108 protein-coding genes, 3 tRNA genes and 3 pseudogenes (2 of these 114 only partly in view) are annotated in these 114564 nt (G+C 70.8%); 64 read left to right on the top strand and 50 right to left on the bottom strand.

The features are described from left to right. From A6A25_RS35895 to A6A25_RS35885, 3 genes are all read left to right on the top strand, one after another. Positions 1 to 210 carry the final stretch of a TetR/AcrR family transcriptional regulator gene (locus tag A6A25_RS35895; protein ID WP_073897983.1) on the top strand. Its footprint begins 348 nt before the window's first position, so the window shows 210 of its 558 coding nt (coding positions 349-558); its start codon lies beyond the left edge, outside the window; the stop codon is at positions 208 to 210. A 25-nt stretch (positions 211 to 235) separates the two neighbouring features. Further along, positions 236 to 1120, top strand: coding sequence for an exonuclease domain-containing protein (locus A6A25_RS35890; protein WP_073897882.1), 885 nt, complete (start codon positions 236 to 238; stop codon positions 1118 to 1120). 66 nt (positions 1121 to 1186) lie between these two features. Then, positions 1187 to 1969: a sensor domain-containing diguanylate cyclase gene (locus tag A6A25_RS35885; RefSeq protein ID WP_073897879.1), complete on the top strand. Its 783-nt coding sequence runs from the start codon at positions 1187 to 1189 to the stop codon at positions 1967 to 1969. 75 nt (positions 1970 to 2044) lie between these two features. Here A6A25_RS35885 and A6A25_RS35880 read toward each other — a convergent pair whose 3' ends face one another. From A6A25_RS35880 to A6A25_RS35870, 3 genes are all read right to left on the bottom strand, one after another. Beyond that, positions 2045 to 5416, bottom strand: a complete 3372-nt coding sequence (locus A6A25_RS35880; RefSeq protein WP_073897876.1) for a chaplin family protein — start codon at positions 5414 to 5416, stop codon at positions 2045 to 2047. A 201-nt stretch (positions 5417 to 5617) separates the two neighbouring features. Further along, on the bottom strand, positions 5618 to 6430 hold the full coding sequence (locus A6A25_RS43580) for a hypothetical protein (protein WP_143193616.1): 813 nt from the start codon (positions 6428 to 6430) through the stop codon (positions 5618 to 5620). 168 nt (positions 6431 to 6598) lie between these two features. Beyond that, the gene (locus A6A25_RS35870; protein ID WP_073897872.1) at positions 6599 to 8791 is read right to left on the bottom strand and encodes a hypothetical protein; all 2193 of its coding nucleotides are present in this window, start codon (positions 8789 to 8791) and stop codon (positions 6599 to 6601) included. 131 nt (positions 8792 to 8922) lie between these two features. Between A6A25_RS35870 and A6A25_RS35865 the strand changes: the two genes are divergently transcribed. Continuing rightward, positions 8923 to 10116, top strand: coding sequence for an AI-2E family transporter (locus tag A6A25_RS35865; RefSeq protein ID WP_083668938.1), 1194 nt, complete (start codon positions 8923 to 8925; stop codon positions 10114 to 10116). A gap of 3 nt (positions 10117 to 10119) precedes the next feature. Here A6A25_RS35865 and A6A25_RS35860 read toward each other — a convergent pair whose 3' ends face one another. After that, complete coding sequence (locus A6A25_RS35860) at positions 10120 to 11034, bottom strand: GGDEF domain-containing protein (protein WP_241829087.1); 915 nt, start codon at positions 11032 to 11034, stop codon at positions 10120 to 10122. Between A6A25_RS35860 and tnpB the strand changes: the two genes are divergently transcribed. From tnpB to A6A25_RS35820, 7 genes and pseudogenes are all read left to right on the top strand, one after another. Continuing rightward, the gene (tnpB, locus tag A6A25_RS35855; protein WP_241829086.1) at positions 11005 to 12177 is read left to right on the top strand and encodes an IS607 family element RNA-guided endonuclease TnpB; all 1173 of its coding nucleotides are present in this window, start codon (positions 11005 to 11007) and stop codon (positions 12175 to 12177) included. The two genes, A6A25_RS35860 and tnpB, sit on opposite strands and share 30 nt — an antisense overlap. 127 nt (positions 12178 to 12304) lie before the next feature. Then, positions 12305 to 13411 (top strand): MacS family sensor histidine kinase, encoded by a 1107-nt coding sequence (macS, locus tag A6A25_RS35850; protein ID WP_073897866.1) that lies wholly within the window; start codon positions 12305 to 12307, stop codon positions 13409 to 13411. Continuing rightward, positions 13408 to 14058: a response regulator gene (locus A6A25_RS35845; protein ID WP_073897864.1), complete on the top strand. Its 651-nt coding sequence runs from the start codon at positions 13408 to 13410 to the stop codon at positions 14056 to 14058. The genes macS and A6A25_RS35845 overlap by 4 nt, the downstream gene beginning before the upstream one ends. A 3-nt stretch (positions 14059 to 14061) precedes the next feature. Then, entirely contained in the window at positions 14062 to 14637 is a 576-nt protein-coding gene (locus tag A6A25_RS35840) for a DUF1707 SHOCT-like domain-containing protein (protein ID WP_073897862.1), read from the top strand. Positions 14638 to 14702: 65 nt separating this feature from the next. Further along, positions 14703 to 14762: pseudogene (locus tag A6A25_RS47005) on the top strand (hypothetical protein); the annotation flags it as partial. Between the two features lie 268 nt (positions 14763 to 15030). Beyond that, entirely contained in the window at positions 15031 to 16065 is a 1035-nt protein-coding gene (gene tdh / locus A6A25_RS35825) for an L-threonine 3-dehydrogenase (RefSeq protein WP_073897860.1), read from the top strand. Then, entirely contained in the window at positions 16065 to 17243 is a 1179-nt protein-coding gene (locus tag A6A25_RS35820; RefSeq protein WP_073897858.1) for a glycine C-acetyltransferase, read from the top strand. The genes tdh and A6A25_RS35820 overlap by 1 nt, the downstream gene beginning before the upstream one ends. Positions 17244 to 17247: 4 nt before the next feature. On the opposite strand, the gene A6A25_RS35815 is transcribed toward A6A25_RS35820, so the two are convergent. Next, positions 17248 to 17442, bottom strand: coding sequence for a hypothetical protein (locus A6A25_RS35815; protein ID WP_073897856.1), 195 nt, complete (start codon positions 17440 to 17442; stop codon positions 17248 to 17250). Positions 17443 to 17493: 51 nt separating this feature from the next. On the opposite strand from A6A25_RS35815, the gene A6A25_RS35810 reads away from it, so the two are divergent. Next, positions 17494 to 18363: a LysR family transcriptional regulator gene (locus tag A6A25_RS35810; protein ID WP_073897981.1), complete on the top strand. Its 870-nt coding sequence runs from the start codon at positions 17494 to 17496 to the stop codon at positions 18361 to 18363. Between the two features lie 136 nt (positions 18364 to 18499). Here A6A25_RS35810 and A6A25_RS35805 read toward each other — a convergent pair whose 3' ends face one another. Next, complete coding sequence (locus A6A25_RS35805; protein WP_073897854.1) at positions 18500 to 20131, bottom strand: phosphoenolpyruvate--protein phosphotransferase; 1632 nt, start codon at positions 20129 to 20131, stop codon at positions 18500 to 18502. Positions 20132 to 20198: 67 nt separating this feature from the next. Then, positions 20199 to 21056 (bottom strand): ribokinase, encoded by an 858-nt coding sequence (locus A6A25_RS35800; protein WP_073897852.1) that lies wholly within the window; start codon positions 21054 to 21056, stop codon positions 20199 to 20201. 97 nt (positions 21057 to 21153) lie between these two features. Here A6A25_RS35800 and A6A25_RS35795 point away from each other — a divergent pair, with 97 nt between their 5' ends. Together A6A25_RS35795 and A6A25_RS35790 are read left to right on the top strand one after the other, a co-directional pair. Beyond that, the gene (locus tag A6A25_RS35795; RefSeq protein ID WP_073897850.1) at positions 21154 to 23193 is read left to right on the top strand and encodes a DUF2339 domain-containing protein; all 2040 of its coding nucleotides are present in this window, start codon (positions 21154 to 21156) and stop codon (positions 23191 to 23193) included. A gap of 288 nt (positions 23194 to 23481) precedes the next feature. Further along, positions 23482 to 24495 carry a YncE family protein gene (locus tag A6A25_RS35790; protein WP_073897848.1) on the top strand — a complete coding sequence of 338 codons (1014 nt, stop codon included), beginning with the start codon at positions 23482 to 23484 and terminating at the stop codon, positions 24493 to 24495. A gap of 9 nt (positions 24496 to 24504) precedes the next feature. Here A6A25_RS35790 and A6A25_RS35785 read toward each other — a convergent pair whose 3' ends face one another. Then, on the bottom strand, positions 24505 to 26631 hold the full coding sequence (locus A6A25_RS35785; RefSeq protein WP_073897846.1) for an MMPL family transporter: 2127 nt from the start codon (positions 26629 to 26631) through the stop codon (positions 24505 to 24507). Between the two features lie 121 nt (positions 26632 to 26752). Here A6A25_RS35785 and A6A25_RS35780 point away from each other — a divergent pair, with 121 nt between their 5' ends. Together A6A25_RS35780 and A6A25_RS35775 are read left to right on the top strand one after the other, a co-directional pair. Beyond that, entirely contained in the window at positions 26753 to 27508 is a 756-nt protein-coding gene (locus A6A25_RS35780; RefSeq protein ID WP_073897844.1) for a TetR/AcrR family transcriptional regulator, read from the top strand. A gap of 163 nt (positions 27509 to 27671) precedes the next feature. Beyond that, entirely contained in the window at positions 27672 to 28274 is a 603-nt protein-coding gene (locus A6A25_RS35775) for a hypothetical protein (RefSeq protein ID WP_143193613.1), read from the top strand. Between the two features lie 6 nt (positions 28275 to 28280). On the opposite strand, the gene leuS is transcribed toward A6A25_RS35775, so the two are convergent. From leuS to A6A25_RS35760, 3 genes and pseudogenes are all read right to left on the bottom strand, one after another. Next, the gene (gene leuS, locus A6A25_RS35770) at positions 28281 to 31082 is read right to left on the bottom strand and encodes a leucine--tRNA ligase (protein WP_073897979.1); all 2802 of its coding nucleotides are present in this window, start codon (positions 31080 to 31082) and stop codon (positions 28281 to 28283) included. A 149-nt stretch (positions 31083 to 31231) separates the two neighbouring features. Continuing rightward, a pseudogene (locus A6A25_RS43575) lies at positions 31232 to 31360 on the bottom strand (esterase-like activity of phytase family protein); the annotation flags it as partial. After that, positions 31360 to 31557, bottom strand: a complete 198-nt coding sequence (locus tag A6A25_RS35760) for a hypothetical protein (protein ID WP_073897840.1) — start codon at positions 31555 to 31557, stop codon at positions 31360 to 31362. The gene A6A25_RS35760 and the pseudogene A6A25_RS43575, both read right to left, overlap by 1 nt. A 121-nt stretch (positions 31558 to 31678) precedes the next feature. On the opposite strand from A6A25_RS35760, the gene A6A25_RS35755 reads away from it, so the two are divergent. Beyond that, entirely contained in the window at positions 31679 to 32086 is a 408-nt protein-coding gene (locus tag A6A25_RS35755; protein ID WP_083668926.1) for an SdpI family protein, read from the top strand. On the opposite strand, the gene A6A25_RS35750 is transcribed toward A6A25_RS35755, so the two are convergent. Continuing rightward, positions 32083 to 32664, bottom strand: coding sequence for a YqgE/AlgH family protein (locus A6A25_RS35750; protein ID WP_073897838.1), 582 nt, complete (start codon positions 32662 to 32664; stop codon positions 32083 to 32085). The genes A6A25_RS35755 and A6A25_RS35750 overlap by 4 nt on opposite strands. A 284-nt stretch (positions 32665 to 32948) precedes the next feature. On the opposite strand from A6A25_RS35750, the gene A6A25_RS35745 reads away from it, so the two are divergent. After that, positions 32949 to 34250, top strand: coding sequence for an MFS transporter (locus A6A25_RS35745; protein ID WP_073897836.1), 1302 nt, complete (start codon positions 32949 to 32951; stop codon positions 34248 to 34250). 135 nt (positions 34251 to 34385) lie between these two features. Here the strand turns inward: A6A25_RS35745 and A6A25_RS35740 are convergent, their stop codons facing one another. Then, positions 34386 to 34628: a response regulator transcription factor gene (locus A6A25_RS35740; RefSeq protein ID WP_158073877.1), complete on the bottom strand. Its 243-nt coding sequence runs from the start codon at positions 34626 to 34628 to the stop codon at positions 34386 to 34388. A 112-nt stretch (positions 34629 to 34740) separates the two neighbouring features. Then, positions 34741 to 36198, bottom strand: coding sequence for a CCA tRNA nucleotidyltransferase (locus tag A6A25_RS35735; protein WP_241829085.1), 1458 nt, complete (start codon positions 36196 to 36198; stop codon positions 34741 to 34743). Positions 36199 to 36316: 118 nt separating this feature from the next. Here A6A25_RS35735 and A6A25_RS35730 point away from each other — a divergent pair, with 118 nt between their 5' ends. Genes A6A25_RS35730 through A6A25_RS35715 form a run of 4 tightly spaced genes read left to right on the top strand, consistent with a single transcriptional unit; the run spans position 36317 to position 42294 of the window. Beyond that, on the top strand, positions 36317 to 36835 hold the full coding sequence (locus A6A25_RS35730; protein WP_053714528.1) for an NUDIX hydrolase: 519 nt from the start codon (positions 36317 to 36319) through the stop codon (positions 36833 to 36835). Continuing rightward, positions 36832 to 39096 carry a DUF6049 family protein gene (locus A6A25_RS35725; protein ID WP_073897830.1) on the top strand — a complete coding sequence of 755 codons (2265 nt, stop codon included), beginning with the start codon at positions 36832 to 36834 and terminating at the stop codon, positions 39094 to 39096. Before A6A25_RS35730 ends, A6A25_RS35725 begins: the two co-directional genes overlap by 4 nt. A gap of 14 nt (positions 39097 to 39110) precedes the next feature. Beyond that, positions 39111 to 40727: a murein biosynthesis integral membrane protein MurJ gene (murJ, locus tag A6A25_RS35720; RefSeq protein WP_241829084.1), complete on the top strand. Its 1617-nt coding sequence runs from the start codon at positions 39111 to 39113 to the stop codon at positions 40725 to 40727. Positions 40728 to 40764: 37 nt separating this feature from the next. Continuing rightward, positions 40765 to 42294 carry a protein kinase family protein gene (locus A6A25_RS35715; RefSeq protein ID WP_073897828.1) on the top strand — a complete coding sequence of 510 codons (1530 nt, stop codon included), beginning with the start codon at positions 40765 to 40767 and terminating at the stop codon, positions 42292 to 42294. Positions 42295 to 42297: 3 nt separating this feature from the next. Here the strand turns inward: A6A25_RS35715 and A6A25_RS35710 are convergent, their stop codons facing one another. Further along, positions 42298 to 42936 carry a TetR/AcrR family transcriptional regulator gene (locus A6A25_RS35710; RefSeq protein ID WP_073897826.1) on the bottom strand — a complete coding sequence of 213 codons (639 nt, stop codon included), beginning with the start codon at positions 42934 to 42936 and terminating at the stop codon, positions 42298 to 42300. A gap of 105 nt (positions 42937 to 43041) precedes the next feature. Between A6A25_RS35710 and A6A25_RS35705 the strand changes: the two genes are divergently transcribed. The 8 genes from A6A25_RS35705 (at position 43042) to A6A25_RS46040 (ending at position 48557) form a co-directional block, all read left to right on the top strand. After that, complete coding sequence (locus tag A6A25_RS35705) at positions 43042 to 43416, top strand: VOC family protein (protein ID WP_073897825.1); 375 nt, start codon at positions 43042 to 43044, stop codon at positions 43414 to 43416. 135 nt (positions 43417 to 43551) lie between these two features. Then, a complete protein-coding gene (gene sigM / locus A6A25_RS35700; protein ID WP_073897823.1) occupies positions 43552 to 44169 on the top strand; it encodes an RNA polymerase sigma factor SigM in 618 nt (205 codons plus the stop codon). After that, entirely contained in the window at positions 44166 to 44906 is a 741-nt protein-coding gene (locus tag A6A25_RS35695) for a hypothetical protein (RefSeq protein WP_073897821.1), read from the top strand. The genes sigM and A6A25_RS35695 overlap by 4 nt, the downstream gene beginning before the upstream one ends. Before the next feature lie 117 nt (positions 44907 to 45023). After that, positions 45024 to 46022, top strand: coding sequence for a thioredoxin-disulfide reductase (gene trxB, locus A6A25_RS35690; protein ID WP_073897819.1), 999 nt, complete (start codon positions 45024 to 45026; stop codon positions 46020 to 46022). A 30-nt stretch (positions 46023 to 46052) separates the two neighbouring features. Further along, a complete protein-coding gene (gene trxA / locus A6A25_RS35685; protein ID WP_073897817.1) occupies positions 46053 to 46379 on the top strand; it encodes a thioredoxin in 327 nt (108 codons plus the stop codon). Positions 46380 to 46549: 170 nt separating this feature from the next. Continuing rightward, the gene (locus A6A25_RS35680; RefSeq protein WP_073897815.1) at positions 46550 to 47692 is read left to right on the top strand and encodes an N-acetylmuramoyl-L-alanine amidase; all 1143 of its coding nucleotides are present in this window, start codon (positions 46550 to 46552) and stop codon (positions 47690 to 47692) included. A 50-nt stretch (positions 47693 to 47742) separates the two neighbouring features. After that, positions 47743 to 48201 (top strand): DUF6247 family protein, encoded by a 459-nt coding sequence (locus A6A25_RS35675; RefSeq protein WP_073897813.1) that lies wholly within the window; start codon positions 47743 to 47745, stop codon positions 48199 to 48201. A 2-nt stretch (positions 48202 to 48203) separates the two neighbouring features. After that, positions 48204 to 48557, top strand: coding sequence for a hypothetical protein (locus A6A25_RS46040; protein WP_073897811.1), 354 nt, complete (start codon positions 48204 to 48206; stop codon positions 48555 to 48557). 6 nt (positions 48558 to 48563) lie between these two features. Here the strand turns inward: A6A25_RS46040 and A6A25_RS35665 are convergent, their stop codons facing one another. Next, positions 48564 to 48788 (bottom strand): hypothetical protein, encoded by a 225-nt coding sequence (locus A6A25_RS35665; RefSeq protein ID WP_073897809.1) that lies wholly within the window; start codon positions 48786 to 48788, stop codon positions 48564 to 48566. Positions 48789 to 48829: 41 nt separating this feature from the next. Here A6A25_RS35665 and A6A25_RS35660 point away from each other — a divergent pair, with 41 nt between their 5' ends. Then, positions 48830 to 49249 (top strand): hypothetical protein, encoded by a 420-nt coding sequence (locus A6A25_RS35660; RefSeq protein WP_073897807.1) that lies wholly within the window; start codon positions 48830 to 48832, stop codon positions 49247 to 49249. Here the strand turns inward: A6A25_RS35660 and A6A25_RS35655 are convergent. Both A6A25_RS35655 and A6A25_RS35650 read right to left on the bottom strand, forming a co-directional pair. Beyond that, entirely contained in the window at positions 49246 to 49998 is a 753-nt protein-coding gene (locus tag A6A25_RS35655) for an ArsR/SmtB family transcription factor (RefSeq protein WP_143193612.1), read from the bottom strand. The genes A6A25_RS35660 and A6A25_RS35655 overlap by 4 nt on opposite strands. Before the next feature lie 68 nt (positions 49999 to 50066). Continuing rightward, complete coding sequence (locus tag A6A25_RS35650; RefSeq protein WP_143193611.1) at positions 50067 to 50705, bottom strand: GNAT family N-acetyltransferase; 639 nt, start codon at positions 50703 to 50705, stop codon at positions 50067 to 50069. A gap of 144 nt (positions 50706 to 50849) precedes the next feature. Here A6A25_RS35650 and A6A25_RS35645 point away from each other — a divergent pair, with 144 nt between their 5' ends. Together A6A25_RS35645 and A6A25_RS35640 are read left to right on the top strand one after the other, a co-directional pair. Continuing rightward, on the top strand, positions 50850 to 52166 hold the full coding sequence (locus tag A6A25_RS35645; RefSeq protein ID WP_073897803.1) for an aminotransferase-like domain-containing protein: 1317 nt from the start codon (positions 50850 to 50852) through the stop codon (positions 52164 to 52166). A 13-nt stretch (positions 52167 to 52179) separates the two neighbouring features. Further along, positions 52180 to 53124 carry a D-alanine--D-alanine ligase family protein gene (locus A6A25_RS35640; RefSeq protein ID WP_073897801.1) on the top strand — a complete coding sequence of 315 codons (945 nt, stop codon included), beginning with the start codon at positions 52180 to 52182 and terminating at the stop codon, positions 53122 to 53124. A 384-nt stretch (positions 53125 to 53508) separates the two neighbouring features. Here A6A25_RS35640 and A6A25_RS35635 read toward each other — a convergent pair whose 3' ends face one another. The 4 genes from A6A25_RS35635 to A6A25_RS35620 all read right to left on the bottom strand — a co-directional run bounded on the left by A6A25_RS35635 (position 53509) and on the right by A6A25_RS35620 (position 56823). Beyond that, on the bottom strand, positions 53509 to 54501 hold the full coding sequence (locus A6A25_RS35635) for a ParB/RepB/Spo0J family partition protein (protein ID WP_073897799.1): 993 nt from the start codon (positions 54499 to 54501) through the stop codon (positions 53509 to 53511). After that, positions 54498 to 55406 (bottom strand): ParA family protein, encoded by a 909-nt coding sequence (locus tag A6A25_RS35630; RefSeq protein WP_053714692.1) that lies wholly within the window; start codon positions 55404 to 55406, stop codon positions 54498 to 54500. Before A6A25_RS35630 ends, A6A25_RS35635 begins: the two co-directional genes overlap by 4 nt. Positions 55407 to 55522: 116 nt before the next feature. Further along, positions 55523 to 56200, bottom strand: coding sequence for a 16S rRNA (guanine(527)-N(7))-methyltransferase RsmG (gene rsmG / locus A6A25_RS35625; protein ID WP_073897797.1), 678 nt, complete (start codon positions 56198 to 56200; stop codon positions 55523 to 55525). Positions 56201 to 56364: 164 nt separating this feature from the next. Further along, positions 56365 to 56823, bottom strand: a complete 459-nt coding sequence (locus A6A25_RS35620) for an NUDIX hydrolase (protein WP_073897795.1) — start codon at positions 56821 to 56823, stop codon at positions 56365 to 56367. Between the two features lie 45 nt (positions 56824 to 56868). Between A6A25_RS35620 and A6A25_RS35615 the strand changes: the two genes are divergently transcribed. Continuing rightward, positions 56869 to 57333, top strand: a complete 465-nt coding sequence (locus A6A25_RS35615; RefSeq protein WP_073897793.1) for a protein-tyrosine phosphatase family protein — start codon at positions 56869 to 56871, stop codon at positions 57331 to 57333. 389 nt (positions 57334 to 57722) lie between these two features. Here the strand turns inward: A6A25_RS35615 and A6A25_RS35610 are convergent, their stop codons facing one another. The 5 genes from A6A25_RS35610 to rpmH are packed head-to-tail and all read right to left on the bottom strand — an operon-like array spanning position 57723 to position 60125. Then, the gene (locus A6A25_RS35610) at positions 57723 to 58265 is read right to left on the bottom strand and encodes a Jag family protein (protein ID WP_073897791.1); all 543 of its coding nucleotides are present in this window, start codon (positions 58263 to 58265) and stop codon (positions 57723 to 57725) included. An 18-nt stretch (positions 58266 to 58283) separates the two neighbouring features. Continuing rightward, a complete protein-coding gene (gene yidC / locus A6A25_RS35605; protein ID WP_073897789.1) occupies positions 58284 to 59315 on the bottom strand; it encodes a membrane protein insertase YidC in 1032 nt (343 codons plus the stop codon). 3 nt (positions 59316 to 59318) lie between these two features. Beyond that, on the bottom strand, positions 59319 to 59591 hold the full coding sequence (gene yidD / locus A6A25_RS35600) for a membrane protein insertion efficiency factor YidD (protein WP_073897786.1): 273 nt from the start codon (positions 59589 to 59591) through the stop codon (positions 59319 to 59321). Continuing rightward, positions 59588 to 59968 (bottom strand): ribonuclease P protein component, encoded by a 381-nt coding sequence (gene rnpA / locus A6A25_RS35595; protein WP_073897784.1) that lies wholly within the window; start codon positions 59966 to 59968, stop codon positions 59588 to 59590. The genes yidD and rnpA overlap by 4 nt, the downstream gene beginning before the upstream one ends. 13 nt (positions 59969 to 59981) lie before the next feature. Continuing rightward, a complete protein-coding gene (rpmH, locus tag A6A25_RS35590) occupies positions 59982 to 60125 on the bottom strand; it encodes a 50S ribosomal protein L34 (protein ID WP_073897783.1) in 144 nt (47 codons plus the stop codon). A 465-nt stretch (positions 60126 to 60590) separates the two neighbouring features. Here rpmH and dnaA point away from each other — a divergent pair, with 465 nt between their 5' ends. From dnaA to A6A25_RS35540, 11 genes and pseudogenes are all read left to right on the top strand, one after another. Beyond that, complete coding sequence (dnaA, locus tag A6A25_RS35585) at positions 60591 to 62153, top strand: chromosomal replication initiator protein DnaA (RefSeq protein WP_073897781.1); 1563 nt, start codon at positions 60591 to 60593, stop codon at positions 62151 to 62153. A gap of 1415 nt (positions 62154 to 63568) precedes the next feature. Then, on the top strand, positions 63569 to 64705 hold the full coding sequence (gene dnaN, locus A6A25_RS35580; protein ID WP_073897779.1) for a DNA polymerase III subunit beta: 1137 nt from the start codon (positions 63569 to 63571) through the stop codon (positions 64703 to 64705). Between the two features lie 42 nt (positions 64706 to 64747). Next, on the top strand, positions 64748 to 65662 hold the full coding sequence (gene gnd, locus A6A25_RS35575; protein WP_073897778.1) for a phosphogluconate dehydrogenase (NAD(+)-dependent, decarboxylating): 915 nt from the start codon (positions 64748 to 64750) through the stop codon (positions 65660 to 65662). 4 nt (positions 65663 to 65666) lie between these two features. Next, positions 65667 to 66809, top strand: coding sequence for a DNA replication/repair protein RecF (gene recF / locus A6A25_RS35570; protein ID WP_073897776.1), 1143 nt, complete (start codon positions 65667 to 65669; stop codon positions 66807 to 66809). Between the two features lie 118 nt (positions 66810 to 66927). Beyond that, positions 66928 to 67428, top strand: coding sequence for a DciA family protein (locus A6A25_RS35565; protein WP_073897774.1), 501 nt, complete (start codon positions 66928 to 66930; stop codon positions 67426 to 67428). Between the two features lie 236 nt (positions 67429 to 67664). After that, positions 67665 to 69635, top strand: a complete 1971-nt coding sequence (gene gyrB / locus A6A25_RS35560) for a DNA topoisomerase (ATP-hydrolyzing) subunit B (RefSeq protein WP_073897772.1) — start codon at positions 67665 to 67667, stop codon at positions 69633 to 69635. Positions 69636 to 69670: 35 nt separating this feature from the next. After that, on the top strand, positions 69671 to 73516 hold the full coding sequence (gyrA, locus tag A6A25_RS35555; RefSeq protein WP_083668925.1) for an intein-containing DNA gyrase subunit A: 3846 nt from the start codon (positions 69671 to 69673) through the stop codon (positions 73514 to 73516). A 27-nt stretch (positions 73517 to 73543) separates the two neighbouring features. Continuing rightward, the gene (locus tag A6A25_RS35550; protein WP_083668924.1) at positions 73544 to 74425 is read left to right on the top strand and encodes a DUF3566 domain-containing protein; all 882 of its coding nucleotides are present in this window, start codon (positions 73544 to 73546) and stop codon (positions 74423 to 74425) included. Positions 74426 to 74488: 63 nt separating this feature from the next. After that, a tRNA-Ile gene (locus A6A25_RS35545) sits at positions 74489 to 74562 on the top strand. A gap of 35 nt (positions 74563 to 74597) precedes the next feature. After that, a pseudogene (locus A6A25_RS46035) lies at positions 74598 to 74714 on the top strand (DLW-39 family protein); the annotation flags it as partial. Positions 74715 to 74749: 35 nt separating this feature from the next. Beyond that, a tRNA-Ala gene (locus A6A25_RS35540) sits at positions 74750 to 74822 on the top strand. Positions 74823 to 75219: 397 nt separating this feature from the next. Here the strand turns inward: A6A25_RS35540 and A6A25_RS35535 are convergent. After that, positions 75220 to 75636: a DoxX family protein gene (locus A6A25_RS35535; protein WP_073897770.1), complete on the bottom strand. Its 417-nt coding sequence runs from the start codon at positions 75634 to 75636 to the stop codon at positions 75220 to 75222. 126 nt (positions 75637 to 75762) lie between these two features. Here A6A25_RS35535 and A6A25_RS35530 point away from each other — a divergent pair, with 126 nt between their 5' ends. Next, positions 75763 to 76314 carry a DUF2020 domain-containing protein gene (locus A6A25_RS35530; protein WP_073897768.1) on the top strand — a complete coding sequence of 184 codons (552 nt, stop codon included), beginning with the start codon at positions 75763 to 75765 and terminating at the stop codon, positions 76312 to 76314. Positions 76315 to 76371: 57 nt separating this feature from the next. On the opposite strand, the gene A6A25_RS35525 is transcribed toward A6A25_RS35530, so the two are convergent. After that, positions 76372 to 76977 carry a hypothetical protein gene (locus tag A6A25_RS35525; RefSeq protein WP_143193610.1) on the bottom strand — a complete coding sequence of 202 codons (606 nt, stop codon included), beginning with the start codon at positions 76975 to 76977 and terminating at the stop codon, positions 76372 to 76374. Positions 76978 to 77072: 95 nt separating this feature from the next. Here A6A25_RS35525 and A6A25_RS35520 point away from each other — a divergent pair, with 95 nt between their 5' ends. Next, entirely contained in the window at positions 77073 to 77621 is a 549-nt protein-coding gene (locus tag A6A25_RS35520) for a peptidylprolyl isomerase (protein ID WP_073897764.1), read from the top strand. Beyond that, positions 77622 to 78506 (top strand): rhomboid family intramembrane serine protease, encoded by an 885-nt coding sequence (locus A6A25_RS35515; protein ID WP_073897762.1) that lies wholly within the window; start codon positions 77622 to 77624, stop codon positions 78504 to 78506. A gap of 56 nt (positions 78507 to 78562) precedes the next feature. On the opposite strand, the gene A6A25_RS35510 is transcribed toward A6A25_RS35515, so the two are convergent. Together A6A25_RS35510 and crgA are read right to left on the bottom strand one after the other, a co-directional pair. Next, positions 78563 to 78976 (bottom strand): PH domain-containing protein, encoded by a 414-nt coding sequence (locus A6A25_RS35510; RefSeq protein WP_073897760.1) that lies wholly within the window; start codon positions 78974 to 78976, stop codon positions 78563 to 78565. 216 nt (positions 78977 to 79192) lie between these two features. Further along, the gene (gene crgA, locus A6A25_RS35505; RefSeq protein WP_033436273.1) at positions 79193 to 79459 is read right to left on the bottom strand and encodes a cell division protein CrgA; all 267 of its coding nucleotides are present in this window, start codon (positions 79457 to 79459) and stop codon (positions 79193 to 79195) included. Between the two features lie 137 nt (positions 79460 to 79596). On the opposite strand from crgA, the gene A6A25_RS47000 reads away from it, so the two are divergent. Together A6A25_RS47000 and A6A25_RS45045 are read left to right on the top strand one after the other, a co-directional pair. Continuing rightward, the gene (locus tag A6A25_RS47000; RefSeq protein WP_380733260.1) at positions 79597 to 81525 is read left to right on the top strand and encodes a class E sortase; all 1929 of its coding nucleotides are present in this window, start codon (positions 79597 to 79599) and stop codon (positions 81523 to 81525) included. Beyond that, on the top strand, positions 81525 to 81683 hold the full coding sequence (locus tag A6A25_RS45045; RefSeq protein WP_015097467.1) for a hypothetical protein: 159 nt from the start codon (positions 81525 to 81527) through the stop codon (positions 81681 to 81683). Before A6A25_RS47000 ends, A6A25_RS45045 begins: the two co-directional genes overlap by 1 nt. Positions 81684 to 81686: 3 nt before the next feature. On the opposite strand, the gene A6A25_RS35490 is transcribed toward A6A25_RS45045, so the two are convergent. Next, positions 81687 to 83042, bottom strand: coding sequence for an FAD-dependent oxidoreductase (locus A6A25_RS35490; protein WP_073897756.1), 1356 nt, complete (start codon positions 83040 to 83042; stop codon positions 81687 to 81689). Between the two features lie 65 nt (positions 83043 to 83107). On the opposite strand from A6A25_RS35490, the gene A6A25_RS35485 reads away from it, so the two are divergent. Beyond that, positions 83108 to 83755 carry an aminodeoxychorismate/anthranilate synthase component II gene (locus A6A25_RS35485; protein ID WP_073897753.1) on the top strand — a complete coding sequence of 216 codons (648 nt, stop codon included), beginning with the start codon at positions 83108 to 83110 and terminating at the stop codon, positions 83753 to 83755. 442 nt (positions 83756 to 84197) lie between these two features. Here the strand turns inward: A6A25_RS35485 and pknB are convergent, their stop codons facing one another. From pknB to A6A25_RS35450, 7 genes are all read right to left on the bottom strand, one after another. Beyond that, a complete protein-coding gene (gene pknB, locus A6A25_RS35480) occupies positions 84198 to 86198 on the bottom strand; it encodes a Stk1 family PASTA domain-containing Ser/Thr kinase (protein WP_073897751.1) in 2001 nt (666 codons plus the stop codon). Positions 86199 to 86270: 72 nt separating this feature from the next. After that, a complete protein-coding gene (locus A6A25_RS35475; RefSeq protein ID WP_073897750.1) occupies positions 86271 to 87713 on the bottom strand; it encodes a serine/threonine-protein kinase in 1443 nt (480 codons plus the stop codon). Beyond that, the gene (locus A6A25_RS35470; protein ID WP_073897748.1) at positions 87713 to 89176 is read right to left on the bottom strand and encodes a peptidoglycan D,D-transpeptidase FtsI family protein; all 1464 of its coding nucleotides are present in this window, start codon (positions 89174 to 89176) and stop codon (positions 87713 to 87715) included. The genes A6A25_RS35475 and A6A25_RS35470 overlap by 1 nt, the downstream gene beginning before the upstream one ends. Next, entirely contained in the window at positions 89173 to 90636 is a 1464-nt protein-coding gene (locus A6A25_RS35465; RefSeq protein ID WP_073897746.1) for an FtsW/RodA/SpoVE family cell cycle protein, read from the bottom strand. The genes A6A25_RS35470 and A6A25_RS35465 overlap by 4 nt, the downstream gene beginning before the upstream one ends. 4 nt (positions 90637 to 90640) lie before the next feature. Further along, the gene (locus tag A6A25_RS35460) at positions 90641 to 92020 is read right to left on the bottom strand and encodes a PP2C family protein-serine/threonine phosphatase (RefSeq protein WP_073897744.1); all 1380 of its coding nucleotides are present in this window, start codon (positions 92018 to 92020) and stop codon (positions 90641 to 90643) included. Further along, positions 92017 to 92478, bottom strand: coding sequence for an FHA domain-containing protein FhaB/FipA (locus A6A25_RS35455; protein WP_073897742.1), 462 nt, complete (start codon positions 92476 to 92478; stop codon positions 92017 to 92019). The genes A6A25_RS35460 and A6A25_RS35455 overlap by 4 nt, the downstream gene beginning before the upstream one ends. 55 nt (positions 92479 to 92533) lie before the next feature. After that, entirely contained in the window at positions 92534 to 93715 is a 1182-nt protein-coding gene (locus A6A25_RS35450; protein ID WP_073897740.1) for a DUF3662 and FHA domain-containing protein, read from the bottom strand. Positions 93716 to 93830: 115 nt separating this feature from the next. On the opposite strand from A6A25_RS35450, the gene A6A25_RS35445 reads away from it, so the two are divergent. After that, positions 93831 to 93916: transfer RNA gene (locus A6A25_RS35445), tRNA-Leu, on the top strand. 160 nt (positions 93917 to 94076) lie between these two features. On the opposite strand, the gene A6A25_RS35440 is transcribed toward A6A25_RS35445, so the two are convergent. Together A6A25_RS35440 and A6A25_RS35435 are read right to left on the bottom strand one after the other, a co-directional pair. Then, positions 94077 to 95786: a hypothetical protein gene (locus A6A25_RS35440; protein ID WP_073897738.1), complete on the bottom strand. Its 1710-nt coding sequence runs from the start codon at positions 95784 to 95786 to the stop codon at positions 94077 to 94079. Further along, complete coding sequence (locus A6A25_RS35435; protein ID WP_073897736.1) at positions 95783 to 96676, bottom strand: hypothetical protein; 894 nt, start codon at positions 96674 to 96676, stop codon at positions 95783 to 95785. The genes A6A25_RS35440 and A6A25_RS35435 overlap by 4 nt, the downstream gene beginning before the upstream one ends. A 69-nt stretch (positions 96677 to 96745) precedes the next feature. Here A6A25_RS35435 and A6A25_RS35430 point away from each other — a divergent pair, with 69 nt between their 5' ends. Beyond that, positions 96746 to 97060: a helix-turn-helix domain-containing protein gene (locus A6A25_RS35430; RefSeq protein WP_083668923.1), complete on the top strand. Its 315-nt coding sequence runs from the start codon at positions 96746 to 96748 to the stop codon at positions 97058 to 97060. 221 nt (positions 97061 to 97281) lie between these two features. On the opposite strand, the gene A6A25_RS35425 is transcribed toward A6A25_RS35430, so the two are convergent. Next, positions 97282 to 97749, bottom strand: coding sequence for a hypothetical protein (locus A6A25_RS35425; protein WP_073897734.1), 468 nt, complete (start codon positions 97747 to 97749; stop codon positions 97282 to 97284). 479 nt (positions 97750 to 98228) lie between these two features. Between A6A25_RS35425 and A6A25_RS35415 the strand changes: the two genes are divergently transcribed. The 4 genes from A6A25_RS35415 (at position 98229) to A6A25_RS35405 (ending at position 101018) form a co-directional block, all read left to right on the top strand. After that, positions 98229 to 99077 carry a hypothetical protein gene (locus A6A25_RS35415; protein WP_143193609.1) on the top strand — a complete coding sequence of 283 codons (849 nt, stop codon included), beginning with the start codon at positions 98229 to 98231 and terminating at the stop codon, positions 99075 to 99077. A 150-nt stretch (positions 99078 to 99227) separates the two neighbouring features. Further along, entirely contained in the window at positions 99228 to 99383 is a 156-nt protein-coding gene (locus A6A25_RS44390) for a hypothetical protein (RefSeq protein WP_158073876.1), read from the top strand. Between the two features lie 370 nt (positions 99384 to 99753). Next, on the top strand, positions 99754 to 100371 hold the full coding sequence (locus A6A25_RS35410) for a hypothetical protein (protein WP_073897728.1): 618 nt from the start codon (positions 99754 to 99756) through the stop codon (positions 100369 to 100371). Positions 100372 to 100385: 14 nt separating this feature from the next. Beyond that, positions 100386 to 101018 (top strand): NAD(P)-binding oxidoreductase, encoded by a 633-nt coding sequence (locus A6A25_RS35405; protein ID WP_073897726.1) that lies wholly within the window; start codon positions 100386 to 100388, stop codon positions 101016 to 101018. Positions 101019 to 101197: 179 nt separating this feature from the next. Here A6A25_RS35405 and A6A25_RS35400 read toward each other — a convergent pair whose 3' ends face one another. After that, the gene (locus tag A6A25_RS35400; protein WP_073897724.1) at positions 101198 to 102475 is read right to left on the bottom strand and encodes a D-arabinono-1,4-lactone oxidase; all 1278 of its coding nucleotides are present in this window, start codon (positions 102473 to 102475) and stop codon (positions 101198 to 101200) included. A 73-nt stretch (positions 102476 to 102548) separates the two neighbouring features. Here A6A25_RS35400 and A6A25_RS35395 point away from each other — a divergent pair, with 73 nt between their 5' ends. Beyond that, positions 102549 to 103736 (top strand): amino acid deaminase/aldolase, encoded by a 1188-nt coding sequence (locus A6A25_RS35395; RefSeq protein WP_073897721.1) that lies wholly within the window; start codon positions 102549 to 102551, stop codon positions 103734 to 103736. 3 nt (positions 103737 to 103739) lie between these two features. Here A6A25_RS35395 and A6A25_RS35390 read toward each other — a convergent pair whose 3' ends face one another. Next, positions 103740 to 104354, bottom strand: coding sequence for a TetR family transcriptional regulator (locus A6A25_RS35390; RefSeq protein ID WP_073897719.1), 615 nt, complete (start codon positions 104352 to 104354; stop codon positions 103740 to 103742). A gap of 101 nt (positions 104355 to 104455) precedes the next feature. Here A6A25_RS35390 and A6A25_RS35385 point away from each other — a divergent pair, with 101 nt between their 5' ends. Genes A6A25_RS35385 through A6A25_RS35375 form a run of 3 tightly spaced genes read left to right on the top strand, consistent with a single transcriptional unit; the run spans position 104456 to position 107735 of the window. Next, positions 104456 to 105700 carry a glycoside hydrolase family 1 protein gene (locus tag A6A25_RS35385; protein WP_073897717.1) on the top strand — a complete coding sequence of 415 codons (1245 nt, stop codon included), beginning with the start codon at positions 104456 to 104458 and terminating at the stop codon, positions 105698 to 105700. Between the two features lie 47 nt (positions 105701 to 105747). Then, positions 105748 to 106920 (top strand): MFS transporter, encoded by a 1173-nt coding sequence (locus A6A25_RS35380; protein ID WP_083668935.1) that lies wholly within the window; start codon positions 105748 to 105750, stop codon positions 106918 to 106920. A 23-nt stretch (positions 106921 to 106943) separates the two neighbouring features. Then, a complete protein-coding gene (locus A6A25_RS35375) occupies positions 106944 to 107735 on the top strand; it encodes an SDR family NAD(P)-dependent oxidoreductase (RefSeq protein WP_073897712.1) in 792 nt (263 codons plus the stop codon). Between the two features lie 248 nt (positions 107736 to 107983). Here the strand turns inward: A6A25_RS35375 and A6A25_RS35370 are convergent, their stop codons facing one another. Further along, complete coding sequence (locus A6A25_RS35370) at positions 107984 to 108346, bottom strand: hypothetical protein (protein WP_073897710.1); 363 nt, start codon at positions 108344 to 108346, stop codon at positions 107984 to 107986. Between the two features lie 13 nt (positions 108347 to 108359). Then, positions 108360 to 108686, bottom strand: a complete 327-nt coding sequence (locus A6A25_RS35365) for a hypothetical protein (RefSeq protein WP_143193608.1) — start codon at positions 108684 to 108686, stop codon at positions 108360 to 108362. 270 nt (positions 108687 to 108956) lie between these two features. Between A6A25_RS35365 and A6A25_RS35360 the strand changes: the two genes are divergently transcribed. The 3 genes from A6A25_RS35360 (at position 108957) to A6A25_RS35350 (ending at position 111573) form a co-directional block, all read left to right on the top strand. Further along, on the top strand, positions 108957 to 110279 hold the full coding sequence (locus A6A25_RS35360) for a helix-turn-helix domain-containing protein (protein WP_241829082.1): 1323 nt from the start codon (positions 108957 to 108959) through the stop codon (positions 110277 to 110279). Positions 110280 to 110298: 19 nt separating this feature from the next. Continuing rightward, positions 110299 to 111189 (top strand): aminoglycoside phosphotransferase family protein, encoded by an 891-nt coding sequence (locus A6A25_RS35355; protein WP_083668934.1) that lies wholly within the window; start codon positions 110299 to 110301, stop codon positions 111187 to 111189. A gap of 96 nt (positions 111190 to 111285) precedes the next feature. Further along, a complete protein-coding gene (locus A6A25_RS35350; protein WP_241829081.1) occupies positions 111286 to 111573 on the top strand; it encodes a hypothetical protein in 288 nt (95 codons plus the stop codon). On the opposite strand, the gene A6A25_RS35345 is transcribed toward A6A25_RS35350, so the two are convergent. The 4 genes from A6A25_RS35345 to A6A25_RS35330 form a co-directional block, all read right to left on the bottom strand. Next, positions 111563 to 112414, bottom strand: coding sequence for an NAD(P)H-binding protein (locus A6A25_RS35345; protein ID WP_083668922.1), 852 nt, complete (start codon positions 112412 to 112414; stop codon positions 111563 to 111565). The two genes, A6A25_RS35350 and A6A25_RS35345, sit on opposite strands and share 11 nt — an antisense overlap. A gap of 89 nt (positions 112415 to 112503) precedes the next feature. Continuing rightward, positions 112504 to 113280 (bottom strand): hypothetical protein, encoded by a 777-nt coding sequence (locus A6A25_RS35340; protein WP_073897702.1) that lies wholly within the window; start codon positions 113278 to 113280, stop codon positions 112504 to 112506. 32 nt (positions 113281 to 113312) lie between these two features. Continuing rightward, positions 113313 to 114116, bottom strand: a complete 804-nt coding sequence (locus A6A25_RS35335) for a CHAP domain-containing protein (protein WP_073897700.1) — start codon at positions 114114 to 114116, stop codon at positions 113313 to 113315. Between the two features lie 28 nt (positions 114117 to 114144). Further along, positions 114145 to 114564, bottom strand: partial view of a hypothetical protein gene (locus tag A6A25_RS35330; RefSeq protein WP_073897698.1) — the 3' portion only. 339 nt of this gene lie beyond the right edge of the window; 420 of the gene's 759 nt are visible here — the last part of the coding sequence; its start codon lies off the right edge, out of view — the gene reads right to left on this strand; it ends in the stop codon at positions 114145 to 114147.

The raw sequence follows: 114564 nt of genomic DNA, 5'->3' as shown, positions 1-114564 counted from the left end.
TTGCTGCTGATGCCGCGCCGGATGGCGTTGGAGGAGCGATTACGGGCGGCGCAGCGGTTGGGCGAGGTGCGGGCCGACGTGGACGTGTCGGCGGCGGTGGAGCTGTTGCTGGGTCCCGTCCACCAGCGGTGGTTCCTGCGGACCGCGCCGTTGACCGGGGAGTTCGCCGACGCGGTGGTCGACCTCGTGCTCCGCGCACTGAGGACGTGACCATGATCGGTACTGTTCGTCGATCATGGGGTACGCCGTGGTCGACGTGGAGACGACCGGCTTCGCCGCGCGCGGTTCGGACCGGGTGGTCGAGGTGGCCGTCGTCGGGCTGGACGACGCGGGCCGGGTGACCGACGAGTGGTGCACCCTGCTCAACCCCGGGCGCGACCTCGGACCGCAGCACGTGCACCGGATCCGCGCCGCCGACGTGTGGCACGCGCCCACGTTCGCGCGGGCCGCGGGCGCGATCGCGGCACGGCTCGCCGAACGGGTGGTCGTCGCGCACAACCTGTCGTTCGACGCCCGGTTCCTGACCGCCGAGTTCGCCCGCGCCGGGGTGGACCTCCCGCTGACGGGCCTGTGCACGATGCGCCTGGCCGACCGGTACCTGCCGAACCTGGCCGGCCGGTCGCTGCGGGCGTGTTGCGAGGCGGCCGGGGTGGTGCTCGACTCGGCGCACTCCGCGTTGCACGACGCCCGCGCCACGGCCCGGCTGTTCGCCCACTACCTGCGTTCCGGCGTACCGGCGGCTGAGCCCGCGCCGCGGCTGCCGCTGCCCGACGACGTGGCCGAGGTGCGGCGCGGCGCGGCCACGCCGGTGCACCGACGGCCCGAACTGGTGACGCTGGTGCGCGGTGACCGGGTCGTGTTCACCGGGCGGACGCACGCGCCGCGCGAGGAGTGGGTGGACCGGGCCGCGTCGGCCGGGCTGGTCAGCCAGGGTTACGTGACCAGGTCCACCCGCGTGGTCGTGGCCGCCGACCCGTTCACGCTGTCGAGCAAGGCGCGGCGGGCGCGGGCGTACCGGGTGCCGATCGTGTCCGAGGAGGACTTCGCCGGGATGCTGGCCCGGCTGGGCGTTACACCGCCGGCCAAAGATCACCGGACCGGGTGGCGTCAGTCCTATTGAAAAGCCCGCCGGCCGCGGGGAGGCTCTTCACGGACAGGCCCTGCCTCAGCGGAAGGCACGAGTCCTATGAGTACCGTGCAGACAACGGCTTCCCGGGCGGTGTGGGACGAGTTCGTCTCGCAACTGCCGGTCGGGGTACTGCTCCAGGACGAGAACGGCGTGGTGCTCGCCGCGAACCCGATGGCCACGGCACTGCTCGGTGACGCCCACGCCCGCGACGACTCCGGGGCGCCGCTGCCCAGTTGCGCCGAGCTGGCGGCGCAGGTGCTGCGCACCGGCTCACCCCTGACGATCCCGATGGTGCTGCCGCACGCCCAGGTGTGGGCCGAGTACTACCCGATCGTGGTGCGCGGGCAAGTGCTGGTGCTGCTGCGACCGGTGCAGGCGGACGTTCCGCACAGCGCCGGGCTGCTCGACGCGCTGACCGGGCTGCCGGGTCGGGCGCTGCTGCTCGACCGGCTGGACCAGGCGTTGATCCGGGCACGCACCCAGGGCACGCTGGCGTCCCTGGTCCTGGCGGACGTGCACCGGATGGCGGCGGTGAACGCGGCGCACGGCTTCAAGCGCGGCGACGAGCTGCTGACCGTGCTGGCGAAGCGGCTGCGGCAGGGTTTACGGGCCGACTACACGGTGGCGCGGTACGGCGGCGACTCGTTCGCCGTGGTCGCGGAGCACCCGAACGGCAGTGGCGAGCCGATCGCGGCCCGGGTGCGCGAGCTGGCCGGGCGGGCGGTGCGGCTCGGTGGTGAACGCGTGCGCACCGGAGTCCGCGTGTGCTGGGTGACCAGCGACGGTGAGGCACCGGTGCACTCGGTGATCGCGCACGTCGAAGAACGCCTGCGCCACTGAAGCCCGTGAAGAACGAACCGGGCCCCCGGCACGTGAGGTGCCGGGGGCCCGGTCGCGGGGGTGGAGCGGGGTCGGTCAGATGCGCGGCAGCACGGTGGTGATCTCGTGCGCGTTGAACAGGCTGCGCGCGTCCATGTCCGCCAGGGCCGGGGCCTGGGTGTCGGTGAACCGGGTCGGGCCGACGCCACCCTGCAGCGGGTTGACGTTCAGACCGCTCAGCGACAGCGGCGGCAGCGCCGGGGACTCGCTGCGCGGCTGCGCCACACCGGGCACCGGCAGCACGAACGGCAGGCCGGCCGGCGCCGCGACGGGCAGCGACGACACGGCGCGACCGCCCTGGGTCAGGTCGTGCAGCGGCACGTCGTCCACGACGGGGATGCCCTGCGTGGTGACCAGGTCGTCCACCACCGGCAGGGTGCCGCCGAACGAGCGCTCGTCAGAGTCGGTCTGCACCGAACGGGTCGGCACCGCGCCGAGCGGCAGCGTGCCGAGGGCGGCACGCGCCCCTTCACCGGCGGCCGGCAGCCCGTGCCGGACCTGCTCGACGTCACCGAGCCTCGGCAGCTGGTCGGTCAGGTCGGACACGCCTCCCAGCGCGGGCAGCTGCCTGGTCGGCAGCTCGGCCTGCGACAGCGCGCCGACGACCCTCGGCGGCTTGGCCTGCGACAGCGCCCAGACGGGACCGTTCACCACCGTCGGCAGCGCGCCGACGATCATGTCCGGCTTCGGCAGCTTCGGCGCCTCCGGCTTCGGGACCGCCCTGGACAGCAGCGCGCCACCCGGCATCGGGAGCTGGGTGAGGCCCTGGATCGGCAGGCCGCGCAGGTCGTCGATCCCCGGCGTGCCCAGCGGGACGGTGTACTGCGACAACCGGCTCAGCAGGCCCAGGCTCGGCAGCTCGGTGGCCCGCAGCAGGCTGTCGACACCGGCCGGCAGCTGGATGCCCCGGTTCGCCTCGGTGACCTTGGTGTCGTCGCCCCGGTCGTCACCGGTGCGGACGTCGTTGCGGTCCTGCGCGTTCGCGGTGGCGGTGCCGACCACGTCGATCGGGACGCCGAACAGGCGGGCGAACGCCTCGGTCGGCAGTTCGACGTCGTGCGCGCTGACCGCGCCGCTGCCGTCGGTGGTGGTCACGCCACCGGACTGGCTGGTCGACCGGCTGCCGGTCGCGGCGTCCGCGAGACCGGCCACGGTCACCGCGTCACCGGCCACCGACGGCGTGACACCGGCGGGCGCGGTGACCAGGTTGCCCGACCACGCGCTGTCCTCGGCGGAGGTCAAGTGCTCGCCGCCGGCGATCAGGCCGGTCGTGTTGTCGGTCTGGGAGTAGCCGTTGCCCGCCGCGGTCACGGCGTCGCCGAACAGTTGCAGCGGGATCGACGGCTGGGCGCCGACGCCGTTGCCCGAGAACGAACCGTCGTCACCGGAGGTCTGCACGTCGCCGCCCGAGTGCGAGCCGAACTCGTTGCGGCTCTCCGACTCGACGTTGCTGCCCGCGCCGACCGCGCTGCCGAACACCTGCGGTGACGACGCCTGGGGCAGCGACAGCACGTTGCCCGACAGCGAGCCCTCGTCACCGGTGGTGGTGGCGGCGCCGCCGGAGCGGGAGTCGAGCCTGCTGTCGGTCTCGGACGAGCCGTTGCCGACCGCGACGACGGAGTCGCCGAAGACCTGGGCCGGGTTGGACGTCGGCACGTGCACGATGTTGCCGGAGGCGGAACCGTGCTTGCCGTTGGCCTTGGGCGGGTTGGCGAGGTCGATCCGGGTGTTGCTGTCGGTCTTCGACGTCGGGTTGGCGACCGCGCCGCCCGAGTTGCCGAACACCTGGCCGCCCAGGGCGGTCGGGGCGGACACGACGTTGCTGGAAACGGTGCCGTTGTCGTCCACGCTGGTCGCCACCCGGCCGGAGCGCACGTACTTGTCCTCGTCGGCCCGGGCGGTGGGCGTGCCCGCCGCGCCGACGCCGTTGCCGAACGCCTCGGCGGGCAGGCCGACCGGCACCTGGCCGACGTTGCCGGAGCCGACCGCGTCGTTGCCGGTCGTGCCGTTGTAGCCGCCGGACTCCGAGCTGACGTCGTTGCCGCACTCGGCCTCGGCGATACCGCCGCCGGTCAGGCCGTTGCCGCACAGGTCGGCCGCGCCGGCAGGCGGCAGGTTCGCCGAGTTCGCCGACAGCACGGAGCGGTCACCGTTGGTGTAGGTGTCGCCGCCGGTGACCGCGGTGGCTTCGTTGGCGTGCCGGGCCGAGGTGTTGCCCACGCCGGACAGCGCGTTGCCCGCGCCGGAGACCGGCAGGGCGACCGGGGTGTCGGCGAAGTTGCCGGACAGCACCGAGTCCTGGCCCGCGGTGTAGCTGTGGCCGCCCGCCTCGGCGTCGTGGGCCATCGCGTTGGTGACCCGCGCGTTGCCCGCGCCCGCCAGCGTGTTGTCGCCCGCGGCGACGGGGCCCGCGAACGCGGGCTGGGCCACGTTGCCCGCGAGGGTGCCGCCGTTGCCGGAGGTGGCCGACCACATCGGGAGGTCGGTCCGGTCGCGGTGGGTGGTGCCCGCGTCGGAGGACGCCCGGTTCTCGGTGACGGTCTCCGCGTTGCCCGCGGCGCCGACGCCGTTGCCGGTGACCGCGACGACCGGTGCGATCGGCGCGCCCAGGACGTTGCCACCGCCGGTGCTGCGGTCACCGGTGGTGCTCAGGGAGCCGGCGGCCCGCGCGTCGTTGGACGACGTGGCCTCGCTGTAGGCGTTGCCGCCCGCGGCGACCGCGTTGTTGGTCACCGGGGCGGGCAGCGCGCCCTGGACGGCGGCGATGTTGCCCGACAGCGAGCCGTCCTGGCCCGAGGTCTTGACGTTGTCGCCTGCGACCGCGCGCTGGTAGGAGGTTGCGCGGGACTCGGCGTTGGCCAGGACGGCGACCGCGTTGCCGTTGACCTGGGGCGAGACGGCGGCGGCGCCGTGCGCCACGTTGCCCGCCAGGGTGCCGTACGAGCCGTCCCTCCTGATCTCGCCCGTGCTGCTCGCGGACTGGACGCAGACGGCTTCGCTGTAGGCGTCGCCACCCGCCGCGATCGCGTTGCCGCAGGCGTTGACCGGCACGACGACATCGGCGTCGGCGGTGTTGCCGCGGGTCAGGCCCGAGGTGTCGACGCCGGTCAGCCGCTCCTGCGCGGAGCGGACCAGCGGGTTGGCGGGGCCGGCGAGCTCGCGGATCGGCCGGTCCGCCGCGGACGGCGTGCTGATCTCGTGGTGGATGGCCGGCAGGTCGTGGTTGCCGACCGGGGTGCCCAGGTTGTTGTGGTCGACGTCGACCGGGACGCGCACCTTCGCGTCGAGCGGGTTCGGCTTCGCGTCGGGGTTGACGTTCTCCTGGGCTGAAGCGATGCCCGTGCCGAGCATCAGCAAACCACCCGTGACAAGTGCGGTCTTCAGACCGCGCTTGGCCCAGGTTTGCATGGGTTCTCCTTCTTCCGGTTTCCCTGGCGGGAGGTGAGGGGTGGTCGGACGCGGCTACCGCGTCGGAGACGACGACCACCCGGGTCATCAGAGGGGTGGGAAGCGCGGCGTTTCGACCGGTTCGCGAGCGCACGCGAGGCAGCGCCGCGGTCGATTACCGGGTCGGCTCGACGATGAGCCGCCGCGGACCGCGCGCTGGGGTCAGTCGGGCGTGGTGCCGGGCTGCTTGCCCGGCGCCACGGTGTTCCGCTCGGTGTCGGGGAACAGAGCCCGGGCCACCGCGGAGTCGATGCGGTCGGCGGACACGACCGAGAACGGGCCGTTGCCGCCGCCGGAGGAACCGGAACCGTCGCCACCGCAGGAGCAGTGGGCCGGCGCGCCGAGCGGCGCGAACGGCATCGACGGCAGTCCGGACGGGTCTCCCGGCAGGGAGGGCCCGTTGGTGTCGGGCAGCGCGGTGACCGGCTGCCGCGGTTCGTCCAGCCACGCGCGGCTGAGCTTGCCGAACACCCCGTGCACCACCGGGGTGCCGGCGGTGACCGGCACGGCGGTGGCGGCCGGGGTGGTCTCGGTGGCGCGCTGCGTCACGGACCCGCCGACGACCACGTCGACGGGCGCCGGTGCGGACGCGCGGTGCTGGAACCAGCCGCTCACGCCCCCGACGGTGTCGCGGATGTCCTCCGCGACCCGGCGCAGGCGGGGCGGGCTCGACTCGGGCACCCGCTGGGTGCGCAGCGCCGTGTCGAGGTCTTGCACGGCCTGGCCGACCGCGGTCGCGCCGACCGGGGCGAGCGCGGCCTCGACCGCGCCCTCCGCCGCACGGGGTGACAGGGTGCCGGGCACGACTTCGGCGACCGGGCCGACCAGGGTCGGCTCCGCGGCCGCCGGCGAGGCGGACAGCGCCCAGGCCGCGGCGGTGCCGGCCAGCGTGCCGCCGACGACCAGCAGGGCGCGGGAGAGCAGCCGCCGAACGCGGCTCGCCCCCGTTCCCACTCGCTGGTCAACGCGCGACATCGCTGGAACCTCCGCCGAAAGCACTGGGATTCGCCGGCACCGCGATCGGGGTGATCAAGCCGACGACGAGAGACTGCCAGGGCGGACCCGCGCCGCGCACTCCCCGCACCCCTGGTTCGCCGGATCGTGTGACGAACACGCTGTGTTGTCGAGCGTGACTCGGGGTAGTCAGACCCGCTTGAGCACCCTGGCCGCGCCGGCGGCGGCGGTGGACGCCAGGATCCAGCCGACCGCGATGAGGGTGCTGGAGATCCACTGCGAGGCGCCGCTGAACTTCCACTTGCCGTCCTGCCCGAGGTCCACGATCGGGATCAGCAGGTCCATCGACAGCAGCCAGGCGTTCCAGGACGGCGACTCGTCCTCGTTGAGCTTCGGCATCTCGTGGCCCAGGAACCACCCCGAGCCGGCCAGCCAGAACGCGGCCAGCCAGGCGATCGCGAGCCAGGGCCGGTAGCCGTAGCCGACCGTCCAGCGCTGCAGGAAACCCCAGACCCGGCCCGCCACGCCGAGTTCGGAGTAGCGCCGGTGCTGCTTCTCCAGCTGCACGAGCTGCGCCAGCTCCTCCTCGCCGCCGTCGCGGTACACGGCGGCCAGCTGCTCGTACGGGCCGGGCGCGAAGTCCGGCTGCACCTCCCGCAGCCAGCGCAGCCGGGTGCGCACGTCGACGTGCGGCGTGGACGAGATCGAGCGGAACGTGAAGTCCTCGACGTCGACACCGCCGGTGGCGGCCCACAGCCCCGGCCCGTCCAGCACGGTCGTCGCGGCGACCCGGGTCAGCACGACCCGGCCGACCGGGATCCGGTCCTCCCACAGCCGCAGCACGAGCTGGCTCACCGTGAGCCCGTAGGCGTTCAACGCGATGTCGCTGCCCGGACCGCCCAGCCGGGCGCCCGCGAACGTGGCCATCTTGCCGACCTCGGCCAGCCGCATCCGCACGCCGCCCGCGGCGGTGAAGCCGTGGCTGCACAGGAAGTCCTTGCCGACGGTGGCCACCCGGGCGTCCAGCGACGGCTTCACCGTGCCGTCCGGGCGGCGGCGCGGCGAGAGCAGGGACGCGCCGGAGCAGTCGAGGGTGGAGCCGATCTCGGCGTTCTGCAGGCGCAGCGAGCCCTCGGCGCGCAGGTCGCGGAGGAACAGCGTGCCGCCGACCCGCAGCCGGTCGGCGAACAGCACGTCGATGCCGGGACCGTGCAACCGGACGCCGGACAGCGACGCGCTTCCCCGCACGTGCGCGTCCACCAGGCGCACCTGGCCGTAGGCCCTCAGCGCGGCGTCGCGCTCGCCGTCGCCGTGGATGCCGCCGTTGACCACGCCGCGCGCTTCGAGGTCGCCCTGGACCTGGATGCCGTCCGCGTGCAGGGCGACCGGGATGCGTTGGACGACCTCTCCGGTGTGGTCGGCCAGCTCGTCCACCACCTCGCGGCGGCCGATCACCGCGCCGGACAGCCGCAGGTAGCCGCCGATGTCGGCGTTGGGCAGGCGGACCGTGCCGGAGGACGTGAAGCCGTCGTCCAGCTCGACGTTGCCCTCCACCCGCATCCGGTCGGCGACCAGCGCGGCGGCCTCGTCGGCGGTGCCGCGCGGGATCACCAGGACCGGGCGGTCGACCACGCTGGCGTGCAGGCGGGCGCCGGAGAACACGACGCTGCCGCCGACCCGGGCGCCGTCGAGCAGGATGCGGCCCTCGGCGGTGAACCGGCCGCCTTCGGCGTCGCAGAACAGGGTGCCCGCGATGGTGACGCCGGTGGCGTCGAGGGCGTTCTGGCCCGCGTTGAGCAGGCGGGCGCCGCCGAGGTGCACGTTGCCGCCGACGTTCGCGCCGCGCAGCCGCACCTCGCCGCCCGCGCGCAGCGCGATGGCCTGCAGCGAGCCGGACAGCCGGATCCGGGCGGCGAGCAGGGCGTGGTCGCCGCCGCCTCCCCGCAGCACGGCGCCGGCCAGCCGGAACGTGCCGTCGACCGAGGCGTCGGTCAGGTCGACCACGCCGTCGCTGGTGAAACCGGCCTCCAGCACCAGGTCGCTGCCGACGCGCAGGTTGCGGCCCCACAGGCCGGGCACCTTGCAGCCGCGCATCCGCAGGCCGACCAGGCGGGCCATGCGCAGGTCCGGCGGCCGTTCGAAGGTGCAGTCGAGAAAGTCGACCACGTGCTCGACCTGCGTGCCCTCCAGCGCGAACGAGCCGACGACGTTCGCGCCGACCAGCCTCAGCGCGGCACCGCGGGCGCCCTCGGTCAGCAGGGTCGACAGCAGTTCGCCGCGGACCGTGCGGTCCCGCTTGGGCGTCCTCGGGTCGAACCGCAGCTGCCGCCCGGCGGTGAAGGCGGCGCGGACGGCGTCCTCGACGGTCTCCTCGGCGCTCACGCCCGCGATCCGATCATCCGCCGCGCCGGTTCCGCCGGCGTTTGACCGAATCCGAAACGTGGGGTTCGACATGCACCCGGCCGGTTCCGACCGGCCCACCCGCGGCGGTGGTGCGGGCTACCGTGATCGGCGTGACGGGGAGTGATTCGAAGATCAGCGACAGGGTGCCGGGGCTGCTCCGCGTGACCGCGGCGCTGAGCTGGCGGTTCGTGGCCGTGGTGGCCGCGCTCTACGTGGTGTTCCACGTGGTCGGGTTCCTGGCCACGATCGTCATCCCGACCGGTGTGGCGCTGCTGCTGGCCGCGCTGCTGTCGCCCGCGGTGTCGCAGCTGACCAGGGCGGGGATCCCGCGCGGGTTGGCCACCGGGGTGGTGCTCGTCGGGGGCATCGCGGTGGTCGGCGGTGTGCTCACGTTCGTCATCACCGAGTTCTCCAAGGGCCTGCCCGACCTGCAGGAGCAGGTCAGCGCGAGCCTGGACACGATCCGCGGCTGGCTCAAGGACGGACCGCTGCACCTGAGCGACCTCCAGCTCCAGCAGTACCTCGACCGCGTGGTCGAGACGGTCAAGGAGAACCAGTCCGAGATCACCTCCGGCGCGCTCACCACAGCGGCCACCGTCGGCGAGCTGCTGACCGGGCTGATCCTCGCCCTGTTCACGCTCATCTTCTTCCTGCACGACGGCGACGGCATCTGGCGGTTCCTGATCCGGGTCGTGCCGCGCGACGTACGCGGCCGGGCCGACGTGGCGGGTCGGCGCGGGTTCGCCTCGCTCGTGTCGTACGTGCGGGCGACCGCGCTGGTGGCCGTGGTGGACGCGGTCGGCGTCGGCATCGGCCTGTGGATCGTGGACGTGCCGCTGGTGGTGCCGCTGTCGGCGCTGGTGTTCCTCGGCGCGTTCATCCCGATCGTCGGCGCGGTGATCACGGGTGCGGTGGCGGTGCTGGTGGCGCTGGTGGCCAACGGGCCGATCCAGGCGTTGATCATCCTGGCCGTGCTGATCGGCGTGATGCAGCTGGAGAGCCACGTGCTGCAGCCGCTGCTGCTGGGGCGCGCGGTGAAGCTGCACCCGTTGGCCGTGGTGCTGGCGATCACGACCGGGTTGGTGGTCGGCGGCATCGCGGGCGCGCTGCTGTCCGTGCCGCTGTTGGCGGTGCTGAACTCGGGGATCAGGTCGTTGCTGTCGGAGTCGGACAAGGACGTGTCGCCGCGCGAGGTCGACGTGCTGGAGCCGCAGGAGAGCGGACCGGTGGACACAGGTGGGGAACGTATCGAGGACATCGACGACGGCGAGGGTCCGACGGCCGAGCACAGCGGCAGGCGGTAGGGGTCAGGCCATCTCGACCAGGTTGCGGCCGTAGCCCTTGGCCGCGAGCAGGGCGGAGTCGGCGGCCACCAGCAGGTCCGGCAGCTCGTAGCCGAACCTCTGGGTGGTCGCCACGCCGATGCTCACGGTCAGCCCGGTGAGCAGGTGCTCCCGGCCGTCCGTGCCGACGGTGGGCACGGCCAGGTCGGCGACGGCGTGCCGCACGCGTTGGGCCACGGCACGGGCGACGGCCGGTTCGGCGTCCGGCAGCAGCACCACGAACTCCTCGCCGCCGAAGCGGCCGACCAGGTCGCCGCGCCGGACCGTGCCGGTCAGCAGCAGGGCCACCGCGCTGAGCGCCGAGTCGCCCGCCAGGTGGCCGACCTCGTCGTTGACCCGCTTGAAGTGGTCGAGGTCGAGCAGCATCACGGCCATCGGCCGGTCGCGCACCCGTGCCTTCGACAGCTCGTAGCGGGCGCGGCTGTCCCAGTGCACGGCGTTGGCGAGGCCGGTCTTCGCGTCGCGTTGGGCGGAACGCCGCCACTGCGGCAACTGGGCGGCCCGTTCCAGCAGGGCCAGCGGCGGTCCGGCCATCAGCGCGTGCACCGGGGTGGTGATGGCGGCGAAGCCCATCAGGCCACCGATGCTCACCGCCACGATGCCCAGCACCACGTCGATGGGCTCGCCGACGACCTCCTCGCCGGGCGCGTGCGGGCTGCGCAGCTTCAGGCCGAGCGCGATCAGGCCCGCCCGGAGCAGCAGCAGCACGGTCGCGCCGAGCACCATGACCACCAGGTCGGTCCTCGGCTCGGCCCAGCCGATGGCGTAACGGGTGGCGAACACGGCCAGTGTGGTCGCGGACAGGGTGAACACCCAGCGGTGCGACTCGGGGCGCTGGGTCAGCACGCCGTGCAGCGCGGGCCCGAAGAGCAGCACCACGCCAAGGACGCAGTCGCGCCGTGGTGGCCGGAGAATTCCAAGGAAGCTTACGCGTCCGGATTGGCGAACCTGGCAGCCGCACTGGGCAACTGGAAGGCATCCGTCAGCGGCACTCGGAGCGGCCCAAAGGTGCGATCCCCGAGGTTCAAGGGCAAGCGTCGGGCGATGTCGTGCCGGTTCACCACCGGCGCGCTCGGTCTGGTCGACGGCGACCGGCGGCATGTGCGGCTCCCCCGCATCGGCACGGTCCGCACCCACGAATCGACGCGGAAGCTGGCCCGCAGGGTCGAGGCCGGTACCGCTCGCATCCGCTCGGCAACCATCTCGTGTCAAGGTGGTCGCTGGTTCTGCTCGTTCTCGGTCGAGGTCCACCGTGCCGATCCGGCACCGATTCGGCCGGTCTCGGTGGTGGGCGTCGACCTCGGCGTCAAGTCGCTCGCGGTCCTGTCCACCGGTGAAGTCATCGCCAACCCGAAACACTTCGAAACAGCCTTGGGACGGCTGCGCCGCCTACAACGCCAAGCCTCCCGCCGCACCGGCCCCGATCAACGCCTCCTACAAAAACCCTCACGACGCTGGTCGCGCACACATGACCGGATCGTGAGGTTGCACCGCGCCGTAGCCAACGCCCGGCGTGATGGTCTGCACAAGCTCACCACCCACCTCACCGCGACCCACGGCACGATCGTGATCGAGGACCTCAACGTCGCGGGGATGCTGGGCAACCGGCGACTGGCCCGGCACGTCGCCGGCGTCGGCATGGGTGAGTTCCGCCGTCAACTCCACTACAAGACCACCTGGCGAGGCGGACGGCTGCACGTCGCCGACCGCTGGTACCCCTCCTCCAAGACCTGTTCGGCCTGTGGCGCGACGAGGACCAAGTTGCGCCTGTCCGAACGGACCTTTCGCTGCGGCGAGTGCCCACTGGTGCTCGATCGCGACCTCAACGCCGCCCGCAACCTCGCCGCGCTCGTGGTCGAGATCGTGGACGGCGGGTCCTCCCCGAGTCGCGGGGCGACGGTAAACGAGCCCGATGGAAACCCACGTCAGACCCGTGTCGCGCGGGCAACGGGTACCGCCACGGGAAGACCCACACCACCCGGTGCGGGCCAACGCCGCCGCCGCAAGGCGACGGCTGCCTGAACTGAGCACTCGACGGTCTGTGCTCGCATTTCAAGTAACGGTTAGCCGGGCCACTCCGACACGGCAAGATTGGGGCCGAAAGGAGCGCAGCGTGCACACACAGCCGGCCGACCAGGGGACAGCGGCCATGGAAGACCCGGTCGCGCACCTCTGGCGGGGAACAGCAGCGCTACGCGTAGTGACGTTCCTGTTCGCCTTCGGCAACGTGATCGTCGAGCGCGACGACTACGAGCGACCGTGGCTGGCGTGGGCGGCGGTCGGGGCGATGGCCCTGTGGTCGGTGATCACCATCCAGGCCTACAGCCGGGAGAGCGGTCGCCGGACGTGGGTCGTGGTGGCCGACGTGGCGATCACGTGCGGGCTGATGTCCCTCTCGCCGCTGATCATGACGGATGCTCAGTTCCTGTTCAACGTCCCCCTGATCACCACCATCTGGGCGGCGTGCCCGCCGGTGGCGGCCGGTGCGCTGGGCGGGCAGGTGGCCGGCGCGGTGTCCGGGTTCGTGGTCGGGTTGAGCACCTACCTCAACCGCGGCGGCCTCACCGTCGACCTGGTGCGCGACGTGGTGTTGCTGGCGGGCGCCGGTCTCGTGGTCGGCATGGCGTCGTCCACGGCGCGCCGCTCGGTGGTGCGGCTGGCGCAGGCGTTGCGGACCGAGGCGGCCACGGCCGAGCGCGAGCGGCTGGCGCGGTCCATCCACGACGGTGTGCTCCAGGTGCTGGCCCGGGTGCGCAAGCGCGGCACGGAACTCGGCGGCGAGGCGGCGGAACTGGCCGAGCTGGCCGGTGAGCAGGAAGTCGCGTTGCGGTCCTTGGTGGCCGCCGCGCCGACCGAGTCCACCGTGGACGGCGACGCGGACCTGCGGCCGGCGCTGCAACTGCTGGCCACGTCCCGGTTCCAGGTGTCCACGCCGGCCACGCAGGTGATGCTGCCCGCCGCGACGGCGTTCGAGCTGACCGCCGTGGTGCGCGAGGCGCTGTCCAACGTGGACAAGCACGCGGGCCCGGACGCGCGGGCGTGGGTGCTGTTGGAAGACCTCGGCGACGAGGTCGTGATCAGCGTCCGCGACGACGGCCCCGGCATCCCCGAGGGCAGGCTCGCGACCGCCGAGGCGGAAGGGCGGATGGGCGTCGCCCAGTCCATCCGGGGCCGGGTGGAGGCGCTGCGTGGGACCCTTGAGCTGCAGACGGGGCCGGGGGAGGGCACCGAGTGGGAGGTGCGGGTCTACAGATGAGCGTGTCCGTGATGGTGGTGGACGACCACCCGCTGTGGCGCGACGGTGTCGCGCGTGACCTGTCCGAGCGCGGTTTCGAGGTGGTCGCGACCGCCGGTGACGCCGCCTCGGCGGTGCGGATCGCCCGCGCGGTGCGGCCGGACGTGGTGCTGATGGACCTCAACCTCGGCGAGACGACGGGTGTCGAGGCCACCACGATGATCACCGGGTCGCTGGAGGGCACCCGGGTGCTGGTGCTGTCCGCGAGCGGCGAGCACAGCGACGTGCTGGAGGCGGTGAAGGCGGGCGCGTCCGGTTACCTGGTGAAGTCGGCGTCGGCCGAGGAGCTGGTGGAGGCGGTGAACCGGACCGCGGCCGGTGACGCGGTGTTCACCGCGGGGCTGGCGGGGCTGGTGCTCGGCGAGTACCGGCGGATGGCCGCGACGCCGGACGACGACAAGCCGCAGCTCACCGAGCGGGAGACGGAGGTGCTGCGGCTGGTGGCGAAGGGGCTGACGGCGCGGCAGATCGCGAACCGGCTGGTCATCTCGCACCGCACCGTCGAGAACCACGTGCAGTCCACCCTGCGCAAGCTGCAACTGCACAACCGCGTCGAGCTGGCGCGGTACGCGATCGAGCACGGGCTCGACGTCGAACCGGAGGGCTGAGCCATGACCGACCCCAAGGACTTCCGGGTGTCCGACGCCGAGCGCGAGCACGTCGTCGGCCTGTTGCAGAAGGCGATCGGCCGCGGCCTGATCACGCTGGACGAGTTCACCGAGCGCACCGACGTCGCGCTCGCCGCCCGCACCCGCGGCGAGTTGAACGCGGTGCTGCTCGACCTGCCGGGCATGGTGCACAACGAGCAGGTGCTCGCCGTGCCCCAGGACCGGCAGGAGCTCAAGTCCACCATGTCGACGGTCAACCGCAAGGGCAGCTGGACCGTGCCGCGGCAGCTCCTCGTGCGCAACCGGATGGGCACGACGGACCTGGACTTCCGCGACGCGTCCATCCCGCACGCGGTGGTGGACATCGAGCTGAACGTGACCGCCGGGTCGGTGACGCTGGTGCTGCCGGAGGGCGCGACGGTCAACGCCGAGGGCGTCGAGCTGGCGGCGAGCGAGCTGTACGACAAGGTGGGCTCGGGCGCGAACGGCCAACCGCACTTCATCGTGCACGGCAAGGTGCGCGCGGGGACCTTGGAGATCAAGAAGAAGAAAAAGAGCCGCTGGCGGCGGAACGCGTGACGGGCGCCAGGACCGCCGCCTGACGCCGTCGTGCGGGGCGACCGCCGGCCGACGAGGATCGTGGCGTGCACTGCCTCGTCACCGGCGCGACCGGCTACCTCGGCGGACGGCTCGTGCCCCGGCTGCTCGCCGCGGGCCACCGGGTCAGGTGCCTGGTCCGCGACCCTGGTTGGAGCTGCGGGTCGCGGCGGTGGACGGCGGGTCGGTGTACCGGCAGCGGGCGGTGTTCGTGCCGCGCGGGCTGGCCGGCACGTGTACTGGTGGCTGGTGTGGCCGTTCCACGGCGTGGTGTTCGGCGGCATGGCCCGCAACATCGCCAATGAAGCTGAACTAACGAGTGAATTCAGAAAGTCCTGATGGACTGCACAACGGGCCAGGAGCACACTCGCCCGCATGAAGGCACTGGTCAAGGCGACCGCCGGGCCGGGGCTGTCGTTGACCGACGTCCCGGACCCCACCCCCGGTCCCGGTGACGTCGTGGTCCGCGTGCTGCGGACCGGCATCTGCGGCACGGACCTGCACATCGACTCGTGGGACGAGTGGGCCGCGCACAACATCGCCGCGCCGCTCGTGCTCGGCCACGAGTTCGTCGGCGAGGTGGTGGAGGCCGGACCGTCGGTGACCGGCGTGAAGGTCGGCGACCTGGTCAGCGGCGAGGGCCACCTGGTCTGCGGCACGTGCCGCAACTGCAAGGCGGGTCGGCGGCACCTGTGCGCCAACACGCGCGGCCTCGGCGTGCACAGCGACGGCGCGTTCGCGCAGTACGTGGTGCTGCCCGAGCAGAACGCCTGGGTGCACCGGGCACCCGTGGACCTGGACGTGGCGGCGATCTTCGACCCCTTCGGCAACGCCGTGCACACCGCGCTGTCGTTCCCGGTCATCGGCGAGGACGTGCTGATCACCGGCGCCGGTCCGATCGGGATCATGGCGGCGGCCGTGGCCAAGCACGCGGGCGCGCGCAACGTCGTCATCACCGACGTCAGCGAGCACCGGCTGGAACTGGCCCGCAAGGTCGGCGTGGACCTCGCGCTGAACGTCGCCGAGCGCACGATCGCCGAGGCGCAGGCCGAGTTGGGCATGTCCGAGGGCTTCGACGTCGGCATGGAGATGTCCGGCAAGCCGGTCGCGCTGCAGGAGATGATCGGCAACATGGCCCACGGCGGGCGGGTGGCCATGCTGGGGCTGCCCGCCGAGGAGTTCGCGGTCGACTGGAGCAGCGTCGTGCTCAAGATGCTGCACATCAAGGGCATCTACGGCCGGGAGATGTTCGAGACCTGGTACTCGATGTCGGTGCTGCTGCAACGCGGCCTCGACCTGACGCCGGTGATCACGCACCGGTTCGACTACACGGCGTTCGACGAGGCGTTCGCGACGGCGCGCGAGGGCAAGTGCGGCAAGGTCATCCTCGACTGGACGGGAGCTCACTGATGTACGGCGCGATGCGCGAGGACCTGAGGGCGGGCCTGGACGAGATCCGCGCGGCCGGGCTCTACAAGGCGGAACGGGTGATCGGCACGCCGCAGAGCGCCGCCGTCCGCGTCGGCTCCGGCGCCGAGGTGCTGAACTTCTGCGCCAACAACTACCTGGGCCTGGCCGACCACCCGCGGCTGGTCGAGGCGGCGCACGAGGCGTTGGACCGGTGGGGCTTCGGGATGGCCTCGGTGCGGTTCATCTGCGGCACGCAGGAACCGCACAAGGAGCTGGAACGGCGGCTGTCGGAGTTCCTGGGCACCGACGACACGATCCTGTACAGCTCGTGCTTCGACGCCAACGGCGGCCTGTTCGAGACGCTGCTCGGCGCGGACGACGCGATCATCTCCGACGAGCTGAACCACGCGTCGATCATCGACGGCGTGCGGCTGTCGAAGGCACGCCGGTACCGCTACCGGAACCGGGACGTGGACGACCTGGAGCGGCAGCTCAAGGACGCCGCCGACGCCCGCTACCGGCTCATCGCGACCGACGGCGTGTTCTCCATGGACGGCTACCTCGCGCCGCTGGACGAGATCTGCGACCTGGCCGAGCGGTACGACGCGCTGGTCATGGTGGACGACTCGCACGCGGTCGGCTTCACCGGGCCGAACGGCCGCGGCACGCCCGAGCTGTTCGGCGTGCAGGACCGGGTGGACATCGTCACCGGCACGTTGGGCAAGGCGCTGGGCGGCGCGTCGGGCGGCTACACCTCGGGGCGGGCGGAGATCGTGGAGATGCTGCGGCAGCGGTCGCGGCCGTACCTGTTCTCCAACTCGCTGGCGCCGTCGATCACCGCCGCCGCGCTCGCCGCGCTCGACCTGCTCAGCTCGTCCGGCGAACTGCTCACCAGGCTGCGCGAGAACACCGCGCTGTTCCGGTCGCGGATGACCGAGGCCGGCTTCGACCTGCTGCCGGGCGAGCACCCGATCATCCCGGTGATGATCGGTGACGCGGCGGAGGCGTCCCGGATGGCCGACCTGCTGCTGGAGCAGGACATCTACGTGATCGGCTTCTCGTACCCCGTCGTGCCGCACGGCAAGGCGCGGATCCGGACGCAGATGTCGGCGGCGCACTCGACCGACGACGTGAACCGCGCCGTGGACGCGTTCATCGCGGCCCGTGACCGGATGTGAGCCGTCACTTCTTGCCGCTGGTGCCCCAGATGCCGGCGAACAGGAGCAGGATCGCGGACACCAGGATCGAGAGGGTCACGACGACGCCGTTCATCTCCAGCTCGCCCGCCCGGACGCTGGGCACGAGGAAGCCGAACACGACCAGCACGAGCAGGCCGACGCCGGCGATGACCGTTTCGGTGGTGCGGAGCGAACGCATGGCTCTTGGTACCGCACACGCGCCGGACACGCACGTCGTGGCACTGTGCCCGTGATCGACCCACGACGGCTGCGGGTGCTGCGCGCGCTCGCCGACCACGGCACCGTGACGGCGGCGGCGCAGGCACTGCACCTCACGCCGTCGGCGGTGTCGCAGCAGCTGGCCGCCCTGGAGTCCGAGGTGGGGCACGCGCTGCTGCGGCGGCGGGGACGGCGGGTGTCGTTGACCGCCGCCGGCGAGCTGCTGGTCCGGCACGCCAACGCGGTGGCCGCCGAGCTGGAACGGGCGCAGGCGACGCTGGCCGCGTTCGCCTCCGGCGCCACCGGGCGGGTGGAGGTCGGCAGCTTCGCATCGGCGATCACGCAGGTCGTCGCGCCCGCGCTGGCCGCGCTGCGGGTGTCCGCGCCGGACGTGACGCTGCGGGTGCGCGACGTGGAGGGGCACGCCAGCGTGCCGTTGCTGCTCGACGGTGAGATCGACCTGGCGATCACCGAGGAGTACCGGCTGCGCACCGACGACCGGCGGCTGACCCGGTTCCCGCTCTACACCGAGCCGTTCGACGTGGTGCTGCCGGCGGAGCACCCGCTGGCCGGTCGGGCGGACGTCGACCTGGCCGACCTCGCGGACGACGACTGGGTCGTGCCGCTGCCCGGGAACCCGGTGCGCGACGTCGTGCAGCTGGCCTGCGAGCACGCCGGCTTCGCGCCGCGGATCACGCACACGTCCGACGACTTCCGGGCGGTCGGTGCGTTGGTGCACGCGGGCGCGGGCGTGGCCCTGGTGCCCCGCAACGCCGTGCGCGGTGTGCCGGTCCGCGGCACGGCCCCGTTGCGGCGCGTGGTGGCGGCGGTGCGGCGGGGCAGCGAGGAGCACCCGTTGATCAAGCTCGTGCGCGATGCCCTGCTGGACGCCGTCGCCTAGACCCACCACCACGCGAGGTCGCGTCGAGCGTTCGCGACTCATTTTCCGGCGATCACGCTTTTCGATCGCCGGAAAATCAGGCGCGAACGCTCGACTTCCCGGCGACCGAGCCTGCCATCTGCGGAGCAGGGGCAATTCAACACAGTGCGCGGGCGGCAAGCTTCGCTGAGGCCGGGTCCGCTGCGGCCACCGCGCCGCCGGCCGCCAGCTGGCACAGGTCGAAGCTGGTGGAGGCGAGTTTCGCGCCGACGCCCGCCAGCGCCGTGTGGTTCATCGACAGGCTCGTCACGCCCAACCCGGTCAGCACGCACGCCAGCAGCGGGTCGGCGGCGGCCTCACCGCACACGCCCACCGGCTTGCCCAGAACCGTGCCCGCGTCGCCGACCAGCTTGACCAGCCGGAGCAGGGCGGGCTGCCACGGGTCGTTGAGCGCGGCCACGGCGCCGACCTGCCGGTCCGCCGCGAACACGTACTGCGCCAGGTCGTTGGTGCCGATCGAGACGAAGTCGACCACCGCCAGGATCTCCTGGGCGACCAGGGCCGCCGCCGGGACCTCGATCATCACGCCCGCGCGCCGGATACCAGCCGCACGGGCCCGTTCCACGAACCACGCGGCCTCGGCGGCGGTGGCAACCATCGGCGCCATCACCGACACCTCGGCGTCGGTGTCGGCGGCGGCCAGGGCGATCGCTTCGAGTTGGCGTTCCAGCACGTCGGGACGGTCGAAGGCGACCCGCAGGCCGCGCACGCCCAGCGCCGGGTTCGGCTCCGGGTCCGGTGCGAGGAACGGCAGCGGCTTGTCCGCGCCCGCGTCCAGCGTGCGGACCACCACGGGCTTGCCCGCGAACGGCGCGAGCACCGCCGCGTACGCCTGGCGCTGCTCGTCCACCGACGGTTCGACGGCGGCGGACAGGAAGCAGAACTCGGTCCGGAACAAGCCGACGCCCTCGGCACCACCGGCCGCCGCGGCGACCGCGTCCGCGGGCGAGCCGACGTTGCCGAGCACCTTCACCCGGTACCCGTCGCGCAGCACGCCGACCCCGTTCCACTCCGCCCGTCCGGCGACGTGCGCGGCGCGGACCGTGCCGTCGGAGGCCTGCACCACGCCGGTGTCACCGTCCACGAGCAGGGCGGGCACGTCGAGGTCCAGGATGCCGCGGCAGGCGACCACGGCCGGGATGCCGAGCGAGCGGGCCAGGATCGCGGTGTGCGAGGTGGGGCCGCCCTCCTCGGTGACCAGGGCCAACACCTTGGCCGGGTCCAGCCCGGCGGTGTCGGCGGGCGCGAGGTCGCGGGCCACCAGCACGGACGGCTCGGGCAGCGGCGGCACGCCGGGCGCGGCCACGCCGAGCAGCTCGGCGACCAACCGGTCCCGCACGTCGCGGACGTCGCGGGCGCGTTCGGCCATGTACCCGCCCGCCGCTTCGAGGGCGGTGATGAACCCGGCGGCGGCCTGGTGCACGGCCCGTGCGGCGGGCAGGGAGTCCCCGGTGACCAGCTTCTCGGCCTGGGACAGCAACGCGGGGTCGGCCGCCATCGCCGCCGTCGTCTCCAACACGTCCTTCGCGTCACCGCTCGCCGCGGCGGCCCGTGCCTGCAGACCGGCCACGACGATGTCCGCCGCGGGCCTGATCCGCGCGGCCTCGGCCACCGGATCGGTCGGCGCGGGCCCCGCCGGCGGTTCCCCCAGCGGCTCGGCGACCCGGACCACCGGCCCGGACGCCCGCCCGGAACTCACCCCGACACCACTCAGCCGCGCACTCGACATGGTCTAGACCATACCCTCAGCTCGACGGGACGTGAAGGACAAGCCAACGCCACCGAGCCCCATCGCGCTACCCAACGGCCTGGTCCAACGTCGGGTACGACGGTTGCGCGCCCGCCGAAGTCACCGACAGGGCGGCCACGCGGGCGGCGAACCGGGCGGACTCCTCCAGCGACCGGCCGGACGACAGGCCGACCGCCAACGCACCCGCGAACGCGTCACCGGCACCGGTGGTGTCCACAACGGACACTTCAGGAGCACGCACCTCCACCACACCGGACGTCGTGACGACAGCCGCGCCGCGCGCACCCAGCGTGACCACAGCGGATTTCGGCCCCAACCCCAGCAGCCCCTCGAACGACGGCGCCAGCGACGCCGCCTCGTGCTCGTTCACGATCAACGGGTCCAACAGGGCCAGCGTCTGCGCCGGCACCTCGACCACCGGCGACAGGTTCAGCACCGGCCGGACGCCGCGCGACGCCGCCTCCCGCACCGCGTGCGCCACCGCCGGCACGGGCACCTCCAGCGAGCACACCAGCACCGAGACGTCGTCCCACCTCACCGCCTCCACGTCGGACACGCCCACGTCGGAGTTCGCGCCGGGTGCGACGACGATCGAGTTCTCCCCGTCCGGCGTCACGGTGATGTACGCCAAGCCGGTCGGCCGCGACGACGTGCGGACGAAGTCGGTGCGCACACCGGACGAGGACAGCGACCCCCGCAGCAGCTCCCCGTACTGGTCCGCGCCCACGGCACCGACGAGCGCCACCGCGGCACCCAGCCGGGCAGCGGCGACGGCGGTGTTGGCGCCCTTGCCGCCGGGCAGGACGACGGTGTCGCCGCCGAGCACCGTCTCACCGCCGACCGGGCGGCGAGGAACCGTGACGACGAGGTCCGCGTTGGCCGAACCGAGCACGAGAACAGTCACGACAGAAACTCTGCCAGGTCCGGGCGTGACCGGTTCGGTACCCGGATGAGTAGTGGTACGGATTCCGGATACACCGGATCGCGGCGATTCTGGTCACATGACCGGTACCGGGCAGGACCCCCTGATCAGGCTGGCAGACGAACTCGGGCACCTGGGCCGCCGCCTGGAGGCGGTCGGCCAGGAGCTGCACCGCGTCGGCAGCGCCCAGCCGGTGGCGACGTTGGACCGGGCGCCCGTCGACCCGGCCGCCACTGGTGAACCGACCGCACCCGCGACCGGTCAAGCCGCGCACGACCGGACCCGGCCGATCACGGCAACCTCCCCGACGACGAGCCGATCGACGCCGACCACCGCTCCTGCCGCGAGCCCTCCGACCTCCCAAGCCGTCACGGGCACGCCGGCCCCGGCCCAGCCGACCGCGCCCCAGCACACCGGTCCCGCCCCGCAAGCCACGCACCGGCCCACCGGTCCCACCACCCAGGCACCGTCCCACCAACCGAACCCGGCCGGGTACGCCGCAGCCCACCAACCGCCCCAAGGCACTTCGGGTTGGGGCGCACCCACCCCTTACTGGACGCCCACCCCTCCGCCACCGCCCGGCCCCACCCTCTTCGACCGCCTCAGCAAGGACGGCGCGGGCAGCAAGTTCCTCGCCTGGGTCGGCGGCGCGGTCACGTTGCTCGGCGTCGTCCTCCTCCTCGTCCTCGCCGTCCAGCGCGGCTACCTCGGCCCGCTGCCCCGCGTCCTCGGCGGCGCCGCGCTGGGTGGCGTGCTGGTCGGCCTCGGCCTGTGGCTGCACCGCACCCCGGCCGGCCGCACCGGCGCGTTCGCCCTCGCCGCCACCGGCATCGCCGTGCTCTACCTGGACGTCATCGCGGCCACCTCGATCTACGAGTACCTGCCCGAGGGCGGCGGCCTGGCCGCCGGTCTGCTCATCGCGGGCGCCGGGCTGCTGCTCGCCCTGCGCTGGGACTCGGCCACCCTCGCCATCGGCGTGGTCGCCGCCTGCGCCGTGTGCGCGCCCGTCCTCACCGAGGGGTTCACGCCGCTGCTCGTCGCGTTCCTGCTGGTCCTGAAGATCGCGGCGAGCCCGGTGCACCTCAAGCGCGACTGGCCGTGGCTCGCGGTCACCGCGGGCGTGCCCCCGCTTCTCGCCTCGGTCCTGGTGATCGGGAGCACGGACGAGTACACCCTGGCCGGGATCTCCTTGCTGGCCGCCGTGATCGGTGTCGCCGCCGCCGTCCTCACCGTCCACGTCCGGCCCGGTGACATCACCGCGCTCGCCCTCGCCGTCGGCTCGCCGATGCCCGCCCTGCTCACCACCGCCGTGCTCGACCGCTACCTCGGCGCGGGTGTCGCCGGCGCGGTCGCCGTGCTGATGCTGGCGCTGTGGGCGGTCGGGCGGCGGTCGTTGCCGAGGAACTTCAGCGCGGCGGCCGGCGCGGTCGGCGTGTTCGCGTTGTTCCAGGCGACGGCGCTCGCCCTCGACGGCAGCACACGTGCCGCCGTGGTGCTGGCCGAAGCCCTGGTGCTGGCGTTCCTGGCCAAGGTCCTCGCGTCACGGGGTCCGCTGGTCGGGTCGCTCGCGTTCGGCGGCATCGGTTTCCTGCTCACCGTCGCGTACGCGGTGCCGCCGCGGCTGCTGCTGGACGAACCGTGGCGTGTGGACAGCGCCGGGTTCCTGGTGTCCGGCATGCTGACCGCGCTGGTCCTCGGTGTGCTCATGGTCGTGCTGCCGTGGGTGGCGACGAGCCTGCGCGTGCTGGGCAGGCACCCGTTCCCGTGGATCGCGGCGGGTGTCGTGCTGCTGTACGCGGCGGCCGGGGTCGTGTTGTGCGCCGCGCTGTTGGTGTCGCAGGACGTGACCGGGTTCCTCTTCGGTCACTCGATCGTGACGGTGTCGTGGACGGTCGCCGCGCTGGTGCTGCTGGTGCGCGGCATCGACCGGAAGTCGCTGCGGGTGGCCGGGTTGGTGCTGGTCGGGGCGGCGGTGGCGAAGCTGCTGCTGTTCGACCTGGCCGCGTTGGACGGCATCGCGCGCGTCCTCGCGTTCATCGGCGCGGGCCTCGTCCTCCTGACGGCGGGCACCCGTTACGCCAAGCTGGTGGCAACTCGACGAATTTCGGCTGATTCGTAGCTCTCGGGATCCAAAACGGCCCGGGCTGCGTCAACCTGGTGGTAGAGGTTTACGTCGTCGGGGTACGACCACCGGTGCTCCGGCACCGGCAGGGGTCCGGCGTCGGTCGTTTCGCCCCCCGAGCGACCGGCGCCGGGCGCACCGCCGCCGTTGCCGCCCGTCCCGCCGCCGCGGGCGGCAGCCAGGCCGGACGACCGGGAAACCCCACATCACCCGGTCCGGCACAAAAGGCACTCGCACGTAGGACGACGGTGGAACCCGACCGCGCGGCGGTGTTCCCATCGAGCCATGTGGGGACGACGACGCATCGCAGCCCTGGGCACCGCCGCTGTCCTCCTCGCCGCCGCACTCTCCGCCGCGGGTCAGGACCGCCCGCACATCGTCACGGCCGCAGGCACACCCGTGCCCAAGGCGTACGTGATCGCGCGCGACGGCCACGTGCAGGCCCTCGACACGACCGACGGCCGGGTCCTGGCGAGCGCGAACACCGGCGCGTGGACCACGGGCGCGGCGGTCGGGCCGGGTGGTCGCCGGGTGTACGTGGTCAACGGCTGGGCGGGCGTGATCGCGGCCGTCGACCCGGTGGCGGGCAAGGTGGTCGGCCGCATCCACACCCGCGCGCGACTGGCGCAGGCGGTGCTGCGCCCGGACGGCAAACGCCTCTACGTCACCGGCGGCGGCGCGGTGGCCGTGGTGGACCCGGTGACGTTCCGCCTGGTCGCGGCGATCAAGGCGGGCGGCCAGCCGCAGGGCATCGCGGTCACGCCGAACGGCCGCCGGCTGTACGTGGCCAACGCGCAGGACGGCACGGTGAGCGTGCTCGACACGGCGACCGCCACCCCGAAGACCACGATCGACGTGGAGGGCATGCCGCAGCACGTCGCGGTCAGCCCGGACGGTGCCGCGGTCTACGTCAGCTCCCTCGACCCGGGCGAGGGCGCGGGCACGGTCTCCATGATCGACCCGCACACGGACGAGCTGCGCTGGTCCACGCCGGTCGGCAAGGGCGCCGGCAGCATCGCGGTCACGCCCGACGGGCGGCGGGTCTACGTCGCGCTGAACCGCCGCGTCGCCGTCGTCGACACCACCACCCGCACCACGAAGGCGTTGCGGCTCAAGGCCGGGACGCTGGCCATCCCGCCCGGCGACCGCCGCGTGTTCCTGTCCACCGGCAACACCGTGACCGTGCTGGACAGCGCCGACCACCGGGTGACGAGCACGTTGCAGCTCAGCGGCCTGAACGACGAAGGCCGCGGCTTCACGGCCACGGCCATCGCGTTCGAACCCCTCGATCTCTCCTAGCTGGTGCCGCTAGACGGGCTGCGGCACCTTCTGGTTGCCGTCCTCGCCCGCGGTCTCGTCCTCCACCGGCGCCTCGTCGTGGATCGCCATCCGCTCCTGGATCCGCCGCAGCGGCCCCGGCGCCCACCACGCGGCGTCGCCGAGCACCTTCATCACCGCGGGCACGAGCAGCATCCGCACCACGGTGGCGTCCAGCGCGAGCGCCAGGATCATGCCGACGCCGACGAACCGCATCATCGAGATCTGGGAGAACGCGAACGCGCCGGTCACCACGATCAGCAACAGCGCCGCCGCCGTGATCACCCGCCCGGTCTTCGCCAGGCCCGCCGTCACCGCCTCCTCGGTCGACGCGCCACGGCCGCGTGCCTCGACCATCCGGGACAGCAGGAACACCTCGTAGTCGGTGGACAACCCGAAGACCACGGCCGCCATCAGCACCACGATCCCGGACTCCAGCGGCGCGGGCGTGACGCCGAGCAGCGACGCACCGTGCCCGTCCTGGAACACCCACACCAGCACGCCGAACGTGGCCGACAGGCTCAGCGCGCTCATCACCACGGCCTTGATCGGCAGCAGCACCGACCCGAACGCCAGGAACATCAGCACGAACGTGGCGCCGACCAGCAGCAGGATCATCAGCGGCAGCTTGTCGGCGATGGCGTCGAGGCTGTCGGTCACCATCGCGGTGCTGCCGCCGACGAGCACTTCGTCACCCGGCCCGGCCAACGCGCGCACGTCCCGCAGCGCCTGCTTGGACTCGTCGCTCAGAGCGTCCTGGTCCAGCCCGGCGTTGATCAGCCACACGCCGTTCGCGGGCTCGGCGGCGACCTGCGCCTCGCCGACACCGGGCACCGCGCCGACGTCGGCGACGAACGCCTGCACGTCGGCCGGCGACGGGTCGCCGGTCACCACGATCTTGAAACCGGAGTTGGACAACGCGGCGAAGTCGGTGTTGATCGTCTCGGCGGCGACGCGGGCCGGGTTGCCCTCGGGCAGCACCTTCTCGGTGACCTCGCCGAACTTCACGCCCAGGAACGGCGAGCCGAGCGCGAGCAGCACCAGCACGATCGGCAGCGCGAACAGCACCGGGCGCTTCATCACCCGGGCGGCCAGCCTGCGCCAGCCACCCTCGGACGGCGCCTTCTTCTTCCGCCACGGCAGCGCCAGCTTGTCCACCCGGTGGCCGAGGACGGCGAGCAGCGCGGGCAGCAGGGTCAGCGACACGATCGCCGCGATCGCCACCGCCGACATGCCGCCGTAGCTCAGGGACTTCAGGAAGCCCTGCGGGAACAGCATGAGCCCGGCGAGCGCGATCACCAGCAGCGTCGCGGAGAACAGCACGGTTCGTCCCGCCGACATGACCGTCCGGCGCACGGCGTCCGGTGTGTCGCGGCCCGCGGCCAGTTCCTCCCGGAACCGGCCGACCATGAACAGGCCGTAGTCGATCGCCATGCCGAGGCCGAGCAGGCTGGCCACGTTGACCGCGAACGAGTTCACGTCGGCGACCAGCGAGACGGCGTGCAGCACGCCGAGCGAACCGGCGATCGCCAGGCCACCGACGAGCACCGGCAGCGAGGCGGCGACCAGGCCGCCGAAGATGATGATCAGCAGCACGAGCACGATCGGCAGCGACACGGCCTCGGCCTTGGTGAGGTCGGAGGCGGACATGTCGTTGATCGCCTTCTGGGTGGGCACCAGGCCGCCGACCTGCGCCTGCAGCCCGTCGACCTGGAGCTGGTCGGCGATCTGCTCGTACTGCTTGAGCTGGGTGTTGTTGTCACCCGAGCGCAGGGTGATCACGACGAGGGACTTGCCGCTCTCCGGTGACGGCACCGGCGGCAGCACCTTCAGCACCGCGTCGGTCGGCAGGTCGGCCAGCTCGGCGGAGATCCGCTGGAGCTGGGCCGGGTCGGTGGTGTCGTAAACCGCGAGGACGTCGCCGCCCTGACGGCCGAACGCGTCCTGCGCGACCTCGTTGGCCCGCGCCGCCTCGCTCGTCGGCGCTTCGTAACCGCCCTGGCTGAGCCGGTCGAACACGCCGAGGCCCCAGATGCCGCCGACCACCGCGAGTGCCACCGTGGCGATCAACACCACCCACCTGCGGCGGTACGCCAGCGATCCCCACTTCGCGAACACGCGTCCTCCCAGGCAGGTGGGTTACGGTTGCGTGAATGGCGTCAACTACGTAAACACCGTTCACTGACTCGTCCCGAAGTTATACCCGGGTGAACACCGTTTACAACCTGATTGGGTGACTATGACCGAGGCCACTCGCCGCGAGCGACTACGGGTGGAGACCGAGCGGGACATCCGACGACAGGCCCGCGCCCTACTCGTGGAACACGGCCGGGACGCCGTCACTCTGCGTGCCATCGCTCGCGAAGTCGGCATCACCGCCCCCGCGCTGTACCGGTACTACGACTCGCGCGAGGACCTGCTCCGCCGGCTCGCCGAGGACATCTGCACCGACCTCGCCGCGGAGCTGGACGCCGACCTCTCGGGCATCGACGAGGACGACGTCAGCGCGCAGGTCTACGCGGTGTGCCGCGGCTTCCGGCGCTGGGCGCTCGCGCACCCGCAGGAGTTCACGCTGGTGTTCGCGTCCACAGAGGACACCCTCGGCTCGTGCGCCCCGGACGAGGACCGCAGCCAGGCCGGCGACCAGTTCGGCCGGGTGTTCCTCGAGGTCGCGGGCAGGTTGATCGCGAGCCACCCGCTGCCGGACGACCTCGGCGACGACGACGTGCCCGCGGAGCTGCACGCCGACCTGGCCGCGTTCCAGCAGATCCTGCTGGCCACCGTCAACGACCGCGGCGTCGCGGTGGACGAGACCGTCCTGCCGCTCGGCGCGGTCTACCACATCACGCAGTCGTGGGTCCGGATCTACGGCCACGTGGCCCTGGAGGTCTTCGGCCGCTTCCCGTTCGCCGTGTCCAACCCCGAGCCCATGTTCGACTCGATGCTGGCGCAGATCCTGGGCGAGATGGGTTTTGGTCACCTCCCGCAGCCGTGACGTGCGACTTCCGGGCATACCTGCTGGGCCGTTCGAGGGCTTTTCGTCCCCGCGGCGCAACCGGTGGCGCCCGGGCGGGGTTGCATGTGGTGGCCGCACGGCGAGAACTTCTCGGGGCGGGGGGATGGTGGCACGGAAGAGTTCGGACAAGGGGTCCGGTGGCGTGGCGTTAGTGGCCGCGGTGCTCGTCGTCCTCGCGGGCGCGGGTGGCGCCGGTGGCGCGGCGCTGAACTCGGGCGCGAGCGGCGGTGGCGGTGCCGCTCCCGTCGAGAGCATCAGCGTCCGCAAGTGGGACGCCAAGCGCGCGGCACGGGGCGGTGACGCCGCGGGCGCGATGAGCCACCTGGGTGTCGGGATCAGCAAGCAGGCGGTCAAGCAGGAGCTCGACTGCCTGGCCAACTCCTTCGGCCAGGTGCGCGACTTCTTCGCGCGCACGCCGTGCACCTCGCTCGACCGCCTGCTGCTGGCCGTCGGCGACCAGGCCGGGAACGCGGCCGTGGTGTCCGTGGTGTGGGTGACGTTCCCCGGCCGCAACCAGGCCCGGCAGTTCGACCGGGTGATCGACGTCGCGGGCTCCGGTGACGTGCAGCCGTTGAGCGGCACGGTCGTCGGCCTGCCGGAGGTCCGGTTCACCGCCGAGCACTACTGGTCGGAGATCAAGGACACGACGATCACCATCGCCGAGTCCGAACCGGCGACCGGGCACGTCGAGCCGGACCTGCTCGACGCGATGACCGAAGTGGCCGCCCAGTTGCCGCGTCCGTGAACCCCGCTACAGCACGACGTTGACCAGCCGGCCCGGCACCACGATCACCTTGCGCGGCGTCCCGCCGTTCAGCAGCTCGGCCACCTTCCCGTCGGCCAGCGCCGCCGCCTCGATCTCCGGCACCGACGCCGACGCGGGCACCACCACGCGCGCCTTCACCTTGCCGTTGACCTGGATCGGGTACTCCACCGTGTCCTCGACCAGGTACTTCTCCTCGGCCGTCGGGAACGGCCCGTGCGCCAGCGAGTCGGTGCGGCCCAGCTTCGACCACAGCTCCTCGGCGACGTGCGGGCTCAACGGCGCCAGCATCAGCACCAGCGGCTCGGCCAGCACGCGCGGCGCGCCGCCCGGGAAGTGCTTGGTGACGTGGTTGTTCAGCTCGATCAGCTTCGCGCCCGCCGTGTTGTAGCGCAGGTTCGCGAAGTCGTCGTGCACGCCGGCGATCGTCTTGTGCAGCAGCCGCAGCGCTTCCTCGCCCGGGTCCTCGTCGGTGACCCTCGGCTCACCCGTGGTCTCGTCGACCAGGTTGCGCCACAGCCGCTGCAGGAACCGCTGCGCGCCGACGACGTCCTTGGTCGCCCACGGCCGCGAGACGTCCATCGGGCCCATCGACATCTCGTACAGCCGGAACGTGTCGGCGCCGTACTTCTCGCACATCTCGTCCGGCGTGACGACGTTCTTCAGGCTCTTGCCCATCTTGCCGTACTCGCGCTTGACCTCTTCGCCCTCGAAGAAGTACTTGCCGTCGCGCTCCTCCACCTGCTCGGCGGGCACGGGGGTGCCGCGCGAGTCGCGGTACGCGTACGCCTCGATGTAGCCCTGGTTGAACAGCCGCCGGTACGGCTCGTCACCGGACACGTGGCCCAGGTCGAACAGCACCTTCTGCCAGAACCGCGCGTACAGCAGGTGCAGCACCGCGTGCTCCACGCCGCCGATGTACAGGTCGACGCCGCCCGGGTCGGTCGCGCCGTGCTCGGCCGTGCGCGGGCCCAACCAGTACCGCTCGTTCTCGACGTTGACGAACCGCTCGGTCTCCGTCGGGTCCACGTACCGCAGCTGGTACCAGCACGAACCCGCCCAGTTGGGCATGGTGTTGGTCTCGCGCCGGTACCGCTTCGGCCCGTCGCCCAGGTCCAGCTCGACGGTGACCCAGTCCTCGGCGCGCGACAGCGGCGGCGACGGCTCGGAGTTCGCGTCGTCCGGCTCGAACGTCCGCGGCGAGTAGTCGTCCACGTCGGGCAGCTCGATCGGCAGCATCGACTCCGGCACCGCGATCGGCGTGCCGTCCTCGTCGTAGACGATCGGGAACGGCTCACCCCAGTACCGCTGCCGGGAGAACAGCCAGTCGCGCAGCTTGAACTGCACGGTGCCCTCGCCGCGGCCCTGCTCCTCCAGCCAGGCGATGATCTTCTTCTTGGCCTCGTCGACGTCCAGCCCGTCCAGGCTGACGCTGCTCTCGTGGCTGGAGTTCACCGCCGGGCCGGTGCCCGTGTACGCCTCGCCGTCGAAGTCCGCCGGCGGCTGCACGGTCCGGATGATGGGCAGGTCGAACGCCTTGGCGAAGTCCCAGTCGCGCTGGTCCTGGCCGGGCACCGCCATGATCGCGCCGGTGCCGTAGCCCATCAGCACGTAGTCCGCCACGTACACCGGGATCCGCGCGCCGTTGACCGGGTTCGTCGCGTGCGCGCCGGTGAAGACGCCGGTCTTGTCCTTGTTCTCCTGCCGGTCCAGTTCGGACTTGCGGGAGACCGCGGCGCGGTAGGCGGCGATCGCCTCGGCCTGCCCGTCGGACGCGATCACGTCCACCAGCGGGTGCTCGGGCGCCAGCACCATGTACGTCGCGCCGAACAGGGTGTCCGGCCGGGTGGTGAACACCTCGACGTCCACGCCGTCGTGCCCGGCGACGGCGAACTTGACCCGGGCGCCGTGCGAGCGCCCGATCCAGTTGCGCTGCATCGCCTTGATCTTGTCCGGCCAGTCCAGCCGGTCCAGGTCGTCGATCAGCCGGTCGGAGTAGGCGGTGATCCGCATCATCCACTGGCGCAGCGAGCGCCGGAACACCGGGAAGTTGCCGCGCTCGCTGCGGCCGTCCGCGGTGACCTCCTCGTTCGCCAGCACGGTGCCCAGGCCGGGGCACCAGTTCACCGGCGCCTCGGACAGGTACACCAGGCGGTACTGCCCCAGCAGCTTCTCCCGCTCCAGCCGGGACAGCCCGTCCCACGGCTTGTCCGGCGTCGGCCGCTCACCCGAGGCGAACTGCGCCTCCAGCTCGGCGATCGGCCTGGCCCTGCCCGCCGCCGGGTCGTACCAGGAGTTGAAGATCTGCAGGAAGATCCACTGGGTCCACTTGTAGTAGCCCGGGTCGATGGTGGAGATGCGCCGGCGCTCGTCGTGCCCCAAGCCCAGCCTGCGGATCTGCCGCAGGTAGGTCTGGATGTTGTCCTCGGTGGTCTTGCGCGGGTGCTGCCCGGTCTGCACGGCGTACTGCTCGGCGGGCAGGCCGAACGCGTCGAAGCCCATCGTGTGCAGCACGTTGCGGCCGTTCATCCGGTGGTACCGGGCGAACACGTCGGTGCCGATGAAGCCCAGCGGGTGGCCCACGTGCAGGCCCGCGCCCGACGGGTACGGGAACATGTCCTGCACGAACAGCTTGTCGGCGGGCACGTCGCCCTTGAGCGGCCCGACCGGGTTCGGCGCGTGGAAGGTGCCCTGCTCCTCCCAGTGCTGCTGCCAGCGCCGCTCGATGTCGCCCGCCAGCTCGGCGGTGTAGCGGTAGGCGGGCGTCGCGTCCGCCGCGTCGGTGCTCATCGGGATGTCCCTCTCCATCGGTACCTGCCCCTGACATGACGAAACCCCCCAGCCCGGAAGGGCATGAGGGGTTGCCGCGCGGACCTGGCTGTCGAGGTCTGCGCGGCTAGCTAAGGAGCAGGCGGGCCTTGCTCATGTCGTCAACGGTATCAGCGCAGCGCAAGCGCGATGAACCGGGTGAACTCCTCGGCCGCGAAGTTGTCGTCGCTGACCAGCAGCAAGGTGCGCTCGCCGGTGGGCAGGGGCGGGCCCCAGGTGAGGCCCTCGACGTTGTCGATCACCCTGCACCGTCGGGGGAGAACGCGGTCGCCGGGTCGACCCGGATCTCCTCGGTGCGGCCGTCGCCCGGCGACGGCGGCGAGTAGGTGCCGTCGTCCGCGAACCGCAGCGCGTGCGGCAGGGTCGTGTGGCCGAGGAATCGGACGGCGGGCGCGGCGGAGGCGGCGGGCGCGGCCGAGGCGAGCGCGGCCGCCACGTAAGATCGAATTCTCGTGGTTGCGAGCTTCCCGAGCGGGCCGTGCCGTCCGGAAGGACACCTTCGGGTGAAGCCGGGGCTGGTTCGACCAAGATCGAAGGAGCGGCCTACCCTCGTCAGGGTGAACATCGTGCTGCCTGTGGTGCTGGGTCTGATCGGTGTCGCGTTCGCGACGATCGGCTTCCTCGGCGTGCGGGGCCGACTGCACCGCAACCGCTTCTTCGGCGTGCGGACCAAGGCCTCGCTGCGCGACGACGAGGCGTTCGCGCTGGCCAACAAGATCGCCGGGGTGCCGAACGTGGCCGCCGGTGCGATCGCGCTCGTGGCGGCCGTCGCGGCGGCGGTGAACCCGTCGTTGGCGCTGGTCGTGGGCCTGGTCGCGCTGGTCGGCAGCGTGGTGGTCGCGAGCGCGGGCGGCGTGCTGGGCCACCGGGCCGCCGAGGCGATGCCCGAGCAGGCACCGGCCGGTTGCGGCGGCTGCGCGTGCTCCGGCGCCGGCGGCGGCTGCAGCGTCCTGAGCCGGGCCTAGTTCCTGCGGATATCGGTCGGGAAGGTCGCCATCAGCGCCGTCGGCATGCCCTGGCGGCGCAGCACCCGACCCCACAGGTCGACGTTCGGCGGGGTGAGCACGTCGTCGGGCAGGCCCTTCACCACGATCCAGTCGCCGCGCGCGATCTCGTTGCCCAGCTGGCCCTCGCCCCAGCCCGAGTAGCCCGCGAACACCCGCATCCCGCGCACCTTCGCCACCAGCGCGTCCGGGTCGGCGTCCAGGTCGACCAACGCCACCGGACCGTGCACGCCGACCACACCGTCGAGTGACGCCAGGTCCTCGCCGGTGCGCAGCGCGGCCAGGCACAACGCCGTCTTCTGCTCCACCGGCCCGCCGATGTAGACGGCCTGCGGCCTGGTCACGTGCGGCCCCCACGCGGGCAGCACGTCGTGGACCGCGACCTCGCTCGGGCGGTTCAGCACCACGCCGAGGCTGCCTTCCTCCCGGTGGTCGATGACGTAGACCACGGTCCGCAGGAAGTTGGGGTCGATCAGGGTCGGTGCCGCGACCAGCAGGGAACCCGGTTCGACGTCGGCATCAGGGCGCACACCACGCATGATCCCAGACAACGCCGTCGGTCCCGGCGACGCAGCGCGCGGACGGCACGCCACGCGGCGCCGGCGCCGGGCCGGAACATCCGGGTTACCGTGTTCGTTGTAGTGACCGTCAGGCGCCATCGAGTCCCCCGGGCCCACTGAAACGCCTACGCGGAATACCGTCCGGCTGGAGCCGCGTAGTGCCACCCGCCGAGAGGCGACCGGGCGCCTGGCACCAGGGAGGCCGGACCCCACGCGGGTCCGGCCTTCGTGGTTCGCGGGTGCGGAGGCATAGGCTCACCACCGTGACCACTGCCGGCACCACCGCGGCGAAGCACCACCTCGGTGTCCGGAGACTCCTCGCACTGGCGGACTTCCGCAGGCTCCTGGCCTCCCGGCTGGCCGCCCAGTGGGGTGACGGCCTGTTCCAGGCGGGCCTGGCCGGCGCGGTCCTGTTCAACCCCGAGCGCCACGCGGACCCGCTCGCCGTCGCGGCCGGGTTCGCCGTGCTGCTGCTCCCGTACTCCGTGGTCGGACCGTTCGCGGGCGCCCTGCTCGACCGGTGGGACCGCCGCCGGGTGCTGGTGGTGGCGAACCTCACCCGTGCGGTGTTCGTGCTGCTCACCGCGGCGGCCGTCGGGCTCGGCCTCGACGGGGTGCCGCTGTACGCCTCGGCGTTGTTCGTCACGGGGGTGAGCCGGTTCAGCGGCTCGGGCCTGTCCGCGTCGCTGCCGCACGTCGTGGCCGGTGACCACCTGGTGGAGGCGAACGCGTTCGTCACCACGCTCGGCGCGTTGACCGCCGTGCTCGGCGCGGGGTGCGCGGTGGGCCTGCGGTCCGTGTTCGGCTCCGGTGACGGCGGTTCGGCTTGGACCACGGCGTTCGCCCTTGCGGGGTCGCTCGGCGCGGCTTTCCTGGCCTCCCGCTTCGCGCGTGGCGCCCTCGGACCGGACGAGGTGGACGAGCCCAGCCGGACGGTCACCGCGGTGGCCCTGGGCCTGCTGGACGGCGCACGGGCGGCGTGGCGCGCGCCCAGCGTCGCCGCCGCCCTGCTGGCGCTGCTCGCGCACCGGCTCGCGTTCGGCGCTTCGCTGCTGCTCACGTTGCTGCTGATGCGCAACACGTTCACCGACTACGGGCCGTTCAAGGCCGGGATGGCGGGGCTCGGCGAGGTCGCCGTCGCCGGCGGTGCGGGCATCCTGCTGGCGGGACTGGTGACCGACCGGGTGGTGGACGTGCTCGGCCGGCGCGGCACGGTCTGCGGCGCGCTGCTGCTGGCCGCCGCCACCCAGCTCGGCCTCGGCCTGCCCATGCTGCTGCCCACCATCCTGGCCGCGTCGTTCGTGCTCACGTTCGCGGGCCAGGTGGTGAAGCTGTGCGTGGACGCGGCCGTGCAGGGCGACATCGGCGACGAGGTCCGCGGCCGGGTGTTCGCCCTGTACGACACGCTGTTCAACGTCACGCAGGTGGCAGCCGTCACCGCCGCGGCTGCCGTGGTGCCCCTGAGCGGTCGGTCGCCGGGCCTGGTGCTCGCCGCGACGGCCGCCTACCTGCTGGGCCTGCTGGGCTACCTACTCTTGATCAAGCGCTCAGCACCACACCACTGACCACCCGTCCCGCGAGGTCGCGTCGATCGTTCGCGACTCATTTCCCGGCGATCACGCTCTTCGATCGTCGGGAAATCAGGCGCGAGCGGTCGACTTCCAGGCGACCTCGCCGCCGTCTGCGGAGCAGCGGCCATGTCACCGCGGTAGTGGCAGGCGGATGATCCCCGTCTCGTGCGCGTAGACCACGGCGGCCATCCGGTCCCGCAGGTTCAGCGCACGCAGGATCTCCGACACCACCGCCCCCACCTGGTGCTGGCTCAACGCCAGCACCCGCGCTATCTCGTGGTCCGCGAGCCCCCTGGCCAGGCAGCGGAGCACGGCCCGCTGCCGGTCGGACAGCTCGTCCAGCCCTTGTGCCCGGGTGCCCCCCTCGGACAATCCCCAAGCGTTCATACGACACCACCCCCAGTGCGCGTCTGACGCACACAGTCATGGTCCCGCAACAGGCTGTCACTGGCCAAGCCCAATGTCCGAGATTGGTCACTTGGTGTTAGTCACGCGGTGGCTGGAGACCCTCCGCGCGGGCCCACTCGAGCAGTTCCGCGACGGCCTCGTCGTGGTCGAGCGGACCGCGGTCCAGGCGCAGCTCCTTGAGGAACTTCCACGCCTTGCCGACCATCGGCCCCGGTGGCAGGCCCAGCAGCCGCATGATCTCGTTGCCGTCGAGGTCCGGCCGCACGCGCTTGAGGTCCTCTTCGGCGGCGATCCGCTCGATGCGGCGCTCCAGGTCGTCGTACGTGCGCTGCAGCGCGTTGGCCTTGCGCCGGTTGCGGGTGGTGCAGTCGGCGCGGACCAGCTTGTGCAGGCGGGTGAGCAGGTGGCCCGCGTCGGTGACGTACCGGCGCACCGCCGAGTCGGTCCACTCGCCGCTGCCGTAGCCGTGGAAGCGCAGGTGGAGGTACACGAGGTCGGCGACGTCCTCGATGATCTCCTTCGAGTACTTCAGGGCGCGCAAACGCTTGCGGACCATCTTCGCGCCGACCACCTCGTGGTGGTGGAACGACACGCCCCCGCCCTCCTCGAACCGGCGGGTGTCCGGCTTGCCGATGTCGTGCAGCAACGCGGCCAGCCGCAGCACCAGGTCCGGCTCCGGGCCGTCCTCCAGGTCGACGGCCTGCTCCAGCACGACCAGCGAGTGGTGGAACACGTCCTTGTGCTGGTGGTGCTCGTCGATCTCCAGCTTCATCGCGGGCAGCTCGGGCAGCACCACGTCGGCCAGCTTCGCGTCGACCACCAGCTCCACGCCCGCCCGCGGGTGCGCACCGGTGAGCAGCTTGGACAGCTCCACCTGCACGCGTTCGGCGGTGATGCGGGTCAGCTCGCCGGACATGGTCGCCATGGCCTCCAGCACGCGGGGCGCGACGGTGAAGCCGAGCTGGGACACGAACCGGGCCGCGCGCAGCATCCGCAGCGGGTCGTCGGAGAACGATTCCTGCGGGGTCGCGGGTGTGTCCAGGACCTTGGCCCGCAGCGCCTCGCGCCCGCCGGTCGGGTCGATGAGCTGCCGGTTCACCACGTCGTAGGCCATCGCGTTGACGGTGAAGTCGCGGCGGACCAGGTCGCCCTCGATGCTGTCGCCGAAGGTGACCTCGGGGTTGCGCGTCACGCCGTCGTAGCTGTCCGCGCGGAACGTGGTGATCTCGACGGTCTGCCCGTACTTGGTCGCGCCGACCGTGCCGAACGCGATGCCGGTGTCCCAGATCGCGTCCGCCCAGCCCTTGAGCAGCGCCATGATCCGCGGCGGCCGGGCGTCGGTGGTGAAGTCGAGGTCGCCGGACAGCCGCCCCAGCATGGCGTCCCGCACGCTGCCACCCACCAGGTACAGGCGATGACCGGCTGCGGCGAAGCGGGCGGCCAGTTCCTCGGCGACGGGGAGGGCGCTCAGCAGTTCCACCACGGCATTGTCCTGCTCGGGGGAAGTGGCGGCGGGTGCGATGGGTCCGGACACGAGGATCCAGCCTACTGGTCACCCGCCCGCGGTCCGAACGAGTTGACCGCACAGTTGATCACCACCCGCCACCGGGCTGTCACGTCCGGTAATCGCTGGTCGCCACTACCATCAGGGCATGCCCCAGTCGTCCGGTCGCTCCGGCGGTCCCAAGCCGAGGCGCCGGAACCGGCGCCGCGGTCGCCGGCTGAAGACCGTCGACGAGACCTCGGCCGGCGGACTGGTGCTGGACTTCGAGCAGCACGTCGCCGCGATCATCGGGCGGCTGGACCGGCGGGGCCGGTTGTTGTGGTCGCTGCCGAAGGGTCACATCGAGGCCGGTGAGACCGCGGAACAGACCGCGGTGCGCGAGGTCGCCGAGGAGACCGGTATTCATAGCAGGGTCCTGCGCCCACTCGGCTCGATCGACTACTGGTTCGTCGCCGAGGACCGGCGGGTGCACAAGACCGTCCACCACTTCCTCCTGGAAGCGCTGGGCGGCGAGCTTTCCGACGAAGACGTGGAGGTCACCGAGGTGGCGTGGGTGCCCCTTGGCGAGCTGGACGACCGGCTCGCCTACGCGGACGAGCGTCGACTGGTGCGCCGAGCCGCCGAACTGCTCTCCGAGTACCAGACGGACGGAGCGGAGTCGGCGTGAAACGGCTGCTGTCCGCACTCGCGGCGGCGGGGATGCTCCTCGTGGCGACGGCGTCCGCGGCACCCGCCGCACCCGTCGACGGCGGGCGGCTGCCCGTCCGGCCCGCGCCGGCGACCCAGGTGTGGGCGACCAAGGCGCTGTCCAGCCAACCGGGCCAGCAGTCCCAGGTGTGGCTGCGCCTGGACGTCGAGGAGATGACCCCCCGGGTGGTCACCGCCGACGGGCCCGACTCGATCACCATCTCCGGCAAGGTGGTCAACGTCGGCGACCGGTTCATCGAGGACATCGAGCTGCGACTGGAACGCGGACAGCCACTGACCAGCGAGGACGAGGTCCGCCAGGCGCTGCGCGAACCGACCGACGCGGAGTTCGTCCAGCCGAACTTCACACCCGTCACCGACCGCCTGGAACGCGGCGAGTCCAAGCCGTTCACGCTCACCGTGCCCCTGCGCGGCACCGGGGCCACCTCGCTGCGGATCACCGAGCCGGGCGTCTACCCGATCCTGGCCAACATCAACGGCGTCCCCGACTTCGGCGGACGTGCCCGGCTGGCCGCGCTGAGCACCCTGCTGCCGGTGCTCGCGATGCCCGGCGGCCAGGCGCCGACCCCGCCCGAGAACCCCGCCAAGCTGACCCTGCTGTGGCCGCTGGCCGACCGGCCGCGCGTCGTCACGGCGAACCCGCTCGTGCTCACCGACGACGAGCTGGCCGGTTCGCTGACCATGGGCGGGCGCCTGTACGGCCTGCTCATGGCCTACGAGTCGGCGCTGAACGGCCCGCTGGGCACCGGCGTGTGCCTGGCCGTCGAACCGGACCTGCTGCGCACGGTCGAGGCGATGACACAGGGCTACCAGGTGCGCGGCCAGGGTGAGGGCAAGGGCAAGAGCGCGGCCGAGCTGTGGCTGAACCGGCTGCGCCTGCTGGTCGCCGGCCGGTGCGTGATCGCGCTGCCGGACGCGGACGCCGACGTCGTCGCGCTGTCCCGCGCCGAGCTGACCGGCCTGGTCGACCTCTCCCTCGCCGGTGCCGAGGTGGTCCGCCGGGTCCTCTTCGTGCAGCCGACGCAGGGCCTGGCCTGGCCCGAGGACGGCGTGCTCGACCAGCCGACGATGGCGAACCTGACCGCCCGGGGCGTCACGTCCCTGGTGCTGGACCAGTCGGCGGTCGCGGGCACCCCCGGCACGGGGCCGGTCCGGTTCGACGCGCCGGAGGGCAAGCAGGTCACCGCGGTGCGCATCGACGGCATGGTGTCCGACGCGTTGCGCGGCGCGGCGGCGACCCGTCCGGTCGCGGGCGTGACCACGCCGATCGAGACCCGTCCCGTGTCGGTGCAGAACGCGCTGGCGGCGCTCGCGTTCCAGACCGGGTTCCAGAGCACCGGGCAACACGTGGTCATCGCGCCGCCGCGCCGGTGGAACGCGCCGACCGGCGAGGTCGACACGTTGCTGCGCACGACGAACTCGCTGGTCGCGGGCGGTTTCGCGACGCCGTTCGGGCTGGAGGCGCTGCTGGCGGCACCGCCGGAGCACACGGCCGCGTTGAGCTACCCGGTCGAGTCGGGTGCCCGCGAGGTGCCGCCGACCGTCACCGCCGCGGTCTCCGACTCGTGGCTGCGGTTGCACCACCTGTCGGAGTCGATGAGCCAGCCGGACGCGGCGTCCGCCGAGCCGGGCGACCTGATCGACCCCGTGCGGCTGACGCTGCTGCGCGCGGTGTCGGGTGCGTGGCGCGGCGACGAGGACGGGGCGCGCGCCGCGCTGGCGGTGGGCCGTGAGCAGATCGCCGGGCTGCAGGGCCTGGTCACGGTGACCGAGCCGAACAGCCCGATCCTGCTCGGCTCCGGTGACAGCCCCATCCCGCTGTCCATCAAGAACCGGCTCGACGTGCGGATCACGGTGCGGATCGTGATCGAGGACACGCCGGGCATCGTGGCCAAGGACCTGACCGACATCGAGCTGCCCGCGCGTGGCGACCGCCTGGTGCGGGTACCGGTGGAAGTGCAGCGGTCCGGGCGGTTCCCGGTGCACGTGCGCCTGGTCACCACGAGCGGTGTGGAGCTGGGGGAGCGGGCCCGGTTGGAGGTGTCGTCCTCGGCGTACGGGACGATCACCGTCGTCATCACGTGCCTGGCGGGCGCCGCGCTGGTGCTGCTGTCCGCCCGGCGCATCTACCGTCGGGTGCGTGCCGCGCGGGCCGCGAGCGCGCAGGTGCCGAACGACGCGAGTGGGGTCACGCCGCCGGAGAGGTCGAGCACGAGTTGAGCGGAACGAGCACGGTGACGCAGGAGCAGCAGCCGCAGGGCCCGTCGTTGGCGCGCGCCGGCGGTTCGATGGCCATCGCCACGATCGTCAGCCGCGCCTCCGGGCTGGCGTCCAAGCTGCTGTTGCTGGCGATCATCGGCATCGGCGTGGTCAACGACTCCTACCAGGTCGCCACCACGCTGCCGACGATGATCAACGAGCTGCTGCTGGGCGGCGTGCTGACCAGCGTGGCCATCCCGCTGCTGGTGCGCGCCGAGAAGGAGGACGGCGACGGCGGCGAGTCGTACGCGCAGTGGATGATCACCATGTCCGCGGTGGTCCTCGGTGTCGGCACGGTCATCGCGATCGCGTGCGCGCCGCTGCTGACGGCCTTGTTCATCGGCTCGTCGGAAGCCAAGCCTGAGCTGGTCACCGCGTTCGCGTACCTGGTGCTGCCGGGCATCGTGTTCTACGGGCTGTCCGCGCTGATCAGCGCGGTCCTCAACACCCGGCACGTGTTCGGCCTGCCGACGTGGGCGCCGGTCCTCAACAACGTGGTCGTGATCCTCACGCTGGGCGTGTACTGGCTGATGCCGGGGGAGATCTCGATCGACCCGGTCGAGATGGGCCAGCCGAAGCTGCTGGTGCTCGGCCTCGGCACGATGCTCGGCGTGGCGGTGCAGGCGTCCGTGCTGATCCCCGCACTGCGCCGGACCGGGTTCCGGTTCCGCTGGCGGTGGGGCTGGGACCGGCGGCTGTCGGAGTTCGGCGGCCTGGCGTTCTGGGTGCTGCTGTACGTGGCGCTCGGTTTCGTCAGCATGGTCGTGCTGACCAGGGTCGCGACGCACGACCGCGGTGCGATCACGGTCTACAACATGCAGTGGTTGATCGCCCAGGTGCCCTACGGGGTGCTCGGCGTGTCGCTGCTGACCGCGCTGATGCCGAAGATGAGCCGCGCGGCGGCGGCGCACGACACCGACGCGCTGGTCGGCGACCTGGCGTTCGGCAACCGGATGTCGTCGATCCTGCTGATGCCGTTCAGCGCGCTGATGACGGTCGGTGGCGTGTCGATCGGCTTGGCGGTGTTCTCGCTCGGCGCGTCCGGGGTCGAGGGCGGCGAGTCGATCGGGACGGCGCTGGCGCTGTCCGCGTTCGGGCTGGTGCCGTACGCGATCACGTTGCTGCAGCTGAGGGTCTTCTACGCGTTGAAGGACGCCCGGACGCCGACGCTCATCCAGGCGATCATCGTGGTGGTGCGGATCGGCCTGCTGTACGGGTTCCTGGCCATCTCGCCGCCGGACAAGCTGGCCGTCGGCGTGTCCATCGCGATGTCGCTGAGCTTCGTGGTCGGCGCCCTGGTGGGGCAGCTGTGGCTGCGGCTGCGGCTCGGCCGGCTGCGCACCGGTTACACAGCGTGGACGATCTGCCTCACGGTCGTGGCGTCCGCGATCGCGTTCGGAGCAGCGACCGGCCTCGCGTGGCTCGCCGTCGAGGTGCTGGGGATCGAGTCCCCCGTGGCGGGTGCCTGGGTCGAGGTGGTGATCCTGACGCTCGTCGGGCTGCCGTTGAGCTTCCTGCTGCTGGCCCTGTTCCGGGTACCCGAAGTAAAGCCGGCGATCGCCAAGATCAGTCGTTTGGTGGGGCGCCGATGACACCTGTGACGCGACACGGTCACGTACCCTCGGCCCCGTGAGCAGCGGTCCGATCCACAACACCTCGCTGGTGCCCGGCGGGGTGATCGGCGACGGCCGGTACCGGCTGCTGGCGCGGTCCGGTGTGGACCGCCGGTGCGACGCGCACCTGTGGCGGGCCAGGGACGGCCAGCTCAACCGGGACGTGGCGCTGACCGTGCTGGTGGGCGACCCGGCCGACCACGCCGCCGCGGCCCGGGCCAAGCGGACCGCCGAACGCGCGATGCACGCCGCGAGCTTCACCCACCCGGGCGTCTCCCGGGTGATCGACGTGTTGACCCCCGGTGCGGGGATCAGGCTCGACGAGGGCATCCTCGGCATGATCGTGGCCGAGTGGACCCAGGGCACCGACCTGCTGGACCTGGTCGCCGAGGGCCCGCTGCCCGCGGGCGCGGCGACGCGGCTGCTGGAACCGCTGGGCGCGGCGATCGAGGGCGCGCACCACGCCGGGCTGGTGCTCGGCGCGGACCACCCGCAGCGCATCCGCGTGACGGCGGACGGCAGGCTGCGGCTGGCGTTCCCCGGACCGCGGCCGGACGCGATCGCCCGTGACGACGTCAAGGGCCTCGGCGCGATCCTGTACCTGCTGCTGACCGGCAAGTGGGCGCTGCCGAACGGCCCGGACGGCGTGCCCGTCGCCCCGACGGGCCCGGACGGCTCGGTGCTCGCGCCGAGCGCGCTGCACCCGTACGTGCCGCACGAGCTGTCGTCGGTCGCGGTGCGCAGCCTGGAGGACACGAGCGTCGGCGGTATCCGCACCAGCGCGGCGATCCTGCAGGTGCTCGACCAGATCGCCCAGTCCGAGGCGCAGACCGCGCTGATCCAGCCGGTCCCCGACGACGCGGCGGACGACGGCGCGGTGTGGACCACGCAGCGCCCGGTCCGCGACAAGGACCACAAGCGCAAGCTGATGATCAGCGTGGCGGTGCTCGCGGTGGCGACGCTGGCCGTGATCGCCTGGCTCGGCGCGCAGATCGTGAACTTCTTCAGCGACGAGCCGTCCGGCGGCGGCGGGCCGACGGTGGTGATCGGCCAGTCCACCGCGCCGGGGCAGAGCGGCCAGCCCGCGCCGCCCGCGCCCCAGCCCGCCGGTCCCGTGCAGCCCGCGTCCGTCGGCGTGTACGACGTGACCAACCAACCCGACAACGCCAACCGGGCCAACCGGGCGGTGGACGGCAACCCGACCACGGTGTGGCAGACCGAGAACTACTTCCAGCCGTTCCCGGCGCTCAAGCCCGGGATCGGGCTGATGGCGGGCTTCGCCGAGCCGGTGAAGCTGTCGTCGGTGACGATCACGTCGCCGAGCGAGGGCACGGTGGTGGAGATCCGCGTCGCGGGTGCGCCCGGCGCGCCGCTGCAGGAGACGAAGGTCATCGCGACGGCGACCCTGTCGGCCGGGCAGACCCAGATCCAGTTGACCGACCACGAGCCGACCCAGCACCTGCTGGTGTGGATCACCAAGCTTTCCGGCGGCGGCAAGAACAACCGCTCCGAGGTCGCGGAACTCGTCTACACCCGCGCGCAGTAGCGCTCAGGTGCGGGTCGCGTAGTCGCCCAGCGCCGGTTCGAGCAGGTCGAAGACCCGTTCGGCCGAGCGGGTGACGGTGGCCGCGATGTCGGCGTTGTCGTGCCCCTCGACGGTCAGCCGGAGCACTTCGCCGAACAGCAGCCGGTGCACGGCGCCGAGCTGGGCGGCGGCGGCCCTGGGCGTGATGTCGTCCGGCTCGGCGGCGGTCTCCGCGGTCAGGGTGGCGGCCAGGGCTTCCTCGCGTGCGTCGTGCAGTTCGCGCAGGCGCGCGGTGAGGGTGGGGCTGTCGACGATCATCCGGGCGAACGGCAGGCCGGAGAACCCGATCACCGGGTCGTGCCGGGCCGCGGCCTCCAGGAACGCGGTGCGCAGCGCCGCCAGCGCCGACTCGCCGACGCCCCGGTCGGAGACCGTGCGGGCGAGGCCCGCGGTGAACTCCTCGTGCTGGTCGAGGGCCAGGTCCTCCTTGCGCGCGAAGTAGTTGGTGACGGTCTTCTTGGCCACCCGCGCCGCCTCGGCGATGTCGGCGATCGTCGTCTCCTCGAACCCCCCTTCGATGAACAGCCGGGTGGCGTGGTCGGAGATCGCCTGCCGGGTCTCCTGCTTCTTCTGCTCACGCAGGCCGGTGTTGGTGCTGGTCATGGGATTAGCCTCGCAGATTTTTACGTCGGGTGCAAACTTCTCCTTGACGTTTCATACTATGAGACTACAATTACTCCCGTAGCAAGCACCGCAGAGGAGACTCGCTTGATCACCAAGTCCACGCTGTCGCTGAACGTCGACGACGTCACCGCGTCCAGCACCTTCTTCACCACCCACTTCGGCTACACCGAGCAGATGGCCGCCGACGGCTTCGCGTCGCTGGCGCACGCCGAGGCGGTCGACATCGTCCTGCTGCGCCGGGGGATCGAGGTGCTGCCCGAGGGCTTCCGCGACCAGCACGCCGCCGGGCTGATCGTCGCCTTCACGGTCGCCGACCTGGCCGCGGAGCACGACCGGCTCCGCGCGGCGGGCGTGGAGATCACCATGCCGCTGCGCGAGGAACCGTGGGGCGAGCGCCTGTTCCAGGTGACCGACCCGAACGGCGTCATCGTGCAGCTCGTCGAATGGGTGAAGTTGTGACGCGCGGTCGTGACGGGCGGGTGTCGGGGCGCACGACACTCGCCCGTGCAGGTGAACGGAGCGGGATCGCCGCTCCCCGCGTGCAGTAGCCCAGGCCACCGGAGTGGGGTTGTCGGTGACCGATAGGCTCCCGGCGTGACCGCCGCAGCCAGCTCGGACGCAGACCTCATCACGGCGCACGCCGCGGGTGACCCGCACGCCTTCTCCGAGCTCGTGCGCAGGCACCGGGATCGGATGTGGGCCGTCGCGCTGCGCACGTTGCGCGACCCCGAAGAGGCCGCGGACGCGCTGCAGGAGGCGTTCATCTCGGCCTTCCGCGCGGCGGCGAGCTTCCGCGCCGAGTCCCAGGTCACGACCTGGCTGCACCGAATAGTCGTCAACGCCTGCCTCGACCGGATGCGCAGGCGACAAACCAGGCCGACCGTGCCGCTCCCCGAGGCGGGCCCCGGTGAACCGGTGGCGCCCAGGGACGCGATGGCCGAGCGCGAGACCCGCCTGGTGGTCCAGGCCGCCCTCAACGAGCTGCCCGAGGAGCAGCGCGCCCCGATCGTGCTGGTCGACGTGGAGGGCTACTCCGTCGCCGAGACGGCCCAGCTGCTGGGCATCGCGGAGGGCACCGTGAAGTCGAGGTGTGCCCGCGGGCGGGCGAAGCTCGCCAAAGTTCTGGGACACCTCCGGAACCAGAGTGCAGATGCGAACGTCCCAGTGAACGATGTGCAGGTGCAACAGGGACGTCAGTTGGAGGAACGATGACCGGCAATGCGCGGCGTTCAGGGCCGCCGTGGTCCGTCGACCTGCTGGCTGATCTGCACGCGGGGGCTCTGGACCCGCGGACCGAGGCCGAGTTGAGGCCGCTGGTCGAGAACGACCCCGAGGCCCGCGAGATCCTCGCCGCCCTCGACGCGACGCTCGAAGACCTGCACAACCTCCCGCCGATCCCCATGCCGCGCCACGTGGCCGAGCGGATCGACGCGGCCCTCGCCGAAGAGGCCCGGCCCACCGCACCCGTGGTCGACTTCGCGCAGGCCAAGGCACGCCGCGCCAAGCGCCTCGGCTGGGGCGCGGGGCTGCTCGCCGCGGCGGCCGTGGCCGTCGGCGTCGCCGTGGTCGCGATCCCACGGGACAACACCGCGGGTGACGGCGGTATGGCGCAGCAGGACACGACCACGAACACGCCAGTCACCGGCAGCGCCGACCTGCCCGCCGTGCGCGACCAGAACTTCGGGCCGGTGTTCGGCGACGTGCTCAAGGCGCAGAACTACGGACCGCTGGAGAACCAGGAGCAGCTGGCCGACTGCCTGCGCGGTGCGAACATCACGGCGGGCAAGCCGCTCGGGGTCAGCCCCATCACGCTGGACGACAAGCCGGCCGTGATGGCGATCCTGCCCGGGGGTACCCCCGGCGCGTACCGGATCGTGGTGGTCGACCCCCAGACCTGCGGGCCCGACAACCCCGACGGCGTCCTGGCGAACAGCACGATCGAGCCGTAGTCGGGCCGGGTAGCCCAACTCACCTCGACGGTGCGGAATTACCGCACCCTACGATCCGTTGTGCGAAGTGCCGGGCCGGGTGATCCAGGTCCGTCAAGCGACTAACGGAGGTCGAGGGTGTCGGACGTTCGGAACCTGATCGTCGTGGGATCGGGGCCCGCCGGGTACACCGCGGCGGTCTACGCGGCGCGTGCCCAGCTCGAACCGCTGGTGTTCGAGGGCTCGCAGTACGGCGGCGCGCTGATGACCACGACCGAAGTCGAGAACTACCCGGGTTTCCGCGACGGCATCATGGGCCCCGACCTCATGGAGCAGATGCGGGAGCAGGCCAAGCGCTTCGGCGGCGAGCTGCGCGCCGAGGACGTCGAGGAGCTGGAGCTCGACGGCCCGGTGAAGTACGTCACCGCGAACGGCAAGCGCTACGCCGCCCGCGCGGTCATCCTCGCCATGGGCGCGGCGGCGCGCTACCTGCACGTCCCCGGTGAGCAGGAGCTGCTCGGCCGCGGCGTGTCGGCCTGCGCCACGTGCGACGGCTTCTTCTTCCGCGACCAGGACATCGCGGTGATCGGCGGCGGCGACTCGGCGATGGAGGAGGCGACGTTCCTCACCAAGTTCGCCCGATCGGTCACGATCATCCACCGCCGCGAGGAGTTCCGCGCCTCCAAGATCATGCTGGAGCGGGCGCGGAACAACGAGAAGATCAAGTGGCTGCTGAACGCCGAGGTCGTCGAGGTGCTGGGCCAGGACGCGGGCACGGTGTCCGGCGTGAAGACCCGCGACACCCGCACGGGTGAGGTCACCGAGCACCCGTTCACCGGATTCTTCGTCGCCATCGGCCACGACCCGCGCAGCGGGCTGGTCAAGGGCCAGGTCGAGCTGGACGGCGAGGGCTACGTCCAGGTCGTCGGCCGCACGACTCACACGAACGTGGACGGCGTGTTCGCCGCGGGCGACCTCGTCGACCACACCTACCGCCAGGCGATCACCGCCGCCGGGTCCGGCTGCGCCGCCGCGATCGACGCCGAGCGCTGGCTGGCCGAACACGGGACCACGGAGGCCGCCGTCACCGCCGAGCACGTGGGCGGTGGCTACAGCGAGCCCGTCTCCACCAGCTGAACCCCACCTTTTTCCGAGGGAGAAAACGACATGGCAGGCACCCCCGTGGTCACGTCCGCTAAAACGTTCGTCGAGGACGTTCTGACCAGCGAGAAGCCGGTACTGGTCGACTTCTGGGCGACCTGGTGCGGCCCGTGCAAGATGGTCTCGCCGGTGCTCGAGGAGATCGCCGCCGAGAACCCCGACAAGATCACCGTCGCGAAGCTCGACATCGACGCCAACCCGTCGATCGCGCGGGACTACCAGATCATGTCGGTGCCCACCATGATCTTGTTCCAGGGCGGCAAGCCGGTCAAGCAGATCGTCGGCGCCAAGCCCAAGGCCGCGCTGCTCAAGGACCTCGCCGACGTCCTCTGAGTGCAACCGACCGGGTGACCCGTCCGTCTCTACGGAAGACGGACGGGTCACTCGTTTGTGGAGCCGTGACCACTCGCAGTAGCCCCGTCCGTGGCATCGGCGCGAGCAAGGCACAATAGGGCGTCAAGTTCGCGTCGACGGATGTCGGCGCCTTAGTGAGCGAGGGGTGCATGCTGCTACTCCGCCGCGGGGATTTCGGTCCGGACGTCGCCGAGGTCAGGGCAACGCTGACGAAGCTCGGTCTGCTGTCCGATCCGCAGCCGTCCCAGGTGTTCGACCTGCCGGTCGAGCACGCGGTGCGCGCTTTCCAGCAGCAGCGGGGTCTCATCACCGACGGCGTCGTCGGCCCCGCCACCTACCGCGCGCTGCGCGACGCGACGTACCGACTCGGCGACCGGCCGCTGGCGTTCCTCATGGCGCAGCCGGTGACCGGTGACGACGTGTTCGCGTTGCAGGAGCGCCTGCTGGAGCTGGGTTACGACGCCGGGCGGGCCAACGGCGAGTTCGGTCAGCAGACCGAGCAGGCGTTGCGGAGCTTCCAGCGCGACTACGGCCTGATCGTCGACGGCATGTGCGGCCCCGACACGGTTCGCGCGCTGCGCCAGCTGCAGCCCAAGGTGCGCGGCGGCCGGCCGGTGTTCCTGCGCGAGCAGGAGCGGGTGCGGCGGGCAGGGCCGAGGCTGTCCGGCAAGCGGATCATCATCGACCCGGGTCACGGCGGCGAAGACCGCGGTGTCGTGGTCGACGGCGTGTCCGAGGCCGACGTCATGCTCGACCTGGCCAGGCTGCTCGAGGGCAAGATGGCCGCCACCGGGATGGAAGCCCTGCTCACCCGTGGGCCGAACCACAACCCGGACGAGGGTGAGCGGGCGCGGTTCGCCAACGAGGCGGGCGCCGACCTGATCCTGTCCCTGCACGCCGACCGCAACGCCTCGCCGCTGGCGTCCGGGGTGGCGACGTTCCACTTCGGGACGGGCAACGGCACGTCGTCCACGGTCGGCGAGGCGCTGGCCGGGTTCATCCAGCGCGAGATCGTCGCCCGGACCGGCATGCTCGACTGCCGCACGCACCCCAAGACGTGGGACATGCTCCGGATGACCCGCTGCACGGCGGTCCGCGTGGAGGTCGGCTACCTGACCAACGCGGGCGACCGCCAGCGGCTGGCGAACCCGTCGTTCCGCGACGTGGTGGCCGAGGGCATCCTGGTCGCGGTGAAGCGCCTGTACCTGCTGGGCAAGGACGACCAGCCGACCGGCACGTTCACCATGGACGACCTGCTGCGCCATGAGGTGGCCACCGGCAAGATCCGCTGACCAACCGGCGACGACTTGCCAGGACTTCTGAATAAGTTCAGAATTGAGCCATGACCACCGAGGTGCAGTGGAGCCAGCTCCAGCGCGACCCCAAGAGCGTCGCCGCCCTCGCCGACGAAGGTGATGTCCGGGTCCGCCGCCGTGACGGGGCGGATCTCCTCCTGACCAGGGAAGACCGGGTGCTGTCCGCGTCGGAGGGCTCGGTCGCGGCGGCACGGGCACTGCGGAACGTGTTGGTGCACTTGCCACACGATGTCGCTGCCAACGCCTTGCTGGACGAGTTCCCGTGGGTCGACGTCCTGCCGGACGAGGAGAAGGCCGAGTTCGTCGCGGATTTCGCCCGCGCCTTCCAGGCGTCCGCCGAGCTCGGCGAGTGGTCGGTGTTGGCCCAGACGGTGAGGGAGTGGCGCAGTACCGCCGCCATCCACGCGGACCCGACCCTCGCCGCTCGACTTTCCGGCCCGCTGAACGACGACTTCGGCCAGGTCCCGGCACCGACGGAGAGCTGAACATGCCTGCGAAGCGCGGCGATCGGGTGGCACCGCCCGGCCGCCCCGGACACTGGGAGGCTCGCTTCGCGACGTCCGAGGCGGCCAAGGGCTGGGAAGACCTCTGCCAGGCCGCCCGGTCGAACACGTGGGAGGCGTGGATCGTGCTCACCGAACGCCCGACCACGCCGGAGAACGCAGCCCGACACCACCGGCTCAAAGGCGCGTTCGCCACCAGGGAGATCGGCGGGCGGACGCTCGTCCAGTGGCAGTACGAGGTGACCGCCGGTGGGCGGATCTGGTTCTGCCCCGACCCGGACAAGCGCGTGGTCTGGGTCGTGTCGGCGAGCACGGGTCACCCGAAGGCCACCGAGTAGGCCCGCCTACCAGCCCGTCAGCACGTCCAGCACCTCGGCGACGGCGTCCTCGTCGTCCGCGCGGTTCTGGGCGCGCAGGTCCAGCATCAGGTCGGTCAGCTCGTCCACCAACTGCTCGGCCGGAACGCCCTCGGCCTGCCACCCGTCGAGCAGTGTGCGAATCTTCACGAAGTCCCGCGAGCCCTCGATGATCGCGAGTACCTTGCGCTGGATCTCCACCCCCACGTCCACAAGTCGATCTTATTGGCCGGCGCCGCCCGGTGAGGAGCACGATGGAGTTCTACCGCCTCGAACCCGAGGTAGCCGGCGCGCTGGAAGAGGGGACCGTGATCGACGCCGCGGCCCACCCGCCGCGCATCGAAGCGGTGCACTACGAGATCACCGACTGGGCGGGTGACGACCTGATCGAGGCGTTCCCCGTCTATCTGGTCACCGACGACCTGGCGGACACGCTGGTCGACAGCGGCTTGGACGCCTTCCGCATCCGCCGGGCCACGGTGACCCTCTCCGACGACGCGCAGGAGATGCTGGAGGGCAAGGAGCTGCCCACCTTCCACTGGCTCGAGGTGACCGGCCAGGCCGGGGTGGACGACCTCGGCGTCACCGACCAGGGGCAGCTGGTCGTCAGCGAGCAGGCGCTCGACCTGCTGCAGGGCGGCACGCTGGAGAACTGCGAGATCGACCGCTTCTAACGGGCGGGCATCTCCCACGGGATGCCCGGCAGCACGTGCCCGGTCTCCAGCAACGACTTCAGGTTCGACAGCACCGCCGCCCAGCCGGACGCCGCGGCCGCGCGTTCCGCCTCGTCGGCCAGCCCGGTGTGCGTCACGGTCAGCCGCACGATCCGGCCGTACTCCTCGATGCGGAACGTCACGGTGGACGTCACCTCCGGCGTCGCCGGGTCGGCCCACGTCGTCACCAGGCGGCGCGGCGGGTCGGCCTCGACGACCTCGCCCACCACGTCGTCCACGCCGGACCCGTCCGCGCGCCGGTGCGCCCAGCTCGACCCCACCTGCCAGTCGGAGACGTTGTGATGGCCCCAGTACCGCGCGGTCACGTCCGCGTCGGTCAGGGCCTGCCACACCCGTTCGGGCGTGCTCTCGATGTACGTCACGTACACGAACTCCGGCTTCACCGGATCCTCCGCTCGTCGTTTCACGTCGCTGAGCAGCCGCAATCGCGGCCTCTCGAACTTGTCGATCCACCGCTCCTGCACCTCGTGCAGCGGCACCGGGTTGAGGTAGTGCAACTTCTCCCGGCCGCGACGCACGGTGCTGACCAGGTTCGCCGCCTCCAGCACGGCCAGGTGCTGGGTGACGGATTGCCTGGCCATGCCCAGCCGGGCGCACAGCTCGCCGAGGGTCTGGCCGTTCTCCTCGTGCAGCCGGTCCAGCAGGTAGCGGCGGGTCTCGTCGGCCAGGGCTTTGAACACCTTGTCCACACGGCACGTTATGCAGGCAATTACCTGCATGTCAACCCACACCAATAAAACCCCAGGTCAGGGGCACATCAAACAGGCTTGAAACTCGGCTCGGCGGACGCCGTCGACACCGAAACGGAGTTCAGCAGCCGCTCCAACGCCGCCTCGACGTCTTCCTTCCACGACGACGCGCTGCGCAGCTCCAACCGCAACCGCGGCCAACGGGGATGGGGGCGGACCGTCTTGAAGCCCACCTGCAGCAGGAAGTCGGCCGGCGTGACGCAACCGGGCCCGTCGACGTCCGGCCGGTTGTCGCCGAACGCCTCGATCGCCTTCACGCCACGACGCGTGAGGTCCTTGGCCACCGTCTGCACCAGCACCCGCCCGAGACCGCCACCGCGGAACTCCGGCAACACCTCGAGCCCGGTCATCAGCACCGCGTCGGGGCTGGCAGGCGAGGTGGGGAACGCCAACGACCTCGGCACGGCCGCGGGCGGCGCATAGAACACGGAACCGGCGGGAATCCCGTCCAGGTAGATGATCCGACCGCAGGAACCCCACTCCAACAGCACGCTGGAGACCCAGGCCTCCTTCTCGAACTCCGTGTCCCCGAACTCCTCGGCCTGCTCCTTCAGGTGCGGCGCGAGCTCCCAGAACACACACGTCCGACTGTGCTTGGAGAGGTGCTCCAGGTTGTCCAAGGTGACGCCCACGACACGACGCGACACCCGGACCTCCAAGCCCCCGAACACATCCCCTCACGAGGATAGGCGGATGTGACCCCCGCCCGGAAGGCAGATGCCCCGAACGGGACGGCCGTTACACTCGGGTGGGAACAAACCCGCCGGTAACGCCCACCTACGGAGTTTCCCGTGAACCTACCCGGACAGCCTCCCAAGCAGGGAGCCAGAAGCCTCGATCCCCACCTGCGCCGGTACGCGGCGCGGACGGCGGGCATGACGGCATCGGAGATCCGGGCGCTCTTCGCGGTGGCGAGCAGGCCTGAGGTGGTGTCCCTGGCGGGGGGGATGCCACACCTGGCAGCACTGCCGCTGGACTCCCTCAGCGCGGAAGTGGCCGACGTCGTCGCCACGGAAGGCCTGGTCGCGCTCCAGTACGGCAGCGCGCACGGCGTGCCCGAGCTGCGCGAGCAGATCTGCGACGTGATGGCGCTGGAGGGCATCAACGCCCACCCGGACGACGTCGTGGTGACCGTCGGCTCCCAGATGGGCCTGGACATGGTCACCCGGATCTTCTGCGACCCGGGTGACGTCGTGCTGGCCGAAGGCCCGTCGTACGTCGGCGCCCTCGGCTCCTTCTCCGCATACCAGGCCCAGGTCGTCCACGTGGGCATGGACGCCGACGGCCTCATGCCGGACGCCCTGCGCGAAGCCATCGCCTCGGTGGAACGCTCCGGCCGCCGCATCAAGTTCCTCTACACGATCCCGAACTTCCACAACCCGGCCGGCGTCACCCTCGCCGTGCAGCGCCGTGCCGAAGTCCTGGAAATCTGCCGCACGCACGGCATCCTCGTGGTCGAGGACAACCCGTACGGCCTCCTGGGCTTCGACGGCGTCACCTACCCGGCGCTGCGGTCGACCGACCCGGACAACGTCGTCTACCTGGGCTCTTTCTCCAAGACCTTCGCCGCCGGCCTCCGCGTCGGCTGGGTACTGGCACCGCACGCCGTCCGCGAGAAGCTCGTCCTGGCGGCCGAGTCGGCGACCCTGTGCCCGCCGACCCTGAACCAGCTGATCGTGTCGCGCTACCTGACGACGCACGACTGGAAGGGTCAGATCAAGACCTACCGCGAGGCCTACCGCGAACGCCGTGACGCGGCGATCTCGGCCCTGGAACAGCACATGCCGCTTGGTTCCACGTGGAACAAGCCGAACGGCGGCTTCTACGTCTGGGTGACCGTTCCCGAAGGCATCGACACGAAGGCCATGCTGCCCCGCGCCATCACCCAACGCGTGGCGTACGCGTCGGGCACCGGCTTCTACGCCGACGGCCTGGGCAGCCGCCAGCTCCGCATCTCGTACTGCTACCCCACACCGGAACGCATCCGCGAGGGCGTGCGGCGGCTCGCGAACGTCATCAAGGACGAGATCGAGCTGCACGAGACCTTCGGCCCCACCGTCGGCCGTGCCGTCTCCGGCCCGCACAGCCCTTCGCCCGACACCGCTTGATCAGGAGTAGAAGTTGTCCAACCGCTGGGTCGCAGTCCTGTCCGGGGGCCTTTCGCACGAGCGGGAGGTGTCCTTGCGATCCGGTCGCAGGCTGTCCGCCGCACTGCGCTCGGTCGGCCTGGTCGTGGAGGAGTGGGACGCCGACGGCAACCTGCTCACCCGATTGAAGGAACATCGCCCTGACGCCGTCGTGGTCGCCCTCCACGGCGGCGAGGGCGAGAACGGTTCCGTGCAGACCATCCTGGAACTGATGGACGTCCCGTTCGTCGGCACGGACTCCCACGCCTGCCGCCGAGCCTGGGACAAGCCGACCGCCAAGGCCGAACTGACCCGAGCCGGCCTCGCCACCCCCGAGTGGGCCGTACTGCCGCACGCCACGTTCCGCGAACTCGGCGCCCAACCGGTCCTCGACGCCATGGTCGACCGCCTGGGCCTGCCACTGATGCTCAAGCCTGACCAAGGCGGCTCGGCCCTCGGTGCCCACGTGGTCCGCGACGCCACCGAACTCCCCGCCGCCATGGTCGGCTGCCTCGCCTACGGGAACACGGTCCTGGCGGAACGCTTCGTCGAAGGCGTCGAAGTGGCGGTGACGGTCATCGACGGCCCCGACGGCCCGAAGGCCCTGCCCCCCGTCGAGATCGTCCCGGCAAACGGCATCTACGACTACACCGCCCGCTACACCGCCGGCCTGACCGACTTCCACGCCCCGGCCCGCCTCGACGAGAAGGCCGCCCAGGCAGTCGGCGAACTGGCCGTCTCCGCCCACCGCCTCCTCGGCCTCCGGGACGTCTCCCGCACCGACGCCATCGTCGCTCCGGACGGCACCGTCCACTTCCTCGAAGTCAACGTCTCACCCGGTCTCACCGAAACCTCGCTCCTGCCCATGGCCGTCGAGGCCGCCGGCGAGTCCCTCGGCACCATCTACGCCAACCTGATCGAGCGCGCCGTCACCCGTTAAACCCTCTCACCAAACCACCACGGCCCGTGCCCACAAGGACACGGGCCGTATTCATCACCGTGACATAAGGGCCGTAGGTGATCCCTTGCACCCAAAACGAATCCCTTTTGTCCGTTTCCAACCCCCAGCCACCTCACCGCCGCAACCCACCCTCATCTCACCCACATCGGACCCGCAGCCAGCCCACCGAGGCTCGATTTGACATGGGTTCGGGTGCTTTAGGCTGGTCGAAGCCGGCAGGCCTGGCGGGACGCTCTTCCCCGCCGGGCCTGCCGGCTTTGGCCTGCCTCCAGTGCCCGTAAGGGCCCCATGTCAAATCGAGCCGGACCCAACCACAGGCCCGCCATCAGAACACCGAGCCGAACCCAACCACCGAGCCGAGCCTCACCCCTGAGACCTCGGCGCCCCAGCCTCCGGCGACATGAGCTGAATAATCCGCTCAAGATCATCGACGGACCCGAACTCCACCACGATCCGCCCCTTCCGCTGCCCCAACTCGACCTTCACCCGCGTGTCGAAGTTGTCCGACAACCGCTCCGCCAGCTCCTGCAACCCGGGCGCCTGCATCGGCTTCCGCCGCACCGCCTTCGCCTTCGCCGGCTCCGCCCCCTTGGCCAGCGTCACCGCTTCCTCGGTCGCCCGAACCGACATCCCCTCGGCGACGATCCGGGCCGCCAGCTCCTCCTGCACCCCCGGATCCTCGACCCCGAGCAACGCCCGCGCGTGCCCGGCCGACAGCACCCCGGCCGCGACCCGCCGCTGCACCGGCAACGGCAGCTTCAACAACCGGATCGTATTGGTCACCACCGGCCGGCTGCGCCCGATCCGGTCGGCCAGCTCCTCGTGCGTCACGCCGAACTCCTCCAGCAGCTGCTGGTAGGCCGACGCTTCTTCCAACGGGTTGAGCTGGACGCGGTGGATGTTCTCCAGCAGCGCGTCCCGCAGCATCACGTCGTCAGCGGTCTGCCGGACGATCGCCGGGATCGTCTTCAACCCCGCCAGCTGGGTCGCCCGCCACCGCCGCTCGCCCATGACGAGCTCGTAGGTGCCTTCCCCGACCTCGCGCACCACGATCGGCTGCATCAGCCCGAACTCGCGGATCGAGTGCTCCAGCTCCCGCAGCGCCTCTTCGTCGAACACCTGCCGCGGCTGCTTCGGGTTCGTCCGGATCGAGCTGACCGGCAGCTCCTGGTACACCGCGCCGGCCACCTCCCCGGTCGGTGCGGCGGACGAGGGCGCAGGGGCGGACGTCCCGTTGGCCGACCCGTTGGAGCCCGACCGGGCCGACGAGGGTGCCGCCGGTGCGCCGGGCGGCGGGCCGCTCGGGATCAGGGCCGCGAGCCCGCGACCGAGGCCACCCTTGCGCTGTTCCGTCATGCCGACCCCATCTCCGCGCCGAACTCGGCGATCTCCCGTGCCGCGTCGAGGTAGCTCATCGCGCCCCGTGAGCCGGGATCGTAGGTGAGCACCGTCTGACCGAATCCTGGTGCCTCGGAGACCTTCACGCTGCGCGGGATCACCGTTTTGAGGACCGTGTCACCGAAGTGGCCGCGCACCTCGCTGGTCACCTGGTCGGCCAGCTTCGTGCGGCCGTCGTACATCGTCAGCAGGATGGTGGACACGTTCAGCGTCGGGTTCAGGTGCGCCTGCACCAGCTCGATGTTGCGCAGCAGCTGACCCAACCCCTCCAGCGCGTAGTACTCGCACTGGATCGGGATGAGCACTTCCTGCGCCGCGACCATCGCGTTGACCGTCAGCAACCCCAACGACGGCGGGCAGTCGATGAACACGTAGTCCGGCTTGATCGAGTCCAGCGCCTCCGGGCTCAGCGCCTCCTTGAGCCTCGACTCGCGAGCGACCATCGACACCAACTCGATCTCCGCGCCCGCCAGGTCGATCGTGGCCGGCACGCAGTACAGGTTGGGGGACTGGTTGCTGACCTGAGCCGCTTCCGCCACCGACAGCTCACCGATCAGCACCTCGTACACCGACGGCGTGCCGGAGCGGTGCTCGACGGCCAGCGCCGTACTCGCGTTGCCCTGCGGGTCGAGGTCGATGACGAGCACCTTGAGCCCGTGGATGGCGAGCGCGGCGGCCAGGTTCACCGTGCTCGTGGTCTTGCCGACGCCGCCCTTCTGGTTGGCGACCACCATGACCCGGCGACGGTCCGGGCGGGGGAGTTGGAGGGAGTCGGGGTGCAGGACGCGGGTGGCGCGTGCCGCTTCTTCCGCGATGGGGGTCCACACGGTGCTGTCTCCTGCCGGTTCCACGTTGTTTGCCAGGTTCGGGTCTGATGCCGGACGCAGCACTTCGCCCGCGCCCACCACACCTTCGGGCTCGGTTTCACGTGAAACACCGGCCGCTTGGAACACCGGTTGCAGGGGGTCGGGGTACACGTTCACCGATCCTTCCTTCTGCGACGCGCGCCTTCACGGCGGCTCGCCTGCTCATCGCGCTCCACGAGCACGACCGTCGTCGGCAGTTCGAGTACTTCGCCACCGCAGGTCGTGACGCGCGGTCGGATCCCTCCGGCCCGGCGCACCGCCTCGGCGTCGCGTTCCAGTTCTTCCGCGGCGCTCTCGCCCTTGAGAGCGACGAGACGTCCACCGGGACGGAGCAGCGGCAGGCACCACCGCGTCAGCCGCTCCAACGGGGCCACCGCGCGGGCCGTCACGACGTCGCTGTCGGACAGCTGCTCGCGCACCGGCGGCTCCTCGGCCCGGCCGCGCAGCACCGTGACCTTCAGCCCGAGCGCATCGACGCACTCGGTCAGCCACGCCACCCGACGCGCCATCGGCTCCAGGAGCGTCAACTCCAGGTCCGGCCGCGCAATCGCCAGGGGGATGCCCGGCAGTCCCGCGCCCGAGCCGACGTCCACGACTCGCGAGCCCTCCGGGAGCAGCTCCGCCACGACGGCCGAGTTGAGGATGTGGCGCTCCCAGAGCCGGTCGACCTCGCGCGGGCCGATAAGCCCGCGTTCGACGCCGTGCTCGGTGAGCAGTGCCGTGAAGGCGACCGCCTTGTCGTAGTGGTCACCGAAGACCTTCTTCGCGCGGTCTTCCACCTCTGCGGCCATGTCTCCGTCCGGGACGTTTCACGTGAAACCACACCAGACGCCGGCGGCAGCCGGGTGTGGGCGATGGGTTGGGCGTCTCGCCAAGGAGGCGATGAGCCCCACGAGATGTGCCGGTCCCCACTATGACGGATCACCCCGGCGACACGCCAAATCGGAGTCGCGTTTCACGTGAAACTTTCAATCCGACCGTCCTTCGGAAGCGTCCGGAGGAGTTCCAGCGCGTAGTCGACCGACTCGACGTGGTCCAGCGCCGGCACGTCCTCCAGTGGGAACCACGCCGCCTGGTCCGTGCTCCCGCCCACTTCGAACGTCAACTCGCCACCGACGACGTGCGCCTCGTACATGATCCGGATGCGGTGGTAGTCCACCTCGACGCCGTCGCGCACCATCGGCCCGTAGACGTTCTGGATGCCGAGCAGCCGGTCGACCTCCGCTCGGTAGCCGGTCTCCTCGAACACCTCGCGGACCACCGCGTCGTACGGGTCTTCACCGTGGTCGAGCCCACCGCCGGGCAGGATCCACATCGGCCGGTCCGGACTCAGCCATCGGGAGAGCAGCAACCGGCCGTCTTCGATGATCACGGCGTAGGCGGCGACACGGAGGTTCCGGATGATCCCAGTCATGCCGCGACCGTTTCACGTGAAACACGACGAGGGGAAGGGATTGGGATGTACGCGATCAGACCGGGCGTGCTGAGCACGATGGGGCATCCGGACAGCCTGGAGCACATCGCCGAGTTGAGAGCGGTCGGCATCGATACGATCGTGTGCGCGCTGACCGAAACCGAACTCGCCGAGCTCGACCTGACCGACGCACCCGAGGCCGCGCGCGATGCCGGCATCACGTTCCACTGGTTGCCGATCCCGGACTTCGGCGTCCCGACCACCACCCCGCAGCTGGACGACGCACTGGCCGCGATGCGGGCGGGCCGACACGTCCTGGTGCACTGCTGGGGCGGCATCGGCCGCTCGTCGCTCCTCGCCGGCGCGCTCCTGGTGCTGGACGGCGCGTCACCGGAAGCGGCGTGGCAGGCGATCGCCGAGGCACACGGCCGGGACGTCCCGGAAACCGACGAGCAACGGGCCTGGCTGACCACCCGGCCACCGCCCTTGACCGGTAGCGCGCCCTGCTGAAGCCGGACGGCCGCCTGATCCTGATCGAGGGCCGGTGGTCGACCGGCGCCGGCCTCACCGCCGCCGAGTGCGTGGCCCTGCTCGGGGCGGGAGCGGGGGAGCGGGAGGCCCACCGGCTCACCGACCCCAACCTGTGGGGCCGCCACATCACCGACGAGCGCTACTTGATCACGACCCGCTGAGCTTGCTCCACCGGCCTACCCGACCCAACCCGGCCCGACCCTGCCCTGCCCCACCCAACCCAGCCCGCCCTTCCTGCCCCACCCCCGCCGATCCCACCCCACCAGCGAGGGCTGACCGGCGCGATTCGACCGGCGCGCTGTGACCCGGCCGACCAAACAGAACGGCCCCGGTCCCGCCAGGGGACCGGGGCCGTTCCAGCCGACCGCTCAGGGCTTCGGCAGCACCACCACGCGGCGCTGCGGCTCCTCGCCCTCGCTCTCGCTGTGCACGCCCGCCACGGCGGCGACGGCGTCGTGCACGACCTTCCGCTCGAACGGCGTCATCGGGTGCAGCCGCACCTTCTCGCCCGTCGCCACCACCTTCTCGGCCGTCGTCCGGCCGAGGTCGGCGAGCTCGGCACGCCGTCCGGCGCGCCACCCGGCGATGTCCAGCATGAGGCGGCTGCGCACACCCGTCTCCTGCTGCACGGCGAGCCGGGTCAGCTCCTGCAACGACTCCAGGACCGTGCCGCGGGGACCGACCAGCTTCTCCAGGTCGTCACCGCCGTCGATGCTCACGATCGCCCGACCCGCCTCGACGTCGAGGTCGATGTCGCCGTCGTAGTCGAGCAGGTCCAACAGTCGCTCGAGGTAGTCCCCGGCGATGTCGCCCTCCTGGACGAGCAGGTCCTCCGAACTCCCCGACCGCGCCGGCGGAACCTCGTCGGCTTCCGGTGCGTCCACGTCGGCCGCCTGCAACGTCTCCGACACGATGTCTCCTCTCCAGGGTCAACGACGCTTCTTGTTGCCCTGCTTCTTGCTTGGGGATCGGTCTGGGCTCAGACCGGGAACCTCGGTGGACGGCTTCGCGGTCCCGGTGGACTCGCTCCCGTCCGGTGCCGCCTCGGCGTCGGCGGCGGGCTTGGTGCCCGCGGGCTTGCGCGGCGGCTGGGGCTTCTGGCCGGGCTTCGGCTTGGTCACCGGCTTGACACCCGGCTTCGGCGCGAGCGCCGTGCGCTGCGCGGTCGCCTCCACCTTCTTCGCCTCTTCCTCGCGGTCGATGCGGTGGTACACGATGTACTGCTGACCCAGCGTCCACGCGTTGTTGCTCAACCAGTAGAGCAGGATCGCGATGGGGAAGAACAGACCACCGACGAGCACGCCCAGCGGGAAGATGTAGAGCGTCAGCTTGTTCATGATCGCCGTCTGCGGGTTGTCCGCCGCGGCCTGCGTCTGCCGGGCCACCGAGTGGCGTGCCGTGAAATGCGTCGCGATCGAGGCGACGATCATCAACGGGATGGCCACGTACAGCACCGCGTTGCGACCCGTGCCGAACGCCGCCAGCTCTTCGCCCGGCATGGTGATGAACGTCGACAGGTTCGCGCCGAACAGCTTCGCGTTGACGAACGACTCGACGCCCTGGGCGTCGAAGAAGTAGACCTCGCCCCAGCCCGGCCGGAACGAGCGCAGCACGTGGAACAGGCCGATGAACACCGGGATCTGCACCAGCATCGGCAGGCAGCCGCCCAGCGGGTTGACGCCGTGCTCCGACTGGAGCTTCTGCATCTCCTGCGCCTGGCGCTGCTTGTCGTTCGCGTACTTCTTCTTGATCTTCTGCAGCTCGGGCGCGAACTCCTGCATCTTGCGCATCGAGCGGACCTGGCCCACGAACGGCTTGAACAGGATCGCGCGCAGGGTGAAGACGAGGAACACCACGGCCAGGGCCCACGCGAACCCGCTCGACTCACCGAAGATGTGGCCGAACACCCAGTGCCAACACCACAGGATGAAGGACACCGGGTAGTAGATGAAGTTGAGCACTAGCTACTCCTCGGCAGGAAGGTCGGGGACCGCGTTTCGCCTCGGCGGAACCGGGTCCAGGCCACCAGGGTGCCAGGGTCCGCAGCGGCCCAGCCGGCGCAGGGTCAGCCAGGAACCGCGCAGCGCACCGTGGACGGTCAACGCCTCCACCGCGTACGCACTGCAACTCGGGTGGAAACGGCAGGTCGGGGGCAGGGCCGGCGAGATGAACTTCCGGTAGAAGCGCACCGGCAGCAGCAGGACCCGAACGACGGGGTTCACCTGGACGGTCGTCATCGCAGCACCTTGTGCAGCGCCGCGTCGAGGTCACGGCCGAGCTCGGCGCTGTCCGCATCGGCTGACGGTGCCAACGCGCGCACGACCAGCGAAGTTCCGGGCGGCAACGCGTCGAGGCGATCCCGCACCAGGTGCCGGAGCCTGCGGCTGACCCGGTGGCGGACCACGGAGTTGCCCACGGCCTTGCTCACGACGAAGCCCACCTTGGACGGGTCCAAGGTGGGCTGCGCCGAGGTGCGTTGCTCCGCCGAGGCGCCATGGGATGCCGCCGACGTCAGGACGTGCACCACCAGCCGGGACCGGCCGGCCCGGCGGCCTCGGCGGACCACCAGGCTGAAGTCCTGGCTGCGGGTCAGCCGGTTGGCCGCGGGTAGCACGGCGCTGCGGCGATCAGGCGGACAGCTGCTTGCGGCCCTTGCCACGGCGCGCGGCCAGGATGGCGCGACCGGCGCGGGTGCGCATGCGCAGCCGGAACCCGTGCGTCTTGGCACGGCGGCGGTTGTTGGGCTGGAAGGTGCGCTTACCCTTGCTCACGGTCGGACTCCCGGTGCTTAACTGCCAAGCAGGTCTGTGGTTGTCCCCAGCGAACAAGCCTTAGGCGCGCGAAAAGCACCCCACGCAAGCGGGAGACGGTTACGAGGGTACGCAGCCCCGGGTGCGCGGTCCAAATCGGGGTCGCACCCGGGCACGGCGGACGGCGTTCGGCGCACCGAAACCGCTTGCGCGGCCGTACGTCTTGTGGCAAGGCCCGCACCTTGTTAGCGTGCTGCCTTCGCGGGTGGATGCGCGTCGACGCCGGCCGGTCCCACGAGGGACGACAGCCGCCGCCACGCCGGCCGCAGGTGCTCGGGAGCAACGGGGGGATCCGCTGCGCTCCGGGCCGCGTTCGTGCACAGTTGTGGATAACTCTGTGGATGCCTCTATTCTCCGTGTCCACGTCGTGGAAGTTCCCCCGGGGACTGACCGCGGAGTCGTCAGCGAGGGGAGGGGAGCGCGGAGGTGTCCGACCACCAGGCCGATCTGGGTCTCGTGTGGGAGCAGGTCGTGCAGGAGCTCGCTGCCAGCACGTTGTCTCCCCAGCAGCGCGCCTGGATGCGCGTGACCCGACCCATCGGGCTGCTCGACGGGACCGCGCTGCTCGCCGCGCCGAGCGACTTCGCCAAGGAAGCCATCGAGCGCGCGCTGCGCGAGCCCATCACCGCCGCGCTGTCCCGCCGACTGGGTCGTGCCGTCTCGCTGGCCGTGAAGGTCGACTCGCCCGACCCCGGCCCGACGACCATCCCCATCCCGGTGCCCGGTCCGCCGCCGGGACCCCTGCCCGGCCCGCCCCCCGGCGCGGTCCCGATCAACGGCCTGGCCGTCGAGGTGGAGACCGAGGGTGACGCGGAGGGCGAAGGCGAGGAGGTCGACGAGGAGGGCGAGGCGCTCGCCGCCGTCACCGAGATCTGGCCCACGTTCAGCGGCGGTCATGCCGCGCCGAGCGGCACGCCGTACACCCGACCGGCCAACCCCGCGTCCTCGCAGACCAGGCTGAACGAGAAGTACAACTTCGACACCTTCGTCATCGGCGCGTCCAACCGCTTCGCGCACGCCGCCGCGGTGGCCGTCGCCGAAGCGCCCGCCCGTGCGTACAACCCGCTGTTCATCTGGGGTGAGTCCGGGCTCGGCAAGACGCACCTGCTGCACGCCGTGGGGCACTACGCCCAGCGGCTGTTCCCCGGCATGCGCGTGCGGTACGTGTCGACCGAGGAGTTCACCAACGACTTCATCAACTCCCTGCGTGACGACCGGAAGGTCGCGTTCCAGCGCCGGTACCGGGACATCGACGTGCTGCTCGTCGACGACATCCAGTTCCTGGAGGGCAAGGAAGGCACGCAGGAGGAGTTCTTCCACACGTTCAACACCCTGCACAACGCGAACAAGCAGATCGTGGTGTCCTCCGACCGGCCGCCCAAGCGGCTGGAGACGCTGGAGGACCGGCTGCGGACGCGGTTCGAGTGGGGCCTGATCACCGACATCCAGCCGCCCGAGCTGGAGACCCGGATCGCCATCCTGCGCAAGAAGGCCGCCCAGGACCGGCTCGCCGCGCCCGCCGAGGTGCTGGAGTTCATCGCGGCGCGGATCGAGCGGAACATCCGCGAGCTGGAGGGCGCCCTGATCCGGGTGACGGCGTTCGCGTCGCTCAACCGGCAGCCGGTCGACGTCCAGCTGGCGGAGATAGTGCTGCGCGACCTCATCCCGGACTCGCACGCGCCGGAGATCACCGCGCCGACGATCATGGCCGTGACGGCGGAGTTCTTCAGCGTGTCGATCGACGACCTGTGCGGCCCCGGCAAGACCAAGGTGCTGGCGCAGGCGAGGCAGATCTCGATGTACCTGTGCCGGGAGCTGACGGACCTGTCGCTGCCGAAGATCGGCCAGACGTTCGGCGGCCGCGACCACACGACGGTCATGCACGCGGACAAGAAGATCCGCAAGGAGATGGCCGAACGCCGCCGCGTGTACGAGCAGGTGCAGGAGCTGACGTCGCGCATCAAGCAGCGCGCCCGCCACACCCCCTGACCCGCAAACGCTTGCGCCTAAGGGCGCTACACACCATCGGGTGTCGGCCCCGGCGCATGAGGCGCAACCTCACACCAACACCGGTCCCGCGCACACCTGACAACTGACATCTGCGCACATTCCATACCTGTCACCGGCACAGATCGCGGCCCTGGCGGGCACGCACTCAACCCCAGCCGCGCTCAGCCCGGCCGAGGCCCAACCTGGTCCGCCCGCCGCCAAGCCCGCCGCCCGCCGCCCGAGCCCCGAGCCCCGAGCCCCGAGCCCCGAGCCCCGAGCCCCGAGCCCCGAGCCAACGCTGCCCGGCCGGCCAACCCTCACTCAAGACCCAGACCCAGATCCGAGCCAGCCCGGCCGAACCAGACCAGGCCCGCCCCACCCAACCCGGCCCTGTGATCCGGCTGGGCTTCGAGTCGGTCGATCGAGTCCGGCGGTCAACCGGCCCGCTCCGTCCGGGTCGGCGCCGGGCCTGCCTGCCTGCCTGACCGACCCGACCGGAATGGCCCGGGCCGGGCCGGCGCGGCTCGATCTGGCGCGGCCGGCTCGGTCGGGCAGGTCCGGTCGGCGCGGATCGGGGCGGTCGGATCCGGCCGGTCGCCCGGTCGGCCAGTCATCGGCCGGTTCGGACTCGCCGTCCCGCGCACCCGGGTGCCGCCATCGCACCCGGGTGCGGCCCGCACCGCACCCGGGTGTCGTCCGGATTCGCCGTCGGCACCCGGGTGCGCGCCCGCCACCGACCACCGGGAGACGCCTCGCAGGAGTGAATCCCCGGGCGTCCGGGCCTGGACCAGTGGGACACCGGCAAGAGTGACCCACGCCCCACCGGGGGCCGTTCGGAGGGCCTTCCCGGTGCGGTTCAAGGGCTTCGCCGCACGTTCCGCTGCTGGTGAACGGCGGGCTACGAGTTGTCCACAGCCCCGGAGAAGTCGCCCACGTGGGACAGCGACCTCGAACCGTCACCCTGTGCAGCACCCGGGTACAACTCGGCCCACACCCGGGGATTAACCCGGGGACAACTCGCCCTGCCTGTGGACCGAACGGACGAGCCCGGTAGTTCTCCCCGGGGGCGGCGAGTTGTCCCCGGGTGACACCCCGTGTTTGTCCACACCGCCAAGCGGGCGACACGCTGCGAGAACCGCAGTTGTCCACACAATCCACAGCCCTTACTGCTGTTGCTGTTGTCTTCCCTTGAAGAGAAGAACAAAAGAAAAACAGGCGGTGGTCGGGCCCGGGGACGAGCGCTCGGTCGCGCCTCGCCCCGGGTGTCGGCCCCGAGGTGACGAAGTCGGCCCCGACGCTCTACGGTGGGGAGCCTCCGCGCCGAGGGTCGGAAGATCCGGCGAGGGCCGCGGCTCCCCAACCCCCACCGCAACGCATGCTGTTGTTGGTCATGCCGACTTGAGGAAGGACGCCTCATGAAGATCCGCGTCGAGCGCGACGGCCTGGCCGACGCCGTCGCCTGGGTCGCCCGCAGCCTGCCGTCCAGGCCGCCCGTCGCGGTGCTCGGCGGAATCCTGCTCGACGCCGGGGCGGAGGACGGCTCCGGCGAGGCGCTGACCGTCTCCGGGTTCGACTACGAGGTGTCCGCCCAGTGCGGCGTCCCGGCCACGATCGCCGACGGCGGCAAGGCGCTCGTCAGCGGACGGCTGCTGGCCGACATCACCAAGGCGCTGCCGAACCACCCGGTCGAGATCGCGGTCGACGGCTCCCGGATGACGATCTCCTGCGGCAGCGCGCGGTTCAGCCTGCCGACCATGCCGGTCGAGGACTACCCGCAGCTGCCGTCCATGCCGCAGCTCGCCGGCGAGCTCCCGGGCGAGCTCTTCGCCGAGGCCGTGACCCAGGTCGCCGTCGCGGCGGGCAAGGACGACACGCTCCCGATGCTGACCGGCGTCCGGCTGGAGATCGGCGAGGGCAAGGTGACCCTGGTGGCCACCGACCGCTTCCGGCTCGCCATGCGCGAGTTCCCGTGGGAGCCCAACGAGTCCCTCGGCGAGGTCGCCGTGCTCGTGCCGGCCAAGACCCTCAACGACTCGGCGAAGACGCTCGGCGCGTCCGGCGCGAAGGTCGAGCTGTCCCTCGCCGCGAACGACGGCCTGCTCGGCCTGTCCGGCACGGGCCGCCGCACGACCACCCGCCTGCTCGACGCCGACTTCCCCAAGTACCGCCAGCTGCTGCCCACCGAGCACTCGGCCGCCGCGATCATCGAGGTCGACGCGCTGGTGCAGGCGATCAAGCGCGTGTCGCTGGTCGCCGAACGCGGCACGCAGGTCCGGCTGGAGTTCGTGGACAGCGGCCTGCGCCTGTCCGCGGGCGGCGACGACGAGGGCAGCGCCGAGGAGGAGCTGCCGGTCGAGTACACCGGCGACCCGGTGACCATCGCGTTCAACCCGACGTACCTGCTGGAGGGCCTGCAGGCCGTCCGCACGCCGCGGGCGCACTTGTCCTTCACCACACCCAGTCGGCCCGCATTGCTCAAGCCGGTGGACGAGGATGGGAACGTGGCGCCGGGCTACCTCTACCTGCTGATGCCCGTGCGCCTGCCCGGCTGATCCACCACGCCATCCACAGACGCTAGGGAAGAGGGAACGACCGTGCAGCTCGGACTCGTCGGCCTCGGCAAGATGGGCTTCAACATGCGCGAGCGGATCCGCCGCGCGGGGCACGAGGTGGTCGGCTACGACCGCAACCCCGAAGTCTCCGACTCCGACTCGCTCGCCGACATGGTCGGCAAGCTCGCCGCACCCCGCCTGGTGTGGGTGATGGTGCCCGCCGGTGACATCACCCGGCAGACGATCGCCGACCTCGGCGAGCTGCTGGAGCCCGGCGACCTGGTCATCGACGGCGGCAACTCGCGCTTCACCGACGACGAGGTCAACGCCAAGGCGTTGGGCGACAAGGGCATCGGGTACATGGACGCCGGTGTGTCCGGTGGCGTGTGGGGCCTGGAGAACGGCTACGGGCTCATGGTCGGCGGCGACGCCGAGCACGTCGAGCGCGCCATGCCGATCTTCGACGCGCTGCGCCCGGAGGGTCCGCGCGAGGAGGGCTTCGCGCACGCGGGCTCCATCGGCGCGGGCCACTTCGCCAAGATGGTGCACAACGGCATCGAGTACGGCCTGATGCAGGCCTATGCCGAGGGCTTCGAGCTGCTCGAGGCGTCGAAGCTGGTGCAGGACGTGCCCGGCACGATCAAGGCCTGGCAGCGCGGCACGGTGGTCCGCTCCTGGCTGCTGGACCTGCTGGTCCGCGCGCTGGAGTCGGACCCGGAGCTGGACGACCTGCGCGGCCACGTCGAGGACTCCGGCGAGGGCCGGTGGACCGTCGAGGAGGCGATCAAGCACGCGGTGCCCGCGCCGGTGATCTCCGCCGCGCTGTTCGCCCGGTTCGCGTCCCGGCAGGACGACTCGCCCGCGATGCGCGCGGTCGCCGCGCTGCGCAACCAGTTCGGCGGGCACGCCGTGCAGGCCGCGGGCCCTTCGTCCGGTTCCGGCACGACCCAGAGCTGACCCGTTGTACGTCCGGCACCTGCAAGTCACCGACTTCAGGTCGTGGGAGCACGCGGACCTGGCGTTCGAGCCGGGCGTGAGCGTGCTGGTCGGGCGCAACGGCCAGGGCAAGACGAACCTGGTCGAGGCGCTGGGGTACGTGGCCACCCTCGGTTCGCACCGGGTGGCCACGGACGCGCCGCTGATCCGGCACGGCGCGCAGCGCGCGGTGGTCCGGGCGGCGGTGGTCAACGAGGGGCGCGAGCTGCTGGTCGAACTGGAGATCACGGCGGGCAAGGCGAACCGGGCGCGGATCAACCGCGGCCCGGTGCCGCGCCCGCGTGACGTGCTGGGCATCCTGCGCACCGTGCTGTTCGCGCCGGAGGACCTGGCGCTGGTGCGCGGCGATCCCGGTGAGCGCCGCCGGTTCCTCGACGAGTTGCTGACGACGCGCGCTCCCCGGTACGCGGGAGTGCGCAGCGACTACGAGCGCGTGCTCAAGCAGCGTGGCGCGTTGCTGAAGAGCGTGCGTGCGACGCGCAACGCCGACATCAGCACGCTGGACGTGTGGGACGGGCACCTGGCCCGGCACGGCGCCGAGCTGCTGGCCGCGCGGCTGGACCTGGTCGCCGACATCGCGCCGCACGTGGCCGCGGCGTACGCGGAGGTGGCACCGGAGTCGCGGCCCGCGCGGATCGCGTACCGGTCGAGCCTGGGCGAGGCGTTCCCCGGTCCGATTGCCGGCTCCGCCGGCGGTGGCTCTCACGACCGGGACGTGCTGGAGGACGCGTTGCTCGCCGAGCTGCACCGCGTGCGCCCGCAGGAGGTCGAGCGGGGAGTCTGCCTGGTCGGGCCGCACCGCGACGACCTCGACCTGGCGCTCGGCGACCTGCCCGCGAAGGGGTACGCCAGTCACGGAGAGTCGTGGTCCTTCGCGTTGGCCCTGCGGCTCGGCGGGTACGAGTTGCTGCGTGTCGAAGGCGCCGAACCGGTGCTCGTGCTGGACGATGTGTTCGCCGAACTGGACCGCGGCAGGCGTCGCCAGTTGGCGAAGGTGGCCGCCGGCGCGGAGCAGGTGCTGATCACGGCGGCGGTCGCGGAGGACGTGCCCGAGGAGCTGGACGGGTTGCGGTTCGACGTTCGCCACGGGGAGGTGCACCGTGTCTGAGGAACTGCCCCAAACGGGTGTGAGCGGACACACATCTGGGGACAACCCTGTGGATGGTGTGGATAACTCACCGCTCGAACCGGACATATCCACAGCCGGCGTCACTCCGGAGGGTGGTTTGCGGGGTGCGGACCTCGCCCGCGCCGCCCTGGAGGCCGCCCGTGCGTCGGCCAAGGAACGCGGTGTGCGCGGTGCGCGCAAAGGCGGGGCGGCCGCCGCCGGTCGCCGTCGGCGTCGCCGCTGGTCGGGTCCGGGGCCGGACGACCGCGACCCGCAGCCGCTGGGCAGGCTCGCGTCCCGGCTCGCCGCCGACCGCGGTTGGGCGGAGCGGTTGGCCGGTGGCCAGGTGTTCGCCCGGTGGCCGAAACTGGTCGGCGAGGACGTGGCCGAGCACGCGCAGCCGGTAGCGTTGAGTGACGGCGAACTGACCGTCCAGGCCGACTCGACGGCGTGGGCGACGCAGCTGCGGCTGCTGCAGCGCGACCTGCTCAAGCGGATCGCGGCGGGCGTCGGTCAGGGCGTCGTGCAGAAGTTGAAGGTGCAGGGTCCGGCGGCGCCGAGCTGGCGCTACGGCCCCAGGCACGTTCCCGGTCGCGGACCACGTGACACCTACGGGTGACGTGCGTCAGGGCCGCAGCGGCGATCCTGTGGCGCGGTGAGCGCTCACCAGTCGATTTTGACCCCGTGAACAGCGGCCGGCACCCATCTGCGTTCACTTGGGGCCGCCTGTGAGCAAACCAGGGGTGTCCTAAGTGCGTTTCTGTCGGTCTCCCCCGGTAGAATCGAGGGGTAGCGCAACCCAGCGTCGCCCGGCGACGGTCCCAGTCGCGTGAAGTCCGAGGAGACACCAGGCCCGTGGCAGCCAAGAAGAATGAGTACAGCGCGTCCTCGATCACCGTCCTGGAGGGCCTGGAAGCGGTCCGCAAGCGGCCAGGCATGTACATCGGTTCCACTGGCGAGCGGGGTCTGCACCACCTGATCCAGGAGGTCGTGGACAACTCGGTCGACGAGGCCATGGCGGGCCACGCGACAGTGGTGGACGTGACGCTGCTGGCCAACGGCGGCGTGCGGGTCATCGACGACGGCCGCGGCATCCCGGTCGACATGCACCCGGTGGAGAAGCGGCCCACGCTCGAAGTGGTGCTCACCAAGCTGCACGCGGGCGGCAAGTTCGACAGCGACTCCTACGCGGTGTCCGGCGGTCTGCACGGCGTCGGCATCTCCGTGGTGAACGCGCTGTCCACCGCGGTGGACGTCGAGGTCAAGCGCCAGGGTTTCACGTGGAACCAGCGGTTCGAGAACACCAAGCCCGCGCACGACCTCACCAAGGGCGAGCCGACCGACGAGACCGGCACGGCGATCACCTTCTGGGCCGACCCGCAGATCTTCGAGACCACCGAGTACAACATCGAGACCATTTCCCGCCGCCTGCAGGAGATGGCGTTCCTCAACAAGGGCCTCACGATCATCCTGCGCGACGAGCGCGTGCAGGACGCGGACGCGGAGGCCGACGCCTCGGGCCACGTCGCGGCCGTGCGCGAGCGCACGTTCCACTACCCCGGCGGCCTGGAGGACTTCGTCCGCCACATCAACCACACCCGCGAGGCCGTGCACCAGAAGGTCGTCTCGTTCGAGGCCAAGGGCGAGGACCTCGAGGTCGAGGTGGCGATGCAGTGGAACACCGGCTACACGCCGTCGGTGTACACGTTCGCCAACACCATCAACACGCACGAGGGCGGCACGCACGAGGAAGGCTTCCGCGCCGCGCTGACCCGCGTGGTCAACGAGTACGCGCGCGACAAGAAGCTGCTCAAGGAGAAGGACTCCAACCTCACCGGCGACGACATCCGCGAGGGCCTGGCCGCGATCGTCTCGGTCAAGCTCAAGGAGCCCCAGTTCGAGGGCCAGACGAAGACCAAGCTGGGCAACAGCGAGGCCAAGTCGTTCGTGCAGAAGTCCACCAACGAGCACCTGGCCGACTGGTTCGAGCGTCACCCGAACGAGGCGAAGACGATCGTCACCAAGGCGGTGTCGTCGGCGCAGGCCCGCATCGCCGCCCGCAAGGCCCGCGAGCTGGTCCGCCGCAAGGGTGCCCTCGACATCGGCGGCCTGCCCGGCAAGCTCAAGGACTGCCGCTCCACCAACCCGGAGGAGTGCGAGATCTACGTCGTGGAGGGCGACTCCGCGGGCGGCTCGGCCAAGGAAGGCCGCGACTCCATGTTCCAGGCGATCCTGCCGATCCGCGGCAAGATCATCAACGTGGAGAAGGCGCGCATCGACCGCGTGCTGAAGAACAACGAGGTCCAGGCCCTCATCACGGCGTTCGGCACGGGCATCCACGAGGACTTCGACATCGCGAAGCTGCGCTACCACAAGATCGTGCTGATGGCCGACGCCGACGTGGACGGCCAGCACATCCGCACCCTGCTGCTCACCCTGCTGTTCCGCTTCATGCGGCCGCTGATCGAGCACGGCCACGTGTACCTCGCGAACCCGCCGCTGTACAAGATCAAGTGGCAGCGCGCCGAACCGGAGTACGCCTACTCCGACCGCGAGCGGGACGGCATCATCCAGGCCGGCCTGGCCGCGGGCAAGAAGATCGGCAAGGACGACAACATCCAGCGCTACAAGGGCCTCGGCGAGATGAACTCCGCCGAGCTGTGGGAGACGACGATGGACCCGGCCAACCGGGTCCTGACCCAGGTGACCATGGACGACGCCGCGACGGCCGACGAGCTGTTCAGCGTGCTGATGGGCGAGGACGTGGAAGCCCGCCGCGCGTTCATCACCCGCAACGCCAAGGGCGTGCGGTTCCTCGACGTCTGATCCCGTCCCCGGCCCTGTTCTAAGGAAGTAGAACCTTGAGCGAGACGACGCTGCCCCCGGCCGGTGGAGACCGCACCGAGCCGCGCGACATCCAGCAGGAGATGCAGAACTCGTACATCGACTACGCCATGAGCGTGATCGTGGGACGAGCGCTGCCCGACGTGCGCGACGGCCTGAAGCCCGTCCACGTCCGCGTGCTGTACTCGATGTTCGACTCGGGCTTCCGCCCCGAGCGCAGCTACAACAAGTGCGCCCGCGTGGTCGGCGACGTGATGGGCAACTACCACCCGCACGGCGACTCGGCCATCTACGACGCACTGGTCCGCCTCGCCCAGCCGTGGGCCATGCGCTACCCGCTGATCGACGGCCAGGGCAACTTCGGCTCCCAGGGCAACGATCCGGCAGCCGCGATGCGGTACTGCTCCGTTCCGGAAACCCGGATTCGCCTGGCAGACGGCTCGACGCCGCGCATCGGCGACATCGTGCCGGACGCCAAGCCGAACAGCGACAACCCGATCGACCTCAAGGTGCTCGACCGCAACGGCAACCCGGTGCGTGCCGACATGCTGTTCCACTCCGGCGAGCACCCCACGCTGAAGCTGCGCACCAGGAACGGCTACGAGCTGACCGGCACCCACAACCACCCGGTGCTGTGCCTGGTGAACGTGCTCGGCGTGCCGACCCTGCTGTGGAAGCTGCTGGAGGAGATCCAGCCGGGCGACCGCGTGGTCCTGCAGCGCACGCCGCAGGAGAACGGTGACCTGCCCGAGATCGGGCAGTACTCGGCGGCGATCCTCGCGGGCGCGTTCGTCAGCGAGGGCTTCGTCTCGGAGAACCGAGCCGGGTTCAACAACATCGACGCCGAGTACTTCCAGCGCGTGGTCGAGGCGTACGACGACGCGGTCGGCGGTCCCCGCTACGTCTCCTCCCGCACCATCAAGTCCGGGTCCGTGCTGCACGAGCTGGACGTGCAGGACCTGACGCAGCTCCGCGAGACCATGCTCGGCACGATGGTGGGGCAGCGCAGTGCCGCCAAGCGCGTGCCCGACTTCGTCTGGGCCTCGGGCGAGGTGGTCAAGCGGGCGTTCCTGTCGTCGCTGTTCACCGGTGACGGCTCGGCCTCGGCGTTGCCGCGCAACTCCGTGCAGGTCTCGTACTCCACGCGCAGCGAGCAACTGGCCCGCGAGGTGCAGCAGTTGCTGCTGGAGTTCGGCGTGGTCAGCACCCTGGTGAACTACGAGGACGGCGAGATCAAGGTCGTCAGCACCAACCGGCGTGACGCCCGCCTGTTCGCCCGCAACGTCGGCTTCCTGGGCACGAAGCAGGACAAGCTGAACGCGATCCTGGACGCCGTCCCGCTCGAGAGCCGGGCGATGAGCAGCGACCACGTGCCCTTCGTCGGCGACTACATCCGGGCGCACGGCGCGACCCGCTGGACCGAGCGCGACTGGCTGCGCAGGCACAACGTCGACCGCGTCGAGCGGTGGGAGCGCGACTACGACGAGATCGCCGCGCGGATCACCAACCGCGAGGTGCTGGACGTGGTCGAGCCGCTGGTCGACGGGCGGTTCTACTACGCGTCGGTCGAGTCGGTCACCGACGCGGGCGTGCGGCCGGTGTTCAGCCTGCGGGTCGACACCGAGGACCACGCGTTCATCACCGACGGCTTCGTCAGCCACAACACGGAGTGCCGGCTCACGCCGTTGGCCATGCAGATGCTGGCCGACATCGAGGAAGACACGGTCGACTTCCGCGACAACTACGACGGCCGCATCCAGGAGCCGACGGTGCTGCCGTCGCGGGTGCCGAACCTGCTCATCAACGGCAGCTCGGGCATCGCGGTCGGCATGGCGACGAACATCCCGCCGCACAACCTGCGCGAGGTCGCGGACGGCGTGGTGTGGGCGCTGGACAACCCGGACGCGCCCGACGAAGAGACCCTCGAAGCGATGATCCAGCGCATCAAGGGCCCCGACTTCCCGACGTACGGGCAGATCCTGGGCACCTCGGGCATCGAGGACGCGTACCGCACCGGTCGCGGCTCGGTGAAGATGCGCGCGGTCGTGGAGATCGACGAGGACGCCAAGGGGCGGGTGATCCTGGTCGTCACCGAGCTTCCCTACCAGGTGAACCCGGACAACCTGGTGGAGAACATCGCCGCGCTGGTCCGCGACCAGAAGCTCACCGGCATCGCGAACATCGCCGACGAGTCCAACCGCCGCTCGGGCATGCGCATCGTGATCACGCTCAAGCGCGACGCGGTGGCCAAGGTCGTGCTGAACAACCTCTACAAGCACACCCAGCTGCAGTACTCGTTCGGCGTGAACATGCTGTCTCTGGTCGACGGCGTGCCGCGCACGTTGCGCCTGGACCAGATGATCCGGCACTACGTGAAGCACCAGATCGAGGTCATCGTCCGGCGCACGCGCTTCCGGCTGCGCAAGGCCGAGGAACGCGCCCACGTGCTGCGCGGCCTGGTCAAGGCGCTCGACCAGCTCGACGCGGTGATCGCGCTGATCCGCCGGTCGGACACGCCCGAGGTGGCGCGCACCGGCCTGATGGAGCTGCTCGACGTCGACGAGATCCAGGCCAACGCGATCCTGGAGATGCAGCTGCGCCGCCTGGCGGCCCTGGAGCGGCAGAAGATCGTCGACCAGTTGGCCGAGATCGAGCTGGAGATCGCCGACTACAAGGACATCCTCGACAAGCCGGAGCGGCAGCGCGCGATCGTGCGCGAGGAGCTGCTGGCGATCGTGGACAAGCACGGTGACGACCGGCGCACCCGGATCGTGCCGTTCGACGGCGACGTGTCGATGGAAGACCTGATCGCGGTCGAGGACGTCGTCGTCACGATCACCCGGACGGGTTACGCGAAGCGCACGAAGACCGACCTGTACCGCTCGCAGAAGCGCGGCGGCAAGGGCGTGCAGGGCGCCCAGCTCAAGCAGGACGACATCGTGCAGCACTTCTTCGTCTGCTCCACGCACGACTGGATCCTGTTCTTCACGAACAAGGGCCGGGTGTACCGGGCGAAGGCCTACGAGCTGCCCGAGGCCAACCGCAACGCGCGCGGCCAGCACGTGGCGAACCTCCTGGCGTTCCAGCCGGAGGAGGAGATCGCCCAGGTCATCCAGATCAAGAACTACGACGTCGCGCCGTACCTGGTGCTGGCCACCAAGAAGGGCCTGGTCAAGAAGTCGAAGCTGTCGGACTTCGACTCGAACCGGGCGGGCGGCCTGATCGGCATCAACCTGCGTGACGACGACGAGCTGGTCGGCGCGGTGCTGTGCTCGGCGACCGACGACCTGCTGCTGGTGTCGGCCGACGGCCAGTCCATCCGGTTCCACGCGAGCGACGAGGCGCTGCGGCCGATGGGCCGGGCCACGTCCGGTGTGCTGGGCATGCGGTTCAACACCGGTGACGAGCTGTTGTCGATGGGCGTCGTCCAAGAGGGTCTGTTTGTTTTGGTGGCCACCGACGGTGGGTACGCCAAGCGCACGCCGATCGAGGACTACCCCGTCCAGGGTCGCGGTGGCAAGGGTGTGCTCACCATCCAGCACGACCGCAGGCGTGGGAGGCTGGTCGGCGCGCTCATCGTCGACGTCGACGACGAGCTGTACGCGATCACCTCTTCGGGCGGGGTCATCAGGACCAGCGCCAAGGAGGTGCGCAAGGCAGGGCGGCAGACGAAGGGTGTCCGGTTGATGAACCTCGGCGAAGGGACCACGCTGATCGCGGTGGCGCGCAACGCCGATGAGCCGGCAGACGTCACCACTGGTGACGGCGGTCCGATCGTCGACTCCGCCGACGTGGGTCCGTCCGCCGACGACAGCCCGATCGTCGGCACCGCCGACGGTGACCAGGCCGAGCCTGCCAACTAGCGCGAACGAGAGGTTGAGGGACTGCTCGTGACTCCACCCGAGAAGCCAGAGGACAAGACCGCGGTGATCACCCGGCCCGGTGCCGGGTCGACACCGGCGGCCGGTGCCGCGCCCACCGGCGCCGAGAAGCCGGCGGTCGACGCCTCGGGGGCGTCCGAGCAGCCCGAGACGCCGGCGGCCGGTGCGACGTCGGCCACCGCGGCGTCGAGCGGTGCCGCGCCGACCGACGCCAAGACCGAGAAGGTCGACCGGTCGGCCTTGGAGAACGACCAGGCCGCGGCGCCCCCGCCGTGGCAGCGGGTGACGAGCGACACGCAGTACGCCGAGGCGCAGCAGGTCGGTCCCGCCGACCTGGTGGCCGCGCAGGAGCACCCGGCCGAGTCGTCGCAGCCCGCGTACCCGGCCAGCGACCCGGACACGGTGGCGGTGGCCAGGCCCGTGGTGACGGGCTCGGCCGCGCCGGGTTCGGCGCGCACGCAGGTGAACCTGGGTGGCCCGAACGGTCGTCCGGCCGCCGCGGCGCCGTCGGCCCGCCGTCCGGGGCGTGGTCCGCGGCGGGCGAGCCTGCAGGTGAAGCGGGTCGACCCCTGGTCGGTGCTCAAGCTGGCCCTGGTGCTGAGCGTGGCGCTGTTCTTCGTGTGGCTCGTGGCGGTCGGCGTGCTGTACGGCGTGCTGAACGGCATGGGCGTCTGGGACAAGATCAACAACACCGCGAGCGACCTGCTCCAGGGCAACGAGCCCAACGGCGACCCGCTGATCAGCGCCGGTCGCGTGTTCGGCGTGGCGGCGATCGTGGGCGCGGTGAACATCGTGCTGTTCACCGCCCTGGCGACCGTCGGATCGTTCGTCTACAACGTCTCCGCTGATCTTGCCGGGGGTCTGGAAGTGACCTTGTCCGAGCGGGAGTGATCTACGACCACCCGATTTGGGGCCACGACGGACGGTGCTGTAGTCTTGCCGTCGTTGCCCCAAGGGCCTATAGCTCAGACGGTTAGAGCGCTTCGCTGATAACGAAGAGGTCGGAGGTTCGAGTCCTCCTAGGCCCACCGGAAGTTCACAGGTGTTGCAGAGGGGAATCGCCGTGAAGAAGATCATCGCACTTGTCGCAGTCGCCGGTGCGGTTCTGTTCTTCGTCAAGCGCAGCCGCTCGGCCAAGGTCGACGCGGACCTGTGGCGCGAGGCCACTGCTCCCACCGACTGACCCGCGAGGGCGGTTCGTCTGCCGCCCCGTACGGGGACGTAGCTCAATTGGCAGAGCACCGCCTTTGCAAGGCGGGGGTTAGGGGTTCGATTCCCCTCGTCTCCATCCGCTTCAGGGCGAGGTGTGCCGACGGATAGCGTCGGCCACCTCGCTCCTTGTGTTTATGTGGGGGTGCAACCCCCACGCCCCGCCCGGCGGGCTTCGCCCCCGGACCCCCACGCGGTGGCTTCACCCCCCAAGCCTCCCGATTCGGTGGCTTCGCCCTCGGGCCCCGATTCGGTGGCGTTGCCCCCGGACCCTCATCGAAGCCGCCGGCCGCGCGTGATGTCCGGTTAGTCCGGATGGGGCGGGAGGGGCGCGAAAGTTTCGGGTTTGGTGTTTACTGGGGGTGGCTGCTGGCTCATCCCATGAGTGGGTTGTCCCGTGGTTGCTTTCGCGGTTAGGCGATGAGTGAGGGCCCGCACCCAATGCCGCTGGGTGCGGGCCCTCGTCTTGCCCACTGCTATGCGTTGACGAGCACCTGTTCCTGCTTGCGTGCGGCGAGCACCTTGTCCACGGCCCAAGCGCCCGGGCCGGTGAACGCCAACAGCAGGAACACCCACGCGTACACCGCGGCCAGCTCGCCCTTGTTCTGGATGGGCAGGAGCCCGGCGTGCTGGTGGACGACGAAGTACGCGTAGGCCATCGCACCGGATGAGATCAGCGCGGCGATCCGGGTGCCGAGGCCGATGACGATCATCGCGCCACCGACGAACTCGATCAGACCGGCCGGGCCGGACGGCCAGTCGGTGATCGACACGGCACCCTTGGAGCCCAGCACGCCGAACAGCTTCTGCGCGCCGTGGCACATGAACAACACGCCGACGACGACCCGGAACACAGCGATGGCGTGGTCTCGACCGCGGTCAAAGATGTTCATCTTGACTCTGTCCTCACATTGCAGGGGCGGCCGGCAGGGTAAGGACACCGTAATGTGGATTACGTTGTGTGCCTAGGTGGTCACCATGTCGTTTGGCTGTCCGTCATCTGATTGACTGGCGGCCCTATGAACCGTGTGCTGCTCACCGCCCTGCCCTCCCTGCTGGTCATCGGTGCGCTGGCGTCCTGTGCCACCGCCGAACCCACCTCGGCGCCCGACGCCGCGACCACCACCAGCGCAGTGGCGAAGACGACGACCACGCCCGCCGGGCCGCCACCCCCGCCGGAGCCCTCGGCCGACGGCCAGTGCCCCTACCTCGCCTCTTCGATCGTGCAGGAGGCGAACGGCCAGTTGGTGAGGAAGGTGCGGCTTTCCGCAGACCAGCCCAACCCGGCCTGTTTCTTCTACGCCAACGGCACGGACGTGCAGCTGTCCGTGTGGGTGTTCCAGGGCGAGCCGGCGACCGCGAAGGCGGTGGTGGACCGGGCCGCGCCGGTCGCCGACTCCAGTCCCGCGTCGGCGCCCGCCGGGTGGAACGGCGGCTCGCTCACCACGGACGCGGGCGCGGTCTACGCCGTGGCCAAGGACGGCAACGCGGTGGTCGTGACCAGCAACCAGAAGCAGACGATCAAGGCCCGCCGGGTCGCCGAGACCGTGGTCGGCAACCTGGGGCTGTGAGCGCGCACGACTTCGCGCCCGTCCCGTGGCGGGGCGGGCGCGAAGCGCTCCTGCCGGTCAGCTGCGGCTGTGCTGGTCGGAGACCTGGCCGTTGCGGGCCGCGTGCGGGCGCACGGACTCGGGGGTGGCGCCGGTGGTGGTGTCGGACGTGATCTCGACGTCCTCTTCCTCCAGGCGCACCTCCTGCGGCCGCTTGGTCAGCGCGAGGTAGCCGGCCACCGCGGCGGCGGCGAACACGCCCAGCACCCACGGCCAGCGACGGCGTTTCGGGTGCCTGGCCGCGGCCATCTCCTTGCGCGCCTGATCAGCGGCCTTGCGCACGTCCTTCGCGCGCACCTTGGCCTCCTTGCGCGCCCGCTCGGCGGCCTTGACCATGTCCTTGCGGACGACCTTGGCCTTCTTCGCGAGCTGCTTGCGACCGCGCCGGGTGGACTTCTCGTAGGCCTCGGCCTTCTCCACCAGCGCACCCGCCTTGTCGGCGACGACACCGCGGACGTAGTCCTTGGTCACACCGCGCTCGGCGAGCTTGCCCTCGGCGCGCTGCGCGAGCTGAACAGCCGCGTCCGCGCCCACGTGACCAGCGCGGACAGCGCCGCGGCGAACAGTCCGCACCGCCTTGCCGACCGACTCCCCGGCCCGGGTCATGGCGTCTACCTCATCCATATCGCGCTCCAGAAGCTGTCGGTCAGTCACGTTCCAGGCAATACCCATCGTGCCCCTTCCCCAACCACCTCGCCCGGTGATGGCACGATGGGTGCGTGGCAGACAGCAACGAATCGTTCGTCGGGACCAAGGTGACGGCGACCCTGCACACCTCGCAGGGCGACATCCGCATCAACCTCTTCCCCGACCACGCCCCCAAGACGGTGGCCAACTTCGTCGGCCTGGCCGAAGGCACGAAGAACTACACCGAGCCGAACGCGAAGGGCGAGTCGTCCGGTCCGTTCTACGACGGCGCGATCTTCCACCGGGTGATCTCCGGTTTCATGCTCCAGGGCGGTGACCCCACGGGTACCGGCCGCGGTGGCCCGGGCTACAAGTTCGCCGACGAGTTCCACCCGGAGCTGCAGTTCAACAAGCCCTACCTGCTGGCGATGGCGAACGCCGGGCCCAACAGCAACGGCTCGCAGTTCTTCATCACGGTCGCCCCGACCACGTGGCTGAACTTCAAGCACACCATCTTCGGCGAGGTCGCGGACCAGGAGTCGCGCAACGTGGTGGACGCGATCGGCGCCACGCCGACCGCCTCCGGTGACCGCCCGGTCACCGACGTGGTGATCCAGAAGGTCTCGGTGGAGCGCGGCTGAGTGGCCGACTCGCCGATCTCCCCGCCGCCCGGTGAGCCGGTCGGGGCGCGGCCAGACCTGCCGGTCTGCGTGCGCCACCCCGATCGGGCCACCGGGCTGCGGTGCGTCCGCTGCGACCGGCCGTCGTGCCCGGAGTGCCTGCGCGAGGCGGCCGTCGGCTACCAGTGCGTCGACTGCGTGAACCAGGGCCGGGCCACGGTGCGCCGGCCGCGCACGTTCGTCGGCGCCGAGTTCTCGCAGCGCATGGTGGTCACGCCGGTGCTGATCGTGGTGAACGTGCTGCTGTTCGCGATCACCGCGGCCCTCGCGGGCAGCGTGGCGGAGAACCAGCGGTCGGCGCTGTTCCTCGACCTCGTCATGTACCCGCCTGCGGTCGCCTGGGACGGCGAGTGGTGGCGGCTGGTGACGTCGGGGTTCCTGCACTTCGGGCCCCTGCACCTGGCGTTGAACATGATCGCCCTGTACGTGCTGGGCCGTGACCTCGAACCGGTGTTCGGCAAGCTGCGGTTCTCCGCGGTGTACGGGGTGTCGCTGCTCGGCGGCGGTGTCGCGGTGTACCTGTTCGGCGGCTTCGACACGATCGTCGCCGGCGCGTCCGGCGCGGTGTACGGGCTGATGGGCGCGATGCTGGTGGCCGTGCTGCGGCTCAAGCTCAACCCGGGTCCGGCGCTGGGCGTGATCGGGTTGAACGTCGTGCTCAGCTTCACCCTGCCGGGCATCTCGCTGCTCGGGCACATCGGTGGGCTGGTGATCGGCGCGCTGCTGACGGCCGGGCTGGTCTACGCGCCGGCCGCGAAGCGGAACAACTGGCAGGCCGTGGCCGTGGTCGGCGCGGTCGCGGTGCTGGTGGTGCTGGCGTTCGTGCGGACCGGGCAGCTGGTCTGACGGTGCGGCCGTCCTGGGGAGCCACGGATACCCGGGACCGCTGCGCCGATCTGTGTTCAGGGGCGCAGGGCGTGCAGCACGTCCGCCACGTCGCGCGGGTCCGTGCCCAGGTCGAGCGGGGTGAAGACGAACAGCTGCTCTTCCTCGCCGCGCCGCCAGTCGAGTTCCAGCGTGGCGGTTTCCCGGCCGAGCCTGCGGGTGCGGGCCAGGCGCACCTTCACCTCGTGCCACGGCAGCAGGCGGGCGCCGCTCAAGGTGCGCACGGTGAGCCCTGAGTCGTCCACCAGCAGCCTCGGGCGGACGAAGGTGCCGTAGGCGCCCAGCGCGAGCTGGATCAGCGTGGCGAGGCCGAGGAAGACCCGGCTGACCGGGTCCGAACTGAGGAACGTGACCAGCAGGAACACGGCGGCCAAGCCCCAGGCGAGGCCGACCAGGCCGGGCTGGGGCGACCAGGTGCGCGGTGGGTTCACGCCTTCGAGTCTGCCGTACTTGTGGACAACTGGGGCCTCCGACCGGCGCTTGTGCAATTTGGCGCAAAGTTGTCCACAGGAGTTGTCCCCATTGGGGATGACTTACACCTGTGTGCTTCGGTGACCGTCCGGTGAACCAGGTGAACTACCGGGTAACGCGGAACGGCCCGGACGTGGAGCACGTCCGGGCCGTCAGCCACTTGGCGTAGCGCGTGGTCAGCGCCATTTCATGGTCATCAGCAAGCCGACGATCATCAGGGCGAATCCGATGCCGAAGTTCCAGGACCCGAGGTCCATCATCACCGGGACCTTCTCGCCCGCGATGTAGTTGACCACCAGCCACGCCAGCCCCAACAGCATCATGCCGAGCATCACGGCGACGTAGACGGGGTGCGACGGCCCCGCTGCCTTGACCTTCACCGGGGTGCGGCGATCGGCAGGCGCCGTGTAAGCGGCCTTCTTGCGGACCTTGGACTTGGGCATGCTGTCCTCGCCTGACGGGTGGATAGGCCTCCAGTGGCGCGAGTTCACGTCCACTGCTGGATGAACACGTTAACGTAACCGAGCAGGTCCCTGAAGCACCGTGTAGTCCTGGAACGTTCGGCTTGGGAGGTTTTCCGGTGAGCTACGACCCGCCCCCGCCGCAAGGCGGCCCGCCGGGCCGACCGCCACGACCCAGGCCCCAGCCTCCCCACGTCAACGGCGAACCACCGCACCTCGGTCACCGCCCACCCACGCCACCAGGCGGTTTCACCAGGCCACCGACCCCGCCGGGCGGTTTCGACCGCCCTGTCGCGCCGTACCGGCCGCCCACGCCCCCCGGTGGCTTCGACCGCCCGCCGACGCCGCCGGGTGGCTTCGACCAGCCCGTCGGCCGTCCCGGCGACCCCGAGCGGCCCGCGACACCTCCCGGAGGTTTCAGCCGTCCGGGGGAGTCCCGCCCGGCCCACCCCGAGCCGCCCGCGACCGGCCGCCGTGCCCGCCGGGACGACCTGGCGCCGCCGGTCGAGCCGCCCACCGGCCGTCGTGCCCGGCGGGACGAGGTCGAGCCGGCCCCGCCTTCCGGGCGTCGCGCGCGCCGTGACGACGTTCCGGTCGAGCCTGTCTACGGCGAGTTGCCTCAGGAGGAGCCGCCCGCCGGGCGACGGGCGCGTCGCGATGACGTGCCGCCGGTCGAGCCGGTGTACGGCGAGCTGCCCCAGGTCGAGCCATCCGGGCGTCGTGCGCGTCGCGATGACGTTCCGGTCGAGCCCGTCTACGGCGAGCTGCCTCCAGCGGAACCACCGGCTGGACGCCGTGCCCGTCGGGACGAGGCGGGACCGCCTGCCGGGCGTCGTGCGCGTCGGGACGACGTGCCACCGCCCGTGCCGCCGCACGCCGAGGAGACCACATACGTCGAACCGGTCCGGGTCGAGCCACCGCCCACCGGCCGTCGCGCGGTGCGGGACGAACCCGGCCTGCCGGCGTCCTCAGAGGTGGCCGCCCGCCTCGGCGGAGCCGCGCCACCGACCGCCGCGCCGCGTCCCCGGCCCGCCCCGCCCGAAGCGGACGCCACCCGCTACACCAACGCGTTCTCCGGCAGCCTCCCGCCGCCGCCCGGTGCCCGTCCGCCCGCGCCGCCGCGCCGCCCTCGCCCCGTCGACCCGCCCACCGAGCTCATCGCACCCGTGGACGACTACGACGACGAGTACGAGGACTACGACGACGAGTACTACGAGGACGACTACTACGACGACGAGGACGACCAGCCCGGCCCGCCGCCGGACAGCACGGCCCGCAAGACCGTCCGCACGATCGGCGAGCTGCTGATCACGGCCGGCTTGGTGATCCTGCTGTTCGTGGTCTACGAGGTGTACGTCACCGACCTCATCTCGGCGGGCAAGCAGGACGACGCCACGCAGGCGCTGGACGAGCAGTGGAACGCGAACACGGTCGAGGTCGACCAGCAGCGCCAGGTCCAGTACGAGCTGCTGGACGGTCAGGCGTTCGCCAAGATGTACATCCCGGTGTTCGGCCCGGACTACAAGTTCTCCATCGTCGAGGGCACCACCGACAAGGACCTGGAGATCGGCCCCGGCCACTACAAGGGCACCGCGCTGCCGGGTGACCCGGGCAACTTCGCGGTGGCGGGCCACCGGGTCGGCAAGGGCGCGCCCTTCAACGACCTGGACCTGCTCGACTCGTGCGACGCGATCGTGGTCGAGACGCAGACCCACTGGTTCGTCTACCGGGTGCTCCCGAAGTCCGGCGAGGCGGCGAACTGGGCGCAGCGGCAGGGCGAGGCCAAGTGCGAGAAGGTCTCGCCGCTGGGCGCGCCGTACGACAAGGCGGTCGGCCAGTCGATCGTGCTGCCCACCCAGGGCGAGGTGATCAACCCCGTGCCGTACTTCGAGGGCGAGGTGCCCGCGGCGCAGCAGGCGGCGCTGATGACGCTGACCACCTGCCACCCGCGGTTCTCCGACAAGCAGCGGCTGATCGTGCACTCGGTGTTGACGATGAGCTACCCGAAGGCCCCCGGCTTCGTGCCCGAAGAGATGAAGGAGCAGTGATGTACGGGTGGATCTGGCGGCACCTCCCCGGCCCGCTGCCCGTGCGCGTCCTGGAGGCGCTGGTGCTCGTGGCCGGGGTGGTGGCGCTGCTGATGTTCGTCGTGTTCCCGTGGGCGGAGCCGAAGCTGCCGTTCAACAACGTGACGACGGCGCAGTAAGGGCTACGACCGGCTGATGTCGGTCATCTCCGCCCGGTCCACGACCTTCACCCGGTCACGGTCGCGGGCGGCACCGAGGGCGATCTCGTGCGCGTCCAGCTTGCGCCACCCGGCCACAGTGGTGAACGGCACGGCCCGCTGCTCCAGGAACCGGACCACGGCGTCGGGCTCGCGGCTCGGCGCGGAGGGCAGCACCGGCGCGTCCGCGAGCAGGCTGGTCACCGTCTCCAGCGCGTCGCCCTTGGTGTGGCCGATGAGCCCGACCGGGCCGCGCTTGATCCAGCCGGTGACGTACACGCCGGGCATCGCCTGCTCGTCCAGGTCGAGCACGCGGCCCGCCTGGTGCGGCACGGTGCCGGAGGTGTGGTCGAACGGCAGGTCGACCAGGTGCGTGGACAGGTAGCCGACCGCCCGGTACACCGCCTGCACGGGCCAGTCGGTGAACTCACCCGTGGCGCGCACGCCGCCGTCGCCGTCCAGCTCCATCCGCTCGGTGCGCAGCCCGGTGACCTCCGTCGACCCCAGCACCTCGACCGGCGCTTCGAGGAAGTGCAGGTGCAGCCTGCGCGGTCGAGAGCCGACGTCGCGGATCGCCCACTCCTGCAGGGTCTTGACCACCATCTCGACCTGCTTGTTCGACCGGATCGCCGCCATGCTCGCGGCGTCGAAGTCGATGCCCTCGGGGTGCACGATCACCTCGACGTTGGGCGAGTGGTCGAGTTCGCGCAGTTCCAGCGGGGTGAACTTGGCCTGCGCCGGCCCGCGGCGGCCGAACACGTGCACGTCGGTGACCGGGCTCGACGCCAGGCCCTCGTAGACGTTGTCCGGGATGTCGGTGCTCAGCAGCTCGTCGGCGGTCTTGGCCAGCACGCGGGCCACGTCGAGTGCGACGTTGCCCACACCGAGCACGGCGACCTCGCGGGCGCGCAGCGGCCACGTGCGCGGCACGTCGGGGTGGCCGTCGTACCAGGAGACGAACTCGGCCGCGCCGTAGGAGCCGTCGAGGTCGATGCCGGGGATGGGCAGCGGCCGGTCCTTCTCGGCGCCGGTGGAGAAGATGACCGCGTCGTAGAAGTGCCGCAGGTCGTCGAGCTTGAGGTCGACGCCGTACTCGACGTTGCCGAAGAACCTGATCCCGGGACGGTCCAGCACGCGCTGCAGGGCGTTGACGATGCCCTTGATGCGCGGGTGGTCCGGCGCGACGCCGTACCTGATCAAGCCGTACGGGGCGGGCATCCGCTCGAAGAGGTCGATGCCCACCTCGGTGCCCGACTCGGCCGCGGACTTGGTCAGGATGTCGGCGGCGTAGATGCCGGCGGGGCCGGCGCCGACGACGGCGACGCGCAGGGATCGGGTCATAAGACAAGGTTAGGTGAGCCTAAGCTCACTTCTGGCGAGAGGTTCGTCACGGCTAGGCTGGCCCCATGCGCGTGCTCGTGGTCGACAACTACGACAGCTTCGTCTACAACCTCGTCCAGTACCTGGCCCAGCTCGGGGTCGAGTGCGTGGTGCGGCGCAACGACGCCGTCGAGCTGGACGAGATCGCCGAGGTCGGTGGCGTCCTCGTCAGCCCCGGTCCCAGCACGCCCGACAAGGCGGGCAAGAGCATGGACGTCATCCGCCACTGCGCGGACTCGGGCGTCCCCGTGTTCGGGGTGTGCCTGGGCCACCAGGCCATCGGCGCGGTGTGGGGCGGCACGGTCGACCTCGCGCCCGAGCTGCTGCACGGCAAGACCAGCATCGTGCACCACAACGGCAGCGGCGTGCTCAAGGGCGTGCCCAGCCCGTTCACTGCGACCCGCTACCACTCCCTGACCGTGCTGCCCGACACCATCCCGGCCGAGTTCGAGGTGACCGGGCGCACCGAGTCCGGCGTGGTGATGGCCATGCGCCACCGCGAGCTGCCGGTCGAGGGCGTCCAGTTCCACCCGGAGTCCGTGCTGACCGAGGGCGGCCACCGGATGCTGGCGAACTGGCTCGCGGTGTGCGGGTTCGAGGTGCCCGAGGGCACCGTCGCGCAGCTGGAGAACGGCATGCGCGAACTCGCCGGGGCGGCCCGCCGGTCCGGGTGACGCGAATTCGCCGACGAGGCCTCCGGAATAACCCGGAACGGAGACCTCGTCGGCTGATCGGATCGGATTCCTGCACGCCACCCACGGCGCGGAACTGCCATGGTTGGGTGTGGTAGCTGTTCGTGGGGATGATCATGTTCGCCCCAATGCAATTCGAGTGGTCCGACACGCGCTGCACGACGTACGAGTTGTTGATGATCGAGCGGGCAGGTCTGGTCCGAGTAGACGCAGATGATGCTCGCCTCGGCGCCGCACAGCGCCTGCGGGGTGATCGGTGCCGGCGCCGCGGCGGCGGGTGACGCGGACGTGGGCAGCGCCGCGACCATGGTGAAGGCAGCCGACAAAACCGGCACTAATTTTTGCGCACGGCGGCGACAATGGCGGGACATTGAGAAGGCCCCCTCCGTGACGCACGTCGGAGGGGGCCGTTCAATGTCCCGGGCTACCTGGTCGAGGTAGGTCCGCCGATCTTGAACTCGGCGATGGTCACGTTGATCCGCGCGTTCTTGCCCACCGGCTGGTTCGGCTGGATCTCCTGTCCGAGGATCTCCTTGTCCTGGCCGATGTCCGACACGACCTGCTTGGTGACGGTCAGCTCGTTGCCGGTCCACCCGGCCTGGTTGAGCTTGGTCCGCGCCTGGTTCTCGGTCATCCCGCGCAGGTCGGGCATGATGAACTGGTTGTTCTTGGACACGCTCAACGTCACCAGCGTGCCCTTCTCCGCCCGTCCCGGACCCGGGTTCTGGGCGACGACCTCGTTCAGCGGCTCGGGGCTGTCGACGTCCTTGGTCTGCACCTTGAACCCGTTGCCCTCGAGCGTGGCGCGCGCGTTGTCCAGCGTCTGGCCGGTCACGTCCGGCAGCTGCGCGGTCTCCGGCGCCTTGCCGAGCGTCACCGTGATCGCGCTGCCCTTGGCCGCCGAGACGCCGGGGTTCGGCGACTGCTGCACGACCTTGCCGACCAGGTTCGGGTCCTCGGTCTCAATGGTTCCGGTGGCCTGCTGGAAGACCCAGCCCTCGGCTTCCAGCTTCTTCTGCGCGTCGGTCGGGCTGAGCCCGGTCACGCTCGGCACGGGCGCGGAGTCGGGGACGTTGCCGACCACCATCTTGACCGTGCTGCGCTTGTCCACCTCGCGATTGGCGGGCGGGTCGGTCAGGACCACCTTGCCGATCTGGTCGGCGTTGCAGGCGGGCTCGGCGCCCGGCTGGCACGGCGTCAGCTCAACCACGACGGTCAGCTGCTTGGCCTCCAGTTCGGCGTACGCCGCCGACTGCTCCTTGCCCACCAGCGACGGCACCTTGACCTTCTCCGTGGCCGCGGTCTTCTCGCCGTCGCTGAGCAGCGTCGTGGTGATCCAGGCGGCGAGCGCGAGCACGGCGATGCACAGCAGGACGACCAGGGTGACCATGATCGCCTTCTTGCGCCGGGCGCGCCGCTCCTCCTCTTCCTCGGCCAGCGGGTCGTACTCGGCAGGCTCCTCGCGCAGCGCCGACGGCCGGTGCCGACCGCCCGTGGACGGCGCGATCTCGGTGCGCGGCGACGACGACTGGTTGAGCACCGCGGTGCGGTCCTCCGCGGTCATCACCGCGGGCGCCGAAGGCCGCTGCCCGGACAGCACGCGCACCAGGTCCGCGCGCATCTCCGCGGCCGACTGGTAGCGGTTGGCCGGTCCCTTGGCCATCGCCTTGAGCACGATCGCGTCCAGCGCGGGCGACACCTTCGGGTTCAGCGCCGACGGCGGCTTCGGGTCCTCCCGAACGTGCTGGTAGGCCACCGCGACGGGTGAGTCACCGGTGAACGGCGGCTCGCCGGTCAGCAGCTCGAACAGCACGCAGCCCGACGCGTACACGTCGGAGCGGCCGTCCACGGCCTCGCCGCGGGCCTGCTCCGGCGACAGGTACTGGGCGGTCCCTATCACGGCGGCCGTCTGGGTCACCGCCGCCTGGCCGTCGTGCACCGCGCGGGCGATGCCGAAGTCCATCACCTTCACCGCGCCGGAACGGGTGATCATGACGTTGGCGGGCTTCACGTCCCGGTGCACGATGCCGTGCCGGTGGCTGAAGTCCAGCGCGGCCGACACGTCGGCCATGACCTCCATCGCCCGCTTGCCCGACAGCGGCCCCTGCGTCTTGACGATGTCGCGCAGCGTGCGGCCGTCGACGAACTCCATCACGATGTAGGGCAGCGGGCCGTACTCGGTCTGGGTCTCACCGGTGTCGTAGACCGCGACGATGGCGGGGTGGTTCAGCGCCGCCGAGTTCTGGGCCTCGCGACGGAACCGCTCCTGGAACTGGGTGTCACGGGCGAGGTCGGCGCGCAGGACCTTGATGGCCACGTCCCGGCCGAGCCGGACGTCCCGGCCCTTGTGCACCTCCGACATGCCGCCGTAGCCGAGGGTCTCACCCAGTTCGTAGCGGTTGGAGAGCAGTCGCGGAGTGCTCATCAGTGCTTCGTCCCGCTCCTCGTCAACGGTCTCACCATCAAGCCTTGCGTTCGCTTTCGTACCGTTTCAGCGTCAAGTCGGTACACACGTCACCTTGACCCGTGAGCCGATCGCAACCTCACCGGTCGGCGCCAGGTCCGACACCAGGCACCGCTCGGGGTCCTGGGGCGCGCCCCCGTCCTCGGAGTGCGCCTCGGGTTCCAAGCCGAGCCCGGAGAGCTCCTGCACGACTTCGTCCACCGGGAGGTCGACGTAGTCGGACTTCGTGATCGTCACCTTCGGCTTGCCGGGGAGACGGTCGGTCGAGTCGTCCAACGGGCGGGCGCTCGTGGTGCCCTGCTGGTTCGCCCCGCCGGGCACCTGGTCGTCCTTGAGTGCCCAGCGCAGGATGACCACGCCGAGCACCAGCAGCGCGACCACCAGCACAGCGACCATAACCCACAGCACGGCGCGATTGCGCCCCGGTGGCCGCGCACCCAACGGCAACGGACGGAAAGCGCCCGTGTGCGGAGTGTTCATCCCTGGTGGGACCGGCTGCATGCCCGGACGCGACCCCGGATGGGTCACCGGGTTGCCCAAATGGTGGTGCTGGGGGTGGGTGTGCTGCGCGGGCGGCGGCGTCAACGGGGCGGCCATCGGCGCGCCGACCGCCATCGCCAGCCCGGACGGCGCGGGCAGCGGCTGGCCCGCCCGCACCGCGCTCACCGCGGACGCGAACTCGCCGCCGTTGCGGTAGCGCTGGCGGGGGTCCTTCACCAGGGTCGCCTCGATCAGCGCCCGCGGCCCCGGCGGCACGTCCGGCGGCAGCGGCGGCGCGATGTCCCGGATGTGCATCATCGCGACCGTCACCGCGTTCTCCGACCGGAACGGCCGGTGCCCGGTCAGGCACTCGTAGCCGCACACCGCCAGCGCGTACACGTCCGACGCGGGTTCGGCGGCGTGGCCGAGCGCCTGCTCCGGCGCGATGTAGTGGGCGGTGCCCATGACCATGCCGCTGTGCGTGACGGGCGCCGCGTCGGCGGCCTTCGCGATGCCGAAGTCGGTGATCTTCACCTTGCCGGTCGGCGTCACCAGGATGTTGCCCGGCTTCACGTCCCGGTGCACCAGCCCGCGCTCGTGCGCGGCCTGCAACGCGTTGCCCGCCTGCTCCAGCACGTCGAGCGTGCGGTCGGCGTTCAGCCTGCCGCGGGCGATGATCGCGGCCAGCGGCTCGCCCTCGACCAGCTCCATCACCAGGTAGGCGGTGTCCTCCGGCCCGTCCGGGATCGACGCGGTCTCGCCGTAGTCGTGCACCGCGGCGATGCCGGGGTGGTTGAGCGACGCGGTGGTGCGCGCCTCGATGCGGAACCGGTTGAGGAACTCGGCGTCGCCGCTGAGCTCCGCCTTCAGCACCTTGACCGCGACCTTGCGGTCCAGCCTGGTGTCGTCGGCCTCCCAGACCTCGCCCATGCCGCCGACCGCGATCCGCTTCGACAGGCGGTACCGCTCGGCGAGCAACTGGCCGGAGGTCAGCATCAGCGTCCCCCGAGGTAGGCGCCGATGACCGCGCGGCCGATCGGGGCGGCGACCCGGCCGCCGGTGGCCGACAGGCCCTGCTGGCCGCCGTTCTCCACGATCACCGCGATCGCGATCTCCGGCTTCTCGGCCGGCGCGAACGCCACGTACCAGGCGTGCGGGTTGGTCGAGCGGACGTTCTCGCCGTGCTCGGCGGTACCGGTCTTGGACGCGATGGTCACGCCGCTGAGCTTGCCGCCGCCACCGGTGTTGTTCTCCGAGGCGATCATCATGTCGCGCAGCGCCCGGGCGTGCTCGGGGTCCATCGCCTCGTCGACCTCGTCCGGCTTGGTCTCGCTGATCGCCTGGAGGTCGGGCGCCAGGATCTTGCCGACCAGGTGCGGCTGCATCCGCACGCCGCCGTTCGCGATGGTCGCCGCCATCATCGCGTTGACCAGCGGCGTCACCCGGACGTCCTTCTGGCCGATGCCGGTCTGGTAGATCGACGGCTTGTCCGACATCGGGCCCAGCGTCGAGGGCACCACCGACAGCGGGATCGACAGGTCCTGCTCGCCGATGCCGAACTTCGCCGCCTGGTCGCGCAGCTTGTCCGCGCCCAGCTCGGCGGCCAGCACCGCGAACGCCGTGTTGCACGACTTGGCCAGCGCCTCCTGCAGCGAGGCGGTGACGCCGTTGCCGCAGTTGGTGTCGTTGAAGTTCGGCAGCGGGGTGCTCGTGCCCGGCAGCGTGATCACCGGGCGGCCGTCGACCTCGCTGTCCTTGGTCTTGCCCTCGGCCAGCGCCGCCGCCGTCACCACCAGCTTGAACGTCGAACCGGGCGGGTAGTTCTCGTGCACCGCGCGGTTGAGCATCGGCTTGGACTTGTCGGCGTCGTAGTTGACCCACGCCTCTTCCTGCACGTCCACGTCGTGGCTGGCGAGCACGTTCGGGTCGTAGGACGGGGTGCTGGCCATGGCCAGGATCTCCCCGGTCTGCGGCCTGATCGCGACGACCGTGCCGGTCACGCCCTGGAGCCGCTCGTACGCCGCCTGCTGGAGCTTCGCGTCGATCGTGAGCTGGAGGCTGCCGCCCTTGGGGTCGCGGCCGGTGATCAGGTCCGACACCCGGCGCGCGAACAGCCGGTCGTCCGAGCCGTTGAGCAGGTCGTCCTCGGCGCGTTCCATGCCGCCCGCGCCGTACAGCGTGGAGAAGTAGCCGGTCACCGGCGCGAACGCGGGCCCGTTGGCGTAGGTGCGCAGGTACTTCAGCCGGTCGTCGACCCGCTGCACGCTGGCCAGCGGCGTGCCGTCGGCGGCGATGATCTGGCCGCGCTCGCGCGAGTACTGGTCCAGGATGACCCGCCGGTTCAACGGGTCCTTGCGGTAGTCGTCGGCCTTGATGACCTGCACGTACGTGGCGTTGCCCAACAGCAGGAGGATCATCGCCATCATGGCGAGGCCGACCCGGCGGAGCGGTGTGTTCATTTCGGACGCTCCACCATGACTGTGAACTGGTCGGCGATGGCCGGCTGCTGCGGTCGCGGCTTCGGCGTGGACTTCGGCGCGCGGGCCGCGTCCGAGATGCGCAGCAGCAGCGCCACCAGGATGTAGTTCGCCAGCAGCGACGAACCGCCGTAGGACAGGAACGGCGCGGTGATGCCCGTCATCGGGATCAGCTTCGTCACGCCGCCGACGACGATGAAGATCTGGAACGCCACCGCGAACGCCAAGCCGCCGCCGAGGAGCTTGCCGAAGGTGTCACGCACGGCGAGCGCGCTGCGCAGGCCCCGCATGGCGAACACGGTGTAGATCAGCAGCACCGCGGCCAGCCCGACGAAGCCCAACTCCTCGCCGATCACCGCGGTGATGAAGTCGGTGTTGGCCTCGGGGATCTGGTCCGGCCGACCGCCGCCCAGGCCCGCGCCGAACATCCCGCCGGTACCGAGCCCGAACAGCGACTGCACGATCTGGTAGCCCGCGCCGGACGGGTCCGCGAACGGGTCCAGCCAGTTCTGCACCCGGATCTGCACGTGGCCGAACAGCTTCCACGCCACGAACGCGCCGACGCAGAACATCAGCACGCCCAGCACGACCCACGCGGCGCGTTCGGTCGCCACGTACAGCAGCACCAGCACGATGCCGAAGAACAGCAGCGAGCTGCCCAGGTCCTTCTGCAGCACCATGATGCTCACGCCGACCGCCCACGCGGCGATCAGCGGACCCAGGTCGCGGGCCCGCGGCAGGTCCAGGCCGATGACCCGGCGACCCGCGATGGTGAACAGGTCCCGCTTCGACACCAGGAACGCGGCGAAGAACACCATCAGCAGGATCTTCGCGAACTCGCCCGGCTGGATCGAGAACGCGCCGAAGCTCAGCCAGATCTTCGCGCCGTTGATCTCCGGCGCGATGAAGCTCGGCAGCACACCGGGCAGCACCAGCGCCACGAGGCCGAGCAGGCCCGCGGTGTAGCCGTAGCGGGCCAGCGTGCGGTGGTCGGACAGCACCTTCAACGCGGTGCAGAACAGCACCAGCGCGATCGCGGTCCACAGCACCTGCTTGGGCGCGGCCGACGACCACACCTGGTTGTTCGGCAGCTTCACGTCCGCCATGGCCAGGTCGATCCGGTGGATCATGACCAGGCCCAGGCCGTTGAGCAGCGCGACGCACGGCAGGATCACGGGGTCGGCGTAGGGCGCCCACTTGCGCACCGCGAGGTGCGCCACGGTCAGCAGCCCCAGGTACGCCAGGCCCAGCCACAGGATCCGCATGCTCAGTTCCTGCTCCTGGTTGGCCTCCACCAGGATCAGCGCGCCCGTCACCAGCGTGGCGGCGAACGCGAGCATGAACAGTTCGGTGCTGCGTCGCGTGGGCGGCCTCAACCCGGGCGACGTGCTGCTCGCCGCCGCGAGCGGTGTGCCCTCAGCGCCGGGGACCGGCGAACCCATGCGACTACTGACCCTTTCGGCAATCCGTGCCCGGCTTCTGCACGGGCGTGGTGAGGGGGGTTCCCTCCACACTGGTGGACGCGGGCGCCTCGGTCGAGGTTGCCGTCGGGTCCACCGGTGGGGTGGACGTGGTGGGCTCGGCGCTGTCCTTCGGGCAGAACGGCAACGTCTGCTCCGTGCGCAGCCTGCGGATCGCCTCCCGGGCGCCCTCCAGGCCGTCCACGTCGGTGATGCCGTTGCGCACCACGTCCCGGGTGGCGACCTTCAGGTCGTCCACCGTGATCGGCTCGCACGCCTGCGCGCCGGGCGGGCACGAGCCCTCCACCTTGCGGTGCAGGTCGAAGCCGAACACGCTGCCGGTCACGCCGCGGAACACCGACACCTCGCCGTTGTCCGCCGTGCCGACGTAGTACTGCCGCAGCACGTACCAGCGGGTACCCAGGCCCGCCGCGACCAGCAGCAGGAGCAGGAAGATCACCAGGGCCAGCGCCTTGAGCCGGTTGTTGCGCGCCCGCCGGGGGTCCGGCATCGGCATCGGCTCGACCCGCGGCGGGATCGGCCGCGGCCCGGTGATGGAACTCGCCCGCGAGGCGGGCGAGTCGGGGGGTGGTGGGTCTTCGCTGCCGTCTCCGGCGGCGCCGCCCACTATGGGCGCGTCCTCCCCGAAGTCGACGTCGACCACGTCGGCGACGACGACCGTCACGTTGTCGGGGCCGCCGCCCTTGAGCGCCAGCTCGATCATCCGGTCCGCGCACGCCTGCGGGTCCGGGATCCGGATCGCCTCTTCCAGCGTCTCCATGCTGACCACGCCGGACAGGCCGTCCGAGCACAGCAGGTAGCGGTCGCCCGGACGGGCTTCCCGCACCATCAGCCTCGGCTCCACCTCGTGGCCGGTCAACGCGCGCAGCAGCAGCGAGCGCTGCGGGTGCGTGGCCGCTTCCTCCTCGGTGATCCGTCCCTCGTCGATCAACGACTGGACGAACGTGTCGTCGTGCGTGATCTGCGTGAACGTGCCGTTGCGGAGCATGTAGGCGCGGGAGTCGCCGATGTGCACCATGCCCAGCCGCGAACCCGCGAACAGCACGGCGGTGAGCGTGGTGCCCATGCCGTCCAGGTCGGGGTCGCTCTGCACGAGCTCGGAGATGGCGCCGTTGCCGGCGATCACCGCGTCGCGCAGCTGACCGAGCAGGTCGTCGCCCGGCTCGTCGTCGTCGAGCGGGGCGAGGGCGGCGATGACGACCTTGCTGGCGACCTCGCCCGCGGCGTGGCCACCCATGCCGTCGGCGAGCGCGAGCAGGCGGGGGCCCGCGTACACGGAGTCCTGGTTGTTCGAACGGACCAGGCCCCGGTCGCTGCGGGCCGCGTATCGGAGGACGAGGGTCATGAGCGCAGCTCGATCACCGTTTTGCCAATTCGGATCGGGGAGCCGAGCGGGACCCGGAGTGGGGCCGTGACCTTCGCCCGGTCGAGATAGGTGCCGTTCGTGGAGCCCAGGTCCTCCACGTACCAGTCGGTACCGCGCATCGACAGCCGCGCGTGCCTGGTCGACGCGAAGTCGTCGTCCAGCACGAGCGTGGAGTCGTCGGCGCGGCCGATCATGATCGGCCTGCCGTCCAGGGAGATGCGCGTGCCCGCCAGCGCGCCGTGCGTCACGACGAGCTGCCGGGCCGCCTTGTTGCCCCGGGCGGCCTTGCTAGCGCCTCTGCCGAACTTGGGCGTCGGGACGCGCAGCCCCGACGCCGCGTACAGGTCGGAGCGGACCACTCGAAGCGCAGCCAACACGAACAACCAGAGCAGGACGAGGAAACCCGCTCTGGTCAGCTGCATCACCAGCTCTGGCACCGGTTGTAACCGCTCCTGACTTGAGTGCCGTCACGCCTACGCCCGAATCGACCGCTCAGCCCTGGGTGCGGTAGACCAGCGAGGAGTGGCCGATGCGGACGACGTCGCCTTCCGCGAGCTGCCAAGTCTGCACTGGAGTGCCGTTCACCGTGGTGCCGTTTGTCGAACCGAGATCAGCGAGCATGGCACTGTGCCCGTCCCAGGTGATCTCCAGGTGCCTCCTGGAGACCCCGGTGTCGGGAAGTCGGAAGTCCGCTTCCTGGCCGCGGCCGACCACGTTGCCGCCCTGCTTGAGGTTGTAGGTGCGGTTGGAGCCGTCGTCCAGGTGCAGCGTCGCGTTCAGCTGGCGGGGACCGGACTGGACCGCCGGCGGCGCGTAACCCGCGGCCGGGTCGCCGTAGCCCTGCTGGCCGTAACCCTGGTCGTAGCCCTGCTGGCCGTAGCCGGGCTGCTGCTGGCCGTAGCCCTGGTCGTAACCGGGCTGGCCGTAGCCCTGGTCGTAGCCCTGCTGGCCGTAGCCGGGCTGCTGCTGGCCGTAGCCCTGGTCGTAACCGGGCTGCTGGCCGTAGCCCTGGTCGTAGCCGGGCTGCTGCTGGCCATAACCCTGGTCATAGCCGGGCTGCTGGCCGTAGCCCTGGTCGTAGCCGGGCTGCTGCTGACCGTAACCCTGGTCGTAACCGGGCTGCTGCTGGCCGTAGCCCTGCTGGTCGTAGCCCTGCTGCTGCTGGCCGTAGCCGCCCTGTGCATAGGGGTCGTAGCCGGGCTGGCCCTGTCCTTGTCCGTAGCCGGGAGGCTGGCTCATGGATCCGTCTCCTGCAGTGCGAGGTGGTGCTGACCGTCGGCTGGCAACTTTCACGTCGGGGTCGACGGACGAGCTGGTTCGGAACTGTCCCGTGTGCAGCGCGTCGGAGCGCTCCAGGGAGACTACGACGTCACCATAGGTATCCCATCCGCTCTCTTCGAGGTGCTCCCGGATGGAGTCCCCCAGAAGCTGGGTGATGCGTAGTTCATCCTGACCGTCCCCGGCAAGCCGATCGTGGTCCTGCGGACCCAGCAGGACCTTGAAGTGGTTCGGAGCGAGCAACCTGCCACCCGCCAACTCGCGGATGCTGCTCTCCGCCTCCCGCTGCAGTGCCTGGGCCACTTCCTGCGGTACGACGTTGCCACCGAACACCCGCGCGAAGGTGTTGCCGACGATGCCTTCGAGACGGCGCTCGAAGCGCTGTACGAGGCCCACGGCAACCCTCCGACCCGGTCGACTTCCAACCCGATCGTATCCGGGGTGACGTGCCGGTACACGGGGCAATTGGTAACCCGGACGGGGACCATGCTAGTGTTCTCCACGTCGCTCCGGGCGAGTGGCGGAATGGCAGACGCGCACGGTTCAGGTCCGTGTGTCCGAAAGGACGTGGGGGTTCAACTCCCCCCTCGCCCACCAAAGGGCTGATGACGAAATCAGCCCGGTCGGACCGATGGTTTGAGGTTCGAGCTTGATCAGCAGCACTGAGGCCCCGCTCCGGCGGGGCCTCGGTGCTGTCTGGGGTTGTTTTGGATCACCGCCTGGCGGTCGGTTAGATCACTCGTTCGGCCCACAGCATCTAGCTGGTCGGGTTGGTCCATTCGGTGAGCGAGCGGGTGGTCCTCCGCCTGGCCCTCCGTCGAGGGACCGTCCCCGGAGTGGTTGGGTGTTTCTGTCGCCAGTGAACCTGTTTGCGCAGGTTAGACGCGGCGAGTTGGAATCCGACCAGGAAGCTGACCGCTGCGATGCCTCGAACCCGTCGGGTTCCAGAGGACTCCAGGTTGATGTTGGTGGGATCTTTGAGGTAGCCGTTCGTGCCCTCGACCCCATTGCGCAGCGTGTGATAAGCGTTACTCCACTTCGGAGTCGCGTAGGGCACTGCTTGGCCGTGTTTGGCACCAGCCTCGGGCGGGACGGTCACCGATTGTTGCCGGCAGATCGCTGGCGGTGCGACCGGGCCGGCTTCCGGGACGACCGTGGGCTTCGCGGTGAACTGCATGGACGGCTTCTTCAGCGGACAGCGAACGGTGGGCGAGTCCCCGGCAGCAGGACACAGCATTCGCTGGTGGCCTTCGCGGTCCGGGTTGGCCTTGGGGCGCAGTTCGTAGGCACGACGCGCCGCCATCCGCAGCCGCCAGGTCGCCTCGTCGGTCCGTTCTGCCCGGAAGTCCTTGGTGGCGTCGACGAGTCCGGTGGGCATGTGCGGACAGTGCCAACGTCCCTCGACCTGGATGGCTCCGTCATGTTCGGCCTGGACCCCGAGCTGGTCGTCGCGGTAGTCGAACAGCAGGCCGAATCCCAGCGCGAGGGCGGGCAGTTGGAAGGTGTCGGGGTCGCTGTTGTTGTAGGCGCGGTCGGCGGCGAGCAGACCGACCGGCCAGCCGTTGCCGACGGCCTGGCGCAGGACGTCGACCGCAGCGCCGCCGGGCCGGTGACCAGGGCGTTCGAGCGTGTACCCGCCGACCACGACCGGTGGGGCGATCCGGTCTTCGACGGGATGGGTGGAGCCGTTGACCAGCAGTGTCGCCTCGTAACCGAACAGCTCCTTGACGATGTTCTTCCTCGCTCTCGGGGCGGCTTTAGAGCCGGATGGCTGGTCGACTGGGGTGGCCTTCTCCGTGGCGGTGCGCAGGTAGAGACCCGCGTCGGGGTCGGCCGAGGTCGTGCCGGTGGATCGAGATGGCTTGCGGGCGTGGGTTCGGATTGGAGTGGCGTCGATGCAACTGCCGGTCGCCGGGTATGCCCGCAGCACGTCCATCAGGCCGGTGAGGCTGGGGGCGAGCAGGCGGTTGCCCACCCAGTTCCGTCGTCGCCTGCGATCGGCCTGTTCATCGTCGGGGATCGGGGTGAGGCGTGCGGCAAGCTCCGCCTCGGTCAGGCGGCGGTTCTTCGGGTTCGGCGAGTCGTCGAACACGGCGACCATCGTGTGGAACAGGCGCCGAACCACCGCATAGGACGCTTCCAGGGAGTCCGCTGTCAACGGACGCCGCACCACACCGAGCCTATCGCGGGACCGGGCGGAAATCCGGTGGTGCAGCATCAGGTTTACCCTGGTCAGCAGTACGTTGCGGTCCACGACCGCGACCAGCAGCAGGCCGACCAGCAACGCCTCGATCGTGATCGTGCGGGGGCGTCCCGCGGGGCTGCGTCGCATCCGGTCCAGCGCCATGGTGAAGAACCCGACCAGACCGGTCTCGGCTATGTAGGCGCGTGCACGGTCGATCTCGGTGTCCGACACGAGGACCAGTTCGTCGCCCAGTACACCGTCGACGGCCGCCGCGGCGTTCACGACAGGTCACGCAGGTGGCGTCGTGCCCGCGCCGCGTTGACGCCCGGCAGGTGCGGCAGCAGACGGTCCAGGCTGGACAACCCGTCCAGACCCGCTGCGGCGGCCAACACCGGCAGCGGCGTGCCCGCGACGAGGTGCTCGATGATCCAGGTGTCCCGCAGGCGCGAGAGCCTGACCGGAGGGGTGGTGGGGCCGCGGTGAGCACGCGCCAGGAAGTTCGACACCAGGTTCTTCGCCCGCACCGCGTTCGGTCGAAACAGGAATCCACCGCCGGTCCCGGTGACCTGCTCGGCCAGCACCGACTCCCATCTCTGACGGCAGACCACCAGTCGGGCGCGACGTCCGAGCACCTCGACCACGACCGTGCCGTCATCGAGCACCCGGACGCACCCGGTGCGCAGGTCGATCACCTCGTCGGCCGCCAACCCACAGCCCAGCCCCAAGGCCAACAACTGGCTGCACCCCGCCCGCAACGCATCGGTGGGCTGGGCGCGCGCCCACGACCACAACGCCGCCTGCTCACCCGCGGAGTAGGGACGGGACGTGTCGGACGCGGACAACGCGATCGGCTTGGCGTCGTCCACGCCGTGGATCGCCTCGGCCAGCCGCCGCAACCTGGCCCGATAGGTCGACCGGGTATGCGACGACAACCCGACGCACCCGACGTCGAGGAACCAGTCCACCGTGCTCGGCTCCAACCAGGATCGCGGTTCGGCGACACCATGCCCGTCGCAGAACATCGCCAACCGGGCCAGCACCGACATCAACTCGGCCGCGTCGTAGGGCACCAGCGGATCTGCCCGAAGCACCAGCGCCCGCACCTGTCCGGCGACCCGACCCCAGGCCGGTCCCGCGCCGCGGGGGACGAACGTGTCGACGCGGCGGCTCACAGCACTCCTCGGCAGGTAGACGCCCGGAGCGATCACGCTATTCGAGTAGCACTTGTTGGGGTGAAGTGAATGTCCACCCGCCGCACCCGCGCCCCGCGTGACCACATCACCGCAGGCCAATGGCCGACCGCGACCCTCGATGGCGATCACGCCGCCCTCACCGCCCAGACCATTGCCCGCCGCCTGGCCGAGGCGCTGGGCCGACGGGAGTGGAGCATCGCCGAACTGCACCGCCGGGCCGGCGTCAACCGGCAGACCATCGCCAACGTCCTGGACGGACGCGGCTGGGCCACCATCGCCGTCATCGCCGACCTGGAGCGTGCTCTCGACCGGCGACTTTGGCCTGCCGGTGTCCGGGACGACGACGAGTCTTCCGCACCGTGACAGCGGTGTCGGAACCTTGAAGAAAGTCGCATGCGCGGTCACCTGCCGTAACCCTTTCGTGGGAAGGGCAGCCGAAAACCCCGTGCGTCGCTACCGCGATCCGAACCGGAACGATAAGGTTCGTGACGCACGAAGAACCCGGGACTGTGCTAGGTCGATGTTGTTCGTGCACCCCGGTCGCCGTCGAATGACAGTTCGACGGCGACCCCTATTTCGCGGCATCAGCCGCCGGAGTCAGTCCAAATAATCCCCCGCATTGGGTCCGAGAACGTAGGTCGCGTCGGAATTCTTTTCAGGACGCCCTCGCGGACCGCGTCGTCCAGACTCACCCGCAGACTCTTCACATTGTCGATCTTCAAGTGATTCGCCAACTCGCGGACCTTCCACGCGCGATGAGGAACCTGCGCCATCAACCGTACGACCAGGACCTTGCGCGGACCACGGCTTCCGGCGGACCCTTCGTCCTCCTCGCCCGCAGGTCGTGACTCGCGTGCCACCGCAGGCTCGGGGATTCCCTCGCTCTGCCACAGCGTGAGCTCGTTCCGCTGGGCCAGCACCTTCTCCGCCAACCGGCGAAGCTGCCGCACCTGATGAAGCGTCGTCCTTATCTCCCGTTCCTGACGGGAAAGCTGCGCCACATACTTTTCCGGGTCGGACGCAAGGTCGGACCATGCTAGATCGATTTCCACGCCCGAACCGTAGCGAACGGCACGCGCCCCTACTGGCTCGCCACACCAATCACCACTCGAACAGGCGACGGGAAAACATGGTGTGACAACTTACCTTGTCGCTTTCCTCTCGACCATGCGGGTAATTCGTTGTCGCTGCCCTACCTATTACCTGTCACATACATGCCCACGTCCTGTCTCGTGCATGTGACCACGACAGGCCTGACGTGGTCGAAGGGGCAACCACGCACAACTCGACGACTTCCGGACAGGATGGCAACCTGTAGCCGTCACTCTGTTTCCCACGGTGATGTGTGTGCCGTGCCCGCAAGCGGCAACCGTCAGGTGAAGCATGATCTAACGGTCGTCATGCGCGCGGTTCCGGCCGAGCACGGGGCGCGAACGGCGGGTCCCATGAGCGAGGATGTGATCGTCGCCAGTGCATCGCGATGCACCGATGGGTGCTGACACGATCACTGTTGGTCATCACAATGGTGGTGATGACGAAGTCCGAGGGTGAGCGCCGTGCACGTAAGCGTCAGCGCCGTGCCCGCCGAGTCGCAGGGATTGCCAAGCGGCAGCAAGAGGCCCGGTCGGGTGACGAGACAATCGCCGATGCTGTCGACAGTCAGGCTCGACGGAACACCGTTCAGCGACCGCGTGCCCGTCGGCATGACGGTCCGGATCCCGATCCTCGTGAGGAGCACCAGCGGAAGGTTGCCCTCGCTCTGCTGGCTTTGGTGCGCCCGAGCCTCGTGCGGCCCCAAGGTGTCAACGCGGTCCTCCACATGCTCCTCGGCGGCCGTCTCGGCTCCAACGCGGTCAGACTCCTTGAGGAGATGGCGAGCTTGCGAGCGTGGACCGGCCCCTTCCTCCACGACCTCGGCCACGCCCTGAAACGGGCCACGATCACGGATCAGGAAATCATCCGCTTCCGCCGCGGGCTCAAACGCCTACGGCGTCACGCCGTCCGGGTAGAGAACCATTGCGGGGGCAACCCGCACGTCCAAGCCGTCCGCACCGGCGTCCACCTTCTGGATCTGTACCTGCGGGCACTGCGGACACCAGGGCCTTTCATGGTCCTTGTCCGCGACGGCCACCTCGCCGCCACCAGACAGGGCGCACAGGCCGCGTTCGCCCACCTCGCCGAGGGCCTCTCCGGGATCACCGTCGACATGTCGGCCGTCGACCTGACCCATCTGAAGGCCATCGCTCCCGACAAGCTGACCGATGTGATCTGGACCGACGACACACGCTGGTCGCCACCCCTCGCCGATCAGGTCCGCCGACGATCACGCAAACTCGCGCCAGGGCTCTACCAGATCACCGCTTCCCCGTCAGCATCGTGACCGGAGACCTTCCAGGCTAGCGAGACGATCACGACTACGGTGCCGACCCTGATTTCGGTCAACGTCGAACCAGTCCGGCTGTGACGTCCGCGGTGCCTTGTCACCTCGGTGGTAGCCCCGGGGCCCTGTCCGGGGTGCCCAGGTCGGGAAGTGATCTTCGTCAGCGTGGAAAAGATCTTCGAGCACGCCGCTGTTCTTGCAGGTCGGCGGATTTTGTCGGCAGCCCACCAAAATCAGAAGTCCCATCCACGGCAGTGGGTGGGACTTCTGGTTTTCCCGGACTTTTCGCGGCCGGTGTATGCGTGATGTCTGTCACCCGCACAGCCGCGGCCGAACGTGGCGGTGCCGAGGCGGTCGGTCGATTTCACGCGGCGAGCGGTCGGTGGTGCGCCGGTCGGCGGGGCCACCGGTCCCGGTTCGGCGGTCGTTCCAGGCGAGCGACGCACACGCTGAGCAGTCTCCGGGGTTTCGCGGACCACCCGGGTCACCCAGACGGCAGCACCGCCGGACCGAAGTCGCCCCACCGGTCGCCGACCGGTTACCGACCGCTCGGCGCCGTCGATCGCAGGACGCCTTTTGCCCCGGTGGTGCGACCGGTCCCACCTGGTACGCCTTACCCAGAGCACGAGTCGAAACGCGACGGACAGCCCGTCGTGGTTGCCGAGGAGGCCCTGGCGTGAGCAGCACACCAGCACGGATCGCGGACACCGACGACACCAGGGCGCTGTCGGCGACCGCTGTTCCGGTTCCCGAACTGCCCGGCTCCGTCGAGGAGCTGGCCGCCTCCGCGGCGGTGCGCCTCGGCTGGCACGGCGTGGTGCTGCCCGAGATGGTCCTCATGGGTCGCAAGGTGATCGTGGTCGCCGAGCTGCTGGCCGACGCGCACGCCGAGCGGCTGTGCCTGGGCGCGGGCCCGGAGACGGACCGGACGACGGTGTCGACGTGGGTGTGGCCGGAGATGGACGGCCGCGTGCCTCCCGCCGCGGTGCGGATCATCGGCGTGCTGGCGGTCGCCCGCCACTGGCGGACCGCGCTGGCCTCGGCGGTGCCGTTCGCCCGCTTCGGCAACGCCGCCGCCGTGCTGCCGACGTCGGTCGTGTTCACGCACGACTACCTGGCCAACTGCCTGCCGCGGGTGCGCCGCTACGGCGTCTCGGTGCTGCTGGCCGACGAGGAGCTGCAGCTGAGCACGGACGTCGCGGGCCGCAACGAGACCGTGCCGGTCGAGGACACCGCGACCACGCGCTGGGTGAACGAACTCGTGTACGAGCAGGTGCTGGCGACCGCGTCCTGACCTACGGTCGGACCATGCGGGTAGTGATCGCGGGCGGACACGGCAAGATCGCGTTGCGGGTGGAGCGGCTGTTGGCCGCGCGGGGCGACAGCGCCACGGCGCTGGTGCGCAACCCGGACCACCACGCGGACGTGCTGGACGCGGGCGGTGTCCCGGTCCACTGCGACCTGGAGGCGACGGACGTCGCTTCGGTGGCGGAACTGTTGACCGGCGCGGGCGCGGCCATCTTCGCCGCGGGCGCCGGGCCGGGCAGCGGGGTGGCGCGCAAGGACACCGTGGACCGGGCCGCGGCGGTGCTGTTCGCGGCGGCGGCGGAAGAGGCGGGCGTGCGCCGGTTCATCCAGATCAGCACCACCGGCATCGGCCGCACCACCGGTGACGAGGTGTTCGACGCGTACCTGGCGGCCAAGGGCGCCGCCGAGGCTGACCTGCGGGAACGGGACCTGGACTGGACGATCCTGCGGCCGGGGCGGCTGACCGACGACGAGCCGACCGGCCGGGTGGAGCTGTCGGAGAAGCCACTACGGGGTTCCGTACCGAGGGGCGACGTGGCGGCCGTCGTGGTGGCCCTCCTGGACCGTCCCGGGACGGTCCGGCGGACGTACGAGTTGATCTCCGGCGACACTCCGGTCGCGGACGCGTTCTAGGTCTTCCGCGAGTTGTCCACAGGCGCGGGCGGACGGCCCCCGCGGTGTCGGTGCGGTCTGGCAGGATCAAGAACAGGGATCCCCTGGGCGGGGACCCTTGCGGGAGCATCGCCGGCGACCGGCGGTCGTGGTGCGCCGGGGCAAGGCACCTGGCGTCGTGAGGCGGCCGTTGTCGCAGGTCAGCCGAGTACGCGGTCCAGGTAGGGGTTGGTGAACTTGCCGGTCGGGTCGACGGTGGCGCGGACGCGGCGGAAGTCGTCGAAGTGGGGGTAGAGGTCGCGGAGGGTGGCGGCGGTGAGGGTGTGCATCTTGCCCCAGTGGGGGCGTCCGCCGACGGCGCCGGCGATCCGCTCGAACGCGTCGAAGTAACGCCGGTACGGCATCCCGAGGTACTGGTGGACGGCGATGTAAGCGGTGTCGCGGCGGTGCGCGGTGGACAGCCAGATGTCGTCGCCCTGGGCGACCCGCACCTCGACCGGCACGATGACGCCGTGGTCGAGGTGGGCGACGGCGGCGCGCAGTTCGCGCAGCACGTCGTGCAGTGACGAGCGCGGCACGGCGTACTCGGTCTCCACGAACCGCACCCGCCGCGGCGTGGCGAAAACCCGGTGCGAGACGTCCCGGTAGTCGCGCTCCGAGACGAGCGAACCGCACACCCGGTTGAGCGTCCTGGTGGTCGCGGGCACGGCCTTGGCCAGCTTGCAGACCAGCCCGAACGCCCCGTTCTCCATCACCTCGTACTCGTAGAACCGGCGCACCGCGGACAGGGGCGCGGCCGGTTGGTCGACCCGGTTGTTCCGCTTCACGATCACCCGGTCGGAGTGCGGGAACCAGTGGAACTCCACGTGGTCCTCGACGGCGGTGAGGTGGTCGAACTCCTTCAGCACCGCGTCCAGCCGGCCGGGGAACTCGCGGGCGTGCAGCACGAACGCGGGCACGCACCGCAACGTAACCGTGCTGATCACGCCGAGCGCGCCGAGCCCGACCCGGCCCGCGTGGAACAGCTCGGGCCGTTCGTCGGCCGAGCACCGCACCAGGGATCCGTCGGCGAGCACGAGTTCCAGCGCGACGACCTGGGTGGCCAGGCCGCCGAGCTTCGCGCCGGTGCCGTGGGTGCCGGTGGAGATGGCGCCCGCCACGGTCTGCGCGTCGATGTCGCCGAGGTTCGCCATGGCCAGCCCGAGCACGTCGAGCAGGGCGTTGAGCTGCCGCAACGTGGTGCCGGACCGGACCGTGACCAGGGTGCCGGACACGTCGACCACGCCGGTCCACGCGTCGAGGTCGACCGCGACGCCGGGCGCGACCGCGATGTCGGTGAACGAGTGCCCGCTCCCACGCGGGCGGACACTGGAGGCGCCCGCGACCACGGCGGCGAGCTCGTCGACGCTCGCCGGGTGCTCCACCCGGTGTGGGTTCGCGGACGCGGTGCGCGCCCAGTTCGTCCACGGGGTCCCCATGCCCACCTCCGGGTGTGACGCGTTCCACGAACCGTAGGTGAAAGCTATTCACCTTTCAAGTACGGTGAGGCCCATGCAGCACCGCACGCGCCTGGACGTCGCGACGGAGGAGCACGATCCGCCGTTCGCGATCGTCGACCTGGACGCCTTCGACAGCAACGCGGCCGACCTGGTGCGGCGCGCGGGCGGGCGGCCGATCCGGGTGGCGAGCAAGTCCGTGCGGGTCAGGGCGCTGCTGGAGCGGGTGCTCGCCCGGCCCGGGTTCGCGGGCGTCATGTGCTACTCGCTGGCCGAGGCGCTGTGGCTGTCATCGGTCGACCTCTGCGAGGACCTGCTGGTGGCGTACCCGACGGTCGACCGGGCGGCACTGCAGGAGCTCGCCAAGGACGACAAGGCCAGGGCGCGGATCACGATCGTGGTCGACTCGACCGCGCACCTCGACCTGGTCGCGGCCGTGCTGGGCGCCGACCACCCGGAGCTGCGGGTGTGCCTGGAGCTGGACGTGTCGTGGCGACCGGTGCCCGGCCTGCACGTCGGACCGCGGCGCTCACCCGTGCACACGGCACGCGAAGCGAACGCTCTGGCCGAGGCGATCGTGCGCCGGCCGGGGTTCCGGCTGGTCGGCGTGATGGCGTACGAGGGTCAGATCGCGGGCCTGGGCGACCAGCCGCCGGGCCGGCCGGTGCGCGGCGCCGTGCTGCGCTGGATGCAACGCCGTTCCGCCGCCGAACTGGCCGAACGACGCTCGGCCGCGGTGTCCGCCGTGCGCCGGGTCGCCGACCTGGAGTTCGTCAACGGCGGCGGCACCGGCAGCCTGGAGGTCACCGCCGCCGACCCGTCGGTCACCGAGCTCGCCGCCGGTTCCGGGCTCATCGGCCCGACCCTGTTCGACGGCTACCGCGGCTTCCGGCCCAAGCCCGCCGTGCTGTTCGCCCTGCCGGTCGTGCGCAGGCCGAAGCGGCACGTGGCCACGCTGTTCTCCGGCGGCTACATCGCCTCCGGCACCGCGACCCCCGACCGCCGGCCGACCCCGTACCTGCCAGTCGGGCTGAAGCTGCTGCCGCTGGAGGGCGCGGGCGAGGTGCAGACCCCGGTGGTGGGCCGGGCGGCCGACGCGCTGCGCCTCGGCGACCGCGTGTGGCTGCGGCACGCCAAGGCGGGCGAGCTGGCCGAGCGGTTCACCCACTACCACGTCGTGCGGGGCGACGTGGTGGAGCGGACCGTGCCCACCTACCGGGGCGAAGGTCACTCGTTCGGCTGAAAGTCAGTCCGGCAGCCGGGTCGACAGGTACCCGCGGACCAGGGCCTTGGCCTCGTCCAGGATCCGCTGGTCGCCCGCCGGGTCGCGGCGGAACGCCAGGTTCAGCACGCCGTCCGCCGCCTCGACCGCGATCGAGATCGGCAGCTGCAGCTCGGCGAACGGGATGTCGAACTTGGCCGAGATCATCTCCGCGATGCGGTCGGAGATGACCGTGTTGTTGTCGCGCCGGTCGTCGAGCAGCCGCAGGTCGACCACGTCGCCGAAGTGCAGCTTCGAGAACGCGGGCACCTCGCGGTGCATCGACACGTACACGTCGAAGATCGAGTCGACGGCGTCCCACCAGTGCTCGAGGGTGGTCGAGGTGAACCGGCCGTCCACCGTCTGGATGAACTTCTCCAGGTTGCGCAGGGTCAGCGCCTGCACGACCGCCCGCTTGTCCGGGAAGAACTGGTAGAGCGAGCCGACCGCGACACCCGCGCGCTCGGCGATCAATGTCGTGGTGACTCCGTCGTAGCCGACCTCCTCGATGAGCTGTGCGCAGGCCTCGAGCATCCGCTCGACGCGCTTGGCGCTGCGCTGCTGCACCGGCTGGCGGCGCAGCGGGGTCGTACTGGTCACGGCGACTCCTGCTGAGTGGATGGCGGGACTCCATAGTGCCCGGTCCTGGACCTTTCCACTTCACTTCACGGTGCAACACGCCTACGATCCGAATCACTTTCATGTTCTGGGAGGCTCATGTGACGTCAACCGGCGACTTCCTCTGGGGTGTGTCGACCTCGGCCTTCCAGATCGAAGGCTCGTTCACCGCCGCCGGCAGGCAGCCGTCGGTGTGGGACGCGTTCCCGGCGTTCGAGGGCCACGACGCCTCCGCGGCGTGCGACCACTACCGCCGATACCGCGAGGACGTCGGCCTCATGCGGTCCCTCGGCGTGAACGCCTACCGGTTCTCCGTGTCGTGGCCGCGGGTGCTCGCGGGCGACCTGGTGTTCTACGACCGGCTGGTGGACGAGCTGCTGGAGTCCGACATCGCGCCCGTCGTCACGCTGTACCACTGGGACACGCCGCTGACCGTGGAAGAGGCGGGTGGCTGGCTCGAACGCGACACCGCCCACCTGTTCGCCGAGTACGCCGCCCGGGTCGCCGAACGCCTGGCCGACCGGGTCGCGCTGTGGATCCCGATCAACGAACCCGCGATGGTGACGCTGCTCGGGTACGCCACCGGGCAGCACGCGCCGGGCAAGGCGCTGCTGTACGACGCGCTGCCGACCGCGCACCACCTCAACCTGGCGCACGGGCTCGCCGTGCAGGCGTTGCGTGCCGCCGGAGCGCGCGCTGTGGGCACGGCCAACAACCACACACCCGCGTGGGCGGCGACCCCCGAGGACGCCCCAGCCGCCGAGGCTTACTCCGACCTGCACAACTGGCTCTACGCCGACGCGCAGCTCGCGGGCCGCTACCCGGACTCGCTCGCCGACCGCTTGCCGATCGTGGACGGCGACCTGGCGATCGTCTGCGCACCGCTCGACTTCTACGGCGTGAACTACTACAACCCGACCCGGCTGCGGCTGCCGTCCGAGGGCAACCCGCTGCCGTTCGAGCTGGTGGACATCGACGAGTACCCGAAGACCGGCTTCGGCTGGCCGGTCGTGCCGTCCGGGCTGTCGGAGATGATCACCTTGTTGCGAGATCGATTTGTCGACTTGCCGCCGGTGTACGTGACCGAGAGCGGGTGCAGCTACCCGCACTTGCTGGAGGACACCGAGCGGATCGAGTACCTCGACGGGCACCTCGAAGAGGCCCTGAAGTCCGACGTGCGCGGGTACTTCGTGTGGTCCCTGATGGACAACTTCGAGTGGGACTCGGGCTACTCGCAGCGGTTCGGCCTGGTCCACGTCGACTACGCGACGCAGCAACGCACGCCGCGTGCCTCCTACGAGTGGTACCGCGATCGGATCAGGAGGTGACCGCGCAGGCGCTGGCGGAACCCGTCGTCCCGGTCCGCCGGTCGTGGATGACGTGGCTGTTCCTGGCCAACCTCGGCCTCTGGCTGGCCATCTACGCGCCCATCCAGGTGCTGTTGCCGCAGCAGGCCGAGCTGCTCGACGCGGCCGGTAAGGAAGCGGTGTTCGGCCTGGTCACGGGCGTCGGCGCACTCGTGGCGCTGGTCGCGAACCCGCTGATCGGGCTGTCGTCGGACCGGACCACGTCCCGGTTCGGCAGGCGGCACCCGTGGACGCTGGCCGGCGCGCTGGTCGGCGCGGTCGGCCTGGTCGTGCTGTCCTCGGCGTCCTCCGTCGGTGTGATGGTGATCGGGTGGTGCCTGGTGCAGGCCGGGCTGAACGGGATGCTCGCGTCGCTGACCTCCGCCGTGCCCGACCGGGTGCCCGTGCGGCAGCGGGCCAAGGTGGGCGGGCTGGTCGGCATCTCCCAGATGCTCGGCACCGTGCTCGGCGCGGTCGTGGTGACGGTGCTGGTCAGCGGCCTGGCGAACGGTTACCTGGCGTGCGCGGCGCTGGTCGTGGCCGGTGCGGTCGCGTTCGTGCTGATCACCCCGGACGTCCGGCTGCCGCCCGCCGACCGCCCGCCGCTGCGGTGGCGCGAACTGTGGGTGTCGCCGCGGCGGCACCCGGACTTCGCCTGGGCGTGGTGCGCGCACTTCATGATCAACCTGGGCAACGCGTTCGGCACGCTCTACCTGCTGTACTTCCTCGGCGACGTGGTCCGCCACCCGGCACCGGAGGACGGCCTGCTGGTGCTGATGCTGCTCTACGGCGTGGCGCTGGCGATCGGCGCGTTCGCCGTCGGCGCCCGGTCGGACCGGACCGGCCGCCGCAAGCCCTACGTGCTGATGTCCGCCGGTGTGATGGCGGCGGCCGCACTGCTGCTCGTCGCCTGGCCCACGTGGACGGCCGCGCTGATCGCCGCGCCGCTGCTCGGCGTCGGCTTCGGCGGGTACTGGGCGGTGGCGCTGGCCCTGCTGACCCAGGTGCTGCCCGCCGCGTCGGACCGCGCCAAGGACCTCGGCGTGCTCAACATCGCCAACTCGCTGCCCCAGGTGGTCGCGCCGCTGCTGACGACGTTCGTGCTGGCGTCGCTCGGCGGGTACCGGGGCTTGTTCGCCGTCTCGGCGGTCGCCACGCTGTGCGCGGCGGTGCTCGTGACCAGGGTCCGTTCGGTGGCGTAGTTCGGTGGCATAGGAGGAGATCGGTGCGGTTGGCCGGGAAGACGGTCGTGGTGACCGGCGCGTCGCAGGGCATCGGTGCGGCGACCGCCCGGACGCTCGCGGGGCGCGGTTCGGTTGTCGTGCTCGTGGCACGCAGCGGTGAAGCGCTCGACGAGCAGGTCGAACGGATCACGGCGACCGGTGGGCGTGCGGTCGCCGTACCCGCGGACCTCGCGGACGTCGACCGGATCCACGCGCTCGCCGAACGGGTGATCGCCGAGGTCGGCGTGCCGGACGTGCTGGTCAACAACGCGGGCGTGGGCCGCTGGCTGTTCCTGGACGACACCCCGACACCCGAGCTGGCCGGGATGATCGCCCTGCCGTTCACCGCCGCACTGCACCTGACCAGGGAGTTCCTCCCCGGCATGCGGGTACGTGGCTCCGGTCGGGTGGTCAACGTCAACTCGCCGGTGTCCCGCCTGCCGATCCCCGGCGCCACCGGGTACGCGGCGGCCCGCTACGCGTTGCGCGGCATGACCGCGGCGCTGCGGATGGACCTGCGCGGTACCGGCGTCGGGGTGAGCGAGGTCGTGCCGGGCAAGGTGAGCAGCCGGTACTTCGTCAACAACCCCGGCGCGGAGGAGCGGATACCGGCGCTGGCCAGGGTGATCCCGACCGTCACGCCGCGGGACGTGGCCGAGCGGATCGCCGACGCGGTGGAGCGGGAACGGGACGAGGTCGTGTTCCCGTGGCAGCTCAAGGCGTTCGACCTGGCCGGTCGGCTGTTCCCGGGGCTGACCGGCTACCTCACCTGGCGGACCGGCACGCACCGCTGAGCACGCGAAACGGCCCCATGTCCGCGCGGGAGGGGCGGACATGGGGCCGAAGTGGTGCCCGCGGACCGGTGTCGGTCGGGGAGGGAAGGTGTGCACAACACCGGCCCGCGGCGTCTGTGGAGTTGTTGTTCTTCAGCTGGCCGGCGGTCCGTTCGTCGCGGTCGGGGGTTCGCACGTCCCGGACCGCCGGCCAGTAGGCGGGTGCTCGACCTGGTCGCGTCGGGGGAACGACAGGTCGGGGCCGCCCGTTAGTGGGCTCGAACCACCATGCCGCGGCGCGACCGGGTGACAGGAGGCGTCACCGGCGCCGAGCGGAGGTGCCGAGCCGGGCGCGGGGCCAAACCGCCCGCGACCAGGTGTTCGTACGCGGCGCGCCACACCGAGCAGGGGCTCTTCTGCTGCCGCCACCGTCCGGAGCACTCGGGGCAGTTGCCCTTCTCGTCCGGTTCGTGCGCGGCGAGCAGGGCCCGCCACCCCTCGGTCAGCCGAGGGAGCTCGGAACGTGCCACCGACAGGAGGGACGGGGCGTCGGCCTCGCTGGCCAGCTCTGTGAGCAGGTCCAACCGCTCCCACACCGCGTTGCGAAGAACTTGTCCGAGGATCTCGTCCACCGAAACGTCACCGTCACCTTTCCGCCTGCTCGGCGGCCTCACGTAGCGCGGCCCTGAGTTGTACGAGTTGGTCGGCCGAAAGGACCGCCGTCTCACCCGGCGGGCCGACCAGGACCACGCGGCCCCGGTCGACCATCACGGTGAGGCAGCGCTCCCGGTCGACCACGTCGCTGCAGCGGATGCGCCACCAGCGACGGTGCCCGGTCGTGCCGCGCCATCCGGAGTCGAGGTCGGTCGACTCCTGGACAGACAGGGTTGCCGGAGGGGTGGCCGGGGCGACGGCAGGCGCTGCCGACCCACCAGGGGTGGTCACCGCCCGCTCGATCAGGTCCACAACCATGTTCCTCTCCGTGCTCGCTCGCTTACCGGAACTTAGATTGCGATGATTCAACCCGGATCGGGACGTCATAGCGCTGGCCGGTGGCCGTTCCACGGTAAGCGGTCAGTGGAGTTCGGCAGGGCCGATCAGCCTCGCCGATCGGTACTTCTCGCAGTCGGGGGAGTGCCCCTACTCTGCCGTTGACGCCCAAAGGACTGTGAGGGGGCGCAATTGAACACCATCGGTTCGCCGAGCTCTCCTGTTACACCAGACGTCTGGGACCAGCAGGAGATGCGTGACGCCCTGGCCAGACGAGAGATCAGCGCGGTCTACCGGCTGCTCCGACGGCACGGTGTCTCGCAGCGCCAGATCGCGGCGCTGACGGGCCAGTCGCAGTCCGAAGTGTCGGAGATCCTCAAGGGACGCCAGGTCATGGCCTACGACGTCCTCGCCCGGATCGCCGCCGGCTTGGGTGTCCCCAGGGGGTACATGGGCCTCGCTTACGACGAGGCCACGGCAGTGAGGGTGGCCGCCACGGCGGAGTCACCCCATTCTGAGGAGGACGAGTCGGTGAAGCGAAGGAAGTTCCTCGCGCACGCCGCCGCCATCACCGTCGGCGCGGCCGTGTTCGGTACGGACTCCGGGTCTTGGGCTTCATCGCCCGCGCAGACTCCGGCCCCTGGCCGCATCGGCATGACCGACGTCCGACAGGTCGAAGCGGCCACCAGGGCGTTGCGCACGCTCGACTACCAGTACGGCGGCGGCTCGTGCCGCGACGCCGTCGTCGCACAGCTGTCGTGGGGACAGCAGATGCTCGGCGCGAACGCGACCGACCTGGTCAAGGAACGCCTCTACGTCGCGCTCGCCGACCTGCACAACCTGGCCGGGTGGACCTCGTTCGACACCGGCCTGTACGACTCGGCCCGCAACCACTTCGGCCAGGCGCTCGGCCTGGCCAAGCAGGGGCGCAAGGAAGAGCTCGTGGCCAACATCCTGTACCGGATGGGCCGCGTCTACCTGCACCAGAACGCGCCGGACGACGCGTTGAAGGTGTTCCAGCTCGGCCAGCTGGCCGCGCAGAACTCCGGCTCTGAACTCGCCGTGGGCATCCTGTGCGCCAACGAGGCGTGGGCCTACGCGAAGATGGGTTCCGACGACCAGGCGTTGAAGCTGCTCAGCCGCGCCCGCGACGAGTTCGCCCGGGCCAACGTCGAGGACTCGCCCGCGTGGGCGAAGTTCTTCGACGCCAACGACCTGTCCGCGATGATCGGCACGGTGCACACGGAGCTGGCGCAGACCGTGGACAAGAAGTACACGCGCACCGCCGTGCCCGCGTTGACCAAGGCCATCGGCGGTTACGGCGAGGACATGACGCGCAGCCGGTCGTTCAACCTCACGTCCCTGTCGATCAACCACCTGCTCGACGGCGACATCGACCACGCGGCGCGCATGGGCCGGCAGGCGATCGAGCTGTCCGAGGGCCTGAAGTCGGTCCGCACCAAGGACCGGATGAAGCCGCTGCAGCACGAAGCCGAGAAGCGCCGCAACAACCCCGACGCCCGTGAGCTGGCCGAACGCCTGGCGAAGTTCACCGGCAACGACAGCGCGGCCTGAGCTGCGGGGAGTCGGGGCCCTGGACGGCAGGTTCACCTCCGCCGCGCTGACGGCGGTGCTGGAACGGCTGTGCGCCGAACTGGGGTTGGCGCACCGCGGCGCGCGGCTCGTGAAGTTCACCAGCAACGCCGTGTTCGACCTGCCCGGTGACCGGGTGGTGGTGCGGATCGTCGGTTCGATGAACCTGCGCCACCGGGCCCGGAAGGTGGTCGAGGTCGCGCGGTGGCTGGCCGCGCACGACGTGCCCGCCGTCCGGCTGGTCGAGGACGTGCCGCAGCCGTTGGTGGTGGGCGAGCACCTGGCCACCCTGTGGCACACGGTGCCGTCCGGTGGCAGGCCCGTCGACGGCCGTGACCTGGGCCGGGTGCTGCGGCAGGTGCACGCGCTGCCGGTGCCGGACTTCGAGCTGCCGCGCTGGACGCCGCTGGACGACGTGCGGCGGCGCATCGCCGACGCCGAGGAGCTGTCCGGGCCGGACCGCCGGTTCCTGGAGGACCGGTGCGCCGAGGCCGACCACCGGCTGGCCGAGCTGCGGACCGTGCTGCCGCCGGGCGTGGTGCACGGCGACGCGCACCTGGGCAACCTGATCCCGAGCCCGGACGGCCCGGTGATCTGTGATTTCGACTCCACCAGCGTCGGGCCGCGCGAGTGGGACCTGAGCACCCTGCCGGTCGGCGTGGCCCGCTTCGGTCACCCGGCCGAGTGGTACCGGCAGCTGACCGACGAGTACGGCTTCGACGTCACCAAGTGGGCCGGGTTCCCGGTGTTGCGCGAGGTCAGGGAGCTGAAGCTGACCACGAGCGTGTTGCCGATCATGCGCAGCCACCCCGGCGTGCGCGAGGAGCTGCACAGCCGGCTCAAAGCGTTGCGCGCGGGCGACACCACGACCCACTGGACCCCTTACCGCTGACGGCGGGGTCGCGGGGCATCGAACCGGTAACGCCCGGCGCGCGTTTCACGACTGAGGCATCGACGGGTTGCGTGACGGGGTTCTGGCGAGGTGTGCGTGGTCGGGAATCTGCCGGTGGTGCGGCGCAGGCGGGCCCTGCGTGCCGCCCGGATGTTGGACGAGGTCGTGGACACGCAGCTGCCGTTCCTGGCGTCGTTCGACGAGCAGCGCCGCCGCCGTTCGGCGAACTACCTGGCGGAGCTGGTGAAGCTCGCGCACGACTACCGGTACTTCGCCAACGGCTGGATCGACGCCAAGGAGCTCGAACGGCGTGGCCAGGACGCGATGGCGGCGCTGAACCGGCTCCGCGCGGAGGACCCTTCCGCCCGACTGATCACCGACTAGGGCGTTCGGCGCAGCTCGTCGCACCGAATGGACCACTCACCGACGCCTGGTCGCGCCAGGCTCCCGCCTCCCACGCTTGCACCGCGTAGTCGTGGAAGCTCTTGGGCTCACGTCCGGTGACCTCGGCGACGGTGTCGGTCGGTTCGCCGTCACCCAGCGCGTCCCACGCCCGGATCTGCTCCTCGGCGAGGTCGGCGGGCATGACGGCCCGGTAGTCGTCCGGCGTGCCGCGGAACCCGATCGGCCGGCCGGTGACCTGGGTGAGCACGGCGAGCGCCTGCGGGAACGACAGCGCCTCGGGCCCGGTGATCTCGTAGACCTCGCCCTCGTGCCCGTCCTCGGTCAGCGCCGCGACGGCCACCGCCGCGATGTCGTCCGCGTCCACGAACGCCTGCGTCTTCTCGCCGAGGGGCAGCACCAGCTCGCCGGCGAGCACCGAGGGCCGGAAGAACCCCTCGTCGAAGTTCTGGTCGAACCAGTCCGGCCGCAGCACGGTCCAGTCGACGCCGGAGGTGCGCACCAGCCGTTCGGCGGCGAGCAGTCGTTCGTCCCGCATCTCCGCCACACCTCTCGTGGACAGCAGCACGAACCGCCGCACACCGGACGCCACGGCCTCGTGCACGAACTCCGGTTCGACCGGCAGCTCGTGCGGTGCCATCAGGTACACCCGCTCGACGCCTGCCAGCGCGCCCGCCCACGTGTCGCGGTCGGACCAGTCGAACCTCACCTCGCCCCGGCGTGACGCGCGGCGCGCGGCGTGGCCCGCTCCGGAGAGCCGTGCGGCGACCCGCCTGCCCGTCGAGCCGGTGGCACCCAGTACCAGGATCGATGGATCAGCCATGGATCGACCCAATCACAGGGGTCCGACAATTCCGCCGGGAGCGACCCGGTGGAGGGGAGCCGACGGGCCTGGGTCGGCTCCCCGTCCGGTCATGCGGGGATCTTGTAGCGGTGCAGGCCCTTGCAGACGGCCTCACCCACGTAGTCGACCAGGCAGGTCGGCGAGGTCAACTTGTGGGAGAAGATCATCTTGTGGGTCTTCTTCCCGTTCGAGTAGGTGTCCTCGCGCCACATCTCGTGGTTGGGCATCTTGTCGTGGCTGCCGACGACCTCGGTCCGGCCGTTCCGGTGGACCGTCATCACGATGGACCAGTCGATCGCCGCGAGCGCGGTGCACCACGGGTTGGTCGCCGCGTGGGTCACCGTGATCCGGCCCTTGGTCGTGCTGACCTTCGGCTCGCCCTCGACCCGGATGCCGTCGTCGTTCGCGGTGCGCGAGTCCTCGTAGACGAACTTCCCGCCGACCTTGGCATACCGCTTCGTGGGGTTGATCTTGTGCCGCTCGCCCCACTTCTTCTTCTTGAAGTCGAACGACAGCACGACCTGGGTGCGGAACTGCCCCGACTTGAACGCCGGGCCGACGCGGTTGTCGACCGCGTTCCACCAGTCGGCCTTCTTCTTGCCGTCCTTGCCGAAGTTGTGGCAGCCGACGTCCGGGGTGTCGATGTAGCCCTGGGGTGCGACGGAGCCGCCGCGCGGGATGTAGGTCTCGTAGTAGATCTCCGACTTGACGATCTTCGGCGCCGACTTGGTGGCCGCGACCGGCTCGATCTCCGTGCCGTCGGTGACCGCGCCGGCGGCGGCGACCCCCAGTACGGCGGCCAGCGCCAACGTCGCGCGCACGGCGGTGCTCTTGAAGCTGATCAACTCGTGGCTCCTGGTGTGAGTGGTTGGGTGTGCTAGCCGATGAGGCCGTGGGTGGTGGCCACCCGACTGCCGTCGAGGACCAGCGGGCCCTCCGGCTCGACCTGGCCGGGCTCGGTGTTCTTGGTCTTCTTCGGCTGGGTCTTCTTCGTCTGCGGCTTCTTGGCTTCGCTCTTCTTCTTGTCGGCCTTCTTCTTGTCCGGGCCGGCGGACTTCTTCGGCTTCGCGTTCTTCTTCTCGACGGGCGAGGCGTAACCGGTGACCTGTGCCTTCTTCGGGTCGATCGTGACCTTGCGGATCTTGTCGCCGCTGTTGCCCGAGATCACCGTGATCTTGCCGGTCTTCTTGTCGACCTTCGTGACGATGCCGACGTGGTCGTTGTCGAATTTCTTGTCGTTGAGGCGGTAGGTGACGGCGTCGCCGGGCTTGACGTTCTTGACGCCCGCGCCGCTCTTCCACGTCTTGTTCTTCTGGCCGTAGTCCTTGAAGGTCTTGGCCGCCGAGGTGACGCCGTCGGTCTTCACGCCGCTCTTGTTCCAGACGTACTTGGTGAAGTCGGCGCACCACGCCTGGCACTTGCCGTTCGGGCTGTAGGCGTTGCAGTTCTCGCCGGTTTCCCGGTTGCGCTTGCTGTTCATCTCCTTCTCGGCGGTTTCCACGATCTCGCGGCGGGTCGCGTCGTCGGCCTGCTGGGAGGTGCTCTTCTTGGCGGCGACGAGTTCGGGGTCGGCGGAGGTGGATCCGCGTTCGGTCGACATGCCGAGCAGGGCCACGCCGATCACCGCGGCGGCGATGACGACGAAGCGGGCGGCGGCTTTTTTGGGCAGGGTGAATCGCACGGTGGATCTCCTTGTGTGGTGGGAATTCTCAGAAGCTCGCGGACGCGGGCAGGGTGGTGAAGGGGCCGTCGGTTTCCGGGCCGATCCAGGTGTACCGCTCCGACGGTTCGACCGGCTCGTACTCGTACGAGTACCGCTGTTCGTGGGTGAACTCGTACGGCAGCACGGTCGGCAGTTCGTACGGCTGCTCGTACGGTTGTCCGGTCGGCAGTTCGTACGGGAGCTCGGTCGGGGTTTCGTACGGGGTCGCGGTCGGCATCTCGTACGGGGCGTCGTACCGGGTCTCGTGCGGCAGTTCGTACAGCGTGGTTTCCGGGGCCGCGTACAGCTCGACCGGTGCCTCTGCCGGCTGCTCGGAGTCGATCACGACGACGGCGGCGGGTGCGGGTTCCGGCGCGGGAGCCGGCTCCGGCTCGTGCGCGGGTGCGGGCTCGGGTTCGGTGGCCGG

The sequence above is a fragment of the Saccharothrix sp. CB00851 genome (assembly GCF_001905065.1).
Taxonomy (GTDB): domain Bacteria; phylum Actinomycetota; class Actinomycetes; order Mycobacteriales; family Pseudonocardiaceae; genus Actinosynnema.
This window is presented reverse-complemented; position numbering and strand designations above follow the sequence as displayed.

Bases quoted from the DNA above. Each gene is read 5' to 3' on its own strand.
- A6A25_RS35890 (WP_073897882.1), top strand. From the start codon at position 236: ATGGGGTACGCCGTGGTCGACGTGGAGACGACCGGCTTCGCCGCGCGC.
- A6A25_RS35885 (WP_073897879.1), top strand. From the start codon at position 1,187: ATGAGTACCGTGCAGACAACGGCTTCCCGGGCGGTGTGGGACGAGTTC.
- A6A25_RS35880 (WP_073897876.1), bottom strand. From the start codon at position 5,416: ATGCAAACCTGGGCCAAGCGCGGTCTGAAGACCGCACTTGTCACGGGT.
- A6A25_RS43580 (WP_143193616.1), bottom strand. From the start codon at position 6,430: ATGTCGCGCGTTGACCAGCGAGTGGGAACGGGGGCGAGCCGCGTTCGG.
- macS (WP_073897866.1), top strand. From the start codon at position 12,305: ATGGAAGACCCGGTCGCGCACCTCTGGCGGGGAACAGCAGCGCTACGC.
- A6A25_RS35845 (WP_073897864.1), top strand. From the start codon at position 13,408: ATGAGCGTGTCCGTGATGGTGGTGGACGACCACCCGCTGTGGCGCGAC.
- A6A25_RS35840 (WP_073897862.1), top strand. From the start codon at position 14,062: ATGACCGACCCCAAGGACTTCCGGGTGTCCGACGCCGAGCGCGAGCAC.
- tdh (WP_073897860.1), top strand. From the start codon at position 15,031: ATGAAGGCACTGGTCAAGGCGACCGCCGGGCCGGGGCTGTCGTTGACC.
- A6A25_RS35820 (WP_073897858.1), top strand. From the start codon at position 16,065: ATGTACGGCGCGATGCGCGAGGACCTGAGGGCGGGCCTGGACGAGATC.
- A6A25_RS35815 (WP_073897856.1), bottom strand. From the start codon at position 17,442: ATGCGTTCGCTCCGCACCACCGAAACGGTCATCGCCGGCGTCGGCCTG.
- A6A25_RS35805 (WP_073897854.1), bottom strand. From the start codon at position 20,131: ATGTCGAGTGCGCGGCTGAGTGGTGTCGGGGTGAGTTCCGGGCGGGCG.
- A6A25_RS35795 (WP_073897850.1), top strand. From the start codon at position 21,154: ATGACCGGTACCGGGCAGGACCCCCTGATCAGGCTGGCAGACGAACTC.
- A6A25_RS35790 (WP_073897848.1), top strand. From the start codon at position 23,482: ATGTGGGGACGACGACGCATCGCAGCCCTGGGCACCGCCGCTGTCCTC.
- A6A25_RS35780 (WP_073897844.1), top strand. From the start codon at position 26,753: ATGACCGAGGCCACTCGCCGCGAGCGACTACGGGTGGAGACCGAGCGG.
- leuS (WP_073897979.1), bottom strand. From the start codon at position 31,082: ATGAGCACCGACGCGGCGGACGCGACGCCCGCCTACCGCTACACCGCC.
- A6A25_RS35750 (WP_073897838.1), bottom strand. From the start codon at position 32,664: ATGCGTGGTGTGCGCCCTGATGCCGACGTCGAACCGGGTTCCCTGCTG.
- A6A25_RS35730 (WP_053714528.1), top strand. From the start codon at position 36,317: ATGCCCCAGTCGTCCGGTCGCTCCGGCGGTCCCAAGCCGAGGCGCCGG.
- A6A25_RS35710 (WP_073897826.1), bottom strand. From the start codon at position 42,936: ATGACCAGCACCAACACCGGCCTGCGTGAGCAGAAGAAGCAGGAGACC.
- A6A25_RS35695 (WP_073897821.1), top strand. From the start codon at position 44,166: ATGACCGGCAATGCGCGGCGTTCAGGGCCGCCGTGGTCCGTCGACCTG.
- trxA (WP_073897817.1), top strand. From the start codon at position 46,053: ATGGCAGGCACCCCCGTGGTCACGTCCGCTAAAACGTTCGTCGAGGAC.
- A6A25_RS35680 (WP_073897815.1), top strand. From the start codon at position 46,550: ATGCTGCTACTCCGCCGCGGGGATTTCGGTCCGGACGTCGCCGAGGTC.
- A6A25_RS35675 (WP_073897813.1), top strand. From the start codon at position 47,743: ATGACCACCGAGGTGCAGTGGAGCCAGCTCCAGCGCGACCCCAAGAGC.
- A6A25_RS46040 (WP_073897811.1), top strand. From the start codon at position 48,204: ATGCCTGCGAAGCGCGGCGATCGGGTGGCACCGCCCGGCCGCCCCGGA.
- A6A25_RS35660 (WP_073897807.1), top strand. From the start codon at position 48,830: ATGGAGTTCTACCGCCTCGAACCCGAGGTAGCCGGCGCGCTGGAAGAG.
- A6A25_RS35635 (WP_073897799.1), bottom strand. From the start codon at position 54,501: ATGACGGAACAGCGCAAGGGTGGCCTCGGTCGCGGGCTCGCGGCCCTG.
- rsmG (WP_073897797.1), bottom strand. From the start codon at position 56,200: ATGGCCGCAGAGGTGGAAGACCGCGCGAAGAAGGTCTTCGGTGACCAC.
- A6A25_RS35620 (WP_073897795.1), bottom strand. From the start codon at position 56,823: ATGACTGGGATCATCCGGAACCTCCGTGTCGCCGCCTACGCCGTGATC.
- A6A25_RS35615 (WP_073897793.1), top strand. From the start codon at position 56,869: ATGTACGCGATCAGACCGGGCGTGCTGAGCACGATGGGGCATCCGGAC.
- yidD (WP_073897786.1), bottom strand. From the start codon at position 59,591: ATGACGACCGTCCAGGTGAACCCCGTCGTTCGGGTCCTGCTGCTGCCG.
- dnaN (WP_073897779.1), top strand. From the start codon at position 63,569: ATGAAGATCCGCGTCGAGCGCGACGGCCTGGCCGACGCCGTCGCCTGG.
- A6A25_RS35535 (WP_073897770.1), bottom strand. From the start codon at position 75,636: ATGAACATCTTTGACCGCGGTCGAGACCACGCCATCGCTGTGTTCCGG.
- A6A25_RS35530 (WP_073897768.1), top strand. From the start codon at position 75,763: ATGAACCGTGTGCTGCTCACCGCCCTGCCCTCCCTGCTGGTCATCGGT.
- A6A25_RS35525 (WP_143193610.1), bottom strand. From the start codon at position 76,977: ATGGATGAGGTAGACGCCATGACCCGGGCCGGGGAGTCGGTCGGCAAG.
- crgA (WP_033436273.1), bottom strand. From the start codon at position 79,459: ATGCCCAAGTCCAAGGTCCGCAAGAAGGCCGCTTACACGGCGCCTGCC.
- A6A25_RS45045 (WP_015097467.1), top strand. From the start codon at position 81,525: ATGTACGGGTGGATCTGGCGGCACCTCCCCGGCCCGCTGCCCGTGCGC.
- A6A25_RS35490 (WP_073897756.1), bottom strand. From the start codon at position 83,042: ATGACCCGATCCCTGCGCGTCGCCGTCGTCGGCGCCGGCCCCGCCGGC.
- A6A25_RS35485 (WP_073897753.1), top strand. From the start codon at position 83,108: ATGCGCGTGCTCGTGGTCGACAACTACGACAGCTTCGTCTACAACCTC.
- pknB (WP_073897751.1), bottom strand. From the start codon at position 86,198: ATGAGCACTCCGCGACTGCTCTCCAACCGCTACGAACTGGGTGAGACC.
- A6A25_RS35475 (WP_073897750.1), bottom strand. From the start codon at position 87,713: ATGCTGACCTCCGGCCAGTTGCTCGCCGAGCGGTACCGCCTGTCGAAG.
- A6A25_RS35470 (WP_073897748.1), bottom strand. From the start codon at position 89,176: ATGAACACACCGCTCCGCCGGGTCGGCCTCGCCATGATGGCGATGATC.
- A6A25_RS35465 (WP_073897746.1), bottom strand. From the start codon at position 90,636: ATGGGTTCGCCGGTCCCCGGCGCTGAGGGCACACCGCTCGCGGCGGCG.
- A6A25_RS35460 (WP_073897744.1), bottom strand. From the start codon at position 92,020: ATGACCCTCGTCCTCCGATACGCGGCCCGCAGCGACCGGGGCCTGGTC.
- A6A25_RS35430 (WP_083668923.1), top strand. From the start codon at position 96,746: ATGTCCACCCGCCGCACCCGCGCCCCGCGTGACCACATCACCGCAGGC.
- A6A25_RS35415 (WP_143193609.1), top strand. From the start codon at position 98,229: ATGACGAAGTCCGAGGGTGAGCGCCGTGCACGTAAGCGTCAGCGCCGT.
- A6A25_RS35405 (WP_073897726.1), top strand. From the start codon at position 100,386: ATGCGGGTAGTGATCGCGGGCGGACACGGCAAGATCGCGTTGCGGGTG.
- A6A25_RS35400 (WP_073897724.1), bottom strand. From the start codon at position 102,475: ATGGGGACCCCGTGGACGAACTGGGCGCGCACCGCGTCCGCGAACCCA.
- A6A25_RS35395 (WP_073897721.1), top strand. From the start codon at position 102,549: ATGCAGCACCGCACGCGCCTGGACGTCGCGACGGAGGAGCACGATCCG.
- A6A25_RS35385 (WP_073897717.1), top strand. From the start codon at position 104,456: ATGTTCTGGGAGGCTCATGTGACGTCAACCGGCGACTTCCTCTGGGGT.
- A6A25_RS35380 (WP_083668935.1), top strand. From the start codon at position 105,748: ATGACGTGGCTGTTCCTGGCCAACCTCGGCCTCTGGCTGGCCATCTAC.
- A6A25_RS35365 (WP_143193608.1), bottom strand. From the start codon at position 108,686: ATGGTTGTGGACCTGATCGAGCGGGCGGTGACCACCCCTGGTGGGTCG.
- A6A25_RS35360 (WP_241829082.1), top strand. From the start codon at position 108,957: ATGCGTGACGCCCTGGCCAGACGAGAGATCAGCGCGGTCTACCGGCTG.
- A6A25_RS35345 (WP_083668922.1), bottom strand. From the start codon at position 112,414: ATGGCTGATCCATCGATCCTGGTACTGGGTGCCACCGGCTCGACGGGC.